General features: G+C 52.7%; 89 protein-coding genes, 1 tRNA gene and 5 pseudogenes. 43 read left to right on the top strand and 52 right to left on the bottom strand.

The window, feature by feature from the left end; translation table 11 throughout:
* The first annotated feature begins 260 nt into the window (after positions 1–260).
* A complete protein-coding gene (gene dinG, locus ACH0WD_RS20035; RefSeq protein ID WP_001218637.1) occupies positions 261–2,405 on the top strand; it encodes an ATP-dependent DNA helicase DinG in 2,145 nt (714 codons plus the stop codon).
* 29 nt (positions 2,406–2,434) lie between these two features.
* Complete coding sequence (ybiB, locus tag ACH0WD_RS20040; RefSeq protein WP_000386489.1) at positions 2,435–3,409, top strand: DNA-binding protein YbiB; 975 nt, start codon at positions 2,435–2,437, stop codon at positions 3,407–3,409.
* A 155-nt stretch (positions 3,410–3,564) separates the two neighbouring features.
* Here ybiB and ybiJ read toward each other — a convergent pair whose 3' ends face one another.
* Together ybiJ and ACH0WD_RS20050 are read right to left on the bottom strand one after the other, a co-directional pair.
* Positions 3,565–3,825: a DUF1471 family protein YbiJ gene (ybiJ, locus tag ACH0WD_RS20045; protein WP_000849089.1), complete on the bottom strand. Its 261-nt coding sequence runs from the start codon at positions 3,823–3,825 to the stop codon at positions 3,565–3,567.
* A 284-nt stretch (positions 3,826–4,109) separates the two neighbouring features.
* Positions 4,110–4,376, bottom strand: coding sequence for a DksA/TraR family C4-type zinc finger protein (locus ACH0WD_RS20050; RefSeq protein ID WP_000146328.1), 267 nt, complete (start codon positions 4,374–4,376; stop codon positions 4,110–4,112).
* A 204-nt stretch (positions 4,377–4,580) separates the two neighbouring features.
* Here ACH0WD_RS20050 and rlmF point away from each other — a divergent pair, with 204 nt between their 5' ends.
* On the top strand, positions 4,581–5,507 hold the full coding sequence (rlmF, locus tag ACH0WD_RS20055; protein WP_001275960.1) for a 23S rRNA (adenine(1618)-N(6))-methyltransferase RlmF: 927 nt from the start codon (positions 4,581–4,583) through the stop codon (positions 5,505–5,507).
* On the opposite strand, the gene ybiO is transcribed toward rlmF, so the two are convergent.
* The 6 genes from ybiO to rhtA all read right to left on the bottom strand — a co-directional run bounded on the left by ybiO (position 5,504) and on the right by rhtA (position 12,285).
* A complete protein-coding gene (gene ybiO / locus ACH0WD_RS20060; RefSeq protein WP_001267701.1) occupies positions 5,504–7,726 on the bottom strand; it encodes a mechanosensitive channel protein in 2,223 nt (740 codons plus the stop codon). The genes rlmF and ybiO overlap by 4 nt on opposite strands.
* Positions 7,727–7,844: 118 nt before the next feature.
* Positions 7,845–8,567 carry a glutamine ABC transporter ATP-binding protein GlnQ gene (gene glnQ / locus ACH0WD_RS20065; protein ID WP_000569093.1) on the bottom strand — a complete coding sequence of 241 codons (723 nt, stop codon included), beginning with the start codon at positions 8,565–8,567 and terminating at the stop codon, positions 7,845–7,847.
* Positions 8,564–9,223, bottom strand: coding sequence for a glutamine ABC transporter permease GlnP (gene glnP / locus ACH0WD_RS20070; RefSeq protein WP_001159076.1), 660 nt, complete (start codon positions 9,221–9,223; stop codon positions 8,564–8,566). Before glnP ends, glnQ begins: the two co-directional genes overlap by 4 nt.
* Before the next feature lie 145 nt (positions 9,224–9,368).
* Positions 9,369–10,115, bottom strand: a complete 747-nt coding sequence (gene glnH, locus ACH0WD_RS20075; RefSeq protein WP_000838671.1) for a glutamine ABC transporter substrate-binding protein GlnH — start codon at positions 10,113–10,115, stop codon at positions 9,369–9,371.
* 476 nt (positions 10,116–10,591) lie between these two features.
* A complete protein-coding gene (dps, locus tag ACH0WD_RS20080; RefSeq protein ID WP_000100805.1) occupies positions 10,592–11,095 on the bottom strand; it encodes a DNA starvation/stationary phase protection protein Dps in 504 nt (167 codons plus the stop codon).
* Between the two features lie 302 nt (positions 11,096–11,397).
* The gene (gene rhtA, locus ACH0WD_RS20085; protein ID WP_001119554.1) at positions 11,398–12,285 is read right to left on the bottom strand and encodes a threonine/homoserine exporter RhtA; all 888 of its coding nucleotides are present in this window, start codon (positions 12,283–12,285) and stop codon (positions 11,398–11,400) included.
* Positions 12,286–12,638: 353 nt separating this feature from the next.
* Between rhtA and ompX the strand changes: the two genes are divergently transcribed.
* Positions 12,639–13,154: an outer membrane protein OmpX gene (ompX, locus tag ACH0WD_RS20090; protein WP_000716763.1), complete on the top strand. Its 516-nt coding sequence runs from the start codon at positions 12,639–12,641 to the stop codon at positions 13,152–13,154.
* 62 nt (positions 13,155–13,216) lie between these two features.
* Here the strand turns inward: ompX and ACH0WD_RS20095 are convergent, their stop codons facing one another.
* Complete coding sequence (locus ACH0WD_RS20095; protein WP_001089327.1) at positions 13,217–14,797, bottom strand: phosphoethanolamine transferase; 1,581 nt, start codon at positions 14,795–14,797, stop codon at positions 13,217–13,219.
* Positions 14,798–15,061: 264 nt separating this feature from the next.
* A complete protein-coding gene (gene mntS, locus ACH0WD_RS20100; RefSeq protein ID WP_001001755.1) occupies positions 15,062–15,190 on the bottom strand; it encodes a manganase accumulation protein MntS in 129 nt (42 codons plus the stop codon).
* Between the two features lie 185 nt (positions 15,191–15,375).
* On the opposite strand from mntS, the gene mntR reads away from it, so the two are divergent.
* On the top strand, positions 15,376–15,849 hold the full coding sequence (mntR, locus tag ACH0WD_RS20105; RefSeq protein WP_000533542.1) for a manganese-binding transcriptional regulator MntR: 474 nt from the start codon (positions 15,376–15,378) through the stop codon (positions 15,847–15,849).
* The gene (locus ACH0WD_RS20110) at positions 15,846–16,958 is read left to right on the top strand and encodes an anion transporter (protein WP_001046521.1); all 1,113 of its coding nucleotides are present in this window, start codon (positions 15,846–15,848) and stop codon (positions 16,956–16,958) included. Before mntR ends, ACH0WD_RS20110 begins: the two co-directional genes overlap by 4 nt.
* Before the next feature lie 44 nt (positions 16,959–17,002).
* Here ACH0WD_RS20110 and ldtB read toward each other — a convergent pair whose 3' ends face one another.
* On the bottom strand, positions 17,003–17,923 hold the full coding sequence (gene ldtB, locus ACH0WD_RS20115) for a L,D-transpeptidase (RefSeq protein ID WP_001056404.1): 921 nt from the start codon (positions 17,921–17,923) through the stop codon (positions 17,003–17,005).
* A 218-nt stretch (positions 17,924–18,141) separates the two neighbouring features.
* Here ldtB and ACH0WD_RS20120 point away from each other — a divergent pair, with 218 nt between their 5' ends.
* Positions 18,142–19,734: an ABC-F family ATPase gene (locus ACH0WD_RS20120; RefSeq protein WP_000961479.1), complete on the top strand. Its 1,593-nt coding sequence runs from the start codon at positions 18,142–18,144 to the stop codon at positions 19,732–19,734.
* 399 nt (positions 19,735–20,133) lie between these two features.
* Positions 20,134–20,877 (top strand): DUF4261 domain-containing protein, encoded by a 744-nt coding sequence (locus ACH0WD_RS20125; RefSeq protein WP_024144773.1) that lies wholly within the window; start codon positions 20,134–20,136, stop codon positions 20,875–20,877.
* A gap of 28 nt (positions 20,878–20,905) precedes the next feature.
* Here the strand turns inward: ACH0WD_RS20125 and ACH0WD_RS20130 are convergent.
* Positions 20,906–21,630, bottom strand: a pseudogene (locus tag ACH0WD_RS20130) (Cof-type HAD-IIB family hydrolase); the annotation flags it as partial.
* Between ACH0WD_RS20130 and ACH0WD_RS20135 the strand changes: the two are divergent.
* Positions 21,621–21,704, top strand: a pseudogene (locus ACH0WD_RS20135) (hypothetical protein); the annotation flags it as partial. The pseudogenes ACH0WD_RS20130 and ACH0WD_RS20135 sit on opposite strands and share 10 nt — an antisense overlap.
* 121 nt (positions 21,705–21,825) lie before the next feature.
* Here ACH0WD_RS20135 and ACH0WD_RS20140 read toward each other — a convergent pair.
* Positions 21,826–23,091 (bottom strand): DUF1479 domain-containing protein, encoded by a 1,266-nt coding sequence (locus tag ACH0WD_RS20140; RefSeq protein WP_000210948.1) that lies wholly within the window; start codon positions 23,089–23,091, stop codon positions 21,826–21,828.
* A gap of 261 nt (positions 23,092–23,352) precedes the next feature.
* On the opposite strand from ACH0WD_RS20140, the gene ACH0WD_RS20145 reads away from it, so the two are divergent.
* Positions 23,353–24,162 carry a Cof-type HAD-IIB family hydrolase gene (locus ACH0WD_RS20145; protein WP_000217910.1) on the top strand — a complete coding sequence of 270 codons (810 nt, stop codon included), beginning with the start codon at positions 23,353–23,355 and terminating at the stop codon, positions 24,160–24,162.
* Positions 24,163–24,239: 77 nt separating this feature from the next.
* Here the strand turns inward: ACH0WD_RS20145 and ACH0WD_RS20150 are convergent, their stop codons facing one another.
* From ACH0WD_RS20150 to moeA, 4 genes are all read right to left on the bottom strand, one after another.
* The gene (locus ACH0WD_RS20150) at positions 24,240–26,672 is read right to left on the bottom strand and encodes a glycyl radical protein (protein ID WP_000192661.1); all 2,433 of its coding nucleotides are present in this window, start codon (positions 26,670–26,672) and stop codon (positions 24,240–24,242) included.
* A 5-nt stretch (positions 26,673–26,677) separates the two neighbouring features.
* On the bottom strand, positions 26,678–27,577 hold the full coding sequence (locus ACH0WD_RS20155) for a glycyl-radical enzyme activating protein (RefSeq protein WP_000576948.1): 900 nt from the start codon (positions 27,575–27,577) through the stop codon (positions 26,678–26,680).
* A 277-nt stretch (positions 27,578–27,854) separates the two neighbouring features.
* Positions 27,855–28,604 carry a molybdopterin-synthase adenylyltransferase MoeB gene (gene moeB, locus ACH0WD_RS20160; RefSeq protein WP_000829269.1) on the bottom strand — a complete coding sequence of 250 codons (750 nt, stop codon included), beginning with the start codon at positions 28,602–28,604 and terminating at the stop codon, positions 27,855–27,857.
* Positions 28,604–29,839, bottom strand: coding sequence for a molybdopterin molybdotransferase MoeA (moeA, locus tag ACH0WD_RS20165; RefSeq protein ID WP_000395792.1), 1,236 nt, complete (start codon positions 29,837–29,839; stop codon positions 28,604–28,606). The genes moeB and moeA overlap by 1 nt, the downstream gene beginning before the upstream one ends.
* 203 nt (positions 29,840–30,042) lie before the next feature.
* Between moeA and iaaA the strand changes: the two genes are divergently transcribed.
* The 5 genes from iaaA to gsiD are packed head-to-tail and all read left to right on the top strand — an operon-like array spanning position 30,043 to position 36,332.
* Positions 30,043–30,984, top strand: a complete 942-nt coding sequence (gene iaaA / locus ACH0WD_RS20170; RefSeq protein ID WP_001030503.1) for a beta-aspartyl-peptidase — start codon at positions 30,043–30,045, stop codon at positions 30,982–30,984.
* A 10-nt stretch (positions 30,985–30,994) separates the two neighbouring features.
* Positions 30,995–32,866: a glutathione ABC transporter ATP-binding protein GsiA gene (gene gsiA / locus ACH0WD_RS20175; protein ID WP_001120598.1), complete on the top strand. Its 1,872-nt coding sequence runs from the start codon at positions 30,995–30,997 to the stop codon at positions 32,864–32,866.
* Between the two features lie 32 nt (positions 32,867–32,898).
* A complete protein-coding gene (gene gsiB, locus ACH0WD_RS20180; RefSeq protein ID WP_000191427.1) occupies positions 32,899–34,437 on the top strand; it encodes a glutathione ABC transporter substrate-binding protein GsiB in 1,539 nt (512 codons plus the stop codon).
* A 60-nt stretch (positions 34,438–34,497) separates the two neighbouring features.
* Positions 34,498–35,418, top strand: a complete 921-nt coding sequence (gene gsiC, locus ACH0WD_RS20185; RefSeq protein WP_000936067.1) for a glutathione ABC transporter permease GsiC — start codon at positions 34,498–34,500, stop codon at positions 35,416–35,418.
* Positions 35,419–35,420: 2 nt separating this feature from the next.
* Positions 35,421–36,332: a glutathione ABC transporter permease GsiD gene (gsiD, locus tag ACH0WD_RS20190; protein ID WP_001236024.1), complete on the top strand. Its 912-nt coding sequence runs from the start codon at positions 35,421–35,423 to the stop codon at positions 36,330–36,332.
* A gap of 90 nt (positions 36,333–36,422) precedes the next feature.
* Here the strand turns inward: gsiD and rimO are convergent, their stop codons facing one another.
* Positions 36,423–37,748: a 30S ribosomal protein S12 methylthiotransferase RimO gene (rimO, locus tag ACH0WD_RS20195; RefSeq protein ID WP_000073317.1), complete on the bottom strand. Its 1,326-nt coding sequence runs from the start codon at positions 37,746–37,748 to the stop codon at positions 36,423–36,425.
* 230 nt (positions 37,749–37,978) lie between these two features.
* Between rimO and bssR the strand changes: the two genes are divergently transcribed.
* Together bssR and ACH0WD_RS20205 are read left to right on the top strand one after the other, a co-directional pair.
* Positions 37,979–38,362, top strand: coding sequence for a biofilm formation regulator BssR (gene bssR, locus ACH0WD_RS20200; protein WP_000259651.1), 384 nt, complete (start codon positions 37,979–37,981; stop codon positions 38,360–38,362).
* Positions 38,363–38,480: 118 nt separating this feature from the next.
* Positions 38,481–39,602, top strand: coding sequence for a PQQ-dependent sugar dehydrogenase (locus tag ACH0WD_RS20205; protein WP_001252736.1), 1,122 nt, complete (start codon positions 38,481–38,483; stop codon positions 39,600–39,602).
* Here the strand turns inward: ACH0WD_RS20205 and ACH0WD_RS20210 are convergent.
* Entirely contained in the window at positions 39,599–40,225 is a 627-nt protein-coding gene (locus ACH0WD_RS20210; protein WP_000631903.1) for a glutathione S-transferase family protein, read from the bottom strand. The two genes, ACH0WD_RS20205 and ACH0WD_RS20210, sit on opposite strands and share 4 nt — an antisense overlap.
* A 243-nt stretch (positions 40,226–40,468) precedes the next feature.
* Between ACH0WD_RS20210 and dacC the strand changes: the two genes are divergently transcribed.
* A complete protein-coding gene (gene dacC / locus ACH0WD_RS20215) occupies positions 40,469–41,671 on the top strand; it encodes a serine-type D-Ala-D-Ala carboxypeptidase (RefSeq protein ID WP_000195712.1) in 1,203 nt (400 codons plus the stop codon).
* Between the two features lie 44 nt (positions 41,672–41,715).
* On the opposite strand, the gene deoR is transcribed toward dacC, so the two are convergent.
* Both deoR and ybjG read right to left on the bottom strand, forming a co-directional pair.
* Positions 41,716–42,474 carry a DNA-binding transcriptional repressor DeoR gene (gene deoR, locus ACH0WD_RS20220; protein ID WP_000450106.1) on the bottom strand — a complete coding sequence of 253 codons (759 nt, stop codon included), beginning with the start codon at positions 42,472–42,474 and terminating at the stop codon, positions 41,716–41,718.
* A gap of 71 nt (positions 42,475–42,545) precedes the next feature.
* Positions 42,546–43,154, bottom strand: coding sequence for an undecaprenyl-diphosphate phosphatase (ybjG, locus tag ACH0WD_RS20225; protein ID WP_001747665.1), 609 nt, complete (start codon positions 43,152–43,154; stop codon positions 42,546–42,548).
* Positions 43,155–43,466: 312 nt separating this feature from the next.
* Between ybjG and ACH0WD_RS20230 the strand changes: the two genes are divergently transcribed.
* Positions 43,467–44,699, top strand: a complete 1,233-nt coding sequence (locus tag ACH0WD_RS20230) for an MFS transporter (RefSeq protein WP_001181284.1) — start codon at positions 43,467–43,469, stop codon at positions 44,697–44,699.
* A 53-nt stretch (positions 44,700–44,752) separates the two neighbouring features.
* On the opposite strand, the gene ACH0WD_RS20235 is transcribed toward ACH0WD_RS20230, so the two are convergent.
* Both ACH0WD_RS20235 and ACH0WD_RS20240 read right to left on the bottom strand, forming a co-directional pair.
* Positions 44,753–45,568, bottom strand: a complete 816-nt coding sequence (locus tag ACH0WD_RS20235; protein ID WP_000023556.1) for a Cof-type HAD-IIB family hydrolase — start codon at positions 45,566–45,568, stop codon at positions 44,753–44,755.
* Positions 45,565–46,776, bottom strand: coding sequence for an MFS transporter (locus ACH0WD_RS20240; protein ID WP_000217430.1), 1,212 nt, complete (start codon positions 46,774–46,776; stop codon positions 45,565–45,567). Before ACH0WD_RS20240 ends, ACH0WD_RS20235 begins: the two co-directional genes overlap by 4 nt.
* 167 nt (positions 46,777–46,943) lie before the next feature.
* Between ACH0WD_RS20240 and ACH0WD_RS20245 the strand changes: the two genes are divergently transcribed.
* Positions 46,944–47,564, top strand: coding sequence for a TetR/AcrR family transcriptional regulator (locus tag ACH0WD_RS20245; RefSeq protein ID WP_000661870.1), 621 nt, complete (start codon positions 46,944–46,946; stop codon positions 47,562–47,564).
* A 116-nt stretch (positions 47,565–47,680) separates the two neighbouring features.
* Here the strand turns inward: ACH0WD_RS20245 and ACH0WD_RS20250 are convergent, their stop codons facing one another.
* Positions 47,681–49,366, bottom strand: coding sequence for an aspartate:alanine antiporter (locus tag ACH0WD_RS20250; protein WP_001024853.1), 1,686 nt, complete (start codon positions 49,364–49,366; stop codon positions 47,681–47,683).
* Positions 49,367–49,636: 270 nt separating this feature from the next.
* Between ACH0WD_RS20250 and ACH0WD_RS20255 the strand changes: the two genes are divergently transcribed.
* Entirely contained in the window at positions 49,637–50,014 is a 378-nt protein-coding gene (locus tag ACH0WD_RS20255; protein ID WP_000680850.1) for an inner membrane protein YbjM, read from the top strand.
* A gap of 31 nt (positions 50,015–50,045) precedes the next feature.
* Here the strand turns inward: ACH0WD_RS20255 and ACH0WD_RS20260 are convergent, their stop codons facing one another.
* On the bottom strand, positions 50,046–50,309 hold the full coding sequence (locus ACH0WD_RS20260) for a GrxA family glutaredoxin (RefSeq protein WP_000495513.1): 264 nt from the start codon (positions 50,307–50,309) through the stop codon (positions 50,046–50,048).
* Between the two features lie 169 nt (positions 50,310–50,478).
* Here ACH0WD_RS20260 and ACH0WD_RS20265 point away from each other — a divergent pair, with 169 nt between their 5' ends.
* The 13 genes from ACH0WD_RS20265 (at position 50,479) to ACH0WD_RS20325 (ending at position 62,697) form a co-directional block, all read left to right on the top strand.
* Positions 50,479–50,769 (top strand): YbjC family protein, encoded by a 291-nt coding sequence (locus ACH0WD_RS20265; RefSeq protein ID WP_001259135.1) that lies wholly within the window; start codon positions 50,479–50,481, stop codon positions 50,767–50,769.
* Positions 50,753–51,475, top strand: coding sequence for a nitroreductase NfsA (gene nfsA / locus ACH0WD_RS20270; protein WP_000075300.1), 723 nt, complete (start codon positions 50,753–50,755; stop codon positions 51,473–51,475). Before ACH0WD_RS20265 ends, nfsA begins: the two co-directional genes overlap by 17 nt.
* A gap of 57 nt (positions 51,476–51,532) precedes the next feature.
* Entirely contained in the window at positions 51,533–52,435 is a 903-nt protein-coding gene (gene rimK, locus ACH0WD_RS20275; RefSeq protein ID WP_000684361.1) for a 30S ribosomal protein S6--L-glutamate ligase, read from the top strand.
* Positions 52,436–52,531: 96 nt separating this feature from the next.
* Positions 52,532–53,008: a YbjN domain-containing protein gene (locus ACH0WD_RS20280; protein ID WP_000624810.1), complete on the top strand. Its 477-nt coding sequence runs from the start codon at positions 52,532–52,534 to the stop codon at positions 53,006–53,008.
* Positions 53,009–53,356: 348 nt separating this feature from the next.
* Entirely contained in the window at positions 53,357–54,469 is a 1,113-nt protein-coding gene (potF, locus tag ACH0WD_RS20285; RefSeq protein WP_000125770.1) for a spermidine/putrescine ABC transporter substrate-binding protein PotF, read from the top strand.
* Between the two features lie 87 nt (positions 54,470–54,556).
* Positions 54,557–55,690, top strand: a complete 1,134-nt coding sequence (gene potG, locus ACH0WD_RS20290) for a putrescine ABC transporter ATP-binding subunit PotG (RefSeq protein WP_001000698.1) — start codon at positions 54,557–54,559, stop codon at positions 55,688–55,690.
* 9 nt (positions 55,691–55,699) lie between these two features.
* Positions 55,700–56,653 carry a putrescine ABC transporter permease PotH gene (gene potH / locus ACH0WD_RS20295; RefSeq protein ID WP_000105453.1) on the top strand — a complete coding sequence of 318 codons (954 nt, stop codon included), beginning with the start codon at positions 55,700–55,702 and terminating at the stop codon, positions 56,651–56,653.
* Positions 56,650–57,495, top strand: a complete 846-nt coding sequence (gene potI / locus ACH0WD_RS20300; protein WP_001061623.1) for a putrescine ABC transporter permease PotI — start codon at positions 56,650–56,652, stop codon at positions 57,493–57,495. Before potH ends, potI begins: the two co-directional genes overlap by 4 nt.
* 73 nt (positions 57,496–57,568) lie before the next feature.
* Complete coding sequence (locus tag ACH0WD_RS20305; protein WP_000505788.1) at positions 57,569–58,042, top strand: YbjO family protein; 474 nt, start codon at positions 57,569–57,571, stop codon at positions 58,040–58,042.
* A gap of 42 nt (positions 58,043–58,084) precedes the next feature.
* Entirely contained in the window at positions 58,085–59,212 is a 1,128-nt protein-coding gene (gene rlmC, locus ACH0WD_RS20310) for a 23S rRNA (uracil(747)-C(5))-methyltransferase RlmC (RefSeq protein ID WP_001149795.1), read from the top strand.
* Between the two features lie 294 nt (positions 59,213–59,506).
* Positions 59,507–60,850, top strand: a complete 1,344-nt coding sequence (locus tag ACH0WD_RS20315) for a PTS sugar transporter subunit IIC (RefSeq protein ID WP_000399323.1) — start codon at positions 59,507–59,509, stop codon at positions 60,848–60,850.
* A gap of 29 nt (positions 60,851–60,879) precedes the next feature.
* Positions 60,880–61,200 (top strand): PTS sugar transporter subunit IIB, encoded by a 321-nt coding sequence (locus ACH0WD_RS20320; RefSeq protein ID WP_000655399.1) that lies wholly within the window; start codon positions 60,880–60,882, stop codon positions 61,198–61,200.
* A 9-nt stretch (positions 61,201–61,209) separates the two neighbouring features.
* A complete protein-coding gene (locus ACH0WD_RS20325; protein ID WP_000644020.1) occupies positions 61,210–62,697 on the top strand; it encodes a sulfatase in 1,488 nt (495 codons plus the stop codon).
* A 218-nt stretch (positions 62,698–62,915) separates the two neighbouring features.
* Here ACH0WD_RS20325 and artJ read toward each other — a convergent pair whose 3' ends face one another.
* The 6 genes from artJ to ACH0WD_RS20355 all read right to left on the bottom strand — a co-directional run bounded on the left by artJ (position 62,916) and on the right by ACH0WD_RS20355 (position 67,497).
* Positions 62,916–63,647 carry an arginine ABC transporter substrate-binding protein ArtJ gene (artJ, locus tag ACH0WD_RS20330; RefSeq protein WP_000737538.1) on the bottom strand — a complete coding sequence of 244 codons (732 nt, stop codon included), beginning with the start codon at positions 63,645–63,647 and terminating at the stop codon, positions 62,916–62,918.
* Positions 63,648–63,883: 236 nt separating this feature from the next.
* The gene (artM, locus tag ACH0WD_RS20335; RefSeq protein WP_000895393.1) at positions 63,884–64,552 is read right to left on the bottom strand and encodes an arginine ABC transporter permease ArtM; all 669 of its coding nucleotides are present in this window, start codon (positions 64,550–64,552) and stop codon (positions 63,884–63,886) included.
* Complete coding sequence (artQ, locus tag ACH0WD_RS20340) at positions 64,552–65,268, bottom strand: arginine ABC transporter permease ArtQ (RefSeq protein ID WP_001001677.1); 717 nt, start codon at positions 65,266–65,268, stop codon at positions 64,552–64,554. Before artQ ends, artM begins: the two co-directional genes overlap by 1 nt.
* Positions 65,269–65,274: 6 nt before the next feature.
* The gene (artI, locus tag ACH0WD_RS20345; protein ID WP_000756586.1) at positions 65,275–66,006 is read right to left on the bottom strand and encodes an arginine ABC transporter substrate-binding protein ArtI; all 732 of its coding nucleotides are present in this window, start codon (positions 66,004–66,006) and stop codon (positions 65,275–65,277) included.
* A gap of 17 nt (positions 66,007–66,023) precedes the next feature.
* Positions 66,024–66,752: an arginine ABC transporter ATP-binding protein ArtP gene (gene artP / locus ACH0WD_RS20350; protein WP_000027186.1), complete on the bottom strand. Its 729-nt coding sequence runs from the start codon at positions 66,750–66,752 to the stop codon at positions 66,024–66,026.
* A gap of 229 nt (positions 66,753–66,981) precedes the next feature.
* On the bottom strand, positions 66,982–67,497 hold the full coding sequence (locus ACH0WD_RS20355; RefSeq protein WP_001270724.1) for a lipoprotein: 516 nt from the start codon (positions 67,495–67,497) through the stop codon (positions 66,982–66,984).
* 127 nt (positions 67,498–67,624) lie between these two features.
* Between ACH0WD_RS20355 and ACH0WD_RS20360 the strand changes: the two genes are divergently transcribed.
* Positions 67,625–67,948 (top strand): heavy metal-binding domain-containing protein, encoded by a 324-nt coding sequence (locus tag ACH0WD_RS20360; RefSeq protein WP_001160725.1) that lies wholly within the window; start codon positions 67,625–67,627, stop codon positions 67,946–67,948.
* Positions 67,945–68,775, top strand: coding sequence for an N-acetylmuramoyl-L-alanine amidase (locus ACH0WD_RS20365; RefSeq protein ID WP_001202293.1), 831 nt, complete (start codon positions 67,945–67,947; stop codon positions 68,773–68,775). Before ACH0WD_RS20360 ends, ACH0WD_RS20365 begins: the two co-directional genes overlap by 4 nt.
* On the opposite strand, the gene ACH0WD_RS20370 is transcribed toward ACH0WD_RS20365, so the two are convergent.
* The 7 genes from ACH0WD_RS20370 to ACH0WD_RS20400 all read right to left on the bottom strand — a co-directional run bounded on the left by ACH0WD_RS20370 (position 68,772) and on the right by ACH0WD_RS20400 (position 77,916).
* Positions 68,772–69,785, bottom strand: a complete 1,014-nt coding sequence (locus tag ACH0WD_RS20370; protein WP_000866895.1) for an NAD(P)-dependent oxidoreductase — start codon at positions 69,783–69,785, stop codon at positions 68,772–68,774. The genes ACH0WD_RS20365 and ACH0WD_RS20370 overlap by 4 nt on opposite strands.
* A gap of 95 nt (positions 69,786–69,880) precedes the next feature.
* Positions 69,881–71,314 carry an SDR family oxidoreductase gene (locus tag ACH0WD_RS20375; RefSeq protein ID WP_000079018.1) on the bottom strand — a complete coding sequence of 478 codons (1,434 nt, stop codon included), beginning with the start codon at positions 71,312–71,314 and terminating at the stop codon, positions 69,881–69,883.
* Positions 71,315–71,324: 10 nt separating this feature from the next.
* Entirely contained in the window at positions 71,325–72,326 is a 1,002-nt protein-coding gene (gene ltaE / locus ACH0WD_RS20380; protein WP_000566346.1) for a low-specificity L-threonine aldolase, read from the bottom strand.
* Positions 72,327–72,364: 38 nt separating this feature from the next.
* Complete coding sequence (gene poxB / locus ACH0WD_RS20385; RefSeq protein WP_000815324.1) at positions 72,365–74,083, bottom strand: ubiquinone-dependent pyruvate dehydrogenase; 1,719 nt, start codon at positions 74,081–74,083, stop codon at positions 72,365–72,367.
* Positions 74,084–74,240: 157 nt separating this feature from the next.
* Positions 74,241–75,209 (bottom strand): NADH oxidoreductase, encoded by a 969-nt coding sequence (gene hcr, locus ACH0WD_RS20390; RefSeq protein ID WP_001747666.1) that lies wholly within the window; start codon positions 75,207–75,209, stop codon positions 74,241–74,243.
* Positions 75,210–75,220: 11 nt separating this feature from the next.
* Positions 75,221–76,873: a hydroxylamine reductase gene (gene hcp / locus ACH0WD_RS20395; RefSeq protein WP_000458785.1), complete on the bottom strand. Its 1,653-nt coding sequence runs from the start codon at positions 76,871–76,873 to the stop codon at positions 75,221–75,223.
* Positions 76,874–77,016: 143 nt separating this feature from the next.
* On the bottom strand, positions 77,017–77,916 hold the full coding sequence (locus tag ACH0WD_RS20400) for a lysine exporter LysO family protein (protein ID WP_000491118.1): 900 nt from the start codon (positions 77,914–77,916) through the stop codon (positions 77,017–77,019).
* A 201-nt stretch (positions 77,917–78,117) separates the two neighbouring features.
* Between ACH0WD_RS20400 and ACH0WD_RS20405 the strand changes: the two genes are divergently transcribed.
* On the top strand, positions 78,118–79,776 hold the full coding sequence (locus tag ACH0WD_RS20405) for an ATP-dependent endonuclease (RefSeq protein WP_000599765.1): 1,659 nt from the start codon (positions 78,118–78,120) through the stop codon (positions 79,774–79,776).
* On the opposite strand, the gene ACH0WD_RS20410 is transcribed toward ACH0WD_RS20405, so the two are convergent.
* Positions 79,773–80,723, bottom strand: coding sequence for a VirK/YbjX family protein (locus ACH0WD_RS20410; protein WP_001617140.1), 951 nt, complete (start codon positions 80,721–80,723; stop codon positions 79,773–79,775). The two genes, ACH0WD_RS20405 and ACH0WD_RS20410, sit on opposite strands and share 4 nt — an antisense overlap.
* Before the next feature lie 145 nt (positions 80,724–80,868).
* Between ACH0WD_RS20410 and macA the strand changes: the two genes are divergently transcribed.
* Together macA and macB are read left to right on the top strand one after the other, a co-directional pair.
* Positions 80,869–81,987, top strand: coding sequence for a macrolide transporter subunit MacA (gene macA / locus ACH0WD_RS20415; RefSeq protein WP_001201750.1), 1,119 nt, complete (start codon positions 80,869–80,871; stop codon positions 81,985–81,987).
* Entirely contained in the window at positions 81,984–83,930 is a 1,947-nt protein-coding gene (gene macB, locus ACH0WD_RS20420) for a macrolide ABC transporter ATP-binding protein/permease MacB (RefSeq protein ID WP_000125885.1), read from the top strand. The genes macA and macB overlap by 4 nt, the downstream gene beginning before the upstream one ends.
* A 129-nt stretch (positions 83,931–84,059) precedes the next feature.
* Here the strand turns inward: macB and cspD are convergent, their stop codons facing one another.
* On the bottom strand, positions 84,060–84,281 hold the full coding sequence (gene cspD, locus ACH0WD_RS20425; RefSeq protein WP_000447499.1) for a cold shock-like protein CspD: 222 nt from the start codon (positions 84,279–84,281) through the stop codon (positions 84,060–84,062).
* 150 nt (positions 84,282–84,431) lie between these two features.
* On the opposite strand from cspD, the gene ACH0WD_RS20430 reads away from it, so the two are divergent.
* From ACH0WD_RS20430 to clpA, 3 genes are all read left to right on the top strand, one after another.
* Positions 84,432–84,509 carry a hypothetical protein gene (locus tag ACH0WD_RS20430; protein ID WP_212742690.1) on the top strand — a complete coding sequence of 26 codons (78 nt, stop codon included), beginning with the start codon at positions 84,432–84,434 and terminating at the stop codon, positions 84,507–84,509.
* Positions 84,510–84,604: 95 nt separating this feature from the next.
* Positions 84,605–84,925 (top strand): ATP-dependent Clp protease adapter ClpS, encoded by a 321-nt coding sequence (gene clpS, locus ACH0WD_RS20435; RefSeq protein WP_000520789.1) that lies wholly within the window; start codon positions 84,605–84,607, stop codon positions 84,923–84,925.
* Positions 84,926–84,955: 30 nt separating this feature from the next.
* Positions 84,956–87,232, top strand: coding sequence for an ATP-dependent Clp protease ATP-binding subunit ClpA (gene clpA / locus ACH0WD_RS20440; RefSeq protein WP_000934057.1), 2,277 nt, complete (start codon positions 84,956–84,958; stop codon positions 87,230–87,232).
* Positions 87,233–87,728: 496 nt separating this feature from the next.
* On the opposite strand, the gene ACH0WD_RS20445 is transcribed toward clpA, so the two are convergent.
* From ACH0WD_RS20445 to ACH0WD_RS20480, 8 genes and pseudogenes are all read right to left on the bottom strand, one after another.
* Positions 87,729–88,205: a hypothetical protein gene (locus tag ACH0WD_RS20445; protein ID WP_001747668.1), complete on the bottom strand. Its 477-nt coding sequence runs from the start codon at positions 88,203–88,205 to the stop codon at positions 87,729–87,731.
* 19 nt (positions 88,206–88,224) lie between these two features.
* Positions 88,225–88,419 carry a hypothetical protein gene (locus ACH0WD_RS20450; protein ID WP_071990498.1) on the bottom strand — a complete coding sequence of 65 codons (195 nt, stop codon included), beginning with the start codon at positions 88,417–88,419 and terminating at the stop codon, positions 88,225–88,227.
* Positions 88,402–89,286, bottom strand: a pseudogene (locus ACH0WD_RS20455) (IS256 family transposase); the annotation flags it as partial. The gene ACH0WD_RS20450 and the pseudogene ACH0WD_RS20455, both read right to left, overlap by 18 nt.
* A 193-nt stretch (positions 89,287–89,479) precedes the next feature.
* A complete protein-coding gene (locus ACH0WD_RS20460; protein WP_001117984.1) occupies positions 89,480–89,677 on the bottom strand; it encodes a hypothetical protein in 198 nt (65 codons plus the stop codon).
* A 161-nt stretch (positions 89,678–89,838) separates the two neighbouring features.
* Positions 89,839–90,192: pseudogene (locus ACH0WD_RS20465) on the bottom strand (tyrosine-type recombinase/integrase); the annotation flags it as partial.
* Between the two features lie 641 nt (positions 90,193–90,833).
* Positions 90,834–90,921: transfer RNA gene (locus ACH0WD_RS20470), tRNA-Ser, on the bottom strand.
* A 148-nt stretch (positions 90,922–91,069) separates the two neighbouring features.
* On the bottom strand, positions 91,070–91,747 hold the full coding sequence (locus ACH0WD_RS20475; protein WP_000097893.1) for a hydrolase: 678 nt from the start codon (positions 91,745–91,747) through the stop codon (positions 91,070–91,072).
* A 19-nt stretch (positions 91,748–91,766) separates the two neighbouring features.
* A complete protein-coding gene (locus ACH0WD_RS20480; protein WP_000809966.1) occupies positions 91,767–92,627 on the bottom strand; it encodes a pirin family protein in 861 nt (286 codons plus the stop codon).
* Positions 92,628–92,735: 108 nt separating this feature from the next.
* Here ACH0WD_RS20480 and ACH0WD_RS20485 point away from each other — a divergent pair, with 108 nt between their 5' ends.
* Entirely contained in the window at positions 92,736–93,647 is a 912-nt protein-coding gene (locus tag ACH0WD_RS20485) for a LysR family transcriptional regulator (protein WP_000597928.1), read from the top strand.
* A gap of 90 nt (positions 93,648–93,737) precedes the next feature.
* Here the strand turns inward: ACH0WD_RS20485 and infA are convergent, their stop codons facing one another.
* The 4 genes and pseudogenes from infA to ACH0WD_RS20505 form a co-directional block, all read right to left on the bottom strand.
* Positions 93,738–93,956 (bottom strand): translation initiation factor IF-1, encoded by a 219-nt coding sequence (infA, locus tag ACH0WD_RS20490; protein WP_001040187.1) that lies wholly within the window; start codon positions 93,954–93,956, stop codon positions 93,738–93,740.
* The gene (locus ACH0WD_RS20495; RefSeq protein WP_001539595.1) at positions 93,884–94,267 is read right to left on the bottom strand and encodes a membrane protein; all 384 of its coding nucleotides are present in this window, start codon (positions 94,265–94,267) and stop codon (positions 93,884–93,886) included. The genes infA and ACH0WD_RS20495 overlap by 73 nt, the downstream gene beginning before the upstream one ends.
* Positions 94,268–94,972, bottom strand: a complete 705-nt coding sequence (gene aat / locus ACH0WD_RS20500) for a leucyl/phenylalanyl-tRNA--protein transferase (RefSeq protein WP_001241650.1) — start codon at positions 94,970–94,972, stop codon at positions 94,268–94,270.
* A gap of 44 nt (positions 94,973–95,016) precedes the next feature.
* Positions 95,017–95,230, bottom strand: a pseudogene (locus ACH0WD_RS20505) (cysteine/glutathione ABC transporter ATP-binding protein/permease CydC); the annotation flags it as partial.

A 95,230-nucleotide genomic window follows, 5' to 3' on the forward strand; every position in this document is an offset into this window, starting at 1 on the left:
CGTGAAAGGTGAAACGGGAGGCTTAAGCTACATCGGAAGCTCAGAGTCTTCAGGCCGGATACAAGCTTCTCCCGTTTCAGATAGCTGACAGCTAATCAGCTATCTGTTCAGGATACAAGGCCGGATAGGGTGCTTGCACCGCCATCCGGCAAAATACACATCGCGTTGCGAGCCGCCTTCCAGAACCGGTAAAAAAGGTACTTCCCGCCCCTGAAATGTGACACAATAGTGGCTGTTTATACAGTACTTCAGGTTTTCTCATGGCTTTGACCGCTGCGCTGAAAGCGCAAATCGCCGCCTGGTATAAGGCGCTTCAGGACCAGATTCCCGACTTTATTCCCCGTGCGCCGCAGCGGCAGATGATTGCTGACGTCGCCAGAACGCTGGCCGGGGAAGAAGGGAGACATCTGGCTATTGAAGCGCCGACCGGCGTCGGGAAAACCCTCTCCTATCTTATTCCCGGTATCGCCATTGCCCGGGAAGAGCAAAAAACACTGGTGGTCAGTACCGCTAACGTGGCGTTACAGGATCAGATCTTTAGCAAAGATTTGCCGCTGCTACGAAAAATCATCCCCGATCTGCGCTTTACCGCCGCCTTTGGCCGCGGGCGTTACGTGTGTCCGCGAAACCTGGCGGCGCTCGCCAGTAGCGAGCCTACGCAGCAGGATCTGCTCGCCTTTCTTGATGACGAACTGACGCCTAACAACCAGGAAGAACAAAAGCGTTGCGCCAGGCTGAAAGGGGATCTTGACGGTTACAAATGGGATGGTCTACGGGATCATACCGACATTGCTATTGACGACGATCTGTGGCGGCGATTAAGTACCGATAAAGCCAGTTGTCTGAACCGCAACTGTCACTATTACCGCGAATGTCCATTCTTTGTCGCCCGACGTGAAATACAGGAAGCGGAAGTCGTGGTGGCGAATCACGCGCTGGTAATGGCGGCGATGGAAAGTGAAGCCGTACTGCCGGAACCAAAGCATCTGCTGTTGGTACTGGATGAAGGTCATCATCTGCCCGATGTCGCTCGCGATGCGCTGGAGATGAGCGCGGAAATTACCGCCTCCTGGTATCGCTTGCAACTGGACCTGTTCAGCAAACTGGTGGCGACCTGCATGGAGCAATTTCGCCCTAAAACCACGCCGCCGTTAGCGAACCCTGAGCGACTTAACGCCCATTGCGAGGAGGTATACGAACTGATCGCCTCGCTCAATGCCATTCTTAATCTGTATATGCCCGCAGCGCAGGAGGCGGAGCACCGTTTTGCAATGGGCGAGTTGCCTGATGAGGTCATGGAAATCTGCCAGCGACTGGCGAAGCTGACCGAGACGTTGCGTGGGCTGGCGGAGTCCTTTCTCAACGATCTCAGCGAAAAAACCGGGTCGCACGATATTGTGCGTTTGCATCGGGTGATTTTACAGATGAACCGGGCGCTGGGAATGTTCGAGGCGCAAAGTAAATTATGGCGGCTGGCTTCGATGGCGCAGTCTTCAGGCGCGCCGGTGTCCAAATGGGCGACGCGTGAAATACGCGAAGGGCAACTCCACGTCTGGTTCCATTGTGTCGGTATCCGCGTCAGCGAGCAGCTGGAAAGATTGTTATGGCGCAGCGTACCGCACATTATTGTCACCTCGGCGACACTGCGCTCGCTCAATAGCTTTTCGCGCCTGCAGGAAATGAGCGGCTTAAAAGAAAAAGCCGGCGACCGCTTTGTGGCGCTGGATTCGCCGTTTAATCATGTGGAACAGGGGAAACTGGTGATTCCTCAAATGCGCTACGAACCCACCATTGATAACGAAGAGCAGCATATTGCCGAAATGGCAGCCTATTTTCGTGAGCAACTGGAGAGCAAAAAACATCATGGTATGCTGGTACTGTTCGCCAGCGGGCGGGCGATGCAGCGTTTTCTGGAGCATGTCGCTGATGTACGCTTACTCCTCCTGGTCCAGGGCGACCAGCCGCGTTACCGGCTGGTGGAGCTACACCGTAAACGGGTGGAGAGCGGCGAACGCAGCGTGCTGGTTGGGCTTCAGTCTTTTGCCGAAGGGCTGGATCTTAAAGGCGAGCTGCTGACGCAGGTCCATATCCATAAAATTGCCTTCCCGCCGATCGACAGCCCGGTCGTGATCACCGAAGGCGAATGGCTAAAAAGCCTGAATCGTTATCCGTTTGAGGTACAAAGTTTACCAAGCGCGTCTTTTAATTTAATTCAGCAGGTAGGGCGATTGATCCGTAGCCATGCCTGTCGGGGAGAAGTGGTCATTTATGATAAGCGGTTGTTGACCAAAAACTACGGACAGCGTTTACTGAATGCCTTACCTGTTTTTCCGATAGAGCAGCCTGCCGTGCCAGACGTTATAGTAAAACCAAAAGCAAAACCTGCACGCCGCCGACGGCGTTAATGCTGTGAGCACACTTCAAGGAGCTTTCAATGGATTATCGCAAGATCATCAAAGAGATCGGGCGAGGTAAAAATCACGCCCGCGATCTGGATCTGGATACCGCGCGCGGTTTGTATACCCGAATGCTGAATGGCGACGTCCCCGACCTGGAAATGGGCAGTATATTGATGGCGCTGCGTATTAAAGGCGAAGGCGAAGCCGAAATGCTGGGCTTTTATGAGGCCATGCAGAATCATGCCATCAAACTGACACCGCCCGCAGATAGGCCGTTGCCGGTCGTTATTCCCAGCTATAACGGCGCGCGTAAACAGGCGAATTTAACGCCGTTGCTGGCTATCCTGCTGCATAAATTGGGCTTTCCAGTTGTAGTACACGGCGTCAGTGAAGATCCGACCCGCGTACTGACGGAAACAATATTTGAGCTGATGGGGATTGTGCCCACCCTACACGGCGGACAAGCGCAGGCCAAACTGGACGGGCGCCAGCCGGTGTTTATCCCGGTGAGCGCGCTCTGCCCGCCGCTGGAAAAACAGCTGGCGATGCGCTGGCGGATGGGCGTGCGCAACAGCGCGCATTCACTGGCCAAGCTGGCAACACCATTTGCTGAGGATGCCGCGCTGCGTTTATCAAGCGTTTCTCACCCTGAATATGTTCCGCGTGTGGCGACCTTTTTTAGCCGCATTGGCGGGCGGGCTTTGCTGATGCATGGTACCGAAGGCGAAGTCTATGCCAACCCGCAACGCTGTCCGCAAATCAGCCTGATTGATAGCTGTGGCGTGCAGGTACTGCATGAGCGTCAGAGCGACACGCACGACGAGCCGCTTTCACTGCCTGCGACTAAAGATCCTGAAATCACCGCGCGCTGGATTGAGCGCTGCCTTGCCGGCCACGAGCCGGTGCCGCAATCATTAAAAACGCAAATGGCCTGTTGTCTGGTTGCGACGGGAGAGGCGGCGACGTTAGAAGACGGGCTTGCGCGCGTCGAACAGGCTTTTAGCGAATAAAAAAAGCCCGTCCAGTGGCGGACGGGCAAATAAGGGTAACAAACAGGGTTAATGAGGGTTGGAGCAGTGGGTCTGTTGGCAAACAGACGAGGGTAATACCCGTCAGAATTCAAACAACAGCGATGTTACAGCCTGAAATCTGGCGGGCAGGTAAATTATTTATAAATCACCGCAGTGCCGCTCATTTTGTCATTACCTACGGCGGAGGTGATGTTATAAGCGCTTGCGCCAGCAGCGGCGGCTTTTTCAGCCAGTTTAGCTTCCAGGCCATCCAGCGTGGTGGCGCCATCGGCAGACACTACGCCGATTTTATGCAGGTTTTGCGTCTGAGACGCGCTAACCGGTTCTGCGGCAAAAGCGCCAAAAGAAAGGGTGGAAAGCGCGATGGCTGCAACAGCATATTTAATGGTTTTCATGATTAATCTCTCGCAGGTTATTCTGTTTATGGGACGATGTTCCGTCGATGTGATGAGTATCACGGTTTTTTGCGAAAGATAAAATCGAATAGAATTGACTGCCTTGCTCAAAATTTTTGAATGACAAATAACCTATTGATTATTAATTAATTCAACGGTTGAATTTACCGTTCTTGTCATCTGGCTTTACAGAGTCGAGGTTAACGGCACATTCTGCGACGCAGAACGCTAAAAAGCATGAGCGTAAAGGAATGGATAATACTGGCGGTTTCGGTAAAGAAAAGTCAGCGTAACTGGCTGTCTTTTGAACCTCTACGATTATATCCTGAAAATGTTGCGTTATGTAAATCTTTCTCCTGTTGGCAGGCTATGCATAACCGAACGCCCGGTACGGCTTTACGCCGCGCTTCAGGGATAGGGGCGCCGCAAGATTCGCATTCATCGCGACTTTCGCCGTGAGGAAGTTCGCCGCGAGCGCGGGCAACGGCATCTTCAATGGTATTGTTGATTTGTTCATTCACTGCGTCGTCATTTGCCCAGCCGGATGCCATCACGCTCTCCTGATTTTAGGGTACCTGAGGTTAAGTGTAGCGCCGTCAGGTGAAAAAATCGCATCGCGCGATCTTTTCAGACCATGAGCAGAACCAATGTCATTCAGATAGCCGATCAAACGAGCGAGGCAGGGAATTCGCGGTGGTATATTTACCCCGTGGCGTTATACGGGTATCTTACGCCGCTGCTAAAAGGAGAATGCCATGTCCGCCCAGAAACCGGGGTTACACCCGCGCAACCGCCATCAACACCGTTATGATCTCGCCGCACTGTGTCAGACCACGCCGGAATTGACGTCCTTTCTTATCCGCACGCCCGCCGGTGAACAGAGCGTTGATTTTGCTAATCCGCAAGCGGTAAAAGCGCTCAATAAGGCATTGCTGGCGCATTTTTATGCCGTTACACACTGGGACATTCCGCCAGGGTTTTTATGTCCGCCGGTGCCTGGTCGTGCGGATTATATCCATCATCTGGCGGATCTGCTTGGCGAAACGACAGGGAGTATTCCGGCGCAGGCAACTATTCTGGACGTGGGCGTGGGCGCCAATTGTATTTATCCGCTTATCGGCGTCCATGAATATGGCTGGCGATTTACCGGTAGTGAAGTCAGCGACGCAGCGATGTCCAGCGCGCAGGCTATCATTCAGGCTAATACGGGGTTAAGCCGCGCCATTCGTCTGCGTCGGCAAAAAGATCCGGCGGCCATTTTTACCGGTATCATTCATAAAAATGAATTTTATGACGCAACGCTTTGTAACCCGCCTTTTCACGACTCCGCCGCCGCAGCCCGCGCGGGCAGCGAGCGTAAGCGCCGCAATTTGGGGCAGAATAAAGATGATGCGCTGAACTTTGGCGGTCAACAGCAGGAGCTATGGTGTGAAGGCGGCGAAGTCGCCTTTATTAAAAAAATGATTGCTGAAAGCCAATCCTTCCGCCGTCAGGTGTTGTGGTTTACGACGTTGGTGTCGCGCGGCGAGAATTTACCACCGCTTTACCGGGCGTTGGCGGAGGCTGGCGCGGTGAAAGTGGTGAAAAAAGAGATGGCCCAGGGGCAAAAGCAAAGCCGCTTTATCGCCTGGACCTTTATGGATGACGACCAGCGTCGCCGTTTTATCACCCGTAAACGCTAAATCGTCGGTTCGCGCGGCGGCAGTGAATCAGGCGGCGGGCCGCCGGCGGGGGCGGGCAGAACCTGATACGTTTGCACCGGCGCGCGCACATTAGCCAGATCAAAATGCTTTTTCACCTGGCTATCAAGGGCAAAACGCACCGTCCACTGCTTGAGCGGTAGGGTGGTGAACGATACGCGTAAAGTAAACGCCGTGTTCGTTAAACCGACAATACCGGCGAACGTGGGTTCGCCGATAATCAGCCCGCGAATATCCTCCGTCTCCATCAGCGCCGTTACCGCGTCTTTCAGCGCCTGATTCGCTTTATCCGCATCCTCATGGCGATCCACGTCATAGTTGGCGACAACAGAGCCGATACCGCGCACAAAGTTGGCGAAAGTGGTGATCGAGGACCACGGGATAATATGGTATGCCCCGGTATCCTGCCGCACGCCGACGGAACGAATCGACATTCTTTCGACCGTCCCCGTCAGCGGGCCTATGGTGACTAAGTCGCCGGTATTCATCCCGTTTTCAAACTGAATAAAGACGCCGGTAATAATATCTTTCACCAGGGTTTGCGAACCGAAAGAGATAGCCAGACCTAACGCCCCCGCGCCAGCCAGCAATGGCGCGATATTGACGCCGATTTCCGATAACACGATCATGATGGTTATGGTACTGATAATCACTGCCAGCGCATTGCGGAACAGCGTCAGCAGCGTGCGCGTGCGGGCGCTGGGTAGCGGGCGACCATGAATATCGGAGGCCAGGCGATTCTCAATCAGACTGGCGAGAATCGTCCATCCCACGGCGGAGAAGAATAAGATTAACGCGATACGGATGAGGATATCGACCATCTTTTCCCCCGCGCCATAATGTAGCCAGTGCCAGAAATCGAATAATCCCCAGGCGTTGAGCAACAGCATAACGGCGACGCAGACGGTCAAAAAGCGTGCGACTTTTAGCGCCGAGGAGAGCCAGCCGTTAAGCCGCTTTTGTAATTCCGGGTAATTGCGCTGCGTATGGGGCGACAGGGTGATGGTTTTCGCTATCCAGCGGGTAAACATACCGGAGATAAACGCCGCGATGCCAATAATCGCCAGACTGCGCACGGTCGCGCCCATCATAAACTTCAGGCTATTGCCTGGGTCGAATAACGAGAAGAAAAACAGCACGATAAAGTAAGCGCTGGCCAGCCAGTGCCACACCAGCGCAAAGGCGCGGATAAACAGGCTAAAAAAGGCTAATGATCGTTCCGCCAGACTTAATAAATGTTGCGTAATCTCCGCTTTGTTTTTAAAGATCAGGTACAGCGCCCAGATGGTGATGCACAGCATGATCGCCACGTTCGCCATCGCCCCGACCTGAACATTCACCTGGTTGGAAATAATCGGAACGGCAACAATTAGCCCATAGCCAATCAAACTGCTAAGGGAACTCATACGGCGATTCCAGTAACGCGCTGTCGCATCCTGAATCGCGAATGGGCGTAATTCCGGTACATTAGGGCAAAAAATAAGCCGCAGAATCGCTTTAAAGAACTCTATCAGCGCGAAGGCATTCAGGAACAGGCTTTGCTGAAAAGCGATAGTTCGACTTCCCGCATGGAAATTATCACTGAGCATCTGACCGATAAATAAGGTGAGCGCCAGTAGCAGCAGGTCGATAATAAACGCGCCGACGATCATCGCCGGGAGCTGTAACCAGTTGCTGCGTTCACGGTTTTTCTTGCGCGCCCACAGGCCCATTTTTCGATATAACGGCAGGGCGCAAAGCCGTATCACGCTATAAAAACCAAATACCGCGACGGCCAGAAATAAAAAGTGGGTTAACGCGTTGGTGAAGGTTTGCGAGTTAAATGGCTTGTGCGGCGCATCGGTGATGTTGCGATAAAGCTGGGCGAAACGGGTAGCGAAAGCATCGCCGTACTGACGGGTAACGGTGGTGACGTTCTCCAGTACCGTTTTTTCATCTTTGGCCGCAGGAGGCGCAAGCGCTGGCGCCGGCTCGGTCGGCGGCGTGGTTGAGGCTTCGCGGAGTTGCGCTATTAATTCGTTACGTGAAGCCTCGTTCTCCAGTACGTCAGCCAGGGCCGCATAGGCCGCTTTTTTTTGTTCAGGACTGGGCTCTGGCGCTGCTTGCTGGCTGGTTGATGTCCCCGTGGTCACGCCGGGTATGGCGACGGCATGGGCAGGCGCGCCCAGTAGACAAAAAAGGATGAACAGGGTCCACCGCATGACTCCTCCAGTGAGAAAAGAGACGCAAAACACTAAGTATAGATGGCGCAGGGGAGGGAAAATGAAATGGGACTATTCCATGATGCCCTTCCTGCCGCAGGGCAGGAAGGGCGATATCTCAGGAGACGTGCTGTAAAAATTCCTGTAAACGTGGGCTTGGCGGGTTTTCGATCAACGCCTGCGGACTGCCATCTTCGGCAATACGGCCTTTATCGATAAAAATCAGCCGTGAGGCGACTTTTTCGGCAAAGCCGATTTCGTGAGTGACAATGACCATGGTCATGCCTTCTTCCGCCAGATCCTGCATGACTTTCAGCACTTCATGGCGCAGCTCAGGGTCCAGAGCGGAGGTTGGCTCGTCAAAGAGCATCATTTTCGGCTTCACGGCCAGCGCTCGGGCAATGGCGACGCGCTGTTGTTGACCGCCGGAAAGCTCGGAGGGGTAGTGGTGCGCCCGTTCTGCCAGTCCAACTTTCGCTAACAGAGCTTTCGCCTGTTTTTCCGCTTCTTCTTTCTTTACGCCGCGCACGCGCAGAGGACCGAACATCACGTTTTCGAGCGCGGTCAGATGCGGGAACAGATAAAACTGTTGAAACACCATGCCGGCTTCCTGGCGAATCAGCCGTTCGTCTACTTTAGGATCGTTGACTTTCAGACCATCGACAATCAGATCGCCGGAGGTGATCTCTTCCAGTTTATTGATACAGCGTAATAACGTGGATTTACCCGAACCGGAAGGGCCGATAATCACAACCACTTCGCCCTGACGGATGTTTAAATCAATGTTATGTAGCACCTGGGTGGGGCCAAAGTGCTTGGAGACGTTTTTAAATTCAATCACAGGATTTTCATCCTTCTTTCAAGACGACGCAAAATAAAGCTCAGCACCAGCGTAATGATCAAATAGAAGACGGCCACGGCGCTCCAGATTTCTAGGGCGCGAAAGTTACCGGCAATAATTTCCTGGCCCTGACGGGTCAGCTCGGCTACGCCGATAACAATAAACAACGAGGTGTCTTTGATGCTAATGATCCACTGATTGCCCAGCGGCGGCAGCATACGGCGCAGAGCAAGCGGTAAAATAACATGGCGGATGGTTTCCCGGCGAGAAAGGCCCAGCGCCAGACCCGCTTCGCGAAAACCTTTGTGAATGGATAGTACTGCGCCGCGAGTAATTTCCGCGATATAAGCGCCGGAGTTAATCATAATTGTCACGACCGCTGCGCTGAACGGATCAATACGCAAATCATTAAATGCCATCGGCAGGGCAAAGTAGATAAACATGACCTGGACAACGATGGGCGTGCCGCGAATAATTTCAATGAAAACCAGGGCGATGTGGTTGGCGAACCAGCCGCCAAACGTACGGGCAAAACCTGCCGCCAGTCCAATAACCAGGCCGCCAGCCAGACCGAGGACCGAGATCCACAGGGTCATTTTAGCGCCCTCAAGCAAAAGCGGAATGGCGGGCCAGATGGCGCTCCAGTCAAACTGCATATGTCGTTCCTGTTACCGTGGTGTAAATAGTCAAATGCTCTATCCGGCGCGGAAATGGCGTGAAAGTGTCTTATCCGTCACGGAAAAGAGCTGTAGGCCCGGTGAGCGTCCTCACTACCGGGCCACAAGCCAACATCAGGTCGTTTTATTTAGGTTCTGTACCGAACCATTTTTTGTAGATTTCGTTATAGGTGCCATTCTCACGCAGCGTTTTCAGCGCGCCGTTGACTTTCTCGCGCAGTTCATCGCTGCCTTTCGGGAAGGCAACTCCGTATTGCTGTGCTTCCAGCGATTCGCCTACCGCCTTGAACTGGCCGTTGCCTGCAGTTTTGATAAAGTACAGGATGTTCGGCGTATCGTGCAGAACGGCGTCTGCGCGGTTGGTGCCTAATTCCATGTACGCGTTATCAATGTTCGGGAACTGACGCAGGTCTTTAGTTTTGATGTTCGCTTTCGCGTAATCCACCGACCCGGTTCCGCTCTTCACGGCAACGACTTTGCCATCGAGGTCTTTCACGCTTTTAATATCGTTATTGTTGGCTTTCACCATCACGAGCAGACCGCTTTTGTAATAGCCATCGGAAAAGTCGATCGCTTTTTTACGCTCGTCCGTAATCGTAATACCCGCCAGCGCCAGATCGATATTTTTGGTTTGTAATGCCGGAATAATGCCGCTGAAATCCATCGGTTTCAGGGTGTAGTCCAGCTTCAGTTCTTTCGCGATAGCGTCCCACAGATCAACATCAAAACCGACGTATTTGTCGCCCTGTTTAAATTCAAACGGAACGAACGCCGTATCGGTTGCCACAACGAGTTTCTTATCCGCGGCGTGCGAAGACACCGCAAAAGCCAGGGTAAGTGCAGCCAGTGAAACTTTTAATAGAGACTTCATAGCATTTCCTTTTCTATCCACGGGGCGATCCCCTGCGAGAACATGTAGCGTAATGAAAAAATCATGCCAATTATGTAACTCATTGTTTTAACAGAAGCGTGAATCATTCCTGTGCACAATAAGTCGGGCAAAACCAGTATGTCGCACCGTTTTGGGGCACTGATTTAGTGCATGAATAACAAAGTAGAGATACAGGGTCTATTTAGCGTAAAAATTGTTGTTAAAACAATCTTTAATTAACGATTGTGTGATGTAATTATTACAAATAATTCACTTTTATCGGAGGGGAGTACAAGACGCGTGCACTATTTAAGTGCAAAACCCCTGTGCCAGGCAGGGGTATAGGGATGACTTATATACCTGTGTACATCAAGTTGCAGGTGCGTTCGCTTCAGTGACCGACGGAAGTCAGGCTTCTGCGGATTCGCTGCGTTTGTACCTTCCTGCAACTCGAAGTACTCAGGGTAGAGATAGATTTATTCGATGTTGGATTCGATAAACCACAGGAATTTATCGAGGTCGCGTGACGCGGCGGTAAAGATATCGGCAGTGTCTTCATCTTTGGCTTCACCGATAGCTTTGCGAACATCATTAGCGACAACAGCGTAGCGATCGGCCAGTTCTTTTAAGTGATCCTGCACGTTATGGATGTCGAGCGGATAGCTTTTCAGTGGAGTTTTGCTGTTGATAACTTGCGTGGTGCCTAACGCCACACCGCCAAGCTGTACGGCGCGCTCGGCCATAGTATCCAGATGATCGGTCAGTGCGGTACGGAAGCCATCCAGCATCTCATGAACGGCAATAAAGTTAGCACCGCGCATGTTCCAGTGGGCCTGTTTCGTGATCAGCGACAGGTCAATGAACTGGATCACCTGACGATTAAGCAACTCAACCGTCGCTTTTTTATCGCTCTCTGATACATCGTTACGGGTATAAAGCAGATTAGACGCTTTTGTTTTTACCAGTTTAGCGGTACTCATAATCTCATATCCTCTTGATGTTTGTGTCCCAGGTAATTAACGAAAATAAGTATAGCACCGGTTTTTAACTTTGCTTTTTTGAATTTACCTATCACTTTAATAGTACAGACAAGATTTAATATTTATTATGATTAAAAATCAATTGGTTAGATGAGTTTGCTGTTTGGTGGGTAATAATTCTCATTTTAATGTAAAAAATGAGAAAAAATATGACAAAAAATGACGAAGTAATAGCGCAATAATAAAAGGTGAATAACGAGGTGATATTCTGCATGATTATGCACATCATGCAGAATAAGAAACTATTTTACGTCAACTTGTTTAATTTGCGGTTCGCGTCGAATCGTTAGGGTAGAACCCATTGAGGCGGCAATGATGGCGCACAGGGCCAGGATTTGTATGCCCGTAAGCGTTTCGCCCAGAAAAATCATCCCGGAAACGGCGGCCAGCGCGGGTTCCATGCTCATCAGCGTACCGAAGGTGCGGGTTGGCAGGCGCGTCAGTGCAATCATTTCCAGTGAATAAGGCAGCGCCGTAGAAAGCACAGCGACCGCTAACCCTAAGGGAAGAATCGACCAGTGCCATAGCGCGTCGCCAGCCTGAACTGCGCCAATCGGCACGAAAATGATGGCGGCAATCAGCGAGCCTACCGCCACCGTGGCCGGACCATGTTCCGCGCCTGCTCGCTGGCCGGTAAGAATATAGACAGCCCAACAGGCGCCAGCGCCGAGCGCTAACGCGGCCCCGGTAAGATCGACGTGAGACATATCTTGCCCTAATGGCAGCAGGAACCAGAGCCCAAGCACAGCCAGTACGACCCAAATAAAATCTACCGGCCGCCGGGATGAAAACAGCGCGACCGCCAGAGGACCGGTAAATTCCAGCGCGACCGCAATACCCAACGGCACCGTCTGAATCGACAGATAGAATAGATAGTTCATCCCGCCCAGCGACAGACCATAAAACAGTAAAGGCAGCCGCTGCTCTTTGGCAAAACGCAAACGCCAGGGTTTGAAAAAGGCGATAAGGATAAGCGTTCCCAACGCCAGACGAAGCGCCGTTACGCCCGGCGCGCCGACAAGAGGAAATAACGATTTCGCCAGTGAAGCGCCACTCTGAATAGAGGACATGGCAATGAGCAAAACCAAAATGGGCAACCAGACTGGTAGTTTACGTGTTGACCCCGGCATCCTTTCTCCTGTCAAAAAATGTCAGTACGAGTAAAGGTGGCAGTGTAATGGAAATTCCCCGCGGCGGTTGAGGATTCGTTGAAAAAAAATTTCCAGGATTCCATAAAATGAACTTAAATTGATGGATAAATAGACTGTTAGTTTAGGAATAATCTGGATGAATGTATCGCGCCGCACGCGCATTATTGGTGCAATCAGCCGGAAAAGTGATGTTAATTGAATAAGATAGCGCGATATGGAAACGTTCTGTTACATGAAAGGCGCCCTTAGACACCGTGAATCGCAAAGAGTTTCCCATTAATTTTTGATATATTTAAAACTTAGGACTTACTTGAAGCACATTTGAGGTGGTTATGAAAAAAATTGCATGTCTTTCAGCACTGGCCGCTGTTCTGGCTTTTTCCGCAGGTACTGCAGTAGCTGCTACTTCTACCGTTACCGGTGGTTACGCTCAGAGCGACGCGCAGGGCGTAGCGAATAAAATGAGCGGTTTCAACCTGAAGTATCGTTACGAGCAGGACGACAACCCGCTGGGCGTAATCGGTTCCTTCACCTACACCGAAAAAGATCGTACTAACGGTGCGGGCGATTACAACAAAGGTCAGTACTACGGCATCACTGCCGGCCCGGCTTACCGTCTGAACGATTGGGCGAGCATCTACGGTGTAGTCGGTGTGGGTTACGGTAAATTCCAGACGACCGATTACCCAACCTACAAGCATGACACCAGCGATTATGGCTTCTCCTATGGCGCTGGTCTGCAATTCAACCCGATGGAAAATGTTGCTCTGGACTTCTCTTACGAGCAGAGCCGTATTCGTAGCGTTGACGTTGGCACCTGGATTGCTGGTGTGGGTTACCGCTTCTAATCACGTCGGTGAAAATGAAAAATCCGCCTTTCGGGGCGGATTTTTTTTGCCTGAAACATGCATTATTTTAGTGAAAAAATATCGCTGCCCAGATGGTTATAGTCCACTTTCTGTAATTTGAAATTGGTGATATAAACGGGCCCGGCTTTTTGCTCGGAAATAAATCGATAGCGATTTTTGATCTCTTTAGCGCTAATTCCTGTCCATTGCGAGAAAAAACTCAGGAAATCGTTCGCAGAACGGCGAGCTTTAATGATCCGATGCGCTTTACTGTCGCTGGATAGCACCATAAACGGCACCTGGAAGTTTTGCTGGAATTTGTCGTCATGCGCCAGGTACTGTACCGCTTTGCCGCGCTCTTTAAACGCCAGTCCGTGATCGGAGAAATAGACGAGCGAAAAACTGTCGCCGCTATGACGAAGCTGAGTATAGAGCTGACGGAGCAAATCGTCGGTTTGCGTCATGGTGTATAAATAACAAGACGTCTCTTTCGACTGGACAAACGTCGCGTATTTTCCCTGAGTGCGGTCGCAGGCCTGGGGATGCGATCCCATTAAATGCAACACAATCAACTGCGGTTGCGTGCGTTCTGTCGCCAATACCTGCGCCGTCATGGTTAACAGCGCGTCGTCGCGAGTATTTTTATCCGCTTCAAAATCGCCGTTTTTCAGGAAATGCGCTTCATCGGCGCGTTTGGCGATACTGGCGATGGCCGTGTCGTATTCGCCGATTTGCCCCTGATTGGAAAACCACCATGTCTGAAAACCTGCGCGGTTAGCCAGCGTGACGAAGTTATCCTGATACTGCGGTTTGTTATCCACCACGCGATTGAGCGTTAAACCAAGCGATTTTTGCGTTGAGCCGCTGGCGGCGATGTAATCCATAAAGAAGTCGCCATTCACATGGCTGGCGAAGGGGGTATTATCCCAGTGGCCGCCGAAAGCGCCCATGGCATCCCGTCGCGCGCTTTCACCAATCACCACGACATAGATGTGATATCTGGGTTTCACCGCAGTAACCGTCCAGCTATCTTTTATGCCGGATAGCTGCGCCATACGGTGCTGCTCTTCAATGACTTCGTTGTTATTGACGATAACGTCTTTAGCGAAGCGAAAAACCGGATAGCCGGTATCAATAACCTTAAAAACGCCGCCCCACGCCAGATTTTGTACCGGCGCGACGAAAAATGCCGCGACGCTAATCAGCAGGCACAGGCTGTCGAGGCTATTCCAGCGCGGCCTGACCTCTTCTTTTCGGCGGCGAAGCGCAATAATACCCAGCGCAAAAATAAAAAGTCCGGTCAGGTAGCTATACCACGGGAAGATGGTCAGGATTTCACTCGACTCTTCCATATTGGTGGAGTGCAGCGCCAGCAGCGTATTAAAGTTCGGCGCGCCGTAAGCCTGGCCAAAGGGAAAATAGCAAGCAGCTACCAGCGAACAGATGCCGAGCAGCGCTTTTTGTCCGCGAGGCAGGTAGCGCCAGAGCAGCAGCAACAGGCAGGTAAACGCCGCGGTATAAAGCAGGCTAAAGGGGTAGCCGAGCGCGAGGTTAATCAGCAGCGACTGTAAAAAGTAGAGGCCCGCCCATGGGCTTACAGCCCGACGACGGGCCAGAAGTGAATCGATAAGGGTTGAATTCATATGCCACTATTGCAAAAACGCCATGTGCTAACCCTGGCGCGAAGGGTCATTACCTGCCTGATTATGCGTAAAAAAGGTATTGGGTTCGCAACGGCGAGTCGCAAAATATTCAGGGCTGCCAGAAGATAGAGCGTGCGGGTAAGAAGGTCAACCGCCGGAAAGAAAATGTTTTGCGAAGAGAATAGCAAAACCACAAAAAAACAGGGGAAATGGGCGCCATTTCCGTTGAGGATGCAAAATAAAGCGGCGTACCGCACCGCCGCCTTATTTCGTGGAAGGGTTATCCTGCTCCGGTTTGCCGTTGATCATATCGCACAACATAGAGAGCAGCATTAACCGGACTTTAAAGGGAGAGTGACTGAACACGCGTATACACCTCTTAAATTCGTTCATATAAACCTCCTGATGTTTCTATCCCATCGATCCGTGAGGGATGTCTGCATTACATACAGATATAGCACAGGCTATGTTTTATAGCTATTGCTAAAACGTTAATTTTTTGTGCCCGGACAACTCTGGTTTACAATGAGCGCTCTGTCAGCTGACGCGCTAACGCGTCACAGAAACGAGGAAGCAAAATGGGTCGTCGCGCAGGTACGCCAACAACAAAAAAAGTGACGCAATTGGTGAACGTAGAAGAACACGTTGAAGGATTTCGTCAGGTCAGAGAGGCGCATCGCCGTGAGTTGATAGACGACTACGTTGAGCTGATTTCCGATTTAATTATTGAGGTAGGGGAAGCGCGTCAGGTGGATATGGCGGCGCGGCTCGGCGTCTCCCAGCCGACTGTGGCCAAAATGCTTAAGCGCCTGGCATCGTTAGGATTTATTCAAATGATCCCCTGGCGCGGCGTTTTTCTGACGCCGGAAGGGGAGAAGCTGGCGCAGGAAAGCCGCGAGCGGCATCAAATTGTCGAAAATTTTTTACTGGTATTAGGCGTAAGCCCGGAGATCGCGCGTCGTGATGCGGAAGGGATGGAACACCATGTCAGCCAGGAGACATTGGATGCCTTTTTGGCCTTCACGCAACAGCATGGAACATCTGCAGAATGAATCTGGCCTTTTTACGGGCGCTGCGGCGTGACCGTTTTTTTCAGTTGTTGATCATTGTGGGGATGGCGTTAAGCCTGTTTGTTCCTTTTGCGCCTCGCGCCTGGCCTGGCGCGATTGACTGGCACACCATTATTACCCTCAGTGGGTTAATGTTGCTCACTAAAGGCGTTGAGCTGAGCGGCTATTTTGATGTGCTGGGACGCAAGATGACGCGCCGATTTCATACCGAGCGGCAACTGGCGATGTTCCTGGTGCTGGCTGCGGCGGCGCTGTCGACCTTTCTGACAAACGATGTCGCGCTGTTTATCGTTGTGCCGCTGACGATAACGTTAAAAAAACTGTGCGCGATTCCGGTCAACCGATTGATTATTTTTGAAGCGTTGGCGGTGAACGCCGGTTCGCTGCTGACGCCTGTCGGTAATCCGCAAAATATTCTGTTGTGGGGACGCTCCGGCTTAACCTTTGCTGAATTTAGCGGGCAAATGGCGCCGCTTGCCGTCATGATGATGCTGACGTTACTGCTCCTGTGCTGGTTTTGTTTTCCGGGTAGGGCGTTACAGTATCATACCGGTACGCGTTCGCCGCAGTGGCAGCCCCGTCTGGTGTGGAGTTGCCTGGCATTATATGTCGTTTTTCTTACCGCGCTGGAACTCAGGCAAGAGTTATGGGGATTGGTGTTGGTGGCGGCTGGGTTTATTGTGCTGGCGCGCAGGGTGATAGTCAGCGTGGACTGGACGCTGCTGCTGGTATTTATGGCGATGTTTATTGATGTCCATCTGCTAACGCAATTGCCGGCGTTGCAGGGCGTTTTCAACCAGGTTGGCGCACTGTCTCACCTGGGACTTTGGCTAACCGCTATCGGCCTGTCGCAGGTTATCAGTAATGTGCCCAGTACCATTCTCCTGCTGAACTATGTACCGGCCTCGACGCTGCTGGCGTGGGCGGTGAATATCGGCGGGTTTGGTCTGCTGCCGGGGTCGCTGGCAAATCTTATTGCTTTACGGATGGCGAACGATCGCCGAATCTGGTGGCGATTTCATTTCTATTCGCTGCCGATGCTGGCATGGGCGGCGCTGGTGGGATATGGATTATTGCAACTGATGCCGTAAGAGAAAGCCCGATAGTATCTATCGGGCTTCGCAGGCAGAGTCTGTCAGTTCAGGCGAACCGGCATTCCGGAACGATCCTGAACCGCCTGTTGTACGACGGTCTGATCAACGTCAGGCTCGTTGGTAACGGCCAGGATGCTCTTATTAAGCGTGATCGGCACCGCTTCCTTACCTTCAAACTGCGCTTCCGTCGTTGACAGCGGGTTATGCACCTCAATGTAACGGCTACCGTCCGGCTCGGTGGTGGCTTTTACCGGTTCATCGATAAACTGCACGCGGGTACCGACCGGCACATTTTCAAACAGGAATTTGATATCGTCGTTGCGCAGACGTACGCAGCCGTGGCTCACGCGAAGCCCGATGCCGAAGTTGGCGTTGGTGCCGTGAATAGCATACAGGCGACCGATGTACAGCGCGTACAGGCCCATCGGGTTATCCGGGCCCGCAGGCACGACCGCAGGCAGCGGCTCGCCGGCGGCGCGATATTCAGCGTGCATTTTTGCCGTAGGCGTCCAGGTCGGACCGGCTTTTTTACGTTCAACTTTGGTCGTCCAGTTGATAGGCGTGTCTTTACCTAACTGACCGATCCCAATCGGCAGGACGATAACGGTGTTTGTGCCTTTCGGGTAGTAATAGAGGCGCATTTCCGCGCTATTGATGATAATGCCTTCGTGTACGGTATCCGGCAGGATCAGCTGCTGCGGAATATTCAGCACGGTACCGCCCTTCGGCAGGAAGGTATCCACGCCCGGGTTGGCTTCCAGCATGTTGGACAGCCCCATCTGATACTCCGCGGCAAAATACTCCAGCGGCTGGGTATTGCCCTCCGGAACGGTGATGACCTGATTTTGCCCAATTAAACGGCTACCATCGGTAGGCAGCGGGTAAGTGACTGCTGAGGCTGTTTTACAAAAACCAACTACAGCGAAAGCCGCCGCGAAAAGCGTTGTTAATTTCATATTCATGTTATGCGAGATTCTGTGCCAAGCAGGCTAGTAGGTTGAGAATTCTGTCATGTTGGGAGCGCATTATAGGTGCATTCCAGTAAACAGGGAATTCAGATGTGTACGAAATCACGTTTTTTTCCCTTACGGTTCAGTGTAGCCCTTTGTACAGGGCGCGATCTTATTTCAGACTTGTGGCATAATAAGCGGTTTGTCACATCTTTTTTCAGGATAAGCCTGTGTTAGTTTCCAGCAACGTTACCATGCAGTTCGGCAGTAAGCCGCTGTTCGAAAACATTTCCGTCAAATTTGGCGGCGGCAACCGTTACGGCCTGATTGGCGCCAACGGTAGCGGAAAGTCCACTTTTATGAAAATCCTCGGCGGCGACCTGGAGCCGACGCTGGGCAATGTTTCCCTCGATCCGAATGAGCGCATCGGTAAGCTGCGTCAGGACCAGTTCGCTTTTGAAACATTCACCGTACTTGATACTGTCATTATGGGGCATGGCGAACTGTGGGAAGTCAAGCAGGAGCGCGACCGTATCTACGCTTTGCCGGAAATGAGCGAAGAAGACGGCTATAAAGTCGCCGATCTGGAAGTAAAATACGGCGAGATGGACGGTTATTCCGCTGAGGCGCGCGCGGGCGAACTGCTGTTGGGGGTGGGCATCCCGCTGGAGCAGCATTACGGTCTGATGAGTGAAGTCGCGCCAGGCTGGAAATTGCGTGTGCTGCTGGCGCAGGCGTTATTCTCTAATCCGGACATCCTGTTGCTCGACGAACCGACCAACAACCTGGATATTGATACTATCCGTTGGCTGGAGCAGGTGCTGAACGAGCGCGATAGCACGATGATCATCATTTCGCACGACCGTCACTTCCTGAATATGGTTTGTACGCATATGGCGGATCTGGATTACGGCGACTTGCGCGTCTATCCGGGTAACTATGATGAGTATATGACGGCGGCGACCCAGGCGCGTGAACGTCTGTTGGCCGATAATGCGAAGAAAAAAGCGCAAATTGCCGAGCTGCAATCTTTTGTTAGCCGTTTTAGCGCCAATGCCTCTAAATCGCGTCAGGCAACGTCGCGCGCGCGGCAGATTGATAAAATCAAGCTGGAAGAGGTGAAAGCCTCCAGCCGTCAGAACCCGTTCATCCGTTTTGAGCAGGATAAAAAACTGTTCCGTAACGCTCTGGAAGTGGAGGCGCTGACGAAAGGTTTTGATAACGGTCCGCTGTTTAAAAATGTCAATTTGCTGCTCGAAGTCGGCGAGAAGCTGGCGGTACTCGGCACCAATGGCGTGGGTAAATCTACGCTGCTGAAGACGCTGGTTGGCGATCTGGACGCCGATCACGGCACCGTTAAATGGTCGGAAAACGCGCGTATTGGTTACTACGCGCAGGACCACGAATATGAATTCGAAAATGACCTGACGGTGTTTGAATGGATGAGTCAGTGGAAGCAGGAAGGCGACGACGAGCAGGCAGTGCGCAGTATTCTGGGCCGCCTGTTATTTAGCCAGGATGATATCAAAAAGCCTGCGAAAGTCCTCTCCGGTGGCGAGAAGGGCCGTATGCTGTTCGGCAAACTGATGATGCAAAAGCCGAATATCCTGATCATGGACGAACCGACTAACCACCTGGATATGGAGTCGATCGAATCGCTGAATATGGCGCTGGAGCTGTATCAGGGCACGCTGATCTTTGTTTCGCACGACCGTGAGTTCGTCAGCTCGCTGGCAACCCGCGTCATTGAAATTACGCCGGAGCGCGTGGTGGACTTCAGCGGCAACTACGACGATTATTTGCGTAGTAAAGGGATCGAGTAAGTTATTGTCTGTAACCCCGATAGCGTCGGGGTTACAGAATGTTAACAAGGTAATTTTTATTTTTTTCGAATGCAATGTGAAAATTATATATACTCTTAATATTCGATTTTAAAATTAAATGAAAGAAGAGGAACTATCATAAAAATTGCGAATATATTTTGTGGTAAACATATTGTAATGTTATTTTCTTTATAAGAATTCAAGTGCTATTTTATATTCCTTTATTGTTCAACAAAAGGAATAAATATGAGCATTTTGGAACGCTTTTTTGGCCGTAAAGAAAAAAACTCATCTAATATACAAGGTGTTTTAGTAGCGAATGCTGAAATTGATAACCCACTAAGTTTAGTTGTTGTATTTGATACTCTCCCGGAAAATAATTCAAAAGAACTCACCCGCTTGTTGCGTAATTATCATTCCAGTATGAAACAGGCAACGTGTGAACTTGTCCCTGAACTGGATTTTTTTGGTTTAGCAGGATGGGGTAAGCATGTAATATCGATGGTTGGATTTAAAACGCCTTACCATCAGGAATCAATCGAACAATGTGTCGCGCCAGCTCATTATCCCCAGGAAGTAAAAGAGCAAGTACGGGCAACCAGTGCAAATATTATTTTATATTATAAGGGGTATGATACTTCACCTTTAGAGCAATATGTTGCGTTGGCTGTGGTTGCAGGTGCATTAAGTAACATGGGGGCTGTCGCTGTATTAAATGAATCGGCTCACACTTCATTACCCGCGGGGGTATTTAAGTCTCAGGAGTTGGGTAAGCATAGTCTGGAAATGTTGCGTGAAGGTTTCCCGCTGACCTCTCTATTTTGTGGATTTGTGAAATATGAAGTTGAGGATATCGAAGGCGTATGGATGCGTACCTATGGTGCTGATTGCTTTGGGCTACCAGATTTCGCAGCACACGCACAAGGCCATCACGAAGGGCAAAAATATTCTGATATTTTCAATAATGTTCTGCGTTACCTGCTTGAAAGTGGAGCAGAAATGGCTGCCGGGCATACCATGCAAGTCGGTAAAACGACATTTATGAAACTGCGCGATCCCCTTGACGATGAATATTACTTACAGGGGCCTGGAACCACATTAGTGGTTGAACTGATTGAAGAAGATGAGTGTAATGCTCATTGAGAAATCGGGGCAATTGCCCCGACTCTCGTTAAAGTGTAAACGGCACCTTATTTTCCAGCACCGCCTGAATCACATTCAGTGCGCCTTCATGCTTATTATTATCGGTAGCGTAACGGGCGATTTGTTTAATGTTTTCTGCGGCATTGTCCATTGCAAAGGAATAATGCGCCATTTTAAGCATCTCTGCGTCATTGCCGCTGTCGCCAATCGCTACCATATTTTGTGGCGACAGATCCCAGCGTTTCAGTAACCGCGAAATACCGTTTGCTTTATGCAGGCCGGGAATAATCAGATCGATAAAACCGAAGCCGCTGGTGACGGGCTTCATAATGCCATCGAGCGTAACGTGTAGTTTGTCGATCACTAACGGGATTTGTTCATCCGGTAGGTTGAGCGAAAACTTGAACAGTACGTCATCAATCTCCTGATAATCTTTTACGGGTTTCAGGCGATGGTAGTGTTTTGCCATCAGGGTAACGAATGCTTCTGGCGCATTTTCGCTGACATATGCACTTTGCAGACCGCAGGCGACAAAATTAAGTTGCTTATCTTTCAGCAACTCGCCAATAACAATCCGCGATTCATGTCGGGTCAGTTCGCCGTGGAACAGTTGCTTGCCATGTTCGTAAACCAGTGCGCCGTTTTCCGCGACAAAAGAGATCTCATCCTTTAGCTCAGGAAAGAGCGAAATAAGCTGGTAATACTGACGCTGGCGACAACGAACTCAATGCCGCGCTTTTTCAGTTCCTGAAATTACGCCGGAGCGCGTGGTGGACTTCAGCGGCAACTACGACGATTATTTGCGTAGTAAAGGGATCGAAAGCTAAACACTGACGCCCGGTGGCGCTGTGCTTACCGGGCCTACGTATCCTGGCGCGTAGGTTCGGTAAGACGGGTGCGCCCAGGCAAAGGGCACACCGCAGGTGAGCGGGCAGGGCGGTACGACCGTCAAACGTCCATACCTAATGCCCGTTTACCGTGAATATTCAGATCGCGCAGCGTGAAACGCCCTTCCCAGGTGGTTTCATAGTCCTCGCGCGGGAAATCGCCCGGTGATGCGCCTGTCTCCAGCGCCGCTTTCACCTTACGCGCATAGGCCAGATTTTTCTCACACATTGGCGCGGCAGGAATGTACATCACATTGCCCCAGCCCTGCTGATTTTCGACGGGGGCGACGGAGTGGATGACATCGCAATGCCACCACACGGAATCCCCGGCTTCCAGCGGCGGAATGCTGGTTAACGCCGCCATCAGTAAAGGATGCCACTGTTCAGAAATCGGCAGCACCCGGCCCGGCGCGACGCCGCATAATTCATCTTCCGGGACATCATCCAGCAGCGGGCGCAGCAGAATATACGCCATCGCCTCCGGGATAGGGACGACATGAAGCAACCCCTGACCGGGCAGCATATCGGAGAGCGCGGTCCAGCCCTGGAAGGTGCGAAATACCGAGCATTTGGTGGTGTTATCCACCGTGTACTCTTCAACGTCGGTACGGTGCGCCGCATTCCACGGATCGTACTGCTCGACGTTGCCGTTAAACACGCTGGCGAATACCTGCTGATAGGCTGGCAGCAGCCAGCGCTCCAGCGCGCCGGAGTCGGTATGCGCTCCCAGTCCTTTGGATGTGGTGCCCGGCGGGCGGCGACGGATGCGATCCGGGTAAATGATGCTGATATCCGGATTAAACCATCGCTTGCCGTCGTGCTCTACCTGCCATAGATGGTTGAGGAACGACTGCGCCAGCGCCATCTCTTCACTTTGGCGGGCCTGCATTTGCGCCTGCGACCAGTAGACAGGATAGATTTCAGGCCGGGAGGCGCTCAGCGTACCGAAAAAATTATCCCCCGGTCCTTTATACACCTCGTCAAAATGGTTCTTGTCCAGATAGTCGAGCATCGACTGGTCCCATGCCAGCGCCTGTTCGCGTGGAAAATGACCTTTAATCACCGCGCACCCGCGGCGCTTAACCTCGGCGCGGGTGGCATCGCTAATGTTGCCCATCGCCAGTTCGCTAAAAGGGATAATTGGCCATACCGGCTGCCCCTGCGCCTTCAGATCGTTAATTTCCGCCACCCGGGCTGCTATGGTGGCACTCAAACGGTCGAACACCGCCTGTACGTCGCCGATTTGCGCGCGTAGCGCCTGCTTCATCTGACGAATGGCCGCTTTTGGGTCGGCGGGCAGCGTTTCGTGGGTAAAAGGAGTCGTCATATCAACCTCACCATCTTTCGTTCGAAAGTAAAATTAGTTACATGTGATACTTTAAGTTAAAATAAGGTTAATGCAAGTTTAAAATATTGCAGGGGAACACAAAGAGGGAAGCGAGAGGAAAACGTAAGGTGGCCAGGACGCCTTAATGTCTTATGCGGCTATTCCTTTCGTTCAGCCACTTTTCATTCGAAATAAATTTGTGGTTCTGCTCACATTGTTATTAAAATGTTTCTGGTCGCAGTTACAGCCAGGAGCTTAAGTATGACCGTTAACGTTGTCGTTACCGATATGGACGGCACTTTTCTCGACGATGCCAAGCAGTACGATCGTGTACGCTTCATGGCGCAATACCAGGAACTGAAAAAACGTAATATCGAATTTGTGGTCGCCAGCGGTAATCAGTACTACCAGTTGATCTCCTTCTTCCCCGAGCTGAAAGACGAAATTTCCTTTGTCGCAGAAAATGGCGCGCTGGTGTATGAACATGGCAAGCAGTTGTTTCACGGGGAGCTAACCCGGCATGAATCGCGGATTGTGATTGGCGAACTGCTGAAGGATAAGCAGCTTAACTTCGTCGCCTGCGGTCTGAAAAGCGCTTATGTCAGCAAAAACGCTCCCGAGACTTTCGTGGCGCTGATGGCCAAACATTATCACCGCCTGCAGCCGGTAAACGATTATCACGACATTGACGATATCCTGTTTAAGTTCTCCCTGAATTTGCCCGATGAACAAATTCCGCTGGTTATCGACAAACTGCACGTATCTCTGGATGGCATCATGAAGCCCGTCACCAGCGGCTTCGGTTTTATCGACCTGATTATCCCGGGACTGCATAAAGCGAATGGCATCAGTCGTCTGTTAAAGCGCTGGAACAGATCGCCACAGAATGTCGTCGCCATTGGCGACAGCGGTAATGATGCGGAAATGTTGAAAATGGCGCATTACTCTTTTGCCATGGGCAATGCCGCAGACAATATCAAAGCGCTTTCACGTTATCACACTGATGATAATAACCATCAAGGCGCGCTCAACGTCATTCAGGCCGTGCTTGACGGCACCGATCCCTTCTGATTAACAGGCCTGCGTAGGCCTGTTAAACGTAGCGCCATCAGGCAGTTCGGACATATTGCCGATGGCGCCAGGGTAAATTACAGCATATGTTCGGTACGGGCGATGATATCGTCCTGCGCATCCGGCGACAGCGCGGTGAAGAAGGCGGAGTAGCCTGCCACACGCACGACCAGATCGCGGTACTGGTCCGGATGTTTTTTCGCATCCAGCAGCGTTTCGCGTGACACGATGTTGTACTGAATATGCCAGCCTTTATGCACCTCAAAGAACGTCCGTAGCAGAACCATCAGTTTCTGTTTGTCGGATTCGTTTTCCAGCGTCGTTGGGTTCAGTTTCTGGTTGAGCAGCACGCCGCCGAGAATGGAACCGGTAGGTAATTTGCCTACGGAACCAATCACCGCCGTCGGGCCGAGATGATCCGTACCTGATGCAGGGCTTGCGCCTTCCGCCAGCGGTGTATGCGCTTTGCGACCATCCGGGGTAGCCATGGTCGCGGCGCCAAATGGCACGTTTGCTGAGATAGAGGACGTACCGGCGTAATAGTTGCCGCCAACAGGGCCACGACCGTAGCGCGGGTTATGATATTGCTTCAGCTCATCAATATAGGTCTGATAAGCGCGCGCCAGCAAGGTATCGACACTGTCATCGTCGTTGCCGTACTTCGGCGCGCCGTTAATCAGACGCTGGCGCAACTGCTCGTGAGTCAGGCCGTCGAAGTCATCGGCCAGCGCGGCGGCAAGCTGTTGTTGACCGATAACGCCCTGTTCGAAGACCAGTTTTTTCACGGCGGCGAGGCTGTTGCCCAGGTTGGCGATACCGACCTGAAGACCGGATACCCAGTCATATTTAGCGCCGCCTTGCTTGATACTCTTCGCGCGTTCAATACAGTCGTCTACCAGCGCTGAGCAGAGAATATCGTGGACGTTCTCTTCCAGCATGGTGTCGACCACATACTCAATTTCGATCGATTTGCGCGTGTAGTAGCGAATTTGGGTATCCCAGGCGGCCATCACTTCGTCAAAATTGTTAAAGTTGCCTGCGGAGAGCGCCTTTTCCTGCGGCAGAAATACCTTGCCGCTGGTGGCGTCGCGACCGCCTTCCAGCGCCGCCAGCATGACGCGGGCGAAGTTAATAAAGCTCATGCCGGTGCAGCGATAACCCCATTTCCCGCCGACGGCGGTTTCGATACAGCCGATCGCCGCATAATCGTAAGCGTCCTGCGGTTCGATCCCCAACTTGATAAATTCCGGGATGACGATTTCATCATTGTTAAACGCCGGCATCCCAAAGCCGCAGCGGATGACCTGGACGCAGGCGTCAAGGAAATCGTTACTCATTCCGGCGTGATAACGCACACTGAGGTTGGGCTGGGTAGAACGCAGACGTCCACAGGACTCCAGAATGGCGTAAGACAGCGGATTCACTGCGTCCATTGGCTGACCGTTGATGAGATTCTGACCGCCAATGGTGACGTTTTGATACAGCGGGCTGCCTGCGGAAGCTTTAGAGTGCGAACCGGAGCGGATCTTGTTTACTTCCAGCAGTTTCAGCCAGCAGCTGTGCAGCAGTTCAATAGCGTGCTCACGATCCAGCGTCTGGTTTAGTTCTACATCGCGACGATAATAGGGGTAAAGATACTGGTCCATACGACCAAATGACACCGAGTGACCGTTAGACTCAATTTGTAGAATCAGCTGGATGAAGTAGCACAATTGCAGTGCTTGCCAGAAGGTCTGCGGCGGTTGGTGGGCGATCACCTCGCAGTTTTCGGCGATGGTAAGTAGCTCTTTACGACGGCTTTCACGGGACTCTTCGCCCGCCATCTGGCGCGCCAGCGCGGCAAAGCGCGTGATGTGCTGGCTTACCGCGTCCAGCACAATATCAATCGCCTTCAGGAACTGCTCGCCATGCAGATCTTCCAGCACGGTCAGGTTGATGCGTGAGCGGCGCTCGGCGACTTTATCGCGCAGGCCATCAAGCCCTTTTTCCAGCAGTAGCGGGAAGTTCACCGCCAGGTGCGCGTCACCGGAAGTCATATTGCCTTCGGCTTTGATAATGCCAGTCGCCAGAAGCCCTTTTTGTTCATCGGTAAACATGCCGTAGCAGCGATCCTGGACGGTTTGACCGCGCCACCACGGACAGACGTCGTGCAGAATACGTTTGTTTTCTTCACTTACGGAAAAACCTGCGCCGGGCCGGTCTGCCAGGTCGTCGATCTCTTTTTCAATCCACGAGACGGTATATTCCGGGAAAATCGGCGCGGCGCGGACTTCACTTGCCTGGTTGCCGACGATCAGTTCATCGTGTTTTATCCAGATAGTGCGTTCCGCCAGGTGATGGGCCAGCGCCAGCGCGCGGCGTACCGGAATCGGTTTATCCAGATGCTGCTGGTACATTTCGGTATAATGCTGCGCGCGTTCGGTACAGACCGGCGGTTTCACGATATGTACCAGCGCGGTTTTGTGCGCCTTAATGCGGTCACTGAGCGTGTCCAGTTTCAGTTGGGTCATGATAATTATCCTCGTAGGGTCGCGGTTAAACCTTTTTGGCAGGCGTACTTCTGGGCAAAATCAAGTAACGCCGGCGCATCCAGTGGTTTATCCGGGGCATGATAGGGTTGACTGAGTAAGTGGTATTTATTGATGCCCAGCGTGTGGTAGGGCAGAAAATGAATTTCCCCGACGTGCAGTTCGTCGGCGGCAAAGTCGGTAATGGCTTTAATGGTCTCCTCATCGGCATTAAATCCCTGAATCAGCGGGACGCGAATCACCATTTTTTTGCCCGCGGCGGCGAGTTTCCTGAGATTTTCCAGCACCCGCGAGGCGCTGCCATCGGTCCACTGCTTAAACGGCCCGTCGGCGACATGCTTCAAATCAGCCAGAAACAGATCGATATAAGGCAGTGAGGGCGCAATGTATTTCCATGGGACATGCAGACAGGTCTCAACCGCTGTATGAATACCGGCGTCATGGCTGGCTTTAAACAGCTCTGCCGCCAGTTCCGGCTGCATAAACGGTTCGCCGCCGGAAAGCGTAAGACCGCCGCCGCTGCGATCGTAAAAAGGTTTATCGCGCAGTACCGTCGCCATGATCTCATCCACGCTTTTTATTTCGCCGCACACGGTTAACGCTTGTGTGGGGCAGCAATGCGCCAGGATGGAAAAATGGGCGTCGGTCAGTTTCTCGCGATGGATGAGCAGGCCGTTTAGCGCGCGCTCAATGACGTCCGGCGCGGCTTGCGCGCACAGGTCGCATCCTTCGAGACACAGCCGCGCGTCGTATAACAGATCCTGAGCGCGGGCGCGGCTTTCCGGGTTCTGGCACCAGCGACAGCCCAACGAACAGCCTTTGAGAAATACTACGGTACGGATACCGGGGCCATCGTGGGTAGAATAGCGCTGAATATTGAAGATCATAAACGGCCTCTCTTATTTCATATAAAGATTAAATTACTTTCGAATGAAAGTTATCTTGATGTGCGTCAACGAATGGAGAGGTTCTGACAAAGAGGCGTTAAATGAGGTACAACATCACGGTTTGAGGTTGTGGTATGGCGTTTAAGATGATGCCGCGCTGCTTGAGCCGATCGTCAGTCGGAGCTTGGGTAAGCTGGCTTTTCGTCTGATGACAGTAATTATCTGTTGATACAGCACGGCCATAAACCGTGCTTCGGTATGTTTATTCGTAAAGTGGCTACTGTCCGCAGACTTCACAGCCGGGGTTGCGCATCAACTTCATTTCGCGGAACTGACAGGTCATCGCATCGTACATGACGATTTTTCCGCTAGCGGGCTGACCGTAATGCGCCAGCAGCTTAATGGCCTCCATTGCCTGTAGCGAACCGATCACGCCAATCAGCGGCGCCATCACCCCTGCCTCTACGCAGGTCAGAGCGTTTTCGCCAAACAGACGGCTCAGGCAGCGGTAACAGGGTTCGTTTTCCTGATATGTAAAGACGGTAACTTGTCCTTCCATACGAATTGCCGCGCCGGAGATTAGCGGCACTTTCGCGGTATAGCACCCGGCGTTAAGTTGATTACGTACGCTAACGTTATCGGTACAGTCCAGTACCAGCGAATGCCCAGCAATCAGGCTGGTCATAGCGTCGTCGTCCAGCCGCGCGTTAACGGGCGTAATGGTAATATGCGGGTTGATTCGCGCCAGCGCGTCGCGGGCGGACTCTACCTTTGGCTGCCCGACCGTGGCGTCGCTGTGCAAGGTTTGACGCTGGAGATTGGAAACGGAAACGGTATCAAAATCGAGTAGCGTCAGTTTCCCGACGCCAGCGCCGGCCAGATACTGCGTTGCCGCGCAGCCGAGCCCGCCCAGCCCGACCACTAATACCCGCGCATCTTTTAACGCTTCCTGCCCTTCAAAATCGAAGCCGCGCAGAATAATTTGTCGGTTATAGCGCAGCATCTCCTGGTCGCTAAGTTCCGCCATTACAGGCCTCCGAACAGAGCATTAAACGGCTCGACTTCCACCCATTCTCCCGGCTCAACATTGCCGCGTTCACGCTCCAGCACAATAAAGCAGTTGCCCAGACTAAACGAGCTGAAAATATGTGAGCCCTGGTGTCCGGTGGTCGTGACCTCCAGTTCGCCGTTGGCGCTACGTTGCAGGATGCCGCGCTGGAAATCGAGACGCCCTGGCGTTTTCTTCAGGCGAGATGTTGTGCGTACACGCTGGCGCGGCGGTACAGCGCTTGCCGTATTGCCGCCAAGCTTCGCCAGTAAGGGCTGAACCAGTTGATAAAACGTGAGTGCCGCAGAGACTGGATTCCCCGGCAGGCCACAGAACCAGCTATTACTGAGTTTACCGAAGGCAAACGGTTTGCCTGGCTTGATAGCCAGCTTCCAGAAGGCGATTTCGCCCAACTCCTCAAGGATGGTTTTGGTATAGTCCGCTTCACCAACCGAGACGCCGCCGGAGCTTATCACTACATCGGCCTGGCTGTCGGCGTCGATAAACGCGGCGCGAAGCTTACCGGGATCGTCAGGAATAATGCCTAAATTGATCACTTCGCAGCCAAGCTGTTGCAGCATCAAATGTATAGTTAGACGGTTAGTGTCATAAATTTGTCCCGCCTCCAGCGGCTGGCCCGGAAGCTGGAGCTCGTCGCCGGTCGAGAACAGCGCTACGCGTACTTTACGTACAACCTGCGCATCGGCAATTCCCAGCGACGCCAGCACTGGCAGTTCGGCAGTAGTCAGGCGCGTACCGGCCGGAAAGACCACCGCATCCTGGCGAATATCCTCGCCGCGGCGGCGGATGTTTTGTCCGCAACGAACATCGGCGGTAAAACGCACGCCGTCATCGGTTTGTTCCGTCTGCTCTTGCATGACTACCGCCTCGCAACCTGCCGGTACCGGGGCGCCGGTCATAATGCGAATGCAGGTTCCCGCAGGCCACTCTCCCTGGTAGGGCTGACCGGCAAATGCTTTGCCGGCGACGGGCAGCGGCTTATCGGCGGACAAATCCGCCACGCGTACCGCATAACCATCCATAGCTGAATTATCAAAGCCGGGGACATCAAGGGGAGATACGATATCGGTCGCCAGGATGCGGCCAAAGCAGTTCACCAGCGGCAACGTTTCTACGGCGGTGAGCGGGGTAATACGTGAAAGCATCTGGGTCAGCGCCGTTTCAAGCGGCATCAATCCGGCGGAAAATTCCATGAACATACTCCTGCGAGGCAAAATCGAATCCGGCTATTATGTCAGAAAACAGTGGCGGGCAGTATGCTACCTCGGTCTTAGAGACGGCCTTGCGCCTTTACATACCTTACGCATCTTTCTATATTCAAAAATCGAATGAATAACTCACAACAATTCTGATAGTTATAGTAAAAGTTGTGTGCCACCGTTAATGGACCCTAAAAATGAATAAAGCAGTGATTGCGATTCACGGCGGCGCAGGCGCGATTGCTCGCGCGCAAATGAGCCATGAGCAGGAGCTACGCTATATCCAGGCGCTGTCAGAGATTGTCGAAAGCGGGCAAAAGATGCTGGAAGCGGGTGACAGCGCGCTTGATGTAGTGACGGAAGCGGTGCGCCTGCTGGAAGCGTGTCCGCTCTTCAATGCGGGTATCGGCGCGGTCTATACCCGAGACGGAACTCATGAACTGGATGCCTGCGTGATGGACGGCAATACCCTGAAAGCCGGAGCCGTCGCGGGCGTGAGTCATGTTCGCCATCCTGTGCTCGCCGCCAGACTGGTGATGGAGCGCAGCCCGCATGTACTCATGGTGGGGGAAGGGGCGGAAAACTTTGCCTTTTCACAGGGGATGGCGCGCGTTTCGCCGGATATCTTTTCCACCCCGGCGCGTTACGAGCAATTGCTGGCGGCGCGTGCGGCGGGTGAAATGGCGCTCGATCACAGCGGCGCGCCGCTGGACGAAACGAAAAAAATGGGTACAGTCGGCGCAGTGGCGCGGGATAAATTCGGCAATCTGGCGGCGGCAACGTCTACCGGCGGGATGACCAATAAATTGCCCGGGCGCGTCGGCGACAGCCCGCTGGTCGGCGCCGGGTGTTATGCCAACAACGCCAGCGTCGCCGTTTCCTGTACCGGAACGGGAGAGGTCTTTATTCGCACGCTCGCGGCTTACGATATCGCCGCATTGATGGAATATGGCGGACTCAGCCTTGCCGACGCCTGTGAGCGCGTGGTGATGGAAAAATTACCGGCGCTGGGCGGCAGCGGTGGATTAATCGCCGTTGATCACGAAGGTAATGTCGCGTTGCCGTTTAACAGCGAAGGGATGTATCGCGCCTGGGGATATGCCGGGGATACGCCTACCACAGGAATTTACCGGGAATAAGGAGCCGCAGGTGCCGCACAGCGATGAACTGGATAGCCGCGATGTTCTGTCCGTCAGTGGCCTGAATATCGCGTTTCACCACGAAGGGCAACAGGTAGACGCCGTGCGTAATGTGTCATTACGCCTGAAGCGTGGAGAGACTCTGGCGATTGTCGGCGAGTCGGGATCGGGAAAATCGGTGACGGCGCTGGCGTTAATGCGGCTGATTGAGCAGTCGGGCGCGAACGTGCGCTGCGGCGAAATGCTGTTGCGTCGGCGTAATCGCCAGGTGATTGAACTGTCTGAGCAGAGTGACGCGCAGATGCGGCGTGTGCGCGGCGCGGATATCGCCATGATTTTCCAGGAGCCAATGACCTCGCTCAACCCGGTATTTACCGTTGGCGAGCAAATTGCCGAATCTATTCGTTTGCATCAGGGCGCCAGCCACGAAGAGGCGCTGGCGGAAGCGAAACGTATGCTCGATCAGGTACGGATCCCGGAGTCGCAGGCGATTTTATCGCGTTATCCGCATCAGCTTTCCGGCGGGATGCGCCAGCGAGTCATGATCGCGATGGCGCTATCCTGCCGTCCGGCGGTATTGATTGCCGATGAACCCACCACGGCGCTGGATGTCACTATCCAGGCGCAAATTCTGCAACTTATCAAAGTGTTGCAGCAAGAGATGTCGATGGGCGTGATTTTTATCACCCACGACATGGGCGTCGTGGCGGATATCGCCGATCGCGTACTGGTGATGTATCAGGGCGAGGCCGTGGAAACCGGCAGCGTAGAGCAGATTTTCCATGCGCCGACGCATCCTTATACCCAAACGTTACTGGCGGCCGTCCCTCAGCTTGGCGCGATGCGCGGCCACTCGCTGCCACGCCGTTTCCCGTTGATTTCCGCTGACGAACCGGCCCTTTATGAATCGCAGATTGAGCAAGACACGGTGGTGGAAGGCGAGCCTATTCTCCAGGTTCGGGGGCTGGTGACGCGATTCCCGCTGCGTAGCGGTCTCTTTAACCGCGTTACGCGTGAAGTTCATGCCGTTGAGAATATCAGTTTCGATCTCTGGCCCGGCGAAACGTTATCGCTGGTGGGCGAGTCCGGTAGCGGAAAATCGACGACCGGACGCGCGCTGCTGCGGTTGGTTGAATCCCGGCAGGGGGAGATTATCTTTAACGGCCAGCGCATTGACACGCTGTCTGCGGGTAAACTCCAGCCGTTGCGCCGCGATATTCAGTGTATTTTCCAGGACCCTTACGCCTCGCTCGACCCGCGCCAGACCGTGGGGTATTCCATTATGGAACCTTTACGGATTCATGGTCTGGGGCAGGGGGACGCTGCGGCAAAGCGCGTGGCCTGGCTGCTTGAGCGTGTCGGATTACGTCCTGAACATGCCTGGCGTTATCCGCACGAGTTTTCCGGCGGTCAACGTCAGCGCATCTGCATTGCTCGCGCGCTGGCATTGAATCCTAAAGTGATTATTGCTGATGAGGCGGTCTCCGCGCTGGATGTTTCCGTTCGCGGACAGATCATTAATTTACTGCTCGATTTACAACGGGAAATGGGGATCGCCTACCTGTTTATTTCGCATGATATGGCGGTCGTGGAGCGAATTAGCCATCGCGTGGCGGTGATGTATCTTGGTCAAATTGTTGAGATGGGGCCGCGGCGCGCCGTTTTTGAAAATCCGCAGCATCCTTATACGCGTAAATTGATGGCGGCGGTGCCGGTTGCCGATCCTTCCAGACACCGGCCGCGGCGCGTTCTGCTATCAGATGATATACCCAGCAATATTCATAAACGTGGCGAAGAGACGCCCGCCGTTTCATTACAGTTGGTCGGGCCGGGACATTATGTTGCGCGGCCGCTGCAGGATAATGCGCTCTCGCGCTTATAACATTCAGACAGGCAGGGTTTCAGGAGAACAACATGACGCAATTTATTACGCATAAATGGCTGGCGGCGCTGGGACTGGCCTCATCCATTGCGGCTTTTCCGGCCCTGGCGGCCAAAGATGTGGTGGTGGCGGTAGGGTCTAATTTCACCACGCTCGATCCGTATGACGCCAACGATACACTCTCGCAGGCGGTGGCGAAGTCATTTTATCAGGGGCTGTTTGGCCTGGATAAAGACATGAAGGTAAAAAACGTCCTGGCGGAAGGCTATACCGTTTCTGATGACGGTCTGACCTACACCATTACCCTACGGCAGGGGGTGAAATTTCAGGACGGCGCGGATTTTGATGCGGCGGCGGTGAAAGCGAATCTCGATCGCGCCAGCAATCCGGATAATCACCTCAAGCGTTATAACCTGTATAAAAATATCGCAAAAACGGAGGTTGTCGACCCGGCAACGGTAAAAATTACCCTGAAACAGCCGTTCTCCGCTTTCATTAATATTCTGGCGCACCCGGCGACGGCGATGATCTCGCCGCAAGCGCTGGAAAAATATGGCAAGGATATTGGTTTTCATCCGGTCGGTACCGGTCCATACCAGCTTGAAACCTGGAATCAGACCGACTTTGTCAAAGTGAAAAAGTTCGCCGGTTACTGGCAGCAGGGCTTACCCAAGCTGGATTCTATTACCTGGCGTCCGGTTACTGACAACAATACCCGCGCGGCGATGCTGCAAACCGGCGAAGCGCAATTTGCTTTTCCTATCCCTTATGAGCAGGCCGCGTTACTGGCGAAAAATAAAAACCTCGAACTGGTCGCCAGCCCGTCCATTATGCAGCGTTATATCAGTATGAATGTGACGCAGAAGCCGTTTGATAATCCTAAGGTGCGTGAGGCGTTGAATTACGCTATCAATCGCCAGGCGCTGGTTAAAGTGGCGTTTGCCGGATACGCCACGCCGGCGACGGGCGTGGTGCCGCCGTCGATAGCCTATGCGCAAAGCTATCAGCCGTGGCCCTATGATCCGGCTAAAGCGCGCGAACTGTTGAAAGAGGCGGGGTATCCAGACGGTTTCAGTACCACGCTGTGGTCATCGCACAACCATAGCACCGCGCAAAAAGTGTTGCAGTTTACCCAACAGCAACTGGCGCAGATTGGCATTAAAGCCCGGATAACCGCAATGGACGCCGGCCAGCGCGCCGCGGAAGTTGAGGGCAAAGGGCAAAAAGAGAGCGGCGTGCGAATGTTCTATACCGGCTGGTCGGCGTCGACGGGCGAAGCTGACTGGGCGTTATCGCCGCTCTTCGCATCACAAAACTGGCCGCCGACGCAGTTTAATACCGCTTTTTACAGCAACAAGCAGGTCGACAGTGATTTGGCGGCGGCTTTAAAGACCAACGATCCGCAGGAGAAAACACGATTGTACAAAGAGGCGCAGGATATTATCTGGAAAGAGTCGCCCTGGATACCGTTGGTGGTGGAGAAATTGGTTTCTGCGCACAGTAAAAATTTGACCGGTTTCTGGATTATGCCGGATACCGGTTTCAGCTTTGACGATGCGGATTTGAAGTAAGTAATGGGATGGGGCTGGATGGCGCGCGCGTTGTCCGCCATCCGGTAAAAGGTTCGTGTGATGCTTAACTATGTTCTCAAGCGCCTGCTGGGATTAATTCCTACGCTGTTGATTGTGGCAGTGCTGGTGTTTTTATTTGTTCATTTGTTGCCCGGCGACCCGGCGCGGCTGATAGCCGGACCGGAGGCCGACGCGCAGGTGATCGCGCTGGTTCGTCAGCAGCTGGGGCTTGATCAGCCGCTTCATGTCCAGTTTTGGCGTTACATCACCCATGTTTTACAAGGCGATTTCGGGACGTCAATGGTTTCCCGCCGCCCGGTTTCTGAGGAGATAGCCAGCCGCTTTTTGCCGACGCTGTGGCTGACGATAACCAGTATGATATGGGCGGTTCTGTTTGGCATGGCGATCGGCATCGCCGCCGCCGTGTGGCGTAATCGCTGGCCTGACCGGTTAGGAATGACGCTTGCCGTGACCGGCATTTCTTTCCCGGCTTTTGCGCTGGGAATGTTGTTAATGCAGATTTTTTCCGTGGATCTGGGCTGGCTACCGACCGTGGGGGCGGATAGCTGGCAACATTATATTTTACCCTCCCTGACGCTTGGCGCGGCGGTGGCATCTGTTATGGCGCGTTTTACACGCTCCTCGTTTGTCGATGTCCTGAGCGAGGATTACATGAGGACCGCGCGGGCGAAAGGCGTCAGTGAAACGTGGGTGGTGTTAAAACATGGCCTGCGCAATGCGATGATCCCGGTCGTCACCATGATGGGACTGCAATTTGGCTTTCTGCTTGGCGGATCGATCGTCGTCGAAAAAGTGTTTAACTGGCCGGGGCTTGGGCGGTTACTGGTCGACTCCGTCGACATGCGCGACTACCCTGTGATTCAGGCGGAAGTGCTGCTGTTTTCTCTGGAATTTATTCTTATCAACTTAGTGGTGGATGTCCTCTATGCCGCCATTAATCCGGCTATCAGGTATAAGTAAGGATGCGATTATTTAACTGGCGCCGTCAGGCGATTTTACATGCTATGCCGGTGGTAAAACCCGACCAGATACGCACGCCGTGGCGGGAGTTCTGGCGTCGTTTTCGCCGCCAGCATGTCGCGTTGGTCGCCGGGGGATTCGTACTGGCGTTAATTCTGGTGGCGATTTTTGCCCGTTGGCTGACGCCCTACGATGCGGAAAACTATTTTGACTACGATAGCCTGAACAATGGCCCCTCTTTGCAGCACTGGTTTGGCGTTGACTCGCTGGGAAGAGACATCTTTAGCCGGGTTCTCGTTGGGGCGCAGATCTCACTGGCGGCGGGCGTGTTCGCGGTATTTATCGGCGCTATAATCGGTACGGTGTTGGGATTGCTGGCGGGATATTATGAAGGCTGGTGGGATCGTTTTATTATGCGCATTTGCGATGTGCTGTTCGCCTTCCCCGGCATTTTGCTGGCGATTGCCGTTGTGGCGGTGTTAGGCAGCGGTATTGCTAATGTGATCGTTGCGGTGGCGATTTTCTCTATTCCGGCGTTTGCTCGTCTGGTGCGCGGAAATACCCTGGTCTTAAAACAGCAGACGTTTATTGAGTCTGCCCGCAGTATCGGCGCCAGCGACACGACGATTTTGTTTAGCCATATATTGCCGGGAACGGTCTCGTCAATTGTGGTTTTCTTTACGATGCGTATCGGTACGTCAATTATTTCCGCGGCAAGCCTGTCATTTCTCGGATTAGGCGCGCAGCCGCCAACACCGGAGTGGGGAGCGATGCTCAATGAAGCGCGGGCGGATATGGTCATCGCGCCGCACGTAGCGCTCTTCCCGGCGGTGGCGATTTTCCTGACTGTGCTGGCGTTTAACCTGTTAGGTGACGGGTTGCGCGATGCGCTGGACCCGAAGATTAAGGGGTAAGCCAGCCCGGTGGCGTTGACGCCTGGCGGGCCTGGAACGGTCTCGCCAGGCGGGATAACACATCCGGCACCCGCGCCGGGGGAGGTGGCGTTAAACCCGACTGCCCCACAAATCATATTCGTCGGCGTTTTCCACTTTCACGCGCACGATATCGCCCGGCTTGACGTTGGTTTCGCCGTTCAAATAGACCGCGCCGTCAATTTCCGGCGCATCCGCCATGCTACGCCCGATAGCGCCTTCTTCGTCAACCTCATCAACGATCACCAGAATTTCGCGGCCCACTTTTTCCTGCAAGCGCTCAGCGGAGATTTGCTGTTGCAGTTGCATAAAGCGGTTCCAGCGCTCTTCTTTCACCTCTTCCGGCACCTGATCCGGCAGCTCATTCGCACCTGCGCCTTCCACCGGGCTGTACTTGAAGCAGCCTACACGATCGAGGCGCGCCTCTTTCAGGAAGTCGAGCAGCATCTGGAAGTCTTCTTCCGTTTCGCCGGGGAAGCCGACAATAAAGGTGGAGCGTAGGGTCAGTTCCGGGCAGATTTCGCGCCACTGCTTAATGCGCGCCAGCTGGCGGTCAACGGAACCGGGACGTTTCATCAGTTTAAGAATCCGCGGGCTGGCATGTTGCAGCGGAATGTCCAGATAAGGCAGGATTTTGCCTTCCGCCATTAGCGGAATCACATCATCAACGTGTGGGTAGGGGTAGACGTAGTGCAGACGTGTCCAGACGCCCAGTTTTGATAACTGTTCGCACAGGCTCACCATACTGGTTTTCACCGGTTCGCCATTATGGAATCCGGTGCGGTGCTTCACATCTACGCCGTAGGCGGAGGTATCTTGCGAAATCACCAGAATCTCTTTGACCCCGGCATCAACCAGACGTTTCGCTTCGCTTAATACGTCGCCAATCGGACGGCTGACCAGATCCCCGCGCATCGACGGGATGATGCAGAACGTGCAGCGGTGATTACAGCCTTCAGAAATTTTCAGATACGCATAATGGCGCGGCGTCAGTTTTACACCCTGTTCCGGTACGAGGCTTAAAAATGGATTGTGCTTCGGCTTCGGTACGTAATGATGTACGTGCTGCAGAACTTGCTCATAGCTATGCGGCCCGGTGATTTCCAGTACTTTCGGATGCACTTCGCGGATCTGATCTTCTTTTGCGCCCAGGCAGCCGGTGACGATTACCTTACCGTTTTCGTTCAGCGCTTCGCCAATGGCTTCCAGTGACTCTTGTACCGCGCTGTCAATAAAGCCACAGGTATTAACGATAACCATATCCGCATCGTCATAGCGTGGCACAACGTCATAGCCTTCGGTACGCAGCTCAGTCAGGATGCGTTCCGAATCAACGAGGTTTTTCGGACAGCCCAGGGAAACGAAGCCGATCTTTGGCTGGTGGGTTACATTACTCATAGCTTAAAAAGTGTTCATTTATTGGAATGGTCAGGGCAGGGATTCTACAGATATCCGAACAAAAATTGTATCGCAATCTCATCAGGAGCGGCGGCATCAACCGTTGTGGTTATCAGCAAAAGGTGAAAAAGGGCAATTCTAAGAAAATTCTTGATCTCTGACACCCCTTTGTCTAAAAAACGACCATACTATTAAGTTGAACCCTGGTAGAAAAGAGGAGGAAAAAAGGTATGGTCGTTGACAGACTGAGAACCGATCTTCTCAACAAGCTGATAAACGCGCGTATCGATCTTGCCGCTTATCTGCAATTGCGAAAAGCGAAGGGGTATATGTCAGTCAGCGAAAGTGACACTCTGCGTGACAATTTTTTTGAACTGAATCGCGAGCTCCACGATCACGCTTTACGGCAGGGACTGCATCTCGATCAGGAAGAGTGGAACGCGCTGCGCCGTGCCGAAGGCGCGCTTGCAGCCGCCGCCGTTTGTTTAATGAGCGGACACCATGATTGTCCGACCTTTATTGCCGTCAACGCAGATAAACTTGAAAACTGTCTGACAACTTTGACGCTGAGTATTCAGAGTCTGAAAGCACATTCACCGCTTACACAGGTCTGAATAAGGGGGAGGCGACTCCCCCTTTTTACCGAACCGCGCCGCTTAATGTTTTGTAAAAATAAACCCGACCTCTTGCGATGCTGACTACGCTTTAACGCAGAGCCCTGAAGGAGGCGGTATGCGTCGAATACTTCTCGCGATAGTTTCATTCTCTCTTTTCTCTTCATGGGCGAACGCCAATCTTGCGTCGGTGAACGTTGAGGTGCTGCAAACCCGACTCGATCACCCGTGGTCGCTGGCTTTTTTGCCGGATAACCGTGGGATGCTCATTACCCTGAAAGGGGGACAACTGCGCCACTGGCAGACGGGGAAGGGACTTTCCGATCCGCTGGCTGGCGTACCGAAAGTGTGGGCAAACGGGCAGGGAGGTTTGCTGGACGTCGTGCTGGCGCCTGACTTTGCCCAGTCGCGCCGCGTCTGGCTGAGCTATGCTGAAGCTGACCGCGAAGGAAACGCCGGTACGGCAGTCGGTTTTGGACGGCTGAGCAACGATCTTCAGCGTCTGGAGCATTTTCGTACTGTGTTTCGCCAGATGCCTAAGCTGTCTACCGGCAACCATTTCGGCGGACGTATGGTATTCGATGCGCAAGGGTTTCTTTTTATTGCCCTGGGTGAAAATAACCAGCGCGCTACCGCGCAGGATTTGGATAAATTACAGGGTAAGCTGGTGCGCCTGACCGGGCAGGGCGAAATTCCGCCGGATAATCCGTTTGTGCATCAGGCGGGCGCGCGTCCGGAAATCTGGTCTTACGGTATTCGTAATCCGCAGGGGCTGGCCATCAATCCCTGGAGCGGCGCGCTATGGCTGCATGAACACGGTCCGCGCGGCGGCGATGAAATTAACATCCCGGAAAAAGGCAAAAATTATGGCTGGCCGCTGGCCACATGGGGCGTCAACTATAGTGGTCTGAAAGTGCCGGAAGCCAAAGGTGAAATTGTCGAGGGAACGGAGCAACCGGTTTACTACTGGAAGGATTCTCCGGCGATCAGCGGGATGGCTTTTTATGCCAGCGACGTTTTTGCGCCGTGGCGGCACAAACTGTTTATCGGCGCGCTAAAAGATAAAGAGGTCATTGTGATGCGCGTCGATGGCAATACGGTGACGGAAGAAGGCCGTATTCTGGGTGACAGAAAGCAGCGTATTCGGGATGTGCGTGTCGGACCTGACGGCTACTTATATGTGTTAACCGATGAGTCCGACGGGCAGTTACTCAAGGTAAGTCCTGCAGTCACGCGTTAGGTCACCGGGATCATCACCACTTTGCGAAAAGCAGGGCGCTCGGTAAGCTGCTGATACCAGCGTTGCAGATTCGGGCGCGGCGTCCATTTCAGACCTACGTTCAGCAGGTTATAGACGAAAGGCGCAATAGCGATATCGCCGGTGCCAAAGTTATCCCCGGAGAACCACGGCTGGTGGGCCAGAGCATCATCAAGAAGCGCAAACAGGCCATCACACTTTTCGATACCTGCTTCAATTGCCGCCTGGTCGCGTTTTTCCGGCGGGGTTCTGACCAGTCCCATCAGGATCACGCGGTGCGCCGGACTTAACGTTTGATTCGCCCAGTCCATCCATTTTTCGCCCTCCGCACGCCGCGCCGGGTTATCAACCCATAGCCGGTTCTGGCCGTATTGCGCCGCCAGATAGCGGACAATGGCATTGGATTCCCACAATAACAGGTCGGTTTCATCATCTTTAAGCAGCGGCACCAGCCCATTAGGATTCATCGCCAGATAGTCGGCATCCTGGTTAACGCCGAATTTTCCGCCTGCCAGAATTTGATCGTATGGCAGTTCCAGCTCTTCAAGCGTCCACAACACTTTTTTAACATTAGTCGAGTTGTTCCGGCCCCACAGCGTAATCATATTAACCCCTTCCGTTTTATCAGGATGATGACAGTAATCGGCCTACCGTGAGATAAACCTAACATTTACACAATGGTCTGTAAAAAAATCGTTATGAAGGAAGCGTAACGGGATGTTATTGCATAAACTTTAAAAACTTTACCAAGTTACGGTTTCTTTAACGTCGTGAGTGCGTTATTACTCACCGCACTTATTACACGGTGGTGTGACGTGTGTTTTTGGAATGGATACTCGGGTGGTACTATGACGCAATACGCTTCTTCCCTTCGTAGCCTCGCGGCAGGTTCGGTTCTCTTATTCCTTTTCGCTTCGCCTGTAAAGGCAGAGGAACAAACGATCGCGCCGCCGGGCGTTGATGCGCGAGCCTGGATCTTAATGGATTACGCCAGCGGTAAAGTACTGGCGGAAGGCAACGCCGATGAGAAACTCGACCCTGCCAGTTTGACAAAAATTATGACCAGCTACGTGGTGGGCCAGGCGCTGAAGGCAGGGAAAATCAAGCTGACCGATATGGTGACGGTGGGCAAAGATGCTTGGGCGACGGGGAACCCGGCGCTACGTGGGTCGTCGGTGATGTTTCTGAAGCCAGGCGATCAGGTGTCGGTTGCGGATCTTAATAAAGGCATCATCATTCAGTCAGGTAATGATGCCTGTATCGCGCTTGCCGACTACGTCGCCGGAAGCCAGGAGTCCTTTATCGGCCTGATGAACGCCTATGCGAAACGACTGGGATTAACGAATACAACCTTCCAGACGGTACACGGTCTTGATGCGCCAGGGCAGTTCAGTACCGCTCGCGATATGGCGTTGCTCGGCAAGGCCTTGATTCACGATGTGCCTGACGAATACGCCATTCATAAAGAGAAAGAATTTACTTTTAATAATATTCGTCAACCGAACCGCAACCGCCTGTTGTGGAGCACCAATCTGCATGTCGACGGCATGAAAACGGGGACAACGGCAGGGGCTGGATATAACCTTGTCGCCTCCGCCACCCAGGGCGATATGCGCCTGATCTCTGTCGTGCTGGGGGCGAAAACGGACCGTATTCGTTTTAATGAGTCAGAAAAACTGCTGACCTGGGGTTTCCGCTTCTTTGAAACGGTCACGCCGATTAAACCTGACGCGACATTCGTGACGCAACGGGTCTGGTTTGGCGATAAGCGTGAGGTCAATTTGGGGGCGGGCGATGCGGGGTCTGTGACGATTCCGCGTGGGCAGCTTAAAAACCTGAAGGCCAGCTTTACGTTGAACGAACCACAGCTCACGGCGCCGTTGAAGAAAGGGCAGGTTGTCGGCACCATCGATTTCCAGCTTAACGGAAAATCCATTGAGCAACGCCCGTTAATGGTGATGGAAAACGTCGAGGAGGGGGGATTTTTCAGCCGGATGTGGGATTTTGTGCTGATGAAACTCCATCAGTGGTTTGGCAGTTGGTTCTCGTAAAATAACCCCATTGCCGGGTGCGCGTCGCATCCGGCAACGGGCGGTTAATACATCAGAGTAATTTGTTGCGCTTTAGCGTAGGCCACAAAGGCCTCATCGGGACGGCGGTCGCTGATAATCGTATCAAAGCGTGATAATTCCCCCATCCGCGCCGGACGTACCTTGCCGAATTTACTGTGATCCACCACCAGTACATGGCTCTGTGCCATTGTCATTGCCCAATGTTTTACCGGCAGCTCTTCCAGATTAAAGCAGGTAGCGCCTTTACTGGTATGAACGCCGGCGGCGGAATAAAACGCGATATCCGGACAAATATTGTTTAACGTTTCATGGAAATCAAGCGGCTTGAAAATGGCGTTGCTGGCGTGAAACTCCCCGCCGCTCAGGATGGCGCGGCAATGGGGTTTGTCCTGCAGCGCCAGAAAGGTATTAAGTGAATAGCACACCGCCGTAAAGGGAAGGTCATTATCAATGGCTTCAATGATCCACGGCGTGGTGGTGCCGCAGTCAATAAATACTGTCTGATGCGCTTGTACCAGGCCCGCAGCCAACTGAGCGGCTCGGCGTTTTTCTTCCACCAGACGAGATTTTTGATCGCTTAACAGATAATGACTGGCGCTGCGGGGCTCCAGTACGATATAGCCGCCCAGCAATACGACAGGCGCGCTTTTATGGTTCAGGTCGCGACGAATGGTCATTTCAGAGACGCCCAACAGGGTCGCGGCTTCTTTTAGATGAAGTTTATCGCTGCGTTTTAAGGCCTGCAGCAATTGACCAATACGCTCGTCGCGTCGCGTTTCCATAGTTCCCCTGGAGAGTTAAATAAGCGCTCCGCACCATACAGAGCGCTTAATATTACTCTTTTTTTCGCTATTTAGTCACGTACCCAGCCTTTTCGAATGGGCAATGCGAAACAGAAACGGTAACAACGTTGCAGCGCCTGGTAGAGCGGCGTGCCGTACCATTGCCAGATCAGCTGTGCGCTCAGGCAGCCAAGCATCGCTACCAGCAGCGCGCCAATCATATCTAACGGCCAGTGTACGCCGAGATAGACGCGCGACCAGGCGATGGTCATGGCTATCGCCATCATCACGATGCCTGACCAGAGGCGGTGCCAGAACAAAAACGCCAGCGCAAAGGTAAAAATCACCGTACCGTGATCGCTGGGGAACGAGTCATCGGCGGCATGATGCAGGAAGTTATAGCCGATATGATCGACAAACGGACGGTCGTGCGGGAAAAGGTGTCCCATTGTCCAGGAGACCGCCAGACTGATAATCAGCGCGATGCCGATTTTAACGATCAGCTGACGCTGGGCGCAGACCCGATCGCGGGGACCCCACAGCCAGAGTACCACGGCTAAGAGCGGGACGATGTTGATGACATCTTTGGCGATAAAGATAGCGAGCGAAATTGTCCACTGCGCGGAATCAGGTGTGGCGTTAATAAAATAAAACAGCGAGTTGTTAAGGTTTTCCAGCATAACATCCAGGCTCGGAGCAATGAAATCAAAAGGGATAGCCAGCTCATCCCCGTGCAAACTGAGCATAAATGCAGCGTAACAAGGAGGAAAAGCAGTATTGTCTTATTTGGCGGCAACATGAAGAGATTTAAGACAATGGCATAAAATAACGTTGATGATAACGGCGCAAACTTAAATTAACCTTAAAGTACGCAAGCGCTAAGCAGCTTTCTGTAAAAATGTGCGCTATTTCCCTTGCAGCCTCATAATTCGCTATCTCAGTTCCCCGACTTTCATTACACTCTGCGCGGTTTTTATTGGCGAAGAGATGGTATGCAGAATCGTTTACAATCAGGCGGCAGGCTGGGACGTCAGGCGCTACTTTTTCCTCTCTGTCTGGTGCTGTACGAATTTTCTACTTATATTGGCAACGACATGATCCAGCCGGGTATGCTGGCGGTGGTTGAGCAGTATCAGGCAGGCCTGGACTGGGTTCCGACGTCCATGACCGCTTATCTGGCGGGCGGTATGTTCTTACAGTGGCTGCTTGGCCCGTTGTCTGACCGGATTGGCCGTCGTCCCGTAATGCTGGCGGGCGTCGTGTGGTTTATTGTCACCTGCCTGGCGACGTTACTGGCGAAAAACATCGAACAATTTACATTCCTGCGTTTTTTGCAAGGGATTAGCCTGTGTTTTATCGGCGCTGTAGGGTATGCCGCGATTCAGGAATCCTTTGAGGAAGCGGTGTGTATAAAAATTACCGCGCTGATGGCGAACGTGGCGTTAATCGCGCCGCTACTGGGACCACTGGTTGGGGCGGCATGGGTGCATGTTCTGCCGTGGGAGGGGATGTTTATTTTATTTGCCGCACTGGCCGCTATCGCCTTTTTCGGGCTACAGCGCGCAATGCCGGAGACCGCCACGCGGCGGGGCGAAACGCTGTCATTTAAGGCGCTGGGCCGGGATTATCGGTTGGTGATAAAAAACCGGCGGTTCGTCGCAGGGGCGTTAGCGCTGGGATTTGTCAGCCTGCCGCTGTTGGCCTGGATTGCGCAGTCGCCGATTATCATCATTAGCGGCGAACAGCTCAGCAGCTATGAATATGGTCTGCTGCAGGTGCCCGTTTTTGGCGCGCTCATTGCCGGTAATCTGGTGTTAGCGCGTTTAACCTCCCGACGTACGGTTCGCTCGCTGATCGTGATGGGCGGCTGGCCTATCGTCGCGGGGCTGATCATCGCCGCGGCGGCGACGGTGGTTTCATCCCATGCTTATTTATGGATGACGGCGGGATTAAGCGTATACGCTTTTGGCATTGGGCTGGCGAATGCCGGACTGGTGCGTCTGACGCTCTTTTCCAGCGATATGAGTAAAGGAACGGTCTCGGCGGCGATGGGAATGCTACAAATGCTGATTTTTACCGTTGGCATTGAAGTCAGTAAACACGCCTGGTTAAGCGGCGGCAATGGGCTATTTAGCCTGTTTAATCTGGCAAACGGTATTCTTTGGCTACTGCTGATGCTGGTCTTCTTAAAAGATAAGCGGACGGGGAATTTGCAAACAGTCTGAGAGAGCGGCTACGCCTGATAAGCTTTCTGTTATCAGGCATAGAGAGGCATCCGCTAGATGTTAAACGGCGGCTCGTTGTTTAATACGCTGTCGATGATATCCAGCACGCCTTCCTGGTTGTTCGATCCGGCGCGGTATTTCGCCGCCGCCGCGACCGCCTCGCTGGCGTGCGACATGGCAAAACTAAACCCGGCCTGACGCAGCATCTCAATATCGTTGCCGCCGTCGCCGAATACCACCACTTCACTATCATGAATGCCCCAGCGCTGCTGTAACAGACGCAGGCCGTTGGCTTTATGCACGCCGGGAATTATTAAATCAATACTGCCATAGCCGGTATGAACGGGGACCATGATATCGCCAATGGCGTCGTGCAGCGCCGCCTGTACTTCCGGTATCCGTTCATCGGTAATATTAAGGCCGAATTTGAAAAAGACATCGTTGATGTTATTAAAATTATCCACAAACTCCAGACGATGATAATACATTGCCGCAACGGCTTTTAACGCATCGTTGTACCGTTTCAGCGTATAGGCGCTGTTTTTTCCACAGGCGATAATCTCCACATCGGCGCGTGTGAGCAGGTGTTCGACAACCGTCTGGAAGTCGGATTTTGTCAGCTCGCCGTTAAAAATATCCTCTCCTTCGCTGACCACCCAACCGCCGTTTTCCGCGACAAAAGCGATTTCGTGCGCAATTTCAGGAAAGAACGAGATTAACTGGTAATACTGGTTGCCGCTGGCCACGACAAAGCGAATGCCTTGCCGCTTCATTTGTTGGTACTGCGCCATAAACCGGTCACGGTTATAGGTTTTTTGATCGCTCAGAAAAGTGCCGTCCATGTCGACGGCGATTAATTTGATACTCATGCGTTATGCTCCATCACCGGTTGCGGAGTCGATACAGGTTTGGCGACGGCCTTCGCCACCAGCGCCGCCAGAATAACCAGCGCCAGCACAACCATCATGGCGCTGCGTAATCCATAATGCTCTCCCAGATAGCCCAACAGCGGCGGCCCGACCAAAAACGCCAGATAGCCGGTCGTGGCGACAACGCTCACGCGCGTCGGCGCGTCGGGACCGGTATCGCTGGCGGCGGAAATGGTCAGCGGGAAGCCGAGCGAAGCGCCTAAGCCCCAAAGAATGACCGAGACGCCGGCGACCCAGTCGCTATCGACAAAAATAATCAGGCCAATGCCCAGCGCTCCCATCAACGCGCTGGCGCGAACAACCGTCACCCGGCTATAGCGGTCAATAAACCAGCCGCCGGTAAAGCGGCCAACGGTCATACCAAGCGTGAAACCGGCGTAGATCAGAGAGCCGGAGGTTGGGCTAAAACCGTGTCCGTCTACCATCAGTAGCGGCAGCCAGTCATTCGCAGAGCCTTCGGCGAATGCCATTGCCAGCACCACCACGCCAATAAGCAAAAGCTGGATGTCCCGATAAAAAGGTAATCCTTTTTCCTGAAGGTGAGCATCTTCCGATGCGTTTTTACCCGTACCGTCAGGGATCGCCCGAATGGCGATAAAAATGGGCGCGATCGCCACGGCAGCCGCGAGGATGATATGGATGTTAGCCGGGACGCTTAATGCGGTTAACGCCATGCCGACACCAGCGCCCGCCAGCGTGCCGAAACTGTAGAAACCATGCATCATCGGCAGAACAGTTTTATTCAGCTCGCGTTCGACCGCCGCGCCTTCGACATTAATCGCCACTTCGGCTGCGCCAAAACTGGCGCCGAAAACGGCTAATCCAAGGGCAAAAATCAGCGGCGAGGCGCACCACAGCGCGACGCTAAGAATAACCATCCCGGTTACTGCGCAGGTCATCGTCGTGCGAATAACCTTCCGGGTGCCAAATCGTTTCACCAGCCAGGCGGAACAAAGAATACCGCTCATTGAACCGATAGAAAGCCCGAATAAGACCGCCCCCATTTCCGCGGTAGAGACGGAAAGAATATCCCGAATAGCAGGCGTTCGGGTTGCCCAGGAGGCCATCAGCAGTCCGGGTAAAAAGAAGAACATAAACAGCGCCCAGGTACGGCGTTTTAAGGCGTTACGTGAGGAGAGGACGGTCATAGCGTCAGGCCAGAAAATAGAAGCGAGAGGTAAACATTAGCAAGCTTGTGTACATTTGTACATATCATCGTCATACTTCGTTGTGCAGACAGTTTTTACTGTCTGTTTTTTCAGCGTAAACGGCAGGCTACTATCGCCTGCATCCTGAATGAGATGTGGAACTCATCATGAAAGAAAATGCCGTAAGACGCGCCAATGATCCTAAGCGACGGGAAAAAATAATTCAGGCCACACTGGAAGCGGTAAAGACCTATGGCGTTCATGCCGTGACGCACCGGAAAATCGCCGCTATCGCTCAGGTGCCGCTTGGCTCGATGACCTACTATTTTGCCGGTATGGATGCGTTATTGAGTGAAGCTTTTACACTTTTCACCGAGAACATGTCGCGTCAATACCAGGACTTTTTTGCGCAGGTGACGGATGCGGAGGGGGCGTGCCAGGCGATAACGGAAATGATTTACGGCTCGCAGGTTACGACGCCGGATAATATGGCGTTAATGTATCAGTTATATGCCTATGCCAGCGATAAGCCAGCGTTAAAAATAGTCATGCAAAACTGGATGCAGCGTAGCCAGAATACGCTGGCGCAGTGGTTTGACGCACAGACCGCCCGCGCGCTGGATGCGTTTATCGAGGGGATGACGCTGCATTTTGTAACGGATCGAACGCCGCTGGCGCGTGAAGCGATTTTACAGATGGTAAAGCGAATCGCCGGAGCGTCAATGTCGTGTCACTCTGCGTCAGGCAACAAAAAACCCACCAACCTTGAACCGAAATGGCGGGGTTGATGGGCTCCACAAAATGGGGACATCAAAGAAAAGCAGTGGCAATAGGTATGACTGATGCTTTAACGAAAAGTTCGACCTATTGGCAAAATTTTTTCACTTAAAGGCAAACTTCAGTTTTATCCTAATCCCGGCCAGATAATGACAATAAGCGTCCCCGCCAGCGTTAGCAGAACGTTGGCGATAGCGTAAGTCCCCGCATAACCCAGCGCTGGAATATTGCTGCGCGCCGTATCGCTAATGATTTCCATCGCCGGGGCGCAGGTACGCGCGCCCATCATGGCGCCGAACAGCAGCGCCCGGTTCATGCGCAGCACATAAGCGCCAAACAAGAAGCAGATCACCACCGGTACCAGGCTGACGACAAGCCCGGCGATCAGCATTTGTCCGCCGACCGCGCCCAGACCGTTGCTGATACCGCTGCCGGCGCTTAAACCAACGCCTGCCATAAATACCATCAAGCCGAATTCTTTCACCATGTTAAGCGCGCCCTGCGGAATATAACCAAAGGTAGGATGGTTAGCGCGCAGGAAACCGAGCATGATCCCGGCGAACAGCAATCCGGCCGCGTTGCCGATGCCGAAACTAAAATTGCTGAACTGGAAGGTAATCATCCCGATCATTAACCCGATGATAAAAAAAGCGCAGAAGGCGAGCAGGTCCGTCACCTGACTATGGATCGAAATAAAACCAATGCGATCGGCGATGGTTTTTACGCGTCTGGCGTCGCCGCTCACCTGTAACACGTCGCCTTTATTCAGCACGACGTTATCGTCGATAGGCATTTCGATCTGGCTGCGGATGACGCGGTTAAGGAAGCAGCCATGATCGGTCAGCTTGAGCTGAGCGAGGCGGCGACCGACCGCATTGTGGTTTTTTACCACAATTTCTTCCGTCACGATGCGCATATCAAGCAGATCGCGATCAAACACTTCCTTACCATTACGGAAGCTGGGATCGAGCCTGGCGTGCGCGTCCGGATAGCCGACCAGCGCAATCTCATCGCCCATTTGCAGCACCGCATCGCCATCCGGGTTCGCCAGAATACCGTTACGACGAATACGTTCGATATAGCAACCTGTCTGGCGGTAAATACCCAGCTCGCGCAGGTTTTTTCCGTCAGTCCAGGCCACCAGTTCCGGACCAACCCGATAGGCGCGGATAACCGGCAAATAAACTTTGCGATTAGCATCGGTATCCAGACCGCGCTCGCGAGCAATTTGCTGGGCGCTGGTTTGCAAATCCTGATGCTGTAGTTTAGGCAAGTAACGCGCGCCCACGATCAGGCTGACCAAGCCAATCAGATAGGTCAGGGCATAGCCCAGGCTCAGATTATCAAGAGCGGAGGAGAGTTGGGTGCTGGCGATGCCGGAATGTCGCAGGGTATCGCCTGCGCCAACCAGCACGGGCGTGGATGTCATTGAGCCGGCCAGCATACCGGCCGTCAGGCCAATATCCCAGCCGAATAGCTTACCAAGGCCTAAGGCGATTAGCAGAGCGCTACCGACCATGACCAGGGCAAGCATCAGATAGTTTTTACCGTCGCGAAAAAAAATCGAAAAAAAGTTGGGGCCAGCCTCGACGCCGACACAAAAAATAAACAGCATAAATCCCAGATTTAGCGCGTCGGTGTTAATACTGAAGTGTTGCTGCCCTAATAATAGAGAGACCACTAAAACGCCAATGGAATTACCAAGTTGGACTGAACCCAGACGTAACTTGCCAAGACACAGGCCAAGAGCCAGGACCACAAATAATAACAGGATGTAATTCCCATTTAACAAATCTGCGACGTTTATATTCACGGAGACTAACTTCTTGTTTACGAGTAAGCTGTTGAAAGAAATGGTAATTTACGCTACTGTTTTTATCATGAATTAAGGGTGCAATCGTATTGCATACAGCATCCAAATAAAAACAACACAACAATATATCCTGCTAGTTTAATCTTATTGCGTACTAACGGCTATAAGAATCGTGCAGGTGTGTTTTTGGCATGGAATGCCACATGACTTTATCTGACTGGATGCCTCACGGCGGAAAGCGTGTTCGATAGAGAGTGTCAGGAGGAACGATTGAAACATAAACACGGGTGGGCAAGCGTTGTCTGCTGCTTTGTACTCTTTATTGTGGTGTGTCTTTCATTAACTATGCATGTACAAGGCGCTTTTCGCGCGGCAGGGCATCCTGAGATTGGACTGTTATTTTTTACGTTACCTGGCGCGGTGGCCAGTTTTTGTTCTCACCGACGCGAGGTGATCCGACCGCTGATCGGGGCGATGCTGGCGGCGCCGTTTTGCCTGGTGTTAATGCGCGTGGTATTTATGCCTACCCGATCGTTTTGGCAAGAACTGGCGTGGTTATTTAGCGCCGTATTCTGGTGTGCGTTAGGCGCGCTCTGCTATTTGTTTATTAGCAGCCTGTTTAGCCACCGGCGAAAAAAACGCCGATAGCGCCCTCCGGTAGAGGGCGTTGCCAGAGCAATCAGGCGAAAAGATTCAGATTTTCTTTTGCCCATGCTTCAAAATCCGTACAGCCGCCGATATGTTTTTGATCGACAAAAATCTGCGGTACGGTTTCTACAGGTTTACCTACGGTTTTTTCCAAATCCGCTTTAGTAATGCCTTCAGCATGGATATCAATATAGCGGTAGTTAAAATCGTCGCGTTCTTTGCTCAGTTTTTCCGCCAACTCTTTTGCACGCACGCAATAAGGGCACCCTGGGCGGCCAAAAATAACAGTAAACATATCTCTCCTCGAACATAAAGCCAGACGGCGAACAGGTGTTATCATGCCGCGATTTACGGCAGATGAAAAGCAGGTTACGCCTGTTCCTTTGATAACCCAGGGCTATATCTGTTAAGCACGCCGGACCAGAACGTTCTACACTGTGCGTCAGTTAACCGGGAGGCTTGATATGCGCACGATTGGCGTGTTACCCAAAAGCGTACTGATACTGGAATACCTCGGTATGATTTTGCTGGCGTTTGCTCTGCTATCGCTTAATCATTACCTTACGCTGCCCGCGCCGTTCAATACGCCGCTGGCTGGCGTATTGATGGTTTTCCTGGGCGTCGTGTTGATCCTCCCCGCCGCGGTGGCGATGATGTGGCGTATTGCGCAGTTACTGGCGCCGCAGTTGATGAAACGTCCACCCGACATTTCTTCCCGTTCAGATAGAGAAAAGCATAATGAGTCCGACCATTGAACTTCTTTGTGGCCATCGTTCTATTCGCCATTTCACCGATGAACCCGTGACTGACGCGCAGCGAGAGGCCATTATTGCCGCCGCGCGCAGCACGTCCAGTTCCAGTTTTTTACAGTGCAGCTCTATTATCCGTATTACCGATCGGGCGCTGCGCGAGGCGTTAGTGCCCCTGACGGGAGGGCAAAAGCATGTGGCGCAGGCCGCTGAGTTCTGGGTATTTTGCGCCGATTTTAATCGTCATTTGCAGATCTGCCCTGACGCGCAGTTGGGGCTTGCCGAACAACTGCTGCTCGGTGTCGTCGATACGGCGATGATGGGGCAAAATGCGCTGACGGCGGCGGAATCACTGGGGTTAGGCGGCGTATATATCGGCGGCATCCGTAACAATATTGAATCTGTTACAGAACTGTTAAAATTGCCGAAGCATGTATTGCCGCTCTTTGGCCTGTGTTTGGGATGGCCTGCGGATAATCCGGATCTGAAACCGCGCCTGCCTGCCGAGCTTGTGGTTCATGAGAACCAGTACCAACCGCTTGATGAAAAGCTGCTGGCGCGCTATGACGAGCAGTTGGCTGAGTATTATCTGACCCGCGGCAGTAATACGCGACGCGATACCTGGAGCGATCATATCCGTCGCACCCTGATTAAAGAAAATCGCCCATTTATCCTTGAATATTTGCATAAACAGGGCTGGGCGACGCGCTAAAACCTGCGGGCCAGTGTATGATACGCGGGCTTTTCAGGGTTTTCAGCGAGGTGCAGGGTGAAAATTGCCATATTGTCCAGGGATGGAACGCTCTATTCTTGCAAACGTCTGCGCGAAGCGGCGATGCGGCGCGGCCATCTGGTCGAGATACTCGATCCTCTTTCCTGCTATATGAATATTAATCCGGCAGCGTCGTCGATCCATTACAAGGGGCGTCGTCTGCCCCATTTTGACGCCGTTATTCCCCGTATTGGTTCGGCCATTACCTTTTATGGTACCGCTGCGCTACGTCAGTTTGAGCTATTGGGTAGCTATCCGCTGAATGAATCCGTCGCCATTACCCGCGCGCGCGATAAGCTGCGATCGCTACAACTTCTGGCGCGCCAGGGGATCGATCTTCCCATTACCGGGATCGCCCATTCGCCGGATGATACCAGCGATCTTATTAAGATGGTTGGCGGGGCGCCGCTGGTCGTGAAGCTGGTAGAAGGCACGCAAGGGATCGGCGTGGTATTGGCGGAGACGCGTCAGGCTGCTGAAAGCGTTATTGATGCGTTTCGGGGGCTGAATGCCCATATCCTGGTTCAGGAATACATTGCCGAAGCTAAAGGATGCGATATTCGTTGTCTGGTCGTCGGCAATGAGGTTGTGGCAGCGATTGAGCGGTGCGCGAAAGCCGGTGATTTTCGCTCCAATCTTCATCGTGGCGGGGTGGCCAGCATCGCGACGATCACGCCTCGTGAACGGGATATCGCCATCAAAGCCGCACAAACGCTGGGGCTGGATGTGGCGGGCGTCGATATTTTACGCGCCGCGCGCGGGCCGCTGGTGATGGAGGTGAATGCCTCGCCGGGACTGGAAGGTATCGAAAAGACTACGGGCGTGGATATCGCGGGGCGAATGATTCAGTGGATAGAACGTCACGCTACGCCTGAATTTTGCCTTAAAATCGGCGGCTAATCGCAATCGTGGATTCCGCCGTAGTACGAAGCACGCTTTTTGCGTAAGCTGTGCCGGTAATTTTTTCATCGTCATCGTAAGAGGTAGCACATTATTATGATATCACTGGTCGTTCCCACTCTGGATACGTTGCGTCAATGGCTCGACGACCTGGGCATGAATTTCTTCGAATGTGATACCTGCCAGGCGCTGCATTTGCCGCATATGCAGAATTTTGACGGCGTCTACGATGCTAAAATCGATTTGGTGGACAACACCATTCTTTTTTCCGCGATGGCGGAGGTCAGGCCTTCCGCGTTGCTGCCGCTGGCGGCCGATCTCTCTGCTATCAACGCCAGTTCGTTGACGGTAAAAGCCTTTCTCGATATGCAGGATGATAATCTGCCAAAACTGGTTGTGTGCCAGTCTTTATCCGTTATGCAAGGCGTCACCTACGAACAGTTCGAATGGTTTGTTCGCCAAAGTGAAGAGCAGATTTCTATGGTGATCCTTGAGGCCGGGGCGCATCAGCTTCTGTTTAACGCGGAAGAAGACGCGCAAAAAACCAGCGCGGTTGACCATTTTCTTCACTAATCCCTTCCGATAATCAGGCAGTCGCTGCCAGCGCGGCTGCTGTTTACACTTTTTTATGCTGCTATTAACCTTTATTTAAAGAATTATTCACCTCCTTTCTGACCATTTCGCTTTATCACATAGACAAAACCTGCATAAAAAATTGATAAAAGGCGTTTTTTAATCTGGGCTATAGCCTCAAACCTTAGCTAAAGTTATTCTTGCGAAGCTTCTATAGCGAGCTTGATGGCAGGGAGGGCGACCTCTCTTCTTCATTTGTATCAAATGAAAAGGTATGCACATTTCAGGCATGTTTTAAACCACGCCTAATGGGTTCATTTGTTAACGGATTTCAGAAGGAAAGCGATGATGACCGCCTTAAAGAAAAAATGGCTATCGGGTCTGGTTGCGGGTGCTCTGATGGTCGTCTCTGTCGGCACGCTCGCTGCCGAACAAAAAACGCTGCACATTTATAACTGGTCAGATTATATCGCGCCGGACACGGTGGCGAACTTTGAAAAAGAGACCGGGATTAACGTTATCTATGATGTCTTTGACTCTAACGAAGTGCTGGAAGGCAAGTTAATGGCAGGCAGCACCGGGTTCGATCTGGTGGTGCCATCGGCCAGTTTTCTTGAGCGCCAGCTCACCGCGGGCGTTTTTCAGCCGCTGGATAAAAGCAAACTTCCCGGCTGGAAAAACCTCGATCCTGAACTGCTGAAACTGGTAGCGAAGCACGATCCTGACAACAAATACGCCATGCCCTACATGTGGGCCACGACGGGCATTGGCTATAACGTTGATAAAGTGAAAGCGGTGCTGGGGGATGATGCGCCAGTGAATAGCTGGGATTTAGTCCTCAAGCCGGAAAATCTGGAGAAGCTAAAAAGCTGCGGCGTCTCTTTCCTTGATGCGCCTGAAGAAATTTTTGCCACCGTGCTGAACTATCTGGGTAAAGATCCGAATAGCAGCAAAGCGGATGACTACACCGGCCCGGCAACCGATCTGTTGTTGAAGCTACGGCCAAACATTCGCTATTTCCACTCCTCGCAATACATTAACGATCTGGCTAATGGCGATACCTGTGTGGCCATCGGCTGGGCGGGCGATGTCTGGCAGGCCGCTAACCGGGCGAAAGAGGCGAAAAATGGCGTCAATATCTCTTTCTCGATCCCCAAAGAGGGGGCAATGGCGTTTTTTGATGTGTTTGCCATGCCGGCTGACGCCAAAAATAAAGACGAGGCCTACCAGTTCCTTAATTATCTGCTGCGCCCTGATGTGATTGCCCATATTTCCGATCACGTTTTCTACGCCAATGCGAATAGAGAGGCGACGGCGCTGGTTAGCCAGCAGGTGCGCGATAACCCGGGAATTTATCCGCCGGCGGATGTGCGGGCCAAGTTGTTTACCCTGAAAGTGCAGGAGCCGAAGATTGATCGCGTCCGCACCCGCGCATGGACGAAGGTGAAAAGCGGTAAGTAATTGATTAACGGTATTGCCTGATAAGCGTGCGCTATCGGGCATTCCACCGTTTGTATCGTTTGATTGTGTTATGCCGGAGAGCGCCTTGTGAATGATGTCCCCCACCGCCCGCAGGTGAAAACCCGTAAAGCGCTGACGCCGCTTCTGGAAATTCGCAACCTGACGAAGTCATTCGACGGGCAACATGCTGTCGATGATGTCAGTCTGACTATCTATAAAGGCGAGATTTTTGCCCTGCTGGGCGCGTCAGGTTGTGGAAAATCGACTCTGCTACGGATGCTGGCAGGTTTTGAACCGCCGAGCAGCGGGCAAATTATGCTCGACGGCGTCGATCTGGCGCATGTTCCGCCGTATCAGCGTCCGATTAATATGATGTTTCAGTCCTATGCGTTGTTTCCGCATATGACGGTAGAGCAGAACATCGCTTTTGGTCTGAAGCAGGACAAACTGCCGAAGGCGGAGATTACCAGCCGCGTCAATGAGATGCTGGGTCTGGTGCACATGCAGGAGTTTGCGAAACGTAAGCCGCATCAGCTTTCCGGCGGTCAGCGTCAGCGCGTGGCCCTGGCGCGCAGCCTGGCGAAACGTCCTAAGCTGCTCTTGTTGGATGAACCGATGGGCGCGCTGGATAAAAAATTACGCGACCGGATGCAGCTTGAAGTGGTGGATATCCTTGAGCGCGTCGGCGTGACCTGCGTCATGGTGACGCACGATCAGGAAGAAGCGATGACGATGGCGGGGCGCATTGCCATCATGAACCGTGGAAAATTTGTGCAAATTGGCGAACCGGAGGAGATTTACGAGCATCCGACGACCCGCTACAGCGCCGAATTTATCGGATCGGTAAATGTTTTTGAGGGCTTACTGAAAGCGCGTGAAGAGGACGGTCTGGTCATTGACGCACCTGGTTTGGTTCATCCGTTAAAAGTCGATGCAGATGCCTCTGTCGTTGATAATGTGCCGGTATATGTGGCGCTACGTCCGGAAAAAATCATGCTGTGTGAGTCGCCGCCTGCCGATGGCTATAATTTCGCCGTCGGCGAAGTGGCGCATATTGCGTATCTCGGCGATCTGTCTATTTATCATGTGCGGCTAAAAAGCGGGCAGATGATCAGCGCTCAACTGCAGAATGCGCACCGTTACCGGAAAGGGTTACCGACCTGGGGCGATGAAGTGCGTTTGTGCTGGGAAGCGGATAGCTGCGTGGTCCTGACGGTATAAGGGGGAAACATGAGCACACTTGAACCTCCGGCACGCATCAGTAAACCTGGCGGCGCGGCGCTATGGTTGGCGCGAATGCAAATGAAACATGGGCGTAAGCTGGTTATTGCTTTGCCTTATATCTGGCTCATTCTGCTGTTTTTACTGCCGTTTCTTATCGTCTTTAAGATAAGTCTGGCGGAAATGGCGCGGGCGATCCCGCCGTATACCGATCTGCTGGAATGGGCTGACGGTCAGTTGTCGATTACGCTCAACCTCGGCAATTTTTTGCAACTGACCGACGATCCGCTTTATTTCGAAGCCTATCTGCAATCGTTACAAATTGCCGGTATTTCCACGATCTGCTGCCTGCTGCTGGGCTACCCGCTGGCGTGGGCGGTGGCGCACAGCAAGCCCTCCACGCGCAATATCCTGCTGCTGTTGGTGATTCTGCCCTCGTGGACGTCTTTTTTAATACGCGTCTATGCCTGGATGGGCATTTTGAAAAACAACGGTGTGCTGAACAATGTGTTGCTGTGGCTCGGGGTTATCGATCAGCCGCTGACGATCCTGCACACTAACCTGGCCGTCTATATCGGCATTGTTTATGCGTATCTGCCGTTTATGGTTCTGCCCATTTATACCGCATTAACGCGTATTGATTATTCGCTGGTGGAAGCGTCGCTGGATCTCGGCGCCCGACCGCTGAAAACATTTTTTAGCATCATTGTCCCGCTCACCAAAGGCGGAATCATCGCTGGCTCGATGCTGGTTTTTATCCCGGCGGTGGGCGAGTTTGTGATCCCGGAACTGCTTGGCGGGCCGGACAGTATCATGATTGGTCGCGTCCTGTGGCAGGAGTTTTTCAATAACCGCGACTGGCCGGTGGCTTCTGCGGTCGCCATTATTATGTTGCTGCTGCTGATAGTACCGATCATGTGGTTCCATAAACATCAGCAAAAAAGTGTGGGGGAGCATGGATGAATAACTTACCGGTCGTTCGCTCGCCCTGGCGCATTCTGATTCTGGTGCTGGGGTTTACTTTTCTCTATGCGCCGATGTTAATGTTGGTGATTTACTCGTTTAACAGTTCGAAGCTGGTGACGGTGTGGGCGGGATGGTCGACGCGCTGGTATGGCGAGCTCTTTCGGGATACCGCCATGATGAGCGCAGTGGGACTAAGCCTGACAATTGCCGCCTGCGCGGCGACGATGGCGGCGGTGCTCGGTACTATCGCCGCGGTGGTGATGGTGCGATTTGGACGATTTCGCGGCGCAAACGGCTTTGCGTTTATGATCACCGCGCCGCTGGTGATGCCGGATGTGATTACCGGGCTGTCGCTGCTGTTGCTGTTTGTCGCGCTCGGTCATGCTATCGGCTGGCCCTCCGATCGCGGGATGCTGACCATCTGGTTGGCGCACGTCACGTTCTGTACCGCCTACGTGGCAGTGGTGATCGCTTCGCGATTACGCGAACTGGATCGTTCGATTGAAGAGGCGGCGATGGATCTTGGCGCGGCGCCGTTGAAGGTCTTTTTTGTCATTACGTTACCGATGATCATGCCCGCGGTGATCTCGGGCTGGCTGTTGGCCTTTACGCTTTCCCTTGACGATCTGGTGATTGCCAGCTTCGTTTCCGGTCCCGGCGCCACCACGCTACCGATGCTGGTTTTCTCCAGCGTGCGCATGGGCGTGAACCCGGAAATCAACGCGCTGGCGACGTTAATCCTCGGCGTGGTAGGAATCGTCGGATTTATTGCCTGGTACCTGATGGCGCGAGCGGAAAAACAGCGGATTCGCGATATCCAGCGTGCAAGACGCGGCTGAAGCCACTAAAATCTTCCACTATGGCAATGCGTTGCCGCGCGAGTCGCGGCATCATTTTCAGGGAAGACATTCATTGGGATTTATAAAGCAATCAACCTCATCACATGCCCGTTTAAATGTGCCTACGCTGGTGCAGGTTGCGGCTATGGCGATTATTTTGATTCGCGGTCTCGATGTGCTGATGATTATGAATACCCTCGGCATACGCGGGATGGGCGAGTTTATTCATCGCAGCGTGCAGACGTGGAGCTTAACCCTGGTCTTTCTGGCCAGCTTAGTGCTGGTCTTTGTTGAAATTTATTGTGCGTTTTCGCTGGTGAAAGGCCGTAGCTGGGCGCGCTGGGTGTACCTGGCGACACAAATTATTGTAAGTGGGTATCTGTGGGCGGCGTCGTTAGGCTACGGGTATCCGGAGTTGTTTAGCATCGCGGGAGAATCGAAGCGTGATATCCTGCATTCCCTGGTCATGCAAAAACTCCCCGATCTTTTAATTCTGTTTCTGCTGTTTATTCCCGCTCCCAGCCGTCGGTTCTTCCGGCTGCAATAATGTGTATAATCGTCGCCCCGGATAATATGAAGGTTTTTTGGTATGCAGTGCGCACTCTATGACGCGGGTCGCTGCCGTTCCTGTCAATGGATTACGCAGTCGGTTAACGAACAACTTTCCGCAAAAACAGCCGATTTACATCGTTTGCTCGCCGGGCTGCCTGTTGAACAGTGGTGCGCGCCGACTGGAGGCCCGGAACAGCGTTTCCGCAACAAAGCGAAAATGGTCGTGAGCGGTAGTGTAGAAAAACCGCTCTTCGGGATGCTGCATCGCGACGGTACGCCGGTCGATCTTTGCGGCTGCCCGCTGTATCCCGCCTCCTTTGCCCCCGTATTCAGCGCGCTAAAACCTTTTATTGCCCGTGCCGGACTCACGCCTTATAACGTGGCGCGAAAACGTGGCGAACTGAAATACCTGTTGCTGACGGAAAGTCAGTTCGATGGCGGCATGATGCTACGCTTCGTGTTGCGTTCAGAAACCAAACTTACGCAACTGCGCGCGGCGTTACCGTGGCTGCGTGCGCAACTGCCGCAGCTCAAAGTGATCACCGCAAATATTCAGCCGGTACATATGGCGATTATGGAAGGGGAGACGGAAATCTACCTGACGGATCAGCAGGCGCTGGCGGAACGTTTTAACGATGTGCCGCTGTGGATTCGTCCGCAAAGTTTCTTTCAGACCAACCCTACGGTCGCCAGCCGATTATATGCGACGGCGCGCGACTGGGTAGGGCAACTGCCGGTACGCCATATGTGGGATCTTTTTTGCGGAGTGGGCGGATTCGGCCTGCACTGCGCGACGCCGCAGATGCAATTAACCGGTATTGAGATCGCGCCGGAGGCGATTGCCTGCGCGAAGCAATCCGCTGCCGAGCTGGGATTGACCCGCCTTCATTTCCAGGCGCTGGATTCCACCCAATTCGCCACCGCACAAGGTGAAACGCCCGACCTGGTGTTGGTGAATCCTCCCCGCCGCGGCATTGGCAAGCCGTTGTGCGATTACCTTGCACAAATGGCGCCGCGTTTTATTATTTATTCAAGCTGTAACGCGCAGACGATGGCGCAGGATATTCGTCATCTGCCGAACTACCGTATTCAACGTGTTCAGCTTTTCGATATGTTCCCGCATACCGCGCATTATGAAGTGTTAACACTGCTTTGCAGGCTGTAGCGCCAAAAGCCAGACATACAAAATATCTATATTAACTATCTAATTATCCATAAATAATAATAACCATGATCGATCGATAAAAAACTCCGATCGATCGTGGTTATATATTACCCTATTTTTGCAAATCAAATCACAAATAATCACTTTGAATCTTTTAATGACTAATTTTGATTATTACAGTGCGTGTAAGGCAAAATTAGACAAGGTGGTTTATCGGGTAACTTTCAATAGCATCAGCGAAGCAATACGTAACGTCAGTAAAGGGGTCAATCATGACAACGAATAGGCACGCTTATGGAGGGCGTTCAGACGATGTTTGCCAAATTTATAGATGTTATTCAAACGTTTTTAACTGAACCGGCAATATTAATTGGGATATTAGTCGGTGTTGGCTATGCGCTGGATAAAAAGACGCCTATAAAAATTATCACCGGTATGATCAGCGCGATGGTCGGTTTGATGATGGTGTTATTTGGCGGCTTTCAATTTTCAGCCACTTTTAAACCGGTTGCAGAGGCAGTCAGCAAGGCTTATGGCGTGCATGGATACTTAATGGATTCATATGCCATGAAAGCCGCGACGCAAATAGCGCTGGGCGATAATTTCGGCTATGTAGGATACGTTTTTGTACTGGCGTTTTTTACTAACCTGTTATTAGTTTTATTTGGCCGTTATACCGGCGCAAAAGGTATATTTCTTACCGGTAATACCGGGGTCTCTCATTCACAGGCAGTACTGTGGTTAATCGTCTTCTGGCTGGGGTTCGGTTGGGTACAATCCATTGTAATTGCCGGGGTATTGACCGGGGTCTTTTGGGCGTTTTCAACTACGCTTATTGTTAAACCCATCGCCAAAGTGACCAATAACGCCGGTTTTACCATTGCGCATAACCAGATGCTGGGACTGTGGTTTTTCTCGAAATTCGCGCATAAATTCGGCGATCCGGAAAAGCATGACGCCGAAAACCTGAAACTTCCCGGTTGGTTAGCCATTTTTAACCACAACGTGACGGCAATCGCCATTGTGATGACGCTCTTCGTTGGCGGTTTTCTATTGGCGACAGGGATCGATAACGTACAGTTAATGGCGAAAGGCAAACCCTGGTATATCTATATCATCAATCTGGGCCTGCAATTCTCTATGTATATGGTCATCTTGCTGCAGGGCGTGCGGATGATGGTTGGTGAAATTAACGGTTCGTTTAAAGGATGGCAGGATCGCTTTATTCCTAACGCTATACCGGCTGTGGATGTTGCTGCTTTATTACCTTTTTCGCCGAACGCGGCCACGCTGGGATTCGTCTTTTGTACCTTCGGCACGATTTTTTCCATGGGCATTCTGCTGCTCATCCATAGCCCTATTATGGTATTGCCTGGTTTTGTTCCGCTCTTCTTTTCCGGCGGTCCCATCGGCGTATTAGCCAACCGAATGGGGGGATATCGTTCCGTTATTATTTGTACTTTCCTTCTAGGGATTATTCAGACTTTCGGTACGGTATGGGCCATTCCTTTAACCGGGCTGGCAAAAGAAGGCGTGGGCTGGACGGGAATATTTGACTGGGCGACTCTGTGGCCTGCAATTTGTGAATTACTGAAATTTATTGCTTCAACGTTCCATCTTGGTCCTTATTCCATTTAATTGATTCGGTTTATATAAAGGATTTTATTATGAAAGATTCTGTAAATATTTTATTCGTATGCGGTTATGGTGTAGGTAGTAGCGTAATGTTACAGACTGTTGTTAAAAAAGCGTTAGCAAAATATGACTTCTCTTTTGATATGGAGCATACGGCAGCGGGAGAGGTCGGTGGATTTACCGACTGGGCAGATATTTATGCGATTTCGAAAAAATTACTTGATGTTGTTAGCCTCGATCCTAAACACGGACAATATCTCATTCCCATTGAAAATATCATGGATGGCGAATCAATAGGTAAACAGATTTACGATGTGGTAGAGAAAAATTTTCCGCACCTGCTCAACAAATGAGGGTGAGTCATGAAAGCGATTATTCTGCTGTTTGACAGTCTGAATAAAAACTATTTGCCGCCCTATGGTGATTTGCTAACGAAAGCGCCTAACTTTCAACGCCTGGCGGCACATGCCGCCACCTTTGACAATAGTTATGTCGGCAGTATGCCCTGTATGCCAGCCCGTCGGGAACTGCACACCGGGCGCTATAATTTCCTGCATCGTGAGTGGGGGCCGCTGGAACCCTTTGATGATTCCATGCCGGAATTATTGAAAAAAGCGGGGATCTACACCCATCTTATCAGCGATCATCTGCATTACTGGGAAGACGGCGGCGGTAACTACCATAACCGCTATAGCTCCTGGGACGTAGTACGCGGTCAGGAGGGCGATCACTGGAAGGCGAGCGTTGGCGAGCCGCCCATTCCGGAAGTACTGCGCGTTCCACAAAAACAAACCGGAGGCGGCGTTTCCGGGCTATGGCGTCATGACTGGGCGAACCGCGAATACATCCAGCAGGAAGCCGATTTTCCCCAGACGAAAGTTTTTGACGCCGGGTGCGATTTTATCCATAAAAATCATGCCGAAGATAACTGGTTATTGCAGGTTGAGACGTTTGATCCGCATGAGCCGTTTTATACCACCGAGGAATATTTATCGCTCTATGACGATGAGTGGCAAGGCCCGCATTATGACTGGCCGCGCGGCAAAGTCAGTGAAAGTGAGGAGGCGATAGCGCATATTCGCTGTCGTTATCGGGCCCTGGTTTCCATGTGCGACCGCAATCTGGGACGTATCCTTGATCTGATGGATGAACACGATCTCTGGCGCGATACGATGCTGATTGTCGGTACCGATCACGGCTTCTTGCTGGGGGAGCACGGTTGGTGGGCTAAAAATCAAATGCCCTATTATAACGAGGTGGCGAATAACCCGCTGTTTATCTGGGACCCGCGCAGCGCGGTATGCGGAGCGCGACGGCAGTCGCTGGTGCAGATGATTGACTGGGCACCAACGCTACTGGATTATTTTCAGCAACCTATTCCCGCAGATATGCAGGGCCAACCGCTGGCGAAAGTCATTGCCAGTGATGAACCCGTCAGGGAAGGCGCGCTGTTTGGCGTGTTTAGCGGACATGTTAATGTTACCGACGGACGCTATGTTTATATGCGGGCCGCGCAGCCGGGGCGTGAGCATGACATTGCGAACTACACGTTAATGCCGATCAAGATGAATGCGCGTTATGATGTGGATGAACTGGGAAAATTATCTCTGGCACCTCCGTTTAACTTTACTAAAGGGCTTCAGGTATTACGTATTCCGGCCAGGGAAAAATATAAAGGTGTGAATAGCTTTGGTCATCTTTTGTTTGATCTCAGAGACGATCCGCAGCAGCAACATCCTATTCATGATGAGGCCATCGAAGCAAGGATGATCAACTTACTTATCCGTTTGATGAAAGAAAATGATGCTCCGGCGGAGCAGTATCGCCGTCTGGGTCTGGATGTTGTCTAAAAACATAACAATGTTGTAAGCCGGGTACGCGTTAGCGTCACCCGGCAAGTATTAGTCCGAATCGCCTGTTGATGCAGGCGTTTGAGACTGATGACAAACTGTAGAATGCTCAATGGCGCTGCGCTTATCAGGCCAGGATAGTTTCCGATGGCGGCCCGTGGGCTGAATAAGGTATTTATACTGCCATTTCGCAACACGGTGGGCTAATCACATATGTCTTACTGCGGGAACCACTGATCGCTGATTTTCTGATAAGTGCCGTCCGCTTTAATGGCGGCCAGCGCATTATTCAGTTTTTCCAGCAACGCCTTATTGTCCGGGCGCACCGCGATGCCAAGTCCGGTACCGAAGTATTGCGGATCGGTCACTTTCTCTGTTGCCGGACCCAGTTGCGGATTCGTTTTCAGCCACTCATTGACCACTGCGGTATCGCCAAAGACGCCGTCAATACGGCCATTTTTCAGGTCGATAATCGCATTCTGGTAGCTGTCGTAGGCCACGGTTTTGACCTCCGGATGTTTATCCTGGAGATATTTTTGATGCGTGGTGCCATTTTCCATACCGATACGCTTACCTTTTAGATCGGTAAAGGTTTTATAGGTGTCTTTTTTGGCAATCACCAGCGCGGAGTTCGCATAATAGGGATTGCTAAAGGCGACCTGCTTACTGCGCTCCGGGGTAATGTCCATTCCGGAAATGACGGCATCATATTTTCTGAATTTCAGCGCCGGGATAAGACTATCGAAAGCATGATTGGTAAAAGTACATTCTGCCTGCATTTGCTTGCATAATGCGGTTGCCAGATCGATATCGAAGCCCACAATTTTATTACTCGCATCCAGGGATTCAAACGGGGGATAGGTGGCGGAAACCCCGAAATTGATTTTTTCAGCGGCGATGCTGCCAGTGGCGAAAGAGGCGAGTAATGCGGCCAGAACTAACTTTTTCATGATGTCACTCCCGTAATCTTATGATTATGCGCCGTGTCTGCGGCATAGATTTACAATGCCATCAATTGAATTTGTATGCAATAAAAATGATTAAATATTTTTAAATGGATAAAAAAAGACGGACAAGTTAACCACTTGTCCGTCGGGTTTATTCAAAATTATGCATCGTAGGCTTGATAAGCGCAGCGCCATCTGACCATTGTCGAACGGCGGCGAGAATGCCTTATCCTGCCTGGTTAATTGCGCCGCTCAAACGCCAGGGCTTTACGCTCAATCAAACGCATCATCAGCGTCAATAGACCGTTGACGACCAGGTAAATTACGCCTGCCGCGCCAAATACCATCACATCGTAGGTACGACCATAGAGCAACTGACTGTACCCCATGACCTCCATCAAGGTGATGGTATAGGCCAGCGAGGTACTTTTGAAGACCAGTACCACCTCATTAGAATAGGAGGAGAGGGCGCGTTTAAACGCATAGGGCAACAAAATCGCCAGAGTATCTTTCTTACTCATCCCCAGCGCGCCACAGGACTGCCACTGACCTTCCGGAATCGCGCGAATCGCGCCATAAAATAGCTGCGTGGTATAAGCGGCGCTGTTTAGCGACAACGCGATCAGTGCGCACAGCCACGGTTCAGACAGTAGATGCCAGAGTAGCGGATACTCTTGCAGTGTCGGGAATTGACCGGGTCCGTAGTAGATCAGGAAAATTTGCACCAACAACGGCGTACCGGTAAACAACGTGATATAGCCGCGCACCAGCCACACCACGAACGGCGTTTTTAGCGTCAGGATGATGGTAAAAACTAACGCCAGCACCAAAGCGACGGCAATAGAAGCCACGGTCAGCGTCAGGCTGGTGTGTAGCCCTTTTAGCAGTTCAGGTAAATACTCAAGCATTAGTCCGGCCTCCGCTCAAAACGTGTCGCGCGCAGGTCTATGCGTTTGAGAATGTACTGACTGATCAGCGTAATGACCAGGTAAATAGCCGCCGCAATAATGTACCAGTTAAACGGTTCCTGGGTGCGTGTGGCAATACTTTTGGTCTGCAACATCAGATCGTTAACGCTGATAAGGCTGACCAGAGCCGTATCTTTTAGCAACACCAGCCACTGATTACCCAGCCCTGGCAGAGCGTGACGCCACATCTGCGGCATCACCAGACGGAAAAAAATCGCCGTCTTTGATAATCCCAGTGCCTGACCCGACTCCCACTGACCAGACGGAACGGCTTTCAGCGCGCCGCGTAGCGTCTGCGACGCATAGGCCGCATACAGCAGGGACAACGCAATCACGCCGCACAGGAACGGACTGACGTCAAAGTTCTCAATCTCCATTTGCACCGGGATCTGCGTAAAGCCGAGATGGAGGGTAAACCCGTCAGACAGCGTAAGCAGGAGTTGCGAGGAGCCGAAATAGATAAACAGCACCACCAGAATTTCCGGCAGGCCGCGCAAAATAGTGACCAGCGCGGAGCCTATCCAGGCAATCGGGCGCCATTTTACGGACTCCCAGACGGCAAAGAACATGGCTAACGCGAGGCCAATGATCAGCGCGCAGACGGCAAGACCGACGGTCATCCCGGCGGCGCTTGCTAAAGGAAAAAATTCGTTCATCAAAGATTACTTCTGGAACCATTTGTTATAGATGGTCTCGTAAGTCCCATCTTTCTTCACTTTTTCCAGCGCAGTATTGAATTTCTGCTGCAGCTCGGTGTTGCCCTGACGTACCGCGATACCCAAGCCGGTGCCGAAATAATCTTTATCGGTGACTTTATCGCCGACCGGCGCCAGCTTAGGATTGGCTTTCAGCCATTCGGTCACGACCGCCGTGTCGCCGAAAACAGCGTCGATACGGCCATTTTGTAGATCCAGCTTCGCGTTCTGATAGCTGTCATACGGTACGGTGGTGATTTCCGGATGCTTATCCATGATGAATTTCTGGTGCGTCGTACCGTTCTGTACGCCGACTTTCTTACCTTTCAGTTGATCGACGCTGGTGTATTTGCCCTGCTGACCCACGAACAGCGCGGAGTTGTCGTAATATGGCGTGGTAAACAGCACCTGCTTTTCACGTTCCGGCGTGATATCCATTCCCGCCATTACAGCGTCGAAGCGGCGGAATTTCAGGCTGGGGATCAGGCTGTCGAACGCCTGATTGGTAAAGGTACAGGAGGCGTCGATCTCTTTACATAGCGCGTTGGCCAGGTCGACGTCAAAGCCGACAATCTTGTTATTAGCATCCATCGATTCGAACGGCGGATAGGACGCTTCGGTCGCAAAACGAATGGTCTGGGCTGCTGTAGCGGAAAGGCTAAAGCCTGCAATTAGCGCGGCAATCAGAACTTTTTTCATTGTCATTGTCCCGAATCTTAGTGAGAGAGATAGTTTTTGAACGCTTCGGTCTGAGGGTGGGCAAAGCAACCCGCATCACCGTGCTCGACGATGTGACCATTTTCCATATAAATCACACGACTGGCGGTCTTACGCGCCACTTCGACTTCATGCGTAACGATCACCTGAGTAATGTTCGTTTCCGCCAGCTCATGAATAATGCTGACGATTTGAGCGGTAATTTCCGGGTCCAGCGCGGCGGTCGGTTCATCAAACAGCAGCACCTGCGGCTCCATCATCAGCGCGCGGGCAATCGCGACGCGCTGCTGCTGACCGCCGGAAAGGTGCAACGGATAACGATCGCTATATGGCTTCAGACGTAGACGCTCCAGCAGCTTTTCTGCGCGCGCCAGCGCCTGATCTTTTGTCAGACCCAGTACGCGGCAGGGCGCTTCAATCAGATTCTGCACAACGGTGAGATGCGGCCAAAGATTATATTGCTGAAAGACCATTCCGACATTTTGACGTAGCTCACGAATCGCCTTATCGGACGGCGTTTTCGTAAAGTCAAAATGGTTCCCGGCGATAGTCAAAGTGCCGGAGCGCGGCATCTCAAGCAGATTGAGTACACGCAGCAGCGAACTTTTACCCGCCCCGCTTGGGCCAAGCAACACCAGCGTTTCGCCTTCGGGGCAATCCAGCGTGATATCGAACAGCGCCTGATGCGCGCCGTAAAAGCAATTAATGCCGTTTAATTGAATACTCATTGACACTCGTATACAGGCAGTCTGATAGCTATTGAAGCCGCAGATAGTACCTTTCGCAGAATAGTTATGCAATATTTATGCGTTAAAAGTTAAATATATCCCACATTCTTCCCTAAACATAGCACAAAATAGCAGGAGGAATAGTAGGTAAGAAGAATTGTCGGCATCCCGGGCAGAATGCCAGACAATTTACGGGGTTATGGGTGCAAAAGCGGGGGAATACTGTCTGTTAACGGTTTTCTATCGACTGGCGCAGCGTACCGGCAGGGGCATGGACATCTCCGCCCAGATAGCGAACGTCGTCAATCACCCAGCATGAGCCTTCGTGAATCATAAGCACTTCATCCTGCCAGCTTTGATCGCCCTGTTTTAACGCTACCCGCAGAGGAATGTTGCGCGCATCTCGGTTCGGAATGGTTGATGCGCTGGCGACGTTGGCGCTATCCGGCAGCGTAGCGCGGCTGGAGAACAGATCGCCGCTCATCAACTGGCGGTGCTCCGTATCGCGGCTGGCGTCGGTCAACAATTTCGCCAGGTTATCACTCAAGTAGGGGCGAAGCGCGGCGATATCATTGCTGTGGTGTTGAATACGGTAGTCGTAAAATTGTTGAGCCACGCTGTCCGGGCCGCCTTCCACACACGCGCCGATACGCGGGCCATTATCTTTGTAGGCGGGAGTGACGGTCGTACAGGCGCTAAGCAGAAGCGCGCACGGGATGAGCAAAGAGAGTTTAGAATAGCGCATGATGATTTCCTTATAGGCGATCGAGCAAAAACCGATCTACGATAATCAATTATATCCTTTCAATGATAGCGTATCAGCTTGATAATGCGTTTGAGATCGTGTGCTTAGCTAACCCGGGAGATTCACTATGCAGTTTTCAACAACCCCAACGCTGGAAGGACAAAGCATCGTGGAGTATTGCGGTGTGGTAACGGGCGAAGCCATTTTAGGCGCCAATATTTTCCGCGATTTTTTCGCCGGCATTCGGGATATCGTCGGCGGACGTTCCGGCGCGTATGAGAAAGAGCTGCGTAAAGCGCGTGAAATCGCTTTTCAGGAACTTGGCGAGCAGGCTAAAGCGTTGGGCGCCGATGCGGTGGTAGGCATCGATATTGATTACGAAACTGTCGGCAAGGATGGCAGTATGCTGATGGTCAGCGTCAGCGGAACGGCGGTGAAAACGCGCCGATGAGAGCGCTACTGTGGCTGGTGGGTCTCGCGTTGCTGTTAACAGGCTGCGCGAGCGAAAAAGGAATTATCGATAAAGAGGGATATCAGCTTGATACCCGACATCGGGCGCAGGCGGCCTATCCGCGCATTAAAGTCCTGGTGATTCACTATACGGCGGAAAACTTTGACGTTTCGCTGGCGACGTTAACGGGTCGCAACGTCAGTTCGCATTACCTGATTCCCGCAACCCCGCCATTATATGGCGGTAAACCGCGCATCTGGCAACTGGTGCCGGAACAGGATCAGGCCTGGCATGCGGGCGTCAGTTTCTGGCGAGGCGCCACGCGTCTCAATGATACGTCTATTGGCATTGAGCTGGAAAATCGCGGTTGGCGAATGTCCGGCGGGGTGAAATCTTTCGCGCCGTTTGAATCCGCGCAAATTCAGGCATTGATTCCGTTAGCGAAGGACATTATCGCGCGCTATGACATCAAACCGCAGAATGTGGTGGCCCATGCGGATATCGCGCCGCAGCGTAAAGACGATCCCGGCCCGCGCTTCCCGTGGCGCGAGCTGGCGGCGCAGGGGATTGGCGCCTGGCCTGACGCCCAGCGTGTGGCGTTTTATCTGGCTGGACGCGCGCCGTATACGCCAGTCGATACCGCAACGGTGCTTGCGTTACTCTCGCGCTATGGCTATGAAGTCAAAGCCGATATGACGGCACGCGAGCAGCAGCGGGTGATTATGGCGTTCCAGATGCACTTCCGTCCGGCGCAATGGAACGGTATCGCAGATGCCGAAACGCAGGCGATTGCCGAAGCATTACTGGAGAAGTACGGCCAGGATTAACGCGGTAAATTTCCGTGATCGCGCAGCCAGGCGGCGGTGCGCTCAATGCCTTCGTCCAGCGTGACGATGGGCTGGTAGCCCAACTCGTCCTGCGCGCGAGTCGTATCGAGCGTAAAATCAAAATTCAGTTTTGACACGCCGTAATGCGTTAGGGGGGGCTCTTTGGCGGATTTTTTGCCGAAGCGCTCCATACTGCGGGCGATCATATCCAGCATCGGGTAAGGCACAGAGCGAATGCGGCAGTCGATAGACAGTTCATCAATTAACTTTTGTACGATGCTGCGTAAGGTGCGGTTTTCGCCGTTAGTGATGTTATAAGCGCGGCCAGAAGGCAGATGATCGCAGCCCGGCTGGCTGGCCAGCCACATGGCGTGGATCGCATTTTCATAGTAGGTCATATCGACCAGCGCGCTGCCCCCGTGCGGTAATAAGACGCTACCGTAATGGTGCATCATATGCGCCAGACGTGGGATAAATACTTTATCGTGCGGGCCAAACAGGCTTTGCGGACGTAACACCGTAAAACGTGTTTGCGGATTGGCCTGCGCCAGCAGATTAATCACCTCTTCGCCGGCGGCTTTACTGCGGGCGAACTCATTGGCAAACCGATGCGGACGGAAATCCTCTTTGATATCACGGTGATGGTGGTAATCAAAATAGAGTGAGGGAGAGGAGATATGAATAAAATTGCGCACGCCCCAGGCGACCGCCCATTCTCCCAGGCGGCGGGTGGCGCGAACATTCGCCAGATCGAAAGCTTGTTGGGTTCCCCAGGGCGAGGTAAAGCTGGAGCAGTGCCACAACGTGTCGATCCCGGCGAGCATCACTTTAGCCTGCGAGGAGACCAGTTCGGTTAAATCCGCATGGACGAATTCCGCGCCCATTTTTTCAAGCAGCTTGCCCATCGCTGCATTGCGACCCGTCGCTCTGACGCTGATGCCTTTATTGCGCAAAAATTCAACCGCGTTTCGACCTAAGCCGCTGGTGGCGCCGGTAACCAGTACCTTCATATCAATCCACTGTGTTTAATAAACCGTCGTGCGCATTCTTCCGTGAATTACGTCGGTATGCAATGGGAAACACGAAAGAATACAGCAACTTTTTCTCATTTTTCTGTGATTTGTTCTGCAAGTCGGGCAATACGCCTTGCCATTCCCCGGAAAATAAACAGGTGCGCCGGGATCATCAGTAGCCAGTAAATCAGGCCCGGCATTCCGTGTGGATGCCACCAGGCGCGCACGTCAATTTCGCGGTAGCGGCCTTTATCATGCAGCGTGAAACTAAGCCGCCCCAGACCCGGCGCTTTCATGCCAAACAAGAGCGTGAGCTGTTTTTCTGGCTCGACAATGATCACTTTCCAGCTATCTACCGTATCGCCAGGCTTAAGCAAAGTATGCGACGGGCGGCCTTTCGCCAGTTTATGCCCCACCAGACGGTCCATCGCGGCGCGCGTCTGCCACAAAATATTGCCGAAAAAATAGCCCTCTTTGCCACCCAGCCGATTTACGACCTGCCAGAGCGCCGATAGGCTGGCCGGGGTCTGCGCGGTAAAGCCCGCCTGCTTTGGAAAATAGCCGTATTCGGGACGCCAGCGGGCGAAGGCCAGCGCGTCGTAGCCCCAGTCGCTGGAGTTCACCAGTTTTTCTTCTTCTTTCAGCGTGCGGCGAACGGCGTCGTCAAAGGTGATAAGCGTTTGGGGGATCAACTTTTTTAACGCGGCGTCATCGGCCAGCAAATCGTGCCTTAACCCCTGGATTAAGGCTTTTGCGGTAGTCGGCGGCACGGAGGTAATGACGTTTAAAAACCAGACCGAAATCCAGCGGGTCGGAAAAGGCACCGGGATCAGCGGACGCCGTTTACCGCTGACGGCCATAAAACGTTCAAACTGCTGCTGATAGCTTAATACCTGCGGCCCGGCGGCTTCCAGAATACGATGCTCGTGCGCAGGGTGGTCCAGCAAGCCGACCAGGTAGTAGAGTAAATTTTCCAGGGCGATGGGCGTAGTGCGCGAACGCACCCAGCGCGGCGGCGTGAGTATTGGCAGGTTGTAAACCATGTCGCGCATGACTTCGAAGGCGGCGGAGCCTGCGCCGACGATGATCCCGGCGCGTAATTCCGTCACCGGTACGCCTGCGTCGCGCAGCGTGTCAGCCGTAAGCTGGCGGGCGCGCAGGTGATCGGATTGCTCATGCGCCGGTGCCTGCAGTGAACTGAGGAAAATAAGTTGCTTAACCGGCGTCTGGCGCAGCGCGTCGCGCACGTTGAGCGCCGCCTGACGCTCATGGGCGATAAAATCGCCGCCTTCGCCCATGCCGTGTACCAGATAGTAAACGGTATCAACGTCGCGAAGCAGCGCGGGTAAATTTTCCGGCCAGTGCAGATCGACCTTATGACAACTGACGTTGGCGAGGCGCTGTTTTTCCAGACGTTCCACGCGCCGCGCCGCCGCCCGCACCTGATGTCCTTGCTGACTTAGCGCAAAGACCAAGTGCTGGCCGATATAGCCGCTGGCGCCGAGGACCAGAATGCGTTGCGCCACGTTGCTCTCCTTAGCGGGCTAAAAAGGCTCGCCAGTGGGCGACGACGTCGGCAAGCTGTTCGCGAGAAACATCCAGATGCGTCACCAGACGCACAATCGGCGCGGCGTTAATCAGGATATTCCGTTCCCGCAAATAGTCGCCAAGCGCGGCGGCCTGTGCTTCGCCAACGCGAACAAACAGCATATTCGTTTCGTGGCGCATGACCTCCGCGCCCGCTTCGCGAAGCTGCTGCGCCAACCAGGCGGCGTTGTCATGATCCTCTTGCAGACGCGCCACGTTATGCTTCAGCGCATACAGTCCGGCCGCTGCCAGAATCCCGGCCTGACGCATTCCGCCGCCGACCATTTTACGCCAGCGCGTCGCGCGTTTAATGTAATCGCGGTTGCCGACCAGCAGCGAACCGACCGGCGTCCCGAGACCTTTTGACAGGCAGATGGTAAAAGAATCGCAATACTGCGTAATCTCTTTTAACTCACAGCCGTAGGCAACCACCGCGTTAAAAATTCGGGCGCCGTCAACGTGCAGCGCCAGTCCACGTTCGCGGGTAAATGTCCAGGCGTCTTTCAGATACGCGCGCGGCAGCACTTTCCCGTTATGCGTATTTTCCAGACTGAGCAAGCGCGTGCGCGCGAAGTGGATGTCATCCGCTTTAATCTTCGCCGCCACGTTCTCCAGCGGCAGCGTACCGTCCGCGGCGGCGTCGATGGGCTGCGGCTGAATGCTGCCGAGCACCGCCGCGCCGCCAGCTTCATAGAGATAATTATGCGCGCCCTGACCGACGATATACTCTTCGCCGCGTTCACAATGGCTAAGCAGCGCGACCAGATTGGCCTGGGTGCCGGTGGGTAAAAAAAGCGCCGCTTCTTTACCGGAAAGGTCGGCGGCGTAGCGCTGAAGGGCGTTAACAGTAGGGTCATCGCCGTATACGTCGTCCCCGACCGGGGCGGTCATCATCGCCTCGAGCATGGCGCGGCCCGGTCGGGTAACGGTATCACTGCGTAAATCAATCATGGCACATCCCTGGATTTTAAAAGGTGATGTGCACTGTTTTACCTTAGCCAGTTTGTTTTCGCCAGTTCGATCACTTCATCGCCGCGGCCGCTAATAATGGCGCGTAGCATGTACAGGCTAAAGCCTTTCGCTTGTTCCAGTTTGATCTGCGGCGGGATCGCCAGCTCTTCTTTTGCCACGACCACGTCAACCAGTACCGGGCCGTCGATGGAAAACGCGCGCTGTAGCGCTCCGTCCACGTCTGCGGCTTTTTCCACGCGAATACCGGTAATGCCGCAGGCTTCGGCGATACGCGCGAAATTGGTGTCGTGCAGTTCGGTACCGTCGGTAAGGTAGCCGCCGGCTTTCATTTCCATCGCCACAAAGCCCAGCACGCTGTTATTAAAGACGACGATTTTTATCGGCAGCTTCATCTGTACCACCGAGAGAAAATCGCCCATCAGCATACTGAAGCCGCCATCACCGCACATCGCGATAACCTGCCGACCCGGCGCGGTGGCCTGAGCGCCGAGCGCCTGCGGCATGGCGTTGGCCATTGACCCGTGGTTAAACGAGCCCAGCAGGCGGCGCTTGCCGTTCATTTTTAGATAGCGGGCCGCCCAGACGGTCGGCGTGCCGACATCGCAGGTAAAAATAGCGTCGTCAGCGGCGAAATGGCTAATTTGTTGCGCCAGATATTGTGGATGGATGGCTTTATCGCTGAGTTTGGCTAAGTCATCAAGTCCCTTACGGGCGTCCCGATAGTGCTCCAGAGCTTTATCGAGGAATTTACGATTGCTTTTTTCTTCCACCAGCGGCAGCAGGGCGCGAAGCGTGGCTTTAATATCGCCCACCAGCGCCATGTCGACTTTGCTGTGCGCGCCAATACTGCCCGGGTTGATGTCAATCTGAATGATTTTGGCATCGCTCGGATAAAAGGCGCGGTAGGGGAACTGGGTGCCGAGCAGGATCAGCGTATCGGCGTTCATCATGGTGTGGAAGCCAGAAGAGAAGCCAATCAGGCCGGTCATTCCCACATCATAAGGGTTATCGTACTCAACGTGCTCTTTGCCGCGCAGGGCATGAACGATTGGCGCTTTTAGTTTTGCCGCCAACGCGACCAACTCCTCATGCGCGCCCGCGCAGCCGCTGCCGCACATCAATGCGATATTGCTGGAGTAGCGCAGCAGTTGCGCCAGTTTTTTTAGCTCTTCCTCCGCCGGCGTGACGACGGGGTGCGGGGCATGGTACCAATGAGTGACGGCGTTTTCAGGCGCGGGTTTCAGCGCCACATCACCCGGCAGTACGACCACGGAGACGCCGCGGTTTAGCACCGCTTTGCGCATGGCGATGGCGAGTACCTGCGGGATCTGCTCCGGGCTGGAAACCAACTCGCAATAGTGGCTGCATTCACGGAACAACTCCTGCGGGTGGGTCTCCTGGAAATAACCGCTACCGATTTCACTGGACGGAATATGGGCGGCGATCGCCAGAACAGGGACGTGGTTACGGTGGCAATCAAACAGGCCATTGATCAGGTGCAGGTTGCCCGGTCCGCATGAACCGGCGCACACTGCCAGCTCGCCGGTAAGCTGCGCTTGTGCGCCGGCGGCGAAAGCGGCGACCTCTTCGTGGCGGGTTGGCATCCATTCAATGGTTCCCATACGATTAAGACTATCGCTCAGGCCGTTCAGGGAATCGCCAGTGACGCCCCAGATTCGTTTTACGCCAGCCTGTTCCAGCGTTTTGGCGATAAAAGCGGCAACGGTTTGTTTCATGGTTCTCCATCTCCTTAAATGTGATAACGGTTACAAGTTTAGTTGAAGATGACGATGACGTTTTTCTTTGGCGGAGAGAGGGGCGAAAGGATGAAGCGAGTGGTAAATCGCCCGGTGGCGCTAACGCTTACCGGGCCTACAATGGAACGTTTACCGATTATGCGAGAACAAGATCGCCCTGCGGATGGCAGGAGCAGGCCAGTACGTAACCTTCGGCAATCTCCGCCTCGCTCAGCGTCATGGTGCTACTCACCGTATAGTCGCCGGAAACGACTTTGGTTTTACAGCAGCCGCAAACACCTGCCCGACAGGCAGCGGCAACCGGTACTTTATTACTCTCCAGCGCCTCCAACAGCGTCGTACCGATCGGGGCATAAAATTCCTGCGCTGGCTGTAGCTTGGTGAATTTCAGGCCGCTGGTTGCCGTTTCCGCCACCGGCGTGAAGAACTTCTCTTTAAAGAAGCGCGTTACGCCAAGCGCTTTCACTCCCTGTTCGACGAAATCCATATAGGGCGCCGGGCCGCAGGTCATGATGGTGCGCGATGCCAAATCCGGTACGCGCTGTAACAATTCCGTGGTCAGACGGCCCGCGACAAAACCTTCCGTGGCATGATTTTCCGCCACTAGCGTGACCGGATACTGTCGCCACTCGTCGGCAAAAATCACATCATCCGGCGAACGGACGTTAAAGATGGCCTGCACATCGGCCTGTGGGCGGTATTTTGCCAGCCAGCGACGCATCGACATGATTGGCGTTACGCCACAACCGGCGGCGAGCAGCAGAAATTTATCTTCTGTTTTATCGTCACAGGTAAAATCGCCCATTGCATCAGACAGCCAGATGTAATCGCCGCGCTTGATGTCATGGGTCAACCACTGTGAACCCGTGCCATCTTCAATCCGACGAACGGTCAGCGTGATATATTCACTGACGCCTGGCGTAGACGAAAGGGTGTAGGCGCGCAGCGTTTCCGCTGAATTACGCACGCTCACCAGCGCATACTGCCCGGCGCGGTAAGGGTAGTAATCATGGCATAATAGCGCAATTGTCCATACATCCGGCGTCTCCTGACGGATGTGATGCACCTGCATTCGCCAGGGACATTGTGAGGTTGGCATCGTCATCATTGACCTCCTTACGCGCTCAGCAATTGCTTCATGTCTTCTTCAACGGTGGTCACGGAGCGCAGACCGAACTTCTCGTTGAGGATAGCCAGCAGATCCGGCGTGAAGAAGCCCGGCGCGGTCGGCCCGGTGACAATATTTTTCACGCCTAATGACAGCAGCGTCAGCAGAATCACGATCGCTTTCTGCTCAAACCAGGAGAGCACCAGCGATAGCGGCAGATCGTTGACGCCGCAGCCCAGTTTTTCCGCCAGCGTCACCGCCAGGATAATTGCGGAGTAAGCATCGTTACACTGACCGGCATCGACCAGACGCGGCAGCCCTTCGATGTCGCCGAACTCCAGTTTGTTGAAACGGTATTTACCGCACGCCAGAGTCAGGATCAGGCAGTCATCCGGTACGCTGGTGGCGAAATCGGTAAAGTAGTTACGCTCGCCGCGCGCGCCGTCACAGCCGCCGACCAGGAAGATGTGGCGCAGTTTTTCACGGCTGACCAGATCGATGAGCGTATCGGCAGCGCCGAGCAGGGTCTGACGGCCAAAACCGACGGTGATGAGATGCGGAATTTCGCTATACGGGAAGCCCGCCATTTGCTGCGCCTGGGCAATGACCGGCCCGAAGTCATCGCCTTCAAGATGGCTAACGCCCGGCCAGCCGACGATGCTACGGGTCCAGATACGGTCGTCATAGCTGCCCACGGTCGGGTCGATAATGCAGTTAGAAGTCATCACGATTGGGCCAGGGAAGCGGGCGAATTCGACCTGCTGATTCTGCCAGCCGCTGCCGTAGTTACCGACCAGATGCTTGAATTTACGCAGTTCCGGATAGCCATGTGCGGGCAGCATTTCACCGTGAGTGTAGACGTTAACGCCGGTGCCTTCGGTCTGCTCCAGCAGGTTGTAGAGATCTTTCAGATCGTGACCGGAGATCAGAATGCACTTGCCTTCAGTCGCTTTGACGTTGACCTGAGTCGGCGTTGGGTGACCGTATTTGGTGGTTTCACCGGCATCCAGAATGCTCATCACTTTGAAGTTCATCTGGCCGATTTCCATTGCGCACTCCAGCAGCGCGTTCATGTCAGCAGGCCAGGTGCCCAGCCAGGCCATGATTTTGTGGTACTGCGCGTAAATGTCGTTGTCGTATTGACCGAGAACGTGCGCGTGTTCCATATACGCCGCCGCGCCTTTCAGACCGTACAGGCACAGCAGACGCAGGCCGAGGATGTTCTCGCCAATGGCGGCTTTGTCTTTATTCGGGGTAAATTCCGCCGCCTGACGTTGCAGTTCGCCCAGATCGTCGCTAACCAGTTGCAGATCGGCCATCGGATTGTCGCAATGCGCATTGGCATCTACGCTCAGGCACTGCGCTTTCAACGCTTCACGCAAGGCAATCGCTTCACGGGCGTAGCCGACGATACGCGGAGAGTCGAAGTTAACATTGGTCAGCGTGGAGAAAAACGCGCGCGGCGCAAAGTTATCAACGTCGTGATTAATGATGCCATATTCACGGGCCTTCACCGCCCAGGCAGACAAACCTTGCAAAGCCGCAATCAGCAGATCCTGCAGATCGGACGTTTCAGCTGTTTTACCGCACATTCCCTGCGCGTAGGAGCAGCCGTTTCCGGCTGGTGTACGGATGGTTTGTTCACATTGCACACAAAACATGGTCACACCTTTTAAAGTTATATTTGATATACATGTTTAAGGTTATGCCTGTGAACAAAGGGATAAAAGGGATTTCTGCCATAATGTGCAAGGAGATTGATTTAGCGCAATTTTGGCGGCAGATGCCTACCGCCAAAGAGGTATCAGGCCGAGAAGAACGCCATTAAGAGGGGGACCAGCAGGCTGAGGATAAAGCCATGTACGATAGCCGCCGGAACAATCTCCACGCCGCCGGAGCGCTGTAATACCGGCAACGTAAAGTCCATTGAGGTCGCTCCGCACAGGCCCAACGCCGTTGAACGGCTGCGGCGAACCAGACCGGGAATAAGCATAATGGCCAAAAGTTCGCGGGCCAGATCGTTAAAAAATGCCGCGCTGCCGATAACCGGTCCAAACGACTCCGTCAGCAAAATACCGGAAAGAGAGTACCAGCCGAAACCTGACGCCATCGCCAGGGCGGTTTTTAGCGGTAAGTCCAGGATAAACGCATTAATCACGCCGCCCAGTAATGAGCTTGCCACGACAACGACCGCGACCATCATTCCCCGGCGGTTAAGCACAATTTGCTTTAAGGTCATGCCGCTATTTCGTAGCTGAATCCCCACCAGGAACAATAAAAAGATCAGCGTATATTCACTGGCTTCGGTGGCGTGCTGTAAAACAGAGAGTCCGCTCAGGCCGATGACAAACCCCAATACCACTACGCCGCACAGTTGCAGCGACTCCAGCGCCATGGCAATACGCGAAGGCAGTTTTTCCTGCTGATGATGGTGACGCCACGGGAGGATACGTTCCAGCCACAATAAGGCGGCGATATTACACAATAAAATAATCGTAATACTGACGGCGGAATAATGAAAAATCGCCACCAGATTACTGGCGAGGTTATCCAAAAACGCCAGGCTTATTCCCATAAAAAAGAGAATAAGATACACGATCCAGCTCAGTAGCCGGTTAATGAGTTGTAATGCGGCTTTATGTCGCAGTGGAATGAGATAGCCCACAATCAGTGGAACCAGAATGATTAAAAGTCCTGAAAACATGAACAGCCGGGCCCTTTTTTATTGTTTGAATAGCGTACATGACACTACCGAATTCCAGACTATCAGTAAAGCGACACCGTCAGCCGTACATTTATCAGACATTTGCCCCAGGCAAAGGGGGGGAATATCACGCCTGGCGGACGCATTTGCCGTTATACTGCGGTGAATTTTATGGAGTGATGACGTTTTTCTGGAGGAAGCATGATTCTCGAACGCGTTGAAATAGTAGGATTTCGCGGTATCAACCGACTGTCGTTGATGCTGGAGCAAAACAACGTGCTGATTGGGGAAAACGCCTGGGGAAAATCCAGCCTGCTGGATGCGCTGACTCTGTTATTGTCGCCGGAACTCGATCTCTACCATTTTGTCCGTGAGGATTTCTGGTTTCCGCCTGGCGATATAAAAGGACGCGAGCATCACCTGCATATTATTCTGACTTTTCGCGAAACGCAGCCAGGGCGGCATCGGGTACGTCGTTATCGAGCGCTGGAAGCATGCTGGTCGCCTTGCGAGGATGATTTTCACCGTATTTTTTATCGGCTAGAGGGCGAATGCGGCGCCGATGGCAGCGTGATGACGCTGCGCAGTTTTCTCAATAGCGATGGGCAGCCATTACTGGTGGAAAATATTAACGATCAGGTGCGCCACCTGGTTCGTTTGATGCCAGTGCTACGTTTGCGCGATGCGCGCTTTATGCGACGTATTCGCAACGGTACGGTGCCCAATGTGCCGGATGTTGAAGTCACGGCCCGCCAGCTGGATTTTCTGGCGCGTGAGCTGGCGACCCGGCCGCAAAATTTAACCGACGGGCAGATTCGTCAGGGACTGTCCGCGATGGTGCAACTGCTTGAACACTATTTCTCAGAGCAGGGCGCAGGACAGGCGCGTCACCGACTCATGCGCCGGCGTTCGCAAAATGAGCAACGTAGCTGGCGCTATCTGGATATTATTAATCGGATGATCGACAAACCGGGCAGCCGGTCGCATCGGGTGATCCTGCTGGGGCTTTTCTCCACGCTGTTACAGGCGAAAGGGACGCTGCGGTTACATAAAGACGCGCGACCATTACTGCTGGTGGAAGATCCGGAAACCCGTTTACATCCCATTATGCTTTCAGTCGCCTGGCAATTGCTCAATCTGTTACCGCTACAGCGGATAGCGACAACCAACTCAGGCGAATTGCTCTCGCTAACGCCGGTGGAGCATGTCGTACGGCTGGTGCGCGAATCTTCCCGCGTCGCCGCCTGGCGTCTGGGCCCGGGCGGGTTAAGCGCGGAAGATGGACGGCGCATCGCCTTTCATATCCGCTTTAATCGCGCGTCGTCGCTGTTTGCGCGTTGCTGGCTACTGGTGGAAGGTGAGACGGAAACCTGGGTTATTAATGAGCTGGCGCGTCAGTGTGGACATCATTTTGATGCGGAGGGCATTAAAGTCATTGAGTTTGCTCAGTCTGGCCTGAAACCGCTGGTGAAGTTCGCCCGCCGTATGGGAATCGAGTGGCATGTCCTGGTGGATGGCGACGAAGCGGGGAAAAAATATGCCGCGACGGTCCGCAGTCTGCTTAATAACGATCGGGAAGAAGAACGCGAACATCTCACGGCGCTGCCTGCGCTGGATATGGAACATTTTATGTATCGTCAGGGCTTTGCCGATGTTTTTCACCGGGTTGCGCAGCTTCCGCCTAATGTGCCGATGAATACCCGGAAAATTATCACTAAAGCTATCCACCGCTCGTCAAAGCCGGATTTGGCGATTGAAGTCGCGATGGAAGCCGGGCGGCGGGGAATTGACGCCGTGCCGCCGCTGTTCAGAAAGATGTTCTCGCGCGTGGTTTGGCTGGCGCGGGGCCGGGCGGATTAACGTTTGAATGTGGCCGGAACCTGTTCGACGACGCTATCGAGTAACGCATAGCGGCGGCGATACTCGGCCCGTTTCTTACTGGCGATCTCCGATTCGCTTTTTCGGGCGATCGCCAGCGGTAGCGCATAGTAATTTCCTTTAATTCTTTCACCGCCTAACGATTCCCAAAACGCGTCATAGTCGGCATGCATTTGCGTCTTTTTATCCATGTATCGCCAGCTACGGTAAACGTGCGCATCGTTACTCACAGCTATAATCTTTTCTGCCTGAAAGACTTGCGCAAACTGACAGAGAGCCTCCATCACGATGCGTTTGGGAAAAAGACCATGGCAGGCTTTGGTCGCCTGCTGGATAATTTCGTGAGGGACGTCGTTTGCCGCGCCCTGTAATCCGCCGATAAATAGTGTGCGTTGTTGGTTAAAGCGACACAGAGTAAATGTGATCTCTGCCAGAATACGTAACTGTGCGTCGCGAACAACAATAGTGCTTTCACCTTCTTTATCCAGTGAGACCAGACTGACTAAATCAAGTTGAAACAACTCGCCGGTTTTAGTTTCAAATTTAGCAAGATTCAGGCCATACTGACTTAAATAGCTAACTTGTTGTTCCCGCGATAAAAGTTGGCGCATCTGTTGATAATGAAAACACAGCGCATCTAAGGCGAAATCGCGTTTAATATTTACAGCCATATAAGGACGATGTAGCCGAATAGGCAAACGCGGCTGACGAGCAAGTAACGTATTTAACTCCGGCCATTGGGTGAGATTGGTCAGTAATTGGCTGGTCGCACGCGGCATGACTAATGAGCGGATTAAAAACTTGCGACGAAAGCTGGCTTTACGCCAGAATTTTCCTGGCTGTAATTGCCCGCGCGTCAGACGAATAAATAATTGTAAAGGAGAGATGTAATCTGAAGTGTACCAGGTATTATCTGTAAGCTGTGTCATGATCGTAATCCGCGACATAAGATTGTCGAGATTGAACCACAGGAAACATTAACCAATCGTCAATACAGCCGACGCTATCTTTATTGCGTCAGGTTTGTTTAGATACGGTTTACTTTCTGGTTGAAATTTTGCCGTCAGGGTTTCTATGCGTGCTAAGGGAAAGAAATTTAAAAAGCGTTATCTGGTCATTATTTTAATTCTTTTAGTGGGGGGGATGGCTGGCTGGCGAATGATAAATGCCCCGCTGCCAACTTATCAGACATTAATCGTGCGGCCAGGCGATCTTGAACAGAGTGTACTGGCGACTGGAAAACTGGACGCGTTGCGTAAAGTGGATGTCGGCGCGCAGGTGAGCGGCCAGTTGAAAACGCTGCTGGTCTCCATTGGCGATAACGTTAAAAAAGATCAGCTACTCGGCGTGATTGATCCGGATCAGGCGGAGAACCAGATAAAAGAGGTCGAGGCCACCCTGATGGAGCTGAACGCAGAGCGTCAGCAGGCAGCCGCTGAGTTAAAGCTGGCGCGGGTTACGCTGGCGCGCCAGCAGCAGTTAGCTAAGACTCAGGCGGTATCGCAACAGGATCTGGATACCGCGGCGACGGAGATGGCGGTTAAACAGGCGCGTATTGGCACCATAGATGCCCAGATCAAACGTAATCGGGCCTCGTTGGACACCGCGAAAACCAACCTGGAATATACCCGTATTGTTGCCCCCATGGCGGGGGAAGTGACGCAAATCACTACCCTGCAAGGACAAACGGTGATTGCAGCTCAGCAGGCGCCCAATATTCTGACGCTGGCGGATATGAGCACCATGCTGGTAAAAGCGCAGGTCTCGGAAGCGGACGTGATCCATCTTCGGGCGGGGCAGAAAGCATGGTTCACCATTGCAGGCGATCCGCAAACGCGCTATGAAGGCGTTTTAAAAGATATTCTGCCGACGCCGGAAAAGATCAACGACGCTATTTTTTATTACGCCCGGTTTGAAGTGCCGAATCCCAAAAGAATCTTGCGTCTTGATATGACCGCACAGGTTTATATTCAACTCATGGATGTCAAAAATGTGTTGATTATTCCTCTCGCCGCGCTTGGCGAACCGGTGGGCGGCAATCGTTATAAAGTGGCGCTGTTGCGTAACGGCGAAAAACGTGAGCGCGAAGTGATCATTGGCGAGCGTAACGATACAGACGTGGAAGTGGTTAAAGGTCTGGAAGCGGGCGATGAGGTGATCATCGGCGAGAGCAGGCCAGGAGCGACGCCATGACGGCATTGCTTGAACTGCGCAATGTGAGTCGCAGCTACCCCTCCGGAGAAGAGCAGGTGGCGGTGTTGAAAGATATCTCCCTGCAAATCCACGCCGGGGAGATGGTGGCGATCGTCGGCGTTTCCGGTTCTGGAAAATCAACGCTGATGAATATCCTCGGGTGCCTGGATAAACCGACCAGCGGCACTTATCGGGTGGCGGGGCGGGACGTCTCGACGCTGGACCCGGACGCGCTGGCGCAGCTGCGGTGTGAGCATTTTGGCTTTATCTTTCAGCGCTACCATCTGTTGTCGCATTTAACGGCAGCGCAAAATGTTGAAATCCCCGCCGTCTATGCCGGCATTGAACGCAAAAAACGCCAGGCGCGCGCCAGAGAGTTGCTTTTGCGGCTGGGATTAAGCGATCGCGTCGATTACCCACCTTCACAGCTTTCTGGCGGACAGCAGCAGCGTGTCAGTATTGCCCGCGCTCTGATGAACGGCGGACAGGTGATTCTGGCGGATGAGCCAACCGGCGCGCTGGATAGCCATTCCGGCGAAGAGGTGATGGCGATTTTGCGCCAACTGCGCGATCGCGGACATACGGTGATCATTGTGACGCACGATCCGCTGATTGCCGCCCAGGCGGAGCGGATTATTGAAATTCACGATGGCAAGATTGTCCATAATCCGCCCGCGCAGGAAAAGAAACGCGAACAGGGCGTTGACGCTGCCGTAGTTAATACGGCTCCCGGCTGGCGGCAATTTGCCAGCAGCTTTCGCGAAGCGCTGTCAATGGCGTGGTTAGCGATGGCCGCTAACAAAATGCGTACTTTACTGACCATGCTGGGAATTATTATCGGTATTGCGTCGGTGGTGTCGATTGTGGTGGTCGGCGACGCCGCAAAACAGATGGTACTGGCGGATATCCGCGCTATGGGCACTAATACGATTGATATTCATCCAGGCAAAGATTTCGGCGACGACAACCCGCAGTATCGACAGGCGCTGAAATATGACGATCTGGTCGCTATTCAGAAACAGCCGTGGGTTAACTCTGCGACGCCCAGCGTTTCAAAGAGCTTACGTCTTCGCTATGGCAATATTGATATTGCCGTAAATGCTAATGGCGTCAGTGGCGATTATTTTAACGTTTACGGCATGTCCTTTAGGGAGGGGAACACCTTCAATGCTGTACAGCAACAGGATCGCGCGCAGGTGGTGGTGCTGGATGCCAACACGCGACGCCAGCTATTTCCAAATAAAGCGAATGTCGTAGGGGAAGTGGTGCTGGTGGGTAATATGCCGGTTATTGTTATTGGCGTGGCGGAAGAGAAACCGTCCATGTACGGCAATAGCAATCTGTTGCAAATTTGGTTGCCCTATAGCACGATGTCAGATCGCATAATGGGTCAGTCATGGCTTAACTCGATCACCGTTCGTGTGAAAGATGGCGTTGATAGCGATCAGGCTGAACAGCAGCTTACTCGCCTGCTCACCTTACGCCACGGTAAAAAAGACTTCTTCACCTGGAATATGGACAGCGTCCTGAAAACGGCTGAAAAAACCACCTATACTCTTCAGTTATTTCTGACGCTGGTGGCTGTCATTTCGCTGGTTGTCGGCGGCATCGGCGTTATGAATATTATGCTGGTTTCCGTCACCGAGCGAACGCGTGAAATCGGCATCCGTATGGCGGTAGGCGCGCGCGCCAGCGATGTGCTACAGCAGTTTCTTATTGAAGCGGTGCTGGTTTGCCTGGTTGGTGGAGCGCTGGGGATTAGCTTGTCGATGTTCATCGCATTTATGCTACAGCTTTTCCTGCCCGGCTGGGAGATCGGTTTTTCACTGACTGCGCTGGCGAGCGCGTTTTTATGTTCGACGTTTACCGGGATACTGTTTGGCTGGCTACCGGCGAGAAACGCGGCGCGACTGGACCCGGTGGATGCGCTGGCAAGGGAGTAATCTTGCTGACGTCATTTGTCGGCCTGATAAGATGCAACAGTGTCGCCACCAGGCACTGGCGTTAAATAAAAATGCCAGCCGATCGGGCTGGCATTTTGCCTCCTGGATGTACACAATGAGACAGAGGAGCTATGCAACGGCCTCTGCTTCGATGGGCACGATGACGCTGGCGTGATTGCCTTTTGGCCCCTGGTGGACATCAAACCGGACAGACTGTCCGGCTTTAAGCGTTCTGTAACCATCCATTTGAATGGTGGAATAATGGGCGAAAATATCCTCGCCGCCGCCTTCAGGGCAGATGAAACCAAACCCTTTGGCATTGTTGAACCACTTTACAGTACCCGTTTCCATGCTTCGACATCCTTCGTAAATCTTATATAAGTAAGATGGAATGAACCGGTGACGGAGTGGGGGCTGTTCAAAACCTCACCAACTCTCGACATTACAATTTAGAGAAATCAGGCGAGGCGTCAAGCATCAGGCAGGGGGGATCGGGTAAAAATGAATCAAAAATTTGAAGCAGTTAACGCTATTGCCGGGAATGTGACAGATGTCGCGGATGGTACTGATAGATGTTAGTTATCTATCAATTGAGGTAGATTGATTGTGTGCATAGACTCTGGTCAGCGGCAGATTTTCCTGCCGACAACCGTAACCGATAATGACGACTGACAATGGGTAAGACGAACGATTGGCTGGATTTTGACCAGTTGGTGGAAGATAGCGTGCGCGACGCGCTAAAACCGCCATCTATGTATAAAGTGATATTAGTCAATGATGACTACACTCCGATGGAGTTTGTTATTGACGTGTTACAAAAATTCTTTTCTTATGATGTAGAACGTGCAACGCAATTGATGCTTGCGGTTCACTATCAAGGCAAAGCTATCTGCGGCGTGTTTACCGCCGAGGTGGCGGAAACCAAAGTGGCGATGGTGAACAAGTATGCAAGGGAGAACGAGCATCCGTTGCTGTGTACGCTGGAAAAAGCCTGAATGCAGGTATAAAAATTGGGGGAGGTGCCTATGCTCAATCAAGAACTGGAACTCAGTTTAAACATGGCTTTCGCCAGAGCGCGCGAGCACCGTCATGAGTTTATGACCGTCGAGCATCTGTTGCTGGCGCTGCTCAGCAACCCATCGGCTCGCGAAGCGCTGGAAGCATGCTCCGTGGATCTGGTGGCGCTCCGTCAGGAACTCGAAGCCTTCATTGAACAAACCACACCCGTACTGCCTGCCAGTGAAGAAGAGCGTGATACGCAGCCGACGTTAAGTTTCCAGCGTGTCCTGCAACGTGCCGTCTTCCACGTTCAGTCTTCCGGGCGTAGTGAAGTGACTGGCGCGAATGTGCTGGTGGCTATCTTTAGCGAACAGGAATCACAGGCGGCTTATCTGCTGCGCAAGCATGAAGTGAGCCGTCTGGATATCGTGAACTTTATTTCTCACGGGACGCGAAAAGACGAACCGAGCCAATCTTCCGATTTCGGCAATCAGCCAACTGGCGACGAACAAGCTGGCGGGGAGGAACGTATGGAAAACTTCACGACGAATCTTAACCAACTTGCTCGCGTGGGCGGCATCGATCCGCTGATTGGTCGTGAAAAAGAACTGGAGCGCGCGATCCAGGTCTTGTGTCGTCGCCGTAAAAATAACCCGTTGCTGGTAGGGGAATCCGGCGTCGGCAAAACGGCGATTGCCGAAGGGCTGGCCTGGCGTATCGTGCAGGGCGATGTGCCGGAAGTGATGGCCGATTGCACCATTTACTCGCTGGATATCGGTTCGCTGCTGGCGGGCACCAAATACCGCGGCGATTTTGAAAAACGGTTTAAGGCGTTGCTGAAACAGCTTGAGCAGGATACCAACAGCATCCTGTTTATCGATGAAATCCATACCATTATCGGCGCTGGCGCGGCGTCGGGCGGACAGGTGGATGCGGCAAATCTGATTAAACCGCTGCTTTCCAGCGGCAAGATCCGGGTGATCGGCTCAACGACCTATCAGGAATTCAGCAATATTTTTGAGAAAGACCGCGCATTAGCGCGCCGTTTCCAGAAAATTGATATTACCGAGCCTTCGGTGGAAGAGACGGTGCAAATTATCAACGGCTTGAAACCTAAGTACGAAGCGCACCACGACGTGCGTTATACCGCGAAAGCGGTGCGTGCGGCGGTCGAGCTGGCGGTAAAATATATCAATGACCGCCATCTGCCGGATAAAGCCATTGACGTGATTGACGAAGCGGGCGCTCGGGCGCGTCTGATGCCGGTGAGCAAACGTAAGAAAACGGTCAACGTGGCGGATATTGAGTCCGTAGTGGCGCGAATTGCGCGAATTCCTGAAAAGAGCGTCTCGCAGAGCGATCGCGATACGCTGAAGAACCTGGGCGATCGTCTGAAAATGCTGGTCTTCGGCCAGGATAACGCGATTGAGGCGCTGACCGAAGCTATTAAGATGAGTCGTGCGGGTCTGGGCCATGAGCATAAACCTGTCGGCTCATTCTTGTTCGCCGGGCCAACTGGCGTAGGGAAAACTGAAGTTACGGTACAGCTTTCAAAAGCGCTGGGTATTGAGCTGTTGCGCTTCGATATGTCCGAATATATGGAGCGCCATACGGTGAGCCGTTTGATCGGCGCGCCTCCGGGATACGTCGGTTTCGACCAGGGCGGGCTGCTGACGGATGCGGTGATTAAGCATCCTCATGCGGTGCTGTTGCTGGATGAGATCGAAAAAGCGCACCCGGATGTCTTTAACCTGCTGCTGCAGGTGATGGATAACGGTACGCTGACCGATAACAACGGCCGTAAGGCGGATTTCCGCAATGTGGTGCTGGTGATGACCACCAACGCCGGCGTGCGAGAAACCGAACGTAAATCTATTGGTCTTATTCATCAGGACAACAGTACCGATGCGATGGGCGAGATCAAGAAAGTGTTTACGCCGGAGTTCCGTAACCGTCTCGACAACATCATTTGGTTCGATCATCTGTCTGGCGAGGTGATTCATCAGGTTGTCGATAAGTTTATCGTCGAGTTGCAGGCTCAGTTGGATCAGAAAGGCGTCTCCCTGGAAGTCAGTCAGGAAGCGCGCGACTGGCTGGCGGAAAAGGGCTATGACCGGGCGATGGGCGCACGACCAATGGCGCGTGTGATTCAGGACAACCTGAAAAAACCGCTGGCCAATGAGTTGCTGTTTGGATCGCTGGTTGACGGCGGACAGGTCACCGTCGCGCTGGATAAAGAGAAAAATGCGTTGACGTATGGCTTCCAGAGTGCGCAAAAGCACAAGCCGGAAGCCGCGCATTAATCTTCGTTTCACTGCCGTACAAACCGGGCCTTAGCGCCCGGTTTTTTTATGCCGGCTAATAGTTAGCCTGATGGCGTTGTGCTCGCGGTAGGCGGACAAGGCGCTTGTAAATTGCGTCATCATCCGGTAATCGACGGGGGGTAATGCGAAAAAAAAGCCCGCCGACAGAAGACGTTCCACGAATGTGCGGAAGCCATGCTGGAAATTTTAGGCCCATTGAGTATGCCGCTTGTCTCATGGATGCTCTTGTTCTGCCGGGTAAGCGGTCTGCTACAGCCATACCTTCCACAGGATAATACTGTACCAGAACCTGACGTTCCCGCTCATGCCAGTGGCGAGAGTAGGTTTTCACGAATTCTAGTTCTTCGGACGTCCACCTTTTTCGATGATGCCTGGCCTGTGGTTTTGTCATCAATCTACTTCCTGGATGAATTTATGCATTACAAAAATAATATTTATTCTGAACGTTACGTTCTCGTAATAGAATACTCATTTTTTAAACCCCACAGTATCCAGTCATATTAAATATCTTTTCACCGTGTTTTGTTTTGAGGACAATAGTAGCTTTAACGTCGCTTCCCTCATCATCATTTGCCTCTGTCATCGGAGTCTGTGTTATGGAAAGAGATAAATCATTATTTTTATAGACTGAGTTATTTTCATCTGATGATATCTGTTTCAATATTGTTATATTCCCATTCAGCTTCATGATGGCAGAGTATGTACACTCTTCTCCACTAACAGGGCAAATTGCCCCTTCAATATAGTTATAGGAATCCTCCTTCTTATTATTGACCAGACGAAGAGTGCAAGTGGAGTGTCTCAAATCAGCAATCTCTCCATCAGCAATTTCACCAACGTTGAAACTAATAGTGTTAAGGCCATCTAACGGAATGTTGCCAGGTTCGGCTGTAACACAACCAACAACACCATATAACGCCAGAGCCGAAATAAAACCGATATTCTTAAGCATTTCATCAACTCCTTGAAGATCAAAGTTTGGGAAGATTATTTTTCCATACATTCAGATATGGTGCAGGATCTGTTACATCGGAACGCCTTCTTAATTCACCATGTCTGATTTCTACAGCAGAAGTACCAGAGTAAAAGGGATAAGGGTTACGCACCAGCACTCCATCAGCAACAGCATAAATAGGCGTCCCTGGGGGAAACGCATCCATCGCCATCAGTGCCGCATCTTCGGTCGGGGCCTGATAGAGCGTCTTCAGGCCGCTGGTGACGGCTTTGTAGTCTTTCCCGGCTACGTATTCAGGCTGTTACGCACCATATGGATAATGCCTGGCTGGATATGGGTTTGCGGGAAGACGCCGTTTATCGCATCCGGGAAGCCCTTCAGACCGTCCACACAGGCAATCAGGATGTCCTGAAGACCCCGCTTTTTCAGCTCCGTCAGCACGCTTAGCCAGAACTTTTCGCCTTCATTTCCGGCCAGCCACATGCCGGCAACGCTTTCTGACCTTCGGTATTGATCCCCAGCGCAGGGAAAACAGCTTTGTTTATTACACTGCCATTCTGATGAACTTTGACTACATACAGTCCATATACACAATGGGATACAGCGCATCCAGTTGCCGGTTTTGCCACTCAGTGACCTGCTCTTTTACGGCGTCGGTGACTTTAGATATCCGCGTGGGTGACACATCGGCGTCGTACATCTCTTTGAAGGTGGCGACGATTTCGCGGGTAGTCATGCCTTTGGCGCAGAGGGATAAAATCTGACTGTCCATCTGCGTAATGCGCGTCTGGTGCTTCTTAAGCAGCTGCGGTTCGAAGGTGTTTTCACGGTCACGTGGCGTGTTCAGTTCGATCTCACCGTCATCGCATAACACCGTTTTTGACGAGCTGCCATTGCGGGTGTTTGAGCCTGTTTTGGGCGCATTTTTCTCATGCCCGGGGGGGGCAGTCAGCTCCGCATTGAGCGCCGTTTCGACGGTTAATTTCGTCAGCATGCGGGAAAACGGATTGAGGTCGGCTTCGGTTTTAAGGCCTTTAGCCAGTTCAGCGGCCAGTGCTTTGAGTTTCTTTTCGTCCATAATGTGCCCGTCTCCCTTACTGGAGTGAACATATCAAAAACAGGCAATTACACAATTTTAATTACAGTTTCTATGGCACTGGCGAACCGGCGATTAACACGTTTCGGTTTGGCCTCTGTACGGTGAAAAAGCTGCTCCACTTCAGGATTATCCCGATGCTGGAGCTGATGCTGTCCTTACCAATGCCAAAAAACTAATCCTCTTCTCTGAAAAGAGTAGTCTTACACTTAGCACAAAGAATTCTTCTGTGATTATCCCATACCTGTATCAAACCAACATCGCTGAATTTCTCGTGACCACAACTGTAGCAGGATATTTTACTCATATTGTGTTTTTTAATATATTCATCTTTGGTTGGAAGTTGCTTCCAGTAGCCTATCAGTCCGGGCATAACCTCTCCTTGAGTGGTTTATGTAATTTGCAAACTATGATAATAATTACACAAGAAATAGTTCAGTATGAAATTATTGCTTATCACATTTTCGAAAGCGAATGCTATTAGCATCACACTTTCTACGTTGTTATCAACGATAATGCTTTCGTACAGGTAGCTTAGCTGTTGGCAGTGCTATACCCCGTCCAATCATCCATCAGTGCCACCCGTTTAGGCCATAACGTCCCACGCTGATACGCTGCTTCAGCCTTATCTGCCAACTGGTGCGCCAACGCATGTTCAATAACCTCACGTTGATAGTCCGTTGCTTCACCAGCCCACTCACGGAAAGTAGAACGGAAGCCATGTTGCGTTAAGTTGGTATATCCCATTCGTTTCAATACAGCCAATAACGACATATCAGAAAGTGTTTCAGCGCGAGGGGCAGGGAATACATGATTGTTATTTTTCAAACGCGGTAAGCCTTCTAATAAAGCAACGGCAGCATCAGACAGAGGAACTCGGTGCTTTTTTACTACCGAGAGATACTTATGCAAACTTTTCTAAAGCGTTTCAGGTAGGGGACTGGGGCTGTTTTACACAATCTATAGTAAGTTTGGTGTAGCAACCAAAGGTCCAAAAACAAACCTATCATCAGGAAAATCACAGTAAAAACAATAAGTTTAGATACAAAAGCCCGTACTTTCGTACGAGCTCTTTCTTGAATATGGCGGTGAGGGGGGATTGACTCGCTGCGCTCGCCCTTCGGGCAGCCCGTTCGCTGCGCGCCCGGTCTGTCCAACTGGCTGCGCCGCTACTCAGCCCATCCCTGGGCCTCGCCCCTTCGGGGCCAGAGCAAGCTCTGTTCAAAAACGCTCCCGGCGTTTTTGTGTCGAACCCCGGTCGGTGGTTCTCATCCCCCCCTTGGTTTGGGGGATACATATAAGCAAAAAGCCCGTACTTCTGTACAGGCTCTCAGCTTAAATATGGCGGTGAGGGGGGGATTGACTCGCTTTGCTCGCCCCTTCGGGGCAGCCCGTTCGCTGCGCACCCGGTCTGTCCAACTGGCTGCGCCAGTTGTCGAACCCCGGTCGGTGGTTCTCATCCCCCCTTGGTTTGGGGGATACATATAAGCAAAAAGCCCGTACTTCTGTACAGACTCTCAGCTTAAATATGGCGGTGAGGGGGGGATTCGAACCCCCGATACGTTGCCGTATACACACTTTCCAGGCGTGCTCCTTCAGCCACTCGGACACCTCACCATATTGTATTGCTGCCTGACCGCTTGGGGGGCAACGGGGCGCTACTATAGGGAGTTGCGCTAAAACGGTCAAGCAGAATTTACATATTCACTGTCGTTTGCTCATGCAATAGACATAATCCCCGCCCAAACTGGCGCGGGGAGGCAAATTAGCGCTGTGAATCCAACATTTCGTTGTTTTTCACCACATCCTGCGCTTTGCTGTAGCTTTCGATCAGCAGTTGATAGGCCGGGAATACCTGAGTATAAACGTCGGCCCACGCGGCGGCGTCTTCACGGTTCCAGGTGCCTTGCAGCTCAGAGGCGACTGCGGCAGTATCCATCGGTACGACGCCAGCCTGTACGATACGCGCCAGGGTGATCTCCTGCGCCATCTTACTGTAGGTGCCGGATGCGTCAATCACGGCAAATACCTTATAGCCTTCCGCTACCGCGCTAATGGCCGGGAATGCCATGCACACGCTGGTAATCGTCCCGGCAATGATCAGCGTCTTACGACCCGTCGCTTTTACCGCCTTAACGAAATCTTCGTTATCCCAGGCGTTAATTTCACCTTTGCGCGCAATGTACTGCGCATGTGGCGCATTAGCGTGGATCTCCGGGATCAGCGGGCCGTTCGGACCTTGCGGTACGGATGCCGTGGTAATGACCGGCATTTTCGCTAACGTCGCCATCTTCGCCAACGCCGCGGCGCGAGCGCGTAATTCCGGCATTGGCATATCGCCTACGGTCTGGAAAAGACCGCTTTGATGATCAATTAAAAGCATCACGGAATCGTTAACATCAATTACCGGGCGCAAACCATTAAAATTAGCAGGACTTGACATCGTGTTCTCCTTCATGTTTTCAGATTTGGCCAAAACGGCCGGAGTTGAAATCGCGGACTGCTTCTGCGATCTCTTGTTTCGTGTTCATAACAAATGGGCCGTAACCCACAATCGGTTCATTCAGCGGCTCGCCTGATAACAGCAATACGCTGGCGTCGCTGCTGGCCTCAAGGTGCAGCGTTTTCCCTTGCTGGCTCAATACCACCAGTTGCGCTTCGTTGACCGGCGTCGTGCCGTTCACCGTGATATTGCCTTTCAGTACCACCAGCGCGGTGCTCCATCCTTCCGGCTGTGCCAATGTAAGCTGGCGATTGCGTTGCAGGCGCATATCCCAGACATTGAGCGGCGAGAAAGTGTGCGCCGGGCCTTTTGTCTCTTCATAACGCCCTGCGATGACCCGCACGACTCCGGCGTCATCCGGCAACGTAACGGTCGGGATAACATCGTGGGTAATGCTTTGATAAGCCGGGGTGGTCATTTTGTCCTTCATTGGAAGGTTAACCCACAACTGCACCATTTCCAGTTCGCCGCCCCGACGGGTAAACGCGTCGGAATGGAACTCTTCATGCAAAATGCCTGCGCCTGCGGTCATCCACTGAACGTCGCCCGGGCCGATAACGCCGCCGCGACCGGTAGAGTCCCGATGCTCGACTTCGCCACTATAAACAATCGTCACGGTCTCGAAACCGCGGTGTGGATGCTCCCCAACGCCGCGTTTTTCATTACCCGGCGTAAAGGTGTGCGGCCCGGCATAATCCAGCAGCAGGAATGGACTCAACTGCTGCGCATGTGACTGATAAGAAAAGAGTGAACGAACCGGAAATCCATCGCCAACCCAGTGCGGGCGAGGTGCGGTATAGACGCCTGTAATCTGTTTCATGGTGTTCTCCTCAGTGGCGTTGTCTTGATGTGAATAAGCTTATATTCATGACAAAAGGTTCGGTAGTGGCTAAAATGGCTCATACCGTTCCATTAATAGGACAATGTAATGATAAAAACGGATCTCAATGATTTTGCGTGGTTTGTGCATGTGGTCGAAGAGGGTGGGTTTGCCGCGGCGGGGCGTGCGCTTGATGAACCAAAATCAAAACTGAGCCGGCGTATTGCGCAACTGGAGGAACGGCTGGGCGTGCGATTGATTCAGCGAACCACCCGGCAGTTTAACGTTACCGAAGTGGGGCAAACATTCTATGAGCACTGTAAAGCGATGCTGGTGGAAGCTCAGGCGGCGCAGGATGCCATTGCCGCATTGCAGGTAGAGCCTCGCGGTATCGTGAAGCTGACCTGCCCGGTGACGCTGCTGCATGTACACATCGGCCCAATGCTGGCGAAATTTATGGCGCGTTATCCTGATGTTTCGCTACAGCTTGAAGCAACCAATCGTCGGGTGGACGTCGTAGGGGAGGGGGTGGATGTGGCGATTCGCGTCAGGCCGCGCCCGTTTGAGGATAGCGACCTGGTGATGCGCGTCCTGGCTGACAGAGGGCATCGCCTGTTTGCCAGCCCGGATCTTATCGCACGGATGGGAATCCCTTCCGCGCCGGCGGAGTTGAGCCATTGGCCAGGGCTAAGTCTTGCATCCGGCAAGCATATCCACCGCTGGGAACTTTACGGCCCGCAGGGCGCGCGTGCGGAAGTCCATTTTACCCCGCGTATGATTACCACCGACATGTTGGCGCTACGCGAGGCGGCGATGGCGGGCGTGGGGCTTGTGCAGTTACCTGTCTTAATGGTGAAAGAACAACTGGCCGCCGGTGAACTGGTCGCGGTGCTGGAAGAGTGGGAGCCCCGGCGGGAGGTTATTCATGCTGTGTTCCCATCCCGGCGAGGATTATTACCTTCCGTACGCGCGTTGGTCGATTTTTTGACGGAAGAGTATGCGCGGATGGTGGAAGAGTAACCTGCTCGTCATTCATCGACTTAATGGACGCAAAAAAGGCCGGTTAAACCGACCTTTTATCCAGCCGCCCTTCAGGGCGTGAGGAGACAATTAGCGACTACGGAAGACAATGCGGCCTTTGCTCAGGTCGTACGGGGTCAGCTCAACGGTCACTTTGTCGCCCGTCAGGATGCGGATGTAGTTCTTACGCATTTTACCGGAGATGTGTGCAGTAACCACGTGACCGTTTTCTAACTCTACGCGGAACATGGTATTAGGTAACGTTTCGAGAACGGTACCTTGCATTTCAATATTGTCTTCTTTGGCCATCTAATCCTCTGGGGTATCACTACCATAATTTGAACCGGCAAGATAATGCCGAACTTCTTTTGATAAGTAAAGATTTGTGCGTTTAAAACACAGCAAACCAGGTTTAGCACATGATTCCGCGACACACGACAACGCCGCGTTATACACCTTTTCCCTGATACTACCGCCTGATGTATCGACATAAGCGCAACATATAAGGGAACGGTGAAATAAACGATGGGCGTTACCTGACAACGGGCTGCGGGATAATGAGCTAAACCAATTCTGCGGCAGCAATTATAACACCCCAATAAAAAATGTGCCGAAAACATTCACTTCCGGGGCAAAAATAATGTCCGCGGCACCCAAAAACGGGAGGCCAGCGGCTGTTGGCGTAAGGCCGCGAGGTGATCGAGGTAGTCACGACGTGGAATTTCAATGGCGCCGAGCGAGGCGGTATGACTATTAAGTACCTGACAATCAATAAGTTTACCGCCGTGACGGGTAAATTCAGCGCAAAAAACCAGCAGTGCGGTTTTAGAGGCATTCTCCTGGCGGCTAAACATCGATTCGCCGCAAAACAGCGCCCCCTGCGAGACGCCATACATCCCGCCGACCAGTTCCCGATCGCGCCACACTTCAATGGAGTGCGCGTGGCCCAATTCATGTAATCGGCGATAGGCTTCCTCAATACCACGCGTTATCCAGGTGCCTTCGTCACGGTGATTGGCGCATCCATCAATGACCCGATCGAAAGCGTAATTGAGCGTCACGCGGTAAGGGGATGCGTTGTGAAAGCGCTTCATGCTGCGACTGAGGTGAAACTTTTCAGGCCACAGCACGGCGCGCGGATCGGGCGACCACCACAGAATCGGGTCGCCCGGCGAAAACCACGGGAAAATCCCGTGCTGGTAGGCCATTAACAACCGGGCAGGGCTGAGATCGCCGCCCAGCGCCAGTAAACCGTTAGGCTCGCGTAAAGCGCCTTCCGGCGAAGGGAAGGCGATAGAATGTCGGGAAAGCTGAACCAGACGCATGACGGCGAAACTCCAGTACGCAAGTCGGATCGTTCAATAATAGCTTACAGACGTTGTTTAAACTGATAATAGCGCCCTTGTCCGGCTAACAATTCTGCATGAGTGCCTTGCTCAATGATGCGCCCGTCGTCCATTACGATGATTTGATCAAAACGGGCCAGGCCGCGCAAACGGTGCGTCACCATCAGGACGGTTTTCTCGCGCATCACATCGGCAAGTAATTCCAGCATTTCGCTCTCGGTGGTCGCATCCAGCCCC

This window comes from Salmonella sp. 2020_1395, from assembly GCF_043848115.1.
Lineage (GTDB): Bacteria > Pseudomonadota > Gammaproteobacteria > Enterobacterales > Enterobacteriaceae > Salmonella > Salmonella enterica.

Coding starts and splice junctions, on each gene's coding strand:
- ldtB (WP_001056404.1), bottom strand. CDS start 17,923: ATGAATATGAAATTAACAACGCTTTTCGCGGCGGCTTTCGCTGTAGTT.
- ompX (WP_000716763.1), top strand. CDS start 12,639: ATGAAAAAAATTGCATGTCTTTCAGCACTGGCCGCTGTTCTGGCTTTT.
- ACH0WD_RS20205 (WP_001252736.1), top strand. CDS start 38,481: ATGCGTCGAATACTTCTCGCGATAGTTTCATTCTCTCTTTTCTCTTCA.
- ACH0WD_RS20370 (WP_000866895.1), bottom strand. CDS start 69,785: ATGAAGGTACTGGTTACCGGCGCCACCAGCGGCTTAGGTCGAAACGCG.
- ACH0WD_RS20400 (WP_000491118.1), bottom strand. CDS start 77,916: ATGTTTTCAGGACTTTTAATCATTCTGGTTCCACTGATTGTGGGCTAT.
- ACH0WD_RS20480 (WP_000809966.1), bottom strand. CDS start 92,627: ATGAAACAGATTACAGGCGTCTATACCGCACCTCGCCCGCACTGGGTT.
- artQ (WP_001001677.1), bottom strand. CDS start 65,268: ATGAACGAATTTTTTCCTTTAGCAAGCGCCGCCGGGATGACCGTCGGT.
- dps (WP_000100805.1), bottom strand. CDS start 11,095: ATGAGTACCGCTAAACTGGTAAAAACAAAAGCGTCTAATCTGCTTTAT.
- ACH0WD_RS20265 (WP_001259135.1), top strand. CDS start 50,479: ATGCGCACGATTGGCGTGTTACCCAAAAGCGTACTGATACTGGAATAC.
- ACH0WD_RS20475 (WP_000097893.1), bottom strand. CDS start 91,747: ATGTCAAGTCCTGCTAATTTTAATGGTTTGCGCCCGGTAATTGATGTT.
- macA (WP_001201750.1), top strand. CDS start 80,869: ATGCGTGCTAAGGGAAAGAAATTTAAAAAGCGTTATCTGGTCATTATT.
- ACH0WD_RS20445 (WP_001747668.1), bottom strand. CDS start 88,205: ATGCTTAAGAATATCGGTTTTATTTCGGCTCTGGCGTTATATGGTGTT.
- artI (WP_000756586.1), bottom strand. CDS start 66,006: ATGAAAAAAGTTCTGATTGCCGCGCTAATTGCAGGCTTTAGCCTTTCC.
- dinG (WP_001218637.1), top strand. CDS start 261: ATGGCTTTGACCGCTGCGCTGAAAGCGCAAATCGCCGCCTGGTATAAG.
- ACH0WD_RS20235 (WP_000023556.1), bottom strand. CDS start 45,568: ATGAGTATCAAATTAATCGCCGTCGACATGGACGGCACTTTTCTGAGC.
- rhtA (WP_001119554.1), bottom strand. CDS start 12,285: ATGCCGGGGTCAACACGTAAACTACCAGTCTGGTTGCCCATTTTGGTT.
- ACH0WD_RS20355 (WP_001270724.1), bottom strand. CDS start 67,497: ATGCGCTATTCTAAACTCTCTTTGCTCATCCCGTGCGCGCTTCTGCTT.
- ACH0WD_RS20360 (WP_001160725.1), top strand. CDS start 67,625: ATGCAGTTTTCAACAACCCCAACGCTGGAAGGACAAAGCATCGTGGAG.
- ACH0WD_RS20460 (WP_001117984.1), bottom strand. CDS start 89,677: ATGCCCGGACTGATAGGCTACTGGAAGCAACTTCCAACCAAAGATGAA.
- moeA (WP_000395792.1), bottom strand. CDS start 29,839: ATGGAATTTTCCGCCGGATTGATGCCGCTTGAAACGGCGCTGACCCAG.
- hcp (WP_000458785.1), bottom strand. CDS start 76,873: ATGTTTTGTGTGCAATGTGAACAAACCATCCGTACACCAGCCGGAAAC.
- ybiO (WP_001267701.1), bottom strand. CDS start 7,726: ATGCGGTGGACCCTGTTCATCCTTTTTTGTCTACTGGGCGCGCCTGCC.
- iaaA (WP_001030503.1), top strand. CDS start 30,043: ATGAATAAAGCAGTGATTGCGATTCACGGCGGCGCAGGCGCGATTGCT.
- ACH0WD_RS20145 (WP_000217910.1), top strand. CDS start 23,353: ATGACCGTTAACGTTGTCGTTACCGATATGGACGGCACTTTTCTCGAC.
- deoR (WP_000450106.1), bottom strand. CDS start 42,474: ATGGAAACGCGACGCGACGAGCGTATTGGTCAATTGCTGCAGGCCTTA.
- ACH0WD_RS20315 (WP_000399323.1), top strand. CDS start 59,507: ATGGAGGGCGTTCAGACGATGTTTGCCAAATTTATAGATGTTATTCAA.
- ACH0WD_RS20155 (WP_000576948.1), bottom strand. CDS start 27,577: ATGATCTTCAATATTCAGCGCTATTCTACCCACGATGGCCCCGGTATC.
- potF (WP_000125770.1), top strand. CDS start 53,357: ATGACCGCCTTAAAGAAAAAATGGCTATCGGGTCTGGTTGCGGGTGCT.
- artP (WP_000027186.1), bottom strand. CDS start 66,752: ATGAGTATTCAATTAAACGGCATTAATTGCTTTTACGGCGCGCATCAG.
- ybjG (WP_001747665.1), bottom strand. CDS start 43,154: ATGCTGGAAAACCTTAACAACTCGCTGTTTTATTTTATTAACGCCACA.
- rlmF (WP_001275960.1), top strand. CDS start 4,581: ATGTCCGCCCAGAAACCGGGGTTACACCCGCGCAACCGCCATCAACAC.
- ACH0WD_RS20050 (WP_000146328.1), bottom strand. CDS start 4,376: ATGGCATCCGGCTGGGCAAATGACGACGCAGTGAATGAACAAATCAAC.
- potI (WP_001061623.1), top strand. CDS start 56,650: ATGAATAACTTACCGGTCGTTCGCTCGCCCTGGCGCATTCTGATTCTG.
- ACH0WD_RS20140 (WP_000210948.1), bottom strand. CDS start 23,091: ATGACGACTCCTTTTACCCACGAAACGCTGCCCGCCGACCCAAAAGCG.
- clpS (WP_000520789.1), top strand. CDS start 84,605: ATGGGTAAGACGAACGATTGGCTGGATTTTGACCAGTTGGTGGAAGAT.
- ACH0WD_RS20320 (WP_000655399.1), top strand. CDS start 60,880: ATGAAAGATTCTGTAAATATTTTATTCGTATGCGGTTATGGTGTAGGT.
- rlmC (WP_001149795.1), top strand. CDS start 58,085: ATGCAGTGCGCACTCTATGACGCGGGTCGCTGCCGTTCCTGTCAATGG.
- ACH0WD_RS20450 (WP_071990498.1), bottom strand. CDS start 88,419: ATGGCGATGGATGCGTTTCCCCCAGGGACGCCTATTTATGCTGTTGCT.
- ACH0WD_RS20260 (WP_000495513.1), bottom strand. CDS start 50,309: ATGTTTACTGTTATTTTTGGCCGCCCAGGGTGCCCTTATTGCGTGCGT.
- bssR (WP_000259651.1), top strand. CDS start 37,979: ATGGTCGTTGACAGACTGAGAACCGATCTTCTCAACAAGCTGATAAAC.
- glnP (WP_001159076.1), bottom strand. CDS start 9,223: ATGCAGTTTGACTGGAGCGCCATCTGGCCCGCCATTCCGCTTTTGCTT.
- mntR (WP_000533542.1), top strand. CDS start 15,376: ATGGGTCGTCGCGCAGGTACGCCAACAACAAAAAAAGTGACGCAATTG.
- gsiB (WP_000191427.1), top strand. CDS start 32,899: ATGACGCAATTTATTACGCATAAATGGCTGGCGGCGCTGGGACTGGCC.
- ltaE (WP_000566346.1), bottom strand. CDS start 72,326: ATGATTGATTTACGCAGTGATACCGTTACCCGACCGGGCCGCGCCATG.
- ACH0WD_RS20095 (WP_001089327.1), bottom strand. CDS start 14,797: ATGAATTCAACCCTTATCGATTCACTTCTGGCCCGTCGTCGGGCTGTA.
- aat (WP_001241650.1), bottom strand. CDS start 94,972: ATGCGTCTGGTTCAGCTTTCCCGACATTCTATCGCCTTCCCTTCGCCG.
- ACH0WD_RS20150 (WP_000192661.1), bottom strand. CDS start 26,672: ATGACCCAACTGAAACTGGACACGCTCAGTGACCGCATTAAGGCGCAC.
- moeB (WP_000829269.1), bottom strand. CDS start 28,604: ATGGCGGAACTTAGCGACCAGGAGATGCTGCGCTATAACCGACAAATT.
- artM (WP_000895393.1), bottom strand. CDS start 64,552: ATGCTTGAGTATTTACCTGAACTGCTAAAAGGGCTACACACCAGCCTG.
- ACH0WD_RS20280 (WP_000624810.1), top strand. CDS start 52,532: ATGATATCACTGGTCGTTCCCACTCTGGATACGTTGCGTCAATGGCTC.
- ACH0WD_RS20365 (WP_001202293.1), top strand. CDS start 67,945: ATGAGAGCGCTACTGTGGCTGGTGGGTCTCGCGTTGCTGTTAACAGGC.
- ACH0WD_RS20110 (WP_001046521.1), top strand. CDS start 15,846: ATGAATCTGGCCTTTTTACGGGCGCTGCGGCGTGACCGTTTTTTTCAG.
- glnH (WP_000838671.1), bottom strand. CDS start 10,115: ATGAAGTCTCTATTAAAAGTTTCACTGGCTGCACTTACCCTGGCTTTT.
- ACH0WD_RS20210 (WP_000631903.1), bottom strand. CDS start 40,225: ATGATTACGCTGTGGGGCCGGAACAACTCGACTAATGTTAAAAAAGTG.
- dacC (WP_000195712.1), top strand. CDS start 40,469: ATGACGCAATACGCTTCTTCCCTTCGTAGCCTCGCGGCAGGTTCGGTT.
- infA (WP_001040187.1), bottom strand. CDS start 93,956: ATGGCCAAAGAAGACAATATTGAAATGCAAGGTACCGTTCTCGAAACG.
- ACH0WD_RS20410 (WP_001617140.1), bottom strand. CDS start 80,723: ATGACACAGCTTACAGATAATACCTGGTACACTTCAGATTACATCTCT.
- hcr (WP_001747666.1), bottom strand. CDS start 75,209: ATGACGATGCCAACCTCACAATGTCCCTGGCGAATGCAGGTGCATCAC.
- gsiC (WP_000936067.1), top strand. CDS start 34,498: ATGCTTAACTATGTTCTCAAGCGCCTGCTGGGATTAATTCCTACGCTG.
- ACH0WD_RS20325 (WP_000644020.1), top strand. CDS start 61,210: ATGAAAGCGATTATTCTGCTGTTTGACAGTCTGAATAAAAACTATTTG.
- ACH0WD_RS20485 (WP_000597928.1), top strand. CDS start 92,736: ATGATAAAAACGGATCTCAATGATTTTGCGTGGTTTGTGCATGTGGTC.
- mntS (WP_001001755.1), bottom strand. CDS start 15,190: ATGAACGAATTTAAGAGGTGTATACGCGTGTTCAGTCACTCTCCCTTT.
- poxB (WP_000815324.1), bottom strand. CDS start 74,083: ATGAAACAAACCGTTGCCGCTTTTATCGCCAAAACGCTGGAACAGGCT.
- artJ (WP_000737538.1), bottom strand. CDS start 63,647: ATGAAAAAGTTAGTTCTGGCCGCATTACTCGCCTCTTTCGCCACTGGC.
- ybiJ (WP_000849089.1), bottom strand. CDS start 3,825: ATGAAAACCATTAAATATGCTGTTGCAGCCATCGCGCTTTCCACCCTT.
- ACH0WD_RS20430 (WP_212742690.1), top strand. CDS start 84,432: ATGAATCAAAAATTTGAAGCAGTTAACGCTATTGCCGGGAATGTGACA.
- clpA (WP_000934057.1), top strand. CDS start 84,956: ATGCTCAATCAAGAACTGGAACTCAGTTTAAACATGGCTTTCGCCAGA.
- ACH0WD_RS20495 (WP_001539595.1), bottom strand. CDS start 94,267: ATGTTTTCGGCACATTTTTTATTGGGGTGTTATAATTGCTGCCGCAGA.
- macB (WP_000125885.1), top strand. CDS start 81,984: ATGACGGCATTGCTTGAACTGCGCAATGTGAGTCGCAGCTACCCCTCC.
- ACH0WD_RS20245 (WP_000661870.1), top strand. CDS start 46,944: ATGAAAGAAAATGCCGTAAGACGCGCCAATGATCCTAAGCGACGGGAA.
- ACH0WD_RS20405 (WP_000599765.1), top strand. CDS start 78,118: ATGATTCTCGAACGCGTTGAAATAGTAGGATTTCGCGGTATCAACCGA.
- ybiB (WP_000386489.1), top strand. CDS start 2,435: ATGGATTATCGCAAGATCATCAAAGAGATCGGGCGAGGTAAAAATCAC.
- ACH0WD_RS20240 (WP_000217430.1), bottom strand. CDS start 46,776: ATGACCGTCCTCTCCTCACGTAACGCCTTAAAACGCCGTACCTGGGCG.
- nfsA (WP_000075300.1), top strand. CDS start 50,753: ATGAGTCCGACCATTGAACTTCTTTGTGGCCATCGTTCTATTCGCCAT.
- ACH0WD_RS20230 (WP_001181284.1), top strand. CDS start 43,467: ATGCAGAATCGTTTACAATCAGGCGGCAGGCTGGGACGTCAGGCGCTA.
- rimO (WP_000073317.1), bottom strand. CDS start 37,748: ATGAGTAATGTAACCCACCAGCCAAAGATCGGCTTCGTTTCCCTGGGC.
- potH (WP_000105453.1), top strand. CDS start 55,700: ATGAGCACACTTGAACCTCCGGCACGCATCAGTAAACCTGGCGGCGCG.
- gsiD (WP_001236024.1), top strand. CDS start 35,421: ATGCGATTATTTAACTGGCGCCGTCAGGCGATTTTACATGCTATGCCG.
- cspD (WP_000447499.1), bottom strand. CDS start 84,281: ATGGAAACGGGTACTGTAAAGTGGTTCAACAATGCCAAAGGGTTTGGT.